General features: G+C 68.8%; 119 protein-coding genes and 2 tRNA genes (2 of these 121 only partly in view). 57 read left to right on the forward strand and 64 right to left on the reverse strand.

Annotated features, from left to right (window positions below; translation table 11 throughout):
* Positions 1 to 978, reverse strand: the 5' portion of a protein-coding gene (locus tag BLW75_RS26010) for a threonine aldolase family protein (protein ID WP_034312518.1). The gene continues 51 nt to the left of window position 1, outside the view; only the first 978 of its 1,029 coding nucleotides appear in the window; the start codon lies at positions 976 to 978; its stop codon lies beyond the left edge, outside the window.
* Positions 979 to 1,113: 135 nt separating this feature from the next.
* On the opposite strand from BLW75_RS26010, the gene BLW75_RS26015 reads away from it, so the two are divergent.
* From BLW75_RS26015 to BLW75_RS26060, 10 genes are all read left to right on the forward strand, one after another.
* Positions 1,114 to 1,632: a SigE family RNA polymerase sigma factor gene (locus BLW75_RS26015; protein WP_005152531.1), complete on the forward strand. Its 519-nt coding sequence runs from the start codon at positions 1,114 to 1,116 to the stop codon at positions 1,630 to 1,632.
* Positions 1,619 to 2,323: a hypothetical protein gene (locus tag BLW75_RS26020; protein ID WP_034312520.1), complete on the forward strand. Its 705-nt coding sequence runs from the start codon at positions 1,619 to 1,621 to the stop codon at positions 2,321 to 2,323. The genes BLW75_RS26015 and BLW75_RS26020 overlap by 14 nt, the downstream gene beginning before the upstream one ends.
* Before the next feature lie 24 nt (positions 2,324 to 2,347).
* Positions 2,348 to 2,950: a TetR/AcrR family transcriptional regulator gene (locus BLW75_RS26025; RefSeq protein ID WP_034312521.1), complete on the forward strand. Its 603-nt coding sequence runs from the start codon at positions 2,348 to 2,350 to the stop codon at positions 2,948 to 2,950.
* 84 nt (positions 2,951 to 3,034) lie between these two features.
* A complete protein-coding gene (purB, locus tag BLW75_RS26030; protein ID WP_034312524.1) occupies positions 3,035 to 4,465 on the forward strand; it encodes an adenylosuccinate lyase in 1,431 nt (476 codons plus the stop codon).
* A gap of 220 nt (positions 4,466 to 4,685) precedes the next feature.
* Positions 4,686 to 5,513, forward strand: a complete 828-nt coding sequence (locus BLW75_RS26035) for a substrate-binding periplasmic protein (protein WP_091598350.1) — start codon at positions 4,686 to 4,688, stop codon at positions 5,511 to 5,513.
* Positions 5,514 to 5,516: 3 nt separating this feature from the next.
* Positions 5,517 to 6,290, forward strand: coding sequence for an ABC transporter substrate-binding protein (locus tag BLW75_RS26040; RefSeq protein WP_034312527.1), 774 nt, complete (start codon positions 5,517 to 5,519; stop codon positions 6,288 to 6,290).
* Between the two features lie 8 nt (positions 6,291 to 6,298).
* Positions 6,299 to 7,081: an ABC transporter substrate-binding protein gene (locus tag BLW75_RS26045; protein ID WP_034312660.1), complete on the forward strand. Its 783-nt coding sequence runs from the start codon at positions 6,299 to 6,301 to the stop codon at positions 7,079 to 7,081.
* Positions 7,082 to 7,840 (forward strand): amino acid ABC transporter permease, encoded by a 759-nt coding sequence (locus tag BLW75_RS26050; protein WP_034312529.1) that lies wholly within the window; start codon positions 7,082 to 7,084, stop codon positions 7,838 to 7,840.
* A complete protein-coding gene (locus BLW75_RS26055; protein WP_034312531.1) occupies positions 7,837 to 8,577 on the forward strand; it encodes an amino acid ABC transporter ATP-binding protein in 741 nt (246 codons plus the stop codon). The genes BLW75_RS26050 and BLW75_RS26055 overlap by 4 nt, the downstream gene beginning before the upstream one ends.
* A gap of 111 nt (positions 8,578 to 8,688) precedes the next feature.
* Positions 8,689 to 9,576: an MOSC domain-containing protein gene (locus tag BLW75_RS26060; RefSeq protein WP_034312533.1), complete on the forward strand. Its 888-nt coding sequence runs from the start codon at positions 8,689 to 8,691 to the stop codon at positions 9,574 to 9,576.
* Here BLW75_RS26060 and BLW75_RS26065 read toward each other — a convergent pair.
* The gene (locus BLW75_RS26065; RefSeq protein ID WP_091598353.1) at positions 9,459 to 10,265 is read right to left on the reverse strand and encodes an SAM hydrolase/SAM-dependent halogenase family protein; all 807 of its coding nucleotides are present in this window, start codon (positions 10,263 to 10,265) and stop codon (positions 9,459 to 9,461) included. The two genes, BLW75_RS26060 and BLW75_RS26065, sit on opposite strands and share 118 nt — an antisense overlap.
* A gap of 35 nt (positions 10,266 to 10,300) precedes the next feature.
* Here BLW75_RS26065 and BLW75_RS26070 point away from each other — a divergent pair, with 35 nt between their 5' ends.
* From BLW75_RS26070 to BLW75_RS26085, 4 genes are all read left to right on the forward strand, one after another.
* The gene (locus tag BLW75_RS26070; protein WP_034312536.1) at positions 10,301 to 11,182 is read left to right on the forward strand and encodes a phosphoribosylaminoimidazolesuccinocarboxamide synthase; all 882 of its coding nucleotides are present in this window, start codon (positions 10,301 to 10,303) and stop codon (positions 11,180 to 11,182) included.
* 58 nt (positions 11,183 to 11,240) lie between these two features.
* Complete coding sequence (locus BLW75_RS26075) at positions 11,241 to 11,948, forward strand: DUF2334 domain-containing protein (RefSeq protein ID WP_241783618.1); 708 nt, start codon at positions 11,241 to 11,243, stop codon at positions 11,946 to 11,948.
* A complete protein-coding gene (locus tag BLW75_RS26080; RefSeq protein WP_034312539.1) occupies positions 11,945 to 12,676 on the forward strand; it encodes a TetR/AcrR family transcriptional regulator in 732 nt (243 codons plus the stop codon). Before BLW75_RS26075 ends, BLW75_RS26080 begins: the two co-directional genes overlap by 4 nt.
* 70 nt (positions 12,677 to 12,746) lie before the next feature.
* Positions 12,747 to 13,886, forward strand: a complete 1,140-nt coding sequence (locus BLW75_RS26085; RefSeq protein ID WP_034312541.1) for a DUF418 domain-containing protein — start codon at positions 12,747 to 12,749, stop codon at positions 13,884 to 13,886.
* Here BLW75_RS26085 and BLW75_RS26090 read toward each other — a convergent pair.
* Complete coding sequence (locus BLW75_RS26090; protein ID WP_034312543.1) at positions 13,883 to 14,518, reverse strand: MBL fold metallo-hydrolase; 636 nt, start codon at positions 14,516 to 14,518, stop codon at positions 13,883 to 13,885. The two genes, BLW75_RS26085 and BLW75_RS26090, sit on opposite strands and share 4 nt — an antisense overlap.
* Positions 14,519 to 14,551: 33 nt before the next feature.
* On the reverse strand, positions 14,552 to 15,496 hold the full coding sequence (locus BLW75_RS26095; protein WP_034312546.1) for an ArsR/SmtB family transcription factor: 945 nt from the start codon (positions 15,494 to 15,496) through the stop codon (positions 14,552 to 14,554).
* Positions 15,497 to 15,557: 61 nt separating this feature from the next.
* Here BLW75_RS26095 and BLW75_RS26100 point away from each other — a divergent pair, with 61 nt between their 5' ends.
* Together BLW75_RS26100 and BLW75_RS26105 are read left to right on the forward strand one after the other, a co-directional pair.
* The gene (locus BLW75_RS26100; RefSeq protein WP_034312548.1) at positions 15,558 to 16,700 is read left to right on the forward strand and encodes an MFS transporter; all 1,143 of its coding nucleotides are present in this window, start codon (positions 15,558 to 15,560) and stop codon (positions 16,698 to 16,700) included.
* A gap of 33 nt (positions 16,701 to 16,733) precedes the next feature.
* Positions 16,734 to 18,236 carry an aldehyde dehydrogenase family protein gene (locus tag BLW75_RS26105; protein WP_034312551.1) on the forward strand — a complete coding sequence of 501 codons (1,503 nt, stop codon included), beginning with the start codon at positions 16,734 to 16,736 and terminating at the stop codon, positions 18,234 to 18,236.
* A 44-nt stretch (positions 18,237 to 18,280) separates the two neighbouring features.
* Here the strand turns inward: BLW75_RS26105 and BLW75_RS26110 are convergent, their stop codons facing one another.
* Entirely contained in the window at positions 18,281 to 19,864 is a 1,584-nt protein-coding gene (locus BLW75_RS26110; protein WP_034312552.1) for a GMC family oxidoreductase, read from the reverse strand.
* A 102-nt stretch (positions 19,865 to 19,966) separates the two neighbouring features.
* On the reverse strand, positions 19,967 to 20,740 hold the full coding sequence (locus tag BLW75_RS26115) for a hypothetical protein (protein WP_034312554.1): 774 nt from the start codon (positions 20,738 to 20,740) through the stop codon (positions 19,967 to 19,969).
* Positions 20,741 to 20,806: 66 nt separating this feature from the next.
* On the opposite strand from BLW75_RS26115, the gene purS reads away from it, so the two are divergent.
* Both purS and purQ read left to right on the forward strand, forming a co-directional pair.
* The gene (purS, locus tag BLW75_RS26120) at positions 20,807 to 21,046 is read left to right on the forward strand and encodes a phosphoribosylformylglycinamidine synthase subunit PurS (protein ID WP_005152565.1); all 240 of its coding nucleotides are present in this window, start codon (positions 20,807 to 20,809) and stop codon (positions 21,044 to 21,046) included.
* Entirely contained in the window at positions 21,043 to 21,720 is a 678-nt protein-coding gene (purQ, locus tag BLW75_RS26125; RefSeq protein ID WP_007032539.1) for a phosphoribosylformylglycinamidine synthase subunit PurQ, read from the forward strand. The genes purS and purQ overlap by 4 nt, the downstream gene beginning before the upstream one ends.
* Before the next feature lie 62 nt (positions 21,721 to 21,782).
* Here purQ and BLW75_RS26130 read toward each other — a convergent pair whose 3' ends face one another.
* Positions 21,783 to 23,510, reverse strand: coding sequence for an ABC transporter ATP-binding protein (locus BLW75_RS26130; protein ID WP_034312557.1), 1,728 nt, complete (start codon positions 23,508 to 23,510; stop codon positions 21,783 to 21,785).
* Positions 23,507 to 25,132, reverse strand: coding sequence for an ABC transporter ATP-binding protein (locus tag BLW75_RS26135; protein ID WP_034312559.1), 1,626 nt, complete (start codon positions 25,130 to 25,132; stop codon positions 23,507 to 23,509). Before BLW75_RS26135 ends, BLW75_RS26130 begins: the two co-directional genes overlap by 4 nt.
* A 119-nt stretch (positions 25,133 to 25,251) precedes the next feature.
* On the opposite strand from BLW75_RS26135, the gene purL reads away from it, so the two are divergent.
* Complete coding sequence (gene purL / locus BLW75_RS26140) at positions 25,252 to 27,534, forward strand: phosphoribosylformylglycinamidine synthase subunit PurL (RefSeq protein ID WP_091599944.1); 2,283 nt, start codon at positions 25,252 to 25,254, stop codon at positions 27,532 to 27,534.
* A 27-nt stretch (positions 27,535 to 27,561) separates the two neighbouring features.
* On the opposite strand, the gene BLW75_RS26145 is transcribed toward purL, so the two are convergent.
* From BLW75_RS26145 to BLW75_RS26170, 6 genes are all read right to left on the reverse strand, one after another.
* On the reverse strand, positions 27,562 to 28,425 hold the full coding sequence (locus BLW75_RS26145) for a hypothetical protein (RefSeq protein WP_034312562.1): 864 nt from the start codon (positions 28,423 to 28,425) through the stop codon (positions 27,562 to 27,564).
* The gene (locus BLW75_RS26150; RefSeq protein WP_034312564.1) at positions 28,422 to 29,531 is read right to left on the reverse strand and encodes a pentapeptide repeat-containing protein; all 1,110 of its coding nucleotides are present in this window, start codon (positions 29,529 to 29,531) and stop codon (positions 28,422 to 28,424) included. The genes BLW75_RS26145 and BLW75_RS26150 overlap by 4 nt, the downstream gene beginning before the upstream one ends.
* A gap of 4 nt (positions 29,532 to 29,535) precedes the next feature.
* On the reverse strand, positions 29,536 to 30,345 hold the full coding sequence (locus tag BLW75_RS26155; protein ID WP_034312567.1) for a flagellar basal body-associated FliL family protein: 810 nt from the start codon (positions 30,343 to 30,345) through the stop codon (positions 29,536 to 29,538).
* Between the two features lie 186 nt (positions 30,346 to 30,531).
* Positions 30,532 to 31,377, reverse strand: a complete 846-nt coding sequence (locus tag BLW75_RS26160) for a lysozyme (RefSeq protein WP_034312569.1) — start codon at positions 31,375 to 31,377, stop codon at positions 30,532 to 30,534.
* A 192-nt stretch (positions 31,378 to 31,569) separates the two neighbouring features.
* A complete protein-coding gene (locus BLW75_RS26165) occupies positions 31,570 to 32,385 on the reverse strand; it encodes a lysozyme (RefSeq protein ID WP_034312571.1) in 816 nt (271 codons plus the stop codon).
* 104 nt (positions 32,386 to 32,489) lie between these two features.
* Entirely contained in the window at positions 32,490 to 33,116 is a 627-nt protein-coding gene (locus BLW75_RS26170) for a type VII secretion system-associated protein (protein ID WP_034312573.1), read from the reverse strand.
* A 53-nt stretch (positions 33,117 to 33,169) separates the two neighbouring features.
* Between BLW75_RS26170 and BLW75_RS26175 the strand changes: the two genes are divergently transcribed.
* On the forward strand, positions 33,170 to 33,550 hold the full coding sequence (locus BLW75_RS26175; RefSeq protein ID WP_034312575.1) for a sterol carrier family protein: 381 nt from the start codon (positions 33,170 to 33,172) through the stop codon (positions 33,548 to 33,550).
* A gap of 69 nt (positions 33,551 to 33,619) precedes the next feature.
* Here the strand turns inward: BLW75_RS26175 and BLW75_RS26180 are convergent, their stop codons facing one another.
* Positions 33,620 to 34,417 carry an SAM-dependent methyltransferase gene (locus tag BLW75_RS26180; RefSeq protein ID WP_034312662.1) on the reverse strand — a complete coding sequence of 266 codons (798 nt, stop codon included), beginning with the start codon at positions 34,415 to 34,417 and terminating at the stop codon, positions 33,620 to 33,622.
* A 201-nt stretch (positions 34,418 to 34,618) separates the two neighbouring features.
* Here BLW75_RS26180 and BLW75_RS26185 point away from each other — a divergent pair, with 201 nt between their 5' ends.
* From BLW75_RS26185 to arfB, 6 genes are all read left to right on the forward strand, one after another.
* Positions 34,619 to 35,497, forward strand: a complete 879-nt coding sequence (locus tag BLW75_RS26185) for a helix-turn-helix domain-containing protein (protein WP_091598359.1) — start codon at positions 34,619 to 34,621, stop codon at positions 35,495 to 35,497.
* Positions 35,498 to 35,781: 284 nt separating this feature from the next.
* Positions 35,782 to 36,021, forward strand: coding sequence for a DUF397 domain-containing protein (locus tag BLW75_RS26190; protein WP_034312579.1), 240 nt, complete (start codon positions 35,782 to 35,784; stop codon positions 36,019 to 36,021).
* Positions 36,005 to 36,406 (forward strand): hypothetical protein, encoded by a 402-nt coding sequence (locus BLW75_RS26195; protein ID WP_034312581.1) that lies wholly within the window; start codon positions 36,005 to 36,007, stop codon positions 36,404 to 36,406. The genes BLW75_RS26190 and BLW75_RS26195 overlap by 17 nt, the downstream gene beginning before the upstream one ends.
* Before the next feature lie 267 nt (positions 36,407 to 36,673).
* Positions 36,674 to 38,212, forward strand: a complete 1,539-nt coding sequence (gene purF, locus BLW75_RS26200; protein ID WP_007032554.1) for an amidophosphoribosyltransferase — start codon at positions 36,674 to 36,676, stop codon at positions 38,210 to 38,212.
* 30 nt (positions 38,213 to 38,242) lie between these two features.
* Positions 38,243 to 39,313 carry a phosphoribosylformylglycinamidine cyclo-ligase gene (gene purM / locus BLW75_RS26205; RefSeq protein ID WP_034312665.1) on the forward strand — a complete coding sequence of 357 codons (1,071 nt, stop codon included), beginning with the start codon at positions 38,243 to 38,245 and terminating at the stop codon, positions 39,311 to 39,313.
* A gap of 178 nt (positions 39,314 to 39,491) precedes the next feature.
* On the forward strand, positions 39,492 to 39,923 hold the full coding sequence (arfB, locus tag BLW75_RS26210) for an alternative ribosome rescue aminoacyl-tRNA hydrolase ArfB (protein WP_233621656.1): 432 nt from the start codon (positions 39,492 to 39,494) through the stop codon (positions 39,921 to 39,923).
* On the opposite strand, the gene BLW75_RS26215 is transcribed toward arfB, so the two are convergent.
* The 3 genes from BLW75_RS26215 to BLW75_RS26225 form a co-directional block, all read right to left on the reverse strand.
* On the reverse strand, positions 39,912 to 40,670 hold the full coding sequence (locus BLW75_RS26215) for a GNAT family N-acetyltransferase (RefSeq protein ID WP_091598362.1): 759 nt from the start codon (positions 40,668 to 40,670) through the stop codon (positions 39,912 to 39,914). The genes arfB and BLW75_RS26215 overlap by 12 nt on opposite strands.
* Before the next feature lie 178 nt (positions 40,671 to 40,848).
* Complete coding sequence (locus BLW75_RS26220) at positions 40,849 to 41,499, reverse strand: VanZ family protein (RefSeq protein ID WP_034312585.1); 651 nt, start codon at positions 41,497 to 41,499, stop codon at positions 40,849 to 40,851.
* Between the two features lie 221 nt (positions 41,500 to 41,720).
* A complete protein-coding gene (locus BLW75_RS26225) occupies positions 41,721 to 42,620 on the reverse strand; it encodes a Gfo/Idh/MocA family protein (RefSeq protein ID WP_034312586.1) in 900 nt (299 codons plus the stop codon).
* Positions 42,621 to 42,742: 122 nt separating this feature from the next.
* Between BLW75_RS26225 and BLW75_RS26230 the strand changes: the two genes are divergently transcribed.
* Entirely contained in the window at positions 42,743 to 43,198 is a 456-nt protein-coding gene (locus BLW75_RS26230) for a helix-turn-helix domain-containing protein (protein ID WP_034312589.1), read from the forward strand.
* Between the two features lie 3 nt (positions 43,199 to 43,201).
* Positions 43,202 to 43,774 carry a PIN domain-containing protein gene (locus tag BLW75_RS26235; RefSeq protein WP_034312592.1) on the forward strand — a complete coding sequence of 191 codons (573 nt, stop codon included), beginning with the start codon at positions 43,202 to 43,204 and terminating at the stop codon, positions 43,772 to 43,774.
* On the opposite strand, the gene BLW75_RS26240 is transcribed toward BLW75_RS26235, so the two are convergent.
* Complete coding sequence (locus BLW75_RS26240; protein WP_091598365.1) at positions 43,765 to 44,625, reverse strand: 3-hydroxybutyryl-CoA dehydrogenase; 861 nt, start codon at positions 44,623 to 44,625, stop codon at positions 43,765 to 43,767. The two genes, BLW75_RS26235 and BLW75_RS26240, sit on opposite strands and share 10 nt — an antisense overlap.
* An 88-nt stretch (positions 44,626 to 44,713) precedes the next feature.
* Positions 44,714 to 44,899 carry a DUF3073 domain-containing protein gene (locus BLW75_RS26245; RefSeq protein ID WP_007032561.1) on the reverse strand — a complete coding sequence of 62 codons (186 nt, stop codon included), beginning with the start codon at positions 44,897 to 44,899 and terminating at the stop codon, positions 44,714 to 44,716.
* A 207-nt stretch (positions 44,900 to 45,106) separates the two neighbouring features.
* On the opposite strand from BLW75_RS26245, the gene BLW75_RS26250 reads away from it, so the two are divergent.
* Entirely contained in the window at positions 45,107 to 46,006 is a 900-nt protein-coding gene (locus BLW75_RS26250) for a DUF8083 family protein (RefSeq protein WP_034312597.1), read from the forward strand.
* Here BLW75_RS26250 and BLW75_RS26255 read toward each other — a convergent pair.
* From BLW75_RS26255 to ygfZ, 3 genes are all read right to left on the reverse strand, one after another.
* Entirely contained in the window at positions 46,003 to 46,950 is a 948-nt protein-coding gene (locus BLW75_RS26255; RefSeq protein WP_034312599.1) for an asparaginase, read from the reverse strand. The genes BLW75_RS26250 and BLW75_RS26255 overlap by 4 nt on opposite strands.
* Positions 46,947 to 47,510, reverse strand: a complete 564-nt coding sequence (locus BLW75_RS26260) for an RsiG family protein (RefSeq protein WP_034312602.1) — start codon at positions 47,508 to 47,510, stop codon at positions 46,947 to 46,949. The genes BLW75_RS26255 and BLW75_RS26260 overlap by 4 nt, the downstream gene beginning before the upstream one ends.
* Positions 47,511 to 47,989: 479 nt before the next feature.
* The gene (ygfZ, locus tag BLW75_RS26265; protein WP_034312669.1) at positions 47,990 to 49,117 is read right to left on the reverse strand and encodes a CAF17-like 4Fe-4S cluster assembly/insertion protein YgfZ; all 1,128 of its coding nucleotides are present in this window, start codon (positions 49,115 to 49,117) and stop codon (positions 47,990 to 47,992) included.
* Positions 49,118 to 49,147: 30 nt separating this feature from the next.
* Between ygfZ and BLW75_RS26270 the strand changes: the two genes are divergently transcribed.
* Positions 49,148 to 50,002, forward strand: a complete 855-nt coding sequence (locus BLW75_RS26270; RefSeq protein ID WP_034312605.1) for an aminodeoxychorismate lyase — start codon at positions 49,148 to 49,150, stop codon at positions 50,000 to 50,002.
* Here the strand turns inward: BLW75_RS26270 and BLW75_RS26275 are convergent.
* The 10 genes from BLW75_RS26275 to BLW75_RS26320 all read right to left on the reverse strand — a co-directional run bounded on the left by BLW75_RS26275 (position 49,995) and on the right by BLW75_RS26320 (position 56,317).
* Positions 49,995 to 50,426 carry a hypothetical protein gene (locus tag BLW75_RS26275; RefSeq protein ID WP_034312607.1) on the reverse strand — a complete coding sequence of 144 codons (432 nt, stop codon included), beginning with the start codon at positions 50,424 to 50,426 and terminating at the stop codon, positions 49,995 to 49,997. The two genes, BLW75_RS26270 and BLW75_RS26275, sit on opposite strands and share 8 nt — an antisense overlap.
* Positions 50,426 to 50,839, reverse strand: a complete 414-nt coding sequence (locus BLW75_RS26280) for a hypothetical protein (RefSeq protein ID WP_034312608.1) — start codon at positions 50,837 to 50,839, stop codon at positions 50,426 to 50,428. The genes BLW75_RS26275 and BLW75_RS26280 overlap by 1 nt, the downstream gene beginning before the upstream one ends.
* A complete protein-coding gene (locus tag BLW75_RS26285; RefSeq protein WP_034312610.1) occupies positions 50,827 to 51,699 on the reverse strand; it encodes a 5-oxoprolinase subunit C family protein in 873 nt (290 codons plus the stop codon). Before BLW75_RS26285 ends, BLW75_RS26280 begins: the two co-directional genes overlap by 13 nt.
* Positions 51,696 to 52,307, reverse strand: a complete 612-nt coding sequence (gene pxpB / locus BLW75_RS26290) for a 5-oxoprolinase subunit PxpB (RefSeq protein WP_034312613.1) — start codon at positions 52,305 to 52,307, stop codon at positions 51,696 to 51,698. The genes BLW75_RS26285 and pxpB overlap by 4 nt, the downstream gene beginning before the upstream one ends.
* Before the next feature lie 10 nt (positions 52,308 to 52,317).
* Positions 52,318 to 52,941 (reverse strand): heme-binding beta-barrel domain-containing protein, encoded by a 624-nt coding sequence (locus BLW75_RS26295; protein WP_034312615.1) that lies wholly within the window; start codon positions 52,939 to 52,941, stop codon positions 52,318 to 52,320.
* 227 nt (positions 52,942 to 53,168) lie between these two features.
* On the reverse strand, positions 53,169 to 53,477 hold the full coding sequence (locus tag BLW75_RS26300; protein WP_034312617.1) for a DUF1416 domain-containing protein: 309 nt from the start codon (positions 53,475 to 53,477) through the stop codon (positions 53,169 to 53,171).
* Positions 53,477 to 54,313, reverse strand: coding sequence for a sulfurtransferase (locus BLW75_RS26305; RefSeq protein ID WP_034312619.1), 837 nt, complete (start codon positions 54,311 to 54,313; stop codon positions 53,477 to 53,479). Before BLW75_RS26305 ends, BLW75_RS26300 begins: the two co-directional genes overlap by 1 nt.
* Before the next feature lie 22 nt (positions 54,314 to 54,335).
* The gene (locus tag BLW75_RS26310; RefSeq protein ID WP_034312621.1) at positions 54,336 to 54,770 is read right to left on the reverse strand and encodes a DUF4395 domain-containing protein; all 435 of its coding nucleotides are present in this window, start codon (positions 54,768 to 54,770) and stop codon (positions 54,336 to 54,338) included.
* Positions 54,771 to 54,996: 226 nt separating this feature from the next.
* On the reverse strand, positions 54,997 to 55,416 hold the full coding sequence (locus BLW75_RS26315) for a TlpA family protein disulfide reductase (RefSeq protein WP_034312671.1): 420 nt from the start codon (positions 55,414 to 55,416) through the stop codon (positions 54,997 to 54,999).
* A 7-nt stretch (positions 55,417 to 55,423) separates the two neighbouring features.
* Positions 55,424 to 56,317: an LmeA family phospholipid-binding protein gene (locus BLW75_RS26320; RefSeq protein WP_091598368.1), complete on the reverse strand. Its 894-nt coding sequence runs from the start codon at positions 56,315 to 56,317 to the stop codon at positions 55,424 to 55,426.
* Positions 56,318 to 56,460: 143 nt separating this feature from the next.
* Between BLW75_RS26320 and BLW75_RS26325 the strand changes: the two genes are divergently transcribed.
* The 6 genes from BLW75_RS26325 (at position 56,461) to pstB (ending at position 62,345) form a co-directional block, all read left to right on the forward strand.
* Entirely contained in the window at positions 56,461 to 57,213 is a 753-nt protein-coding gene (locus tag BLW75_RS26325; protein ID WP_034312623.1) for a winged helix-turn-helix transcriptional regulator, read from the forward strand.
* Positions 57,214 to 57,276: 63 nt separating this feature from the next.
* Complete coding sequence (gene mshD / locus BLW75_RS26330; RefSeq protein ID WP_034312625.1) at positions 57,277 to 58,152, forward strand: mycothiol synthase; 876 nt, start codon at positions 57,277 to 57,279, stop codon at positions 58,150 to 58,152.
* Positions 58,153 to 58,380: 228 nt separating this feature from the next.
* Positions 58,381 to 59,508, forward strand: coding sequence for a phosphate ABC transporter substrate-binding protein PstS (gene pstS / locus BLW75_RS26335; RefSeq protein WP_034312628.1), 1,128 nt, complete (start codon positions 58,381 to 58,383; stop codon positions 59,506 to 59,508).
* 212 nt (positions 59,509 to 59,720) lie between these two features.
* Complete coding sequence (gene pstC, locus BLW75_RS26340) at positions 59,721 to 60,638, forward strand: phosphate ABC transporter permease subunit PstC (protein WP_034312675.1); 918 nt, start codon at positions 59,721 to 59,723, stop codon at positions 60,636 to 60,638.
* Positions 60,639 to 60,640: 2 nt separating this feature from the next.
* On the forward strand, positions 60,641 to 61,558 hold the full coding sequence (pstA, locus tag BLW75_RS26345) for a phosphate ABC transporter permease PstA (RefSeq protein WP_034312630.1): 918 nt from the start codon (positions 60,641 to 60,643) through the stop codon (positions 61,556 to 61,558).
* 10 nt (positions 61,559 to 61,568) lie between these two features.
* Positions 61,569 to 62,345 carry a phosphate ABC transporter ATP-binding protein PstB gene (gene pstB, locus BLW75_RS26350; RefSeq protein ID WP_034312633.1) on the forward strand — a complete coding sequence of 259 codons (777 nt, stop codon included), beginning with the start codon at positions 61,569 to 61,571 and terminating at the stop codon, positions 62,343 to 62,345.
* Between the two features lie 456 nt (positions 62,346 to 62,801).
* Here pstB and phoU read toward each other — a convergent pair whose 3' ends face one another.
* The 6 genes from phoU to dusB all read right to left on the reverse strand — a co-directional run bounded on the left by phoU (position 62,802) and on the right by dusB (position 69,223).
* Positions 62,802 to 63,464, reverse strand: a complete 663-nt coding sequence (gene phoU / locus BLW75_RS26355) for a phosphate signaling complex protein PhoU (protein ID WP_034312635.1) — start codon at positions 63,462 to 63,464, stop codon at positions 62,802 to 62,804.
* Between the two features lie 80 nt (positions 63,465 to 63,544).
* Positions 63,545 to 65,551, reverse strand: a complete 2,007-nt coding sequence (locus BLW75_RS26360) for an LCP family protein (protein ID WP_395766731.1) — start codon at positions 65,549 to 65,551, stop codon at positions 63,545 to 63,547.
* A 206-nt stretch (positions 65,552 to 65,757) separates the two neighbouring features.
* Complete coding sequence (locus tag BLW75_RS26365) at positions 65,758 to 66,486, reverse strand: GGDEF domain-containing protein (protein WP_034314469.1); 729 nt, start codon at positions 66,484 to 66,486, stop codon at positions 65,758 to 65,760.
* A gap of 65 nt (positions 66,487 to 66,551) precedes the next feature.
* The gene (gene idi / locus BLW75_RS26370; protein WP_034314471.1) at positions 66,552 to 67,163 is read right to left on the reverse strand and encodes an isopentenyl-diphosphate Delta-isomerase; all 612 of its coding nucleotides are present in this window, start codon (positions 67,161 to 67,163) and stop codon (positions 66,552 to 66,554) included.
* Positions 67,164 to 67,221: 58 nt separating this feature from the next.
* Positions 67,222 to 68,055, reverse strand: a complete 834-nt coding sequence (locus BLW75_RS26375; protein ID WP_034314474.1) for an alpha/beta fold hydrolase — start codon at positions 68,053 to 68,055, stop codon at positions 67,222 to 67,224.
* A gap of 22 nt (positions 68,056 to 68,077) precedes the next feature.
* Complete coding sequence (gene dusB / locus BLW75_RS26380; RefSeq protein WP_034314478.1) at positions 68,078 to 69,223, reverse strand: tRNA dihydrouridine synthase DusB; 1,146 nt, start codon at positions 69,221 to 69,223, stop codon at positions 68,078 to 68,080.
* 151 nt (positions 69,224 to 69,374) lie between these two features.
* Between dusB and BLW75_RS26385 the strand changes: the two genes are divergently transcribed.
* The 4 genes from BLW75_RS26385 to BLW75_RS26400 all read left to right on the forward strand — a co-directional run bounded on the left by BLW75_RS26385 (position 69,375) and on the right by BLW75_RS26400 (position 73,344).
* Entirely contained in the window at positions 69,375 to 69,950 is a 576-nt protein-coding gene (locus BLW75_RS26385; RefSeq protein ID WP_034314481.1) for a DUF3800 domain-containing protein, read from the forward strand.
* 150 nt (positions 69,951 to 70,100) lie between these two features.
* A complete protein-coding gene (uppS, locus tag BLW75_RS26390) occupies positions 70,101 to 70,859 on the forward strand; it encodes a polyprenyl diphosphate synthase (RefSeq protein WP_034314483.1) in 759 nt (252 codons plus the stop codon).
* Positions 70,860 to 70,931: 72 nt separating this feature from the next.
* On the forward strand, positions 70,932 to 72,899 hold the full coding sequence (locus BLW75_RS26395) for a DUF2339 domain-containing protein (RefSeq protein ID WP_034314486.1): 1,968 nt from the start codon (positions 70,932 to 70,934) through the stop codon (positions 72,897 to 72,899).
* Positions 72,900 to 72,942: 43 nt separating this feature from the next.
* Positions 72,943 to 73,344 (forward strand): TIGR03667 family PPOX class F420-dependent oxidoreductase, encoded by a 402-nt coding sequence (locus BLW75_RS26400; protein WP_034314488.1) that lies wholly within the window; start codon positions 72,943 to 72,945, stop codon positions 73,342 to 73,344.
* Positions 73,345 to 73,353: 9 nt separating this feature from the next.
* Here the strand turns inward: BLW75_RS26400 and BLW75_RS26405 are convergent, their stop codons facing one another.
* Entirely contained in the window at positions 73,354 to 73,905 is a 552-nt protein-coding gene (locus tag BLW75_RS26405) for a superoxide dismutase family protein (RefSeq protein WP_034314490.1), read from the reverse strand.
* Positions 73,906 to 74,029: 124 nt separating this feature from the next.
* Here BLW75_RS26405 and BLW75_RS26410 point away from each other — a divergent pair, with 124 nt between their 5' ends.
* Positions 74,030 to 75,004: a DMT family transporter gene (locus BLW75_RS26410; RefSeq protein WP_198935762.1), complete on the forward strand. Its 975-nt coding sequence runs from the start codon at positions 74,030 to 74,032 to the stop codon at positions 75,002 to 75,004.
* Entirely contained in the window at positions 74,949 to 75,413 is a 465-nt protein-coding gene (locus tag BLW75_RS26415) for a DUF6328 family protein (protein WP_034314493.1), read from the forward strand. Before BLW75_RS26410 ends, BLW75_RS26415 begins: the two co-directional genes overlap by 56 nt.
* Here the strand turns inward: BLW75_RS26415 and BLW75_RS26420 are convergent, their stop codons facing one another.
* The gene (locus BLW75_RS26420; RefSeq protein ID WP_034314496.1) at positions 75,414 to 75,941 is read right to left on the reverse strand and encodes a hypothetical protein; all 528 of its coding nucleotides are present in this window, start codon (positions 75,939 to 75,941) and stop codon (positions 75,414 to 75,416) included.
* Positions 75,942 to 76,018: 77 nt separating this feature from the next.
* Here BLW75_RS26420 and BLW75_RS26425 point away from each other — a divergent pair, with 77 nt between their 5' ends.
* Together BLW75_RS26425 and helR are read left to right on the forward strand one after the other, a co-directional pair.
* The gene (locus BLW75_RS26425; protein WP_034314499.1) at positions 76,019 to 77,833 is read left to right on the forward strand and encodes a LamG-like jellyroll fold domain-containing protein; all 1,815 of its coding nucleotides are present in this window, start codon (positions 76,019 to 76,021) and stop codon (positions 77,831 to 77,833) included.
* 173 nt (positions 77,834 to 78,006) lie between these two features.
* Positions 78,007 to 80,211 (forward strand): RNA polymerase recycling motor ATPase HelR, encoded by a 2,205-nt coding sequence (gene helR, locus BLW75_RS26430; protein WP_277814974.1) that lies wholly within the window; start codon positions 78,007 to 78,009, stop codon positions 80,209 to 80,211.
* An 82-nt stretch (positions 80,212 to 80,293) separates the two neighbouring features.
* Here helR and BLW75_RS26435 read toward each other — a convergent pair whose 3' ends face one another.
* The 6 genes from BLW75_RS26435 to BLW75_RS26455 form a co-directional block, all read right to left on the reverse strand.
* On the reverse strand, positions 80,294 to 80,788 hold the full coding sequence (locus tag BLW75_RS26435; protein WP_034314503.1) for an Lrp/AsnC family transcriptional regulator: 495 nt from the start codon (positions 80,786 to 80,788) through the stop codon (positions 80,294 to 80,296).
* A gap of 168 nt (positions 80,789 to 80,956) precedes the next feature.
* The gene (gene lysA, locus BLW75_RS26440; protein ID WP_034314506.1) at positions 80,957 to 82,300 is read right to left on the reverse strand and encodes a diaminopimelate decarboxylase; all 1,344 of its coding nucleotides are present in this window, start codon (positions 82,298 to 82,300) and stop codon (positions 80,957 to 80,959) included.
* A 141-nt stretch (positions 82,301 to 82,441) separates the two neighbouring features.
* Positions 82,442 to 82,600, reverse strand: coding sequence for a DUF6307 family protein (locus tag BLW75_RS42945; protein ID WP_167373519.1), 159 nt, complete (start codon positions 82,598 to 82,600; stop codon positions 82,442 to 82,444).
* 9 nt (positions 82,601 to 82,609) lie between these two features.
* Positions 82,610 to 82,789 (reverse strand): RGCVC family protein, encoded by a 180-nt coding sequence (locus BLW75_RS26445; protein WP_034314813.1) that lies wholly within the window; start codon positions 82,787 to 82,789, stop codon positions 82,610 to 82,612.
* On the reverse strand, positions 82,789 to 83,811 hold the full coding sequence (locus tag BLW75_RS26450; RefSeq protein WP_034314509.1) for a fatty acid desaturase family protein: 1,023 nt from the start codon (positions 83,809 to 83,811) through the stop codon (positions 82,789 to 82,791). Before BLW75_RS26450 ends, BLW75_RS26445 begins: the two co-directional genes overlap by 1 nt.
* Before the next feature lie 434 nt (positions 83,812 to 84,245).
* Positions 84,246 to 85,160: a dihydrodipicolinate synthase family protein gene (locus tag BLW75_RS26455; RefSeq protein ID WP_034314512.1), complete on the reverse strand. Its 915-nt coding sequence runs from the start codon at positions 85,158 to 85,160 to the stop codon at positions 84,246 to 84,248.
* 122 nt (positions 85,161 to 85,282) lie between these two features.
* Between BLW75_RS26455 and BLW75_RS26460 the strand changes: the two genes are divergently transcribed.
* Positions 85,283 to 85,684, forward strand: a complete 402-nt coding sequence (locus BLW75_RS26460) for a hypothetical protein (RefSeq protein WP_034314515.1) — start codon at positions 85,283 to 85,285, stop codon at positions 85,682 to 85,684.
* A gap of 8 nt (positions 85,685 to 85,692) precedes the next feature.
* On the opposite strand, the gene BLW75_RS26465 is transcribed toward BLW75_RS26460, so the two are convergent.
* Both BLW75_RS26465 and BLW75_RS26470 read right to left on the reverse strand, forming a co-directional pair.
* Positions 85,693 to 86,163: a heme-degrading domain-containing protein gene (locus BLW75_RS26465; protein ID WP_034314518.1), complete on the reverse strand. Its 471-nt coding sequence runs from the start codon at positions 86,161 to 86,163 to the stop codon at positions 85,693 to 85,695.
* A gap of 33 nt (positions 86,164 to 86,196) precedes the next feature.
* Positions 86,197 to 87,426 carry a M20 metallopeptidase family protein gene (locus BLW75_RS26470; RefSeq protein ID WP_034314521.1) on the reverse strand — a complete coding sequence of 410 codons (1,230 nt, stop codon included), beginning with the start codon at positions 87,424 to 87,426 and terminating at the stop codon, positions 86,197 to 86,199.
* Between the two features lie 76 nt (positions 87,427 to 87,502).
* Here BLW75_RS26470 and BLW75_RS26475 point away from each other — a divergent pair, with 76 nt between their 5' ends.
* The 3 genes from BLW75_RS26475 (at position 87,503) to BLW75_RS26485 (ending at position 88,752) form a co-directional block, all read left to right on the forward strand.
* Positions 87,503 to 87,985, forward strand: a complete 483-nt coding sequence (locus tag BLW75_RS26475; protein ID WP_198935763.1) for a tRNA adenosine deaminase-associated protein — start codon at positions 87,503 to 87,505, stop codon at positions 87,983 to 87,985.
* 74 nt (positions 87,986 to 88,059) lie between these two features.
* Positions 88,060 to 88,461 carry a nucleoside deaminase gene (locus BLW75_RS26480; protein WP_241783701.1) on the forward strand — a complete coding sequence of 134 codons (402 nt, stop codon included), beginning with the start codon at positions 88,060 to 88,062 and terminating at the stop codon, positions 88,459 to 88,461.
* A gap of 84 nt (positions 88,462 to 88,545) precedes the next feature.
* On the forward strand, positions 88,546 to 88,752 hold the full coding sequence (locus BLW75_RS26485) for a CsbD family protein (protein ID WP_034314526.1): 207 nt from the start codon (positions 88,546 to 88,548) through the stop codon (positions 88,750 to 88,752).
* A gap of 47 nt (positions 88,753 to 88,799) precedes the next feature.
* Here BLW75_RS26485 and BLW75_RS26490 read toward each other — a convergent pair.
* Positions 88,800 to 88,887 (reverse strand) — tRNA-Ser (locus BLW75_RS26490).
* Between the two features lie 41 nt (positions 88,888 to 88,928).
* Positions 88,929 to 89,474, reverse strand: a complete 546-nt coding sequence (locus tag BLW75_RS26495) for a DUF305 domain-containing protein (RefSeq protein ID WP_034314529.1) — start codon at positions 89,472 to 89,474, stop codon at positions 88,929 to 88,931.
* Positions 89,475 to 89,568: 94 nt separating this feature from the next.
* Between BLW75_RS26495 and BLW75_RS26500 the strand changes: the two genes are divergently transcribed.
* Positions 89,569 to 90,027 (forward strand): limonene-1,2-epoxide hydrolase family protein, encoded by a 459-nt coding sequence (locus tag BLW75_RS26500; RefSeq protein ID WP_198935764.1) that lies wholly within the window; start codon positions 89,569 to 89,571, stop codon positions 90,025 to 90,027.
* A 240-nt stretch (positions 90,028 to 90,267) separates the two neighbouring features.
* On the opposite strand, the gene BLW75_RS42950 is transcribed toward BLW75_RS26500, so the two are convergent.
* Together BLW75_RS42950 and BLW75_RS26505 are read right to left on the reverse strand one after the other, a co-directional pair.
* Entirely contained in the window at positions 90,268 to 90,438 is a 171-nt protein-coding gene (locus BLW75_RS42950; RefSeq protein WP_167373521.1) for a hypothetical protein, read from the reverse strand.
* A 126-nt stretch (positions 90,439 to 90,564) separates the two neighbouring features.
* The gene (locus BLW75_RS26505) at positions 90,565 to 91,893 is read right to left on the reverse strand and encodes a BNR-4 repeat-containing protein (protein WP_034314531.1); all 1,329 of its coding nucleotides are present in this window, start codon (positions 91,891 to 91,893) and stop codon (positions 90,565 to 90,567) included.
* Between the two features lie 173 nt (positions 91,894 to 92,066).
* On the opposite strand from BLW75_RS26505, the gene BLW75_RS26510 reads away from it, so the two are divergent.
* Positions 92,067 to 94,544: an endonuclease/exonuclease/phosphatase family protein gene (locus BLW75_RS26510; RefSeq protein WP_034314534.1), complete on the forward strand. Its 2,478-nt coding sequence runs from the start codon at positions 92,067 to 92,069 to the stop codon at positions 94,542 to 94,544.
* Positions 94,545 to 95,024: 480 nt separating this feature from the next.
* Here the strand turns inward: BLW75_RS26510 and BLW75_RS26515 are convergent, their stop codons facing one another.
* The 6 genes from BLW75_RS26515 to BLW75_RS26540 all read right to left on the reverse strand — a co-directional run bounded on the left by BLW75_RS26515 (position 95,025) and on the right by BLW75_RS26540 (position 99,707).
* Positions 95,025 to 95,396: a hypothetical protein gene (locus BLW75_RS26515; protein WP_034314537.1), complete on the reverse strand. Its 372-nt coding sequence runs from the start codon at positions 95,394 to 95,396 to the stop codon at positions 95,025 to 95,027.
* The gene (locus BLW75_RS26520) at positions 95,389 to 98,130 is read right to left on the reverse strand and encodes an FtsK/SpoIIIE domain-containing protein (protein ID WP_034314539.1); all 2,742 of its coding nucleotides are present in this window, start codon (positions 98,128 to 98,130) and stop codon (positions 95,389 to 95,391) included. The genes BLW75_RS26515 and BLW75_RS26520 overlap by 8 nt, the downstream gene beginning before the upstream one ends.
* Positions 98,131 to 98,145: 15 nt before the next feature.
* Entirely contained in the window at positions 98,146 to 98,391 is a 246-nt protein-coding gene (locus BLW75_RS26525; protein WP_016337967.1) for a hypothetical protein, read from the reverse strand.
* 1 nt (position 98,392) lies between these two features.
* The gene (locus BLW75_RS26530; protein ID WP_005167132.1) at positions 98,393 to 98,653 is read right to left on the reverse strand and encodes a hypothetical protein; all 261 of its coding nucleotides are present in this window, start codon (positions 98,651 to 98,653) and stop codon (positions 98,393 to 98,395) included.
* Positions 98,654 to 98,793: 140 nt separating this feature from the next.
* Positions 98,794 to 98,878: transfer RNA gene (locus tag BLW75_RS26535), tRNA-Ser, on the reverse strand.
* Positions 98,879 to 98,942: 64 nt separating this feature from the next.
* Positions 98,943 to 99,707 (reverse strand): PP2C family protein-serine/threonine phosphatase, encoded by a 765-nt coding sequence (locus BLW75_RS26540; protein ID WP_034314542.1) that lies wholly within the window; start codon positions 99,705 to 99,707, stop codon positions 98,943 to 98,945.
* Between the two features lie 77 nt (positions 99,708 to 99,784).
* On the opposite strand from BLW75_RS26540, the gene BLW75_RS26545 reads away from it, so the two are divergent.
* The 3 genes from BLW75_RS26545 (at position 99,785) to BLW75_RS26555 (ending at position 103,047) form a co-directional block, all read left to right on the forward strand.
* Positions 99,785 to 101,425: an N-6 DNA methylase gene (locus tag BLW75_RS26545; RefSeq protein ID WP_034314545.1), complete on the forward strand. Its 1,641-nt coding sequence runs from the start codon at positions 99,785 to 99,787 to the stop codon at positions 101,423 to 101,425.
* A gap of 1 nt (position 101,426) precedes the next feature.
* Positions 101,427 to 102,311, forward strand: coding sequence for a serine/threonine-protein kinase (locus BLW75_RS26550; RefSeq protein ID WP_034314547.1), 885 nt, complete (start codon positions 101,427 to 101,429; stop codon positions 102,309 to 102,311).
* 94 nt (positions 102,312 to 102,405) lie between these two features.
* The gene (locus BLW75_RS26555; protein WP_034314549.1) at positions 102,406 to 103,047 is read left to right on the forward strand and encodes a L,D-transpeptidase; all 642 of its coding nucleotides are present in this window, start codon (positions 102,406 to 102,408) and stop codon (positions 103,045 to 103,047) included.
* 198 nt (positions 103,048 to 103,245) lie between these two features.
* Here BLW75_RS26555 and BLW75_RS26560 read toward each other — a convergent pair whose 3' ends face one another.
* Positions 103,246 to 104,769 (reverse strand): 3-hydroxyacyl-CoA dehydrogenase, encoded by a 1,524-nt coding sequence (locus BLW75_RS26560; RefSeq protein WP_034314551.1) that lies wholly within the window; start codon positions 104,767 to 104,769, stop codon positions 103,246 to 103,248.
* 169 nt (positions 104,770 to 104,938) lie between these two features.
* Between BLW75_RS26560 and BLW75_RS26565 the strand changes: the two genes are divergently transcribed.
* Together BLW75_RS26565 and BLW75_RS26570 are read left to right on the forward strand one after the other, a co-directional pair.
* Complete coding sequence (locus BLW75_RS26565) at positions 104,939 to 105,133, forward strand: hypothetical protein (RefSeq protein ID WP_034314554.1); 195 nt, start codon at positions 104,939 to 104,941, stop codon at positions 105,131 to 105,133.
* Between the two features lie 9 nt (positions 105,134 to 105,142).
* A complete protein-coding gene (locus BLW75_RS26570; RefSeq protein ID WP_034314557.1) occupies positions 105,143 to 105,766 on the forward strand; it encodes a TetR/AcrR family transcriptional regulator in 624 nt (207 codons plus the stop codon).
* On the opposite strand, the gene BLW75_RS26575 is transcribed toward BLW75_RS26570, so the two are convergent.
* On the reverse strand, positions 105,750 to 106,439 hold the full coding sequence (locus BLW75_RS26575; protein WP_034314559.1) for a TetR/AcrR family transcriptional regulator: 690 nt from the start codon (positions 106,437 to 106,439) through the stop codon (positions 105,750 to 105,752). The genes BLW75_RS26570 and BLW75_RS26575 overlap by 17 nt on opposite strands.
* A 117-nt stretch (positions 106,440 to 106,556) precedes the next feature.
* Between BLW75_RS26575 and BLW75_RS26580 the strand changes: the two genes are divergently transcribed.
* The gene (locus BLW75_RS26580; protein ID WP_034314561.1) at positions 106,557 to 107,015 is read left to right on the forward strand and encodes a nitroreductase/quinone reductase family protein; all 459 of its coding nucleotides are present in this window, start codon (positions 106,557 to 106,559) and stop codon (positions 107,013 to 107,015) included.
* 328 nt (positions 107,016 to 107,343) lie between these two features.
* Here BLW75_RS26580 and BLW75_RS26585 read toward each other — a convergent pair whose 3' ends face one another.
* From BLW75_RS26585 to BLW75_RS26595, 3 genes are all read right to left on the reverse strand, one after another.
* Positions 107,344 to 107,550 (reverse strand): hypothetical protein, encoded by a 207-nt coding sequence (locus BLW75_RS26585; protein ID WP_034314563.1) that lies wholly within the window; start codon positions 107,548 to 107,550, stop codon positions 107,344 to 107,346.
* 67 nt (positions 107,551 to 107,617) lie between these two features.
* Complete coding sequence (locus BLW75_RS26590) at positions 107,618 to 108,274, reverse strand: response regulator (RefSeq protein ID WP_034314566.1); 657 nt, start codon at positions 108,272 to 108,274, stop codon at positions 107,618 to 107,620.
* Positions 108,271 to 109,440: a sensor histidine kinase gene (locus BLW75_RS26595; RefSeq protein ID WP_034314569.1), complete on the reverse strand. Its 1,170-nt coding sequence runs from the start codon at positions 109,438 to 109,440 to the stop codon at positions 108,271 to 108,273. Before BLW75_RS26595 ends, BLW75_RS26590 begins: the two co-directional genes overlap by 4 nt.
* A gap of 52 nt (positions 109,441 to 109,492) precedes the next feature.
* On the opposite strand from BLW75_RS26595, the gene BLW75_RS26600 reads away from it, so the two are divergent.
* Positions 109,493 to 109,965: the beginning of an AAA family ATPase gene (locus BLW75_RS26600; protein WP_034314571.1), read on the forward strand. 592 nt of this gene lie beyond the right edge of the window; 473 of the gene's 1,065 nt are visible here — the first part of the coding sequence; it begins with the start codon at positions 109,493 to 109,495; the stop codon falls past the right edge of the window.

The following is a 109,965-nucleotide window of genomic DNA, read 5'->3' on the forward strand; positions in this document are numbered from 1 at the left end:
AAGGTCCCGGTGCGCCACGAACCGGATCCGGCCGGAGCTGGGCAGCGTCAGGATCCCGAGCCCGGCCAGCCACGCCAGCCTGCCTTCGAGGTCGGGAGCGGCCACCTGCACGATGTTGGTTTCGGGGGTGTTGACCTCCCAGCCGTGCTCCGCGAGCCCGGCCGCGAGCCGTGTCGCGTTCTCGTGCGTCTCGGCGAGGTCGCCGATGCGGTCCAGCGCGACCATGCAGGCCGCGGCCAGCACACCGCCCTGGCGGATGCCGCCGCCGAGCATCTGGCGCATCCGGCGGCCCTTCTCGACGAACTCGGCGCTGCCCGCCACCACCGAGCCGACGGGCGCCCCGAGTCCCTTGGAGAAGCAGGCGGAAACGGTGTCGACGCCGACCGTGAGCGCCGCGGGCGGGATCCCCAGCGCGACCGACGCGTGCCAGATGCGGGCGCCGTCGAGGTGCACGGTCAGCCCGGCCTCCTTCGCCACCGCGACCAGCTGGGCGTGCTCGTCGGGCGGGGTCACCGCGCCACCGGCCGTGTTGTGCGTGTTCTCCAGGCACAGCAGCGGCGTGTGCAGCGCGTAGTACGGCCCGCGGGGGACGCCGATCGCGGCCGAAAGCGTTTCCGGCGTCGGCCGCCCCGGTCCGGCGTCGTGCTCCAGCGGCTCCGGCATGCCGCCCGCGAGCCAGGCGGCGGACCCGAGCTCGTCGGTGATCACGTGCGAGCCGCGCGGCGCGAGGAACCGGTCACCACGCTGGAGGTGAATGCTCAACGCGATCAGGTTCGCCATCGTCCCGGTCGGCGTCCAGAGCGCGGCGGGCATGCCGAGCAGCTTCGCGGCGCGCTGTTCCAGTGCGCCGACGGTCGGATCGCCGTCGAGGACGTTGTCGCCGACCTCGGCCTTCGCCATGGCCTGGCGCATGACGTCGTCCGGCCGGGTGACGGTGTCGGAGCGGAAATCGATCTGCGGGAGAGAGCGCGAGGTCACGGTACGATCACATCACATCGACGGGCCTGCGGTGAATCTCCTCCCCGGCTGGTCCGCCACGCCCGCTCATGCAACCGTGGACGCCCCCGGTTCCGTCCTACCCACCGACGAGGCAAGAGCGGAGACAAAAACCGCGTGAACCAGCGCGACGAACAAGAGTTCGCGGAGTACTTCGCCGCGAAGCGGGACTCCGTGCGCAGGACCGCGTACATGCTCTGCGGTGACTGGCATCGTGCGGACGACCTCGCGCAGACGGCGTTCGTCGCGCTGCACCGGAGGTGGAAGAAGATCAGAGAACGGGCGGCGACCGACGCCTACGTGCGGAAGACGCTGGTCAGGGCGGCCATCGACGAGTCGAGGCGGCCGTGGCGGCGGGAGTGGCAGACCGAGGAGCTGCCCGAACCGCCGCAGGACGGCTTCGACCTCGGCGAGCAGGTCGTCACCAGGGAGGACCTGCTGGCCGCGTTGCGTGAAGTGCCCCCGAAGCAGCGGGCCGTGCTGGTGCTCAGGTTCTTCGAAGGGCTGGACGTCGGTGCGGCGGCGAAGGCGCTCGGGTGCAGCGAAGGAAATGTTAAGAGCCAGACCGCGCGAGGGCTGGCGAACCTCAGGCAGGTCATGGAGAAGGAGGAGGTGGCACGGGATGGACGAGAATGACCTGAAGGCGTTGTTCCGTGACGCCCCCGGCGACGCGCCGTCGCCGACCTTCGACACCGCCGACGTGGTCCGCGCCTCGAAACGCGCCACCGCTCGACGCCGAAACGGTATCGCGGTGGCCTGTAGTGCGGTGGTTTTGGTCTTGGCCGGAGTGGGCATGTTCGGCGTGCTCGGCGGCAGCGAGCTCCAGATGGGGAGCGCGGTCAAATCCGACAACGAAGCGGCCTCCGCGGGGCAACCCGGGGCGGCGTCCGTACGTCCTCTTGACAGCGGGGACGCCTCGAACTTCTCGAACCCGCCGCCTCAGCAGGGGGGCGACGGGTCAGAGAGGACCGGCCAGAAGACGGCCGAAGGCACCTACGGGTGCGACCAGGTGGACCGGGAGCTCGCCACCGCCCTCGCTGGCGAGCTCCCGGTCCCCGTGGATGTCGCCAAATCGACGCCCGGCGACCTCTGTACGACGGGAGCGAGGTCCGCGGGGTTCCCGGTGCCGGGCGGCACGGTCTCCGCCGCGGTCTTCCCGGCAGGGTCGTCGGTCCCGACCCTGCCGACAGGGGCGTCCAGTGCCCAGCGGACCACCGCCAAGGGATCACTGGTGGTCGTGGTGAGCCTCGGCGACGGCTCGGGCAGGCCCGCCCTCCCCGAGTCCGACGTCGACAGGCTGGCCGGCGTGCTCGCCGCCCGCTACTGAGCGCGCCTGGCAAAATAGCCCGCCATGACCGCCGCAGCGACCACACCGAAGGGTGAGCGACGCCGGGCCGAGCTCATCGAGGCCGCCGCGTCGCTGCTGGCCGAGGGTGGTTTCGACGCCGTGCGGCATCGTGCGGTCGCCGAACGCGCCGGGCTGCCGCTGGCCTCGACGACGTACTACTTCGACTCGCTCGAAGAGCTGGTCACCGCCGCGGTGGAACATCACGCGAAGGTGGAATTGGAGACCGGGCGGCGTCGCCTCGACGAGCTGGCGACCCGCAACCGCGGTGTCGAAGCCACCGTCGACCTGGTGCTGGACATGCTCCTCGGCCCGCTCCGCCCTGATCGCGAGGCCGACGCCGAAGCGGTCCTCCTGCGCTACGAACGCCTCGTCGGGACAGGCCGCCGCCCGTACCTTCGGCCCTTGATGCGGACGCTGTCCGCGCAGCTGTACGAACTGCTCCACGAGATCTTCGCGCGCTCCGGCACACCCGTGGACGGCACCGAACTGGAGCGGTTGGTCGCCCTGGTCGACGGTGCCGTGGTCAATGCGCTGATCGAGGTCGACCCGGAGCCGCGCGCCGCCGCCGCCCGGATGCTCCAACGCGCCCTCGACCCCCGCAATTAGTCACCTACTTGCAGTCAGGGCGAGGTGTCACGGCGCGCTTGTGGCGCAAGTAGGTGACGAATTGCGGGGGGTTAGTCTGGCCGCGTGACGGACAAGCCCCGCATCCCCAACGTGCTCGCCGGCCGCTACGCCTCGCCTGAGCTGGTCGAACTGTGGTCCCCGGAACGCAAGGTCGTGCTGGAGCGTGAGCTCTGGCTCGCCGTGCTCCGCGCGCAAGCCGACCTCGGCGTCGAGGTGCCGGACGGTGTCGTCGCCGACTACGAACGTGTGCTGGGGGAGGTCGACCTCGACTCCATCGCCGCGCGCGAGCGGGTCACCCGGCACGACGTGAAGGCCCGCATCGAGGAGTTCAACGCGCTCGCCGGGCACGAGCACGTCCACAAGGGCATGACGTCGCGGGACCTCACCGAGAACGTCGAGCAGCTGCAGGTGCTGCGTTCGCTGGAGCTGGTCCGCGGCCGCGTCGGCGCGGTGCTCGCCCGGCTCACGGCGATCGCGGTCGAACACGCCGACACGGTGATGGCGGGCCGTTCGCACAACGTCGCCGCGCAGGCCACGACGCTCGGCAAGCGCTTCGCCACCGCCGCGGACGAGCTGCTGGTCGCCTTCGACCGGCTCGAAAACCTCATCGGCCGCTACCCGCTGCGCGGGATCAAGGGCCCGGTCGGCACCGCGCAGGACATGCTGGACCTGCTCGGCGACGAGTCCACTTTGGACGAACTGGAGTCGCGGGTCGCGGCCCACCTCGGCTTCGAGAACGTGTTCACCAGCGTCGGCCAGGTGTACCCGCGTTCGCTCGACTTCGACGTGCTGTCCACCGTCGTCCAGCTCGCGGCCGCCCCGTCGAGCCTCGCGAAGACCATCCGCCTGATGGCCGGCCACGAGCTGGTCACCGAAGGCTTCAAGCCGGGCCAGGTCGGCTCGTCGGCCATGCCGCACAAGATGAACACCCGTTCGTGCGAGCGCGTCAACGGGCTCGCCGTGGTGCTGCGCGGCTACCTGTCGATGATCGGCGAACTCGCCGGCGACCAGTGGAACGAAGGCGACGTGTCCGACTCCGTCGTCCGCCGGGTCGCGCTGCCCGACGCGTTCTTCGCGCTCGACGGTCTGCTGGAGACCTTCCTCACGGTGCTGGCCGAGTTCGGTGCCTTCCCGGCGGTCATCGGACGTGAGCTCGATCGCTATCTGCCGTTCCTCGCGACCACCAAGGTGCTCATGGCCTCGGTCCGGGCGGGCGTCGGGCGTGAAACCGCTCACGAGGCGATCAAGGAGAACGCCGTCGGCGTCGCGCTCGCGATGCGGGAGCAGGGGCTGGCGGAGAACGACCTCCTCGACCGGCTCGCCGCCGACGAGCGCATCCCGCTCGACCGCGGTGAGCTGGACAAACTCCTCGCGGACCGGATCTCGTTCACCGGTGTCGCGCCCCGTCAGGTGGCCGCGATCGCGGCCCGCGTCGAGGGCATCCTGGAGCGTTTCCCGGAGGCGGTGAACTACTCGCCGGCACCGATCCTCTGACCGCGCGTGAAGGCCCCCTTCCCTCGGCTCAGCCGAGGGAAGGGGGCCTTCACGCGCGTTGTGAGCAGCCCCACCCCGGGGTGTTCACAGAGTGAGACGAAGTTACTCGATCGGGCGAAATGCCTAATCTCGATCGCTGAACCCGGAGCGCCAGGCCGCCCATGAGGCGGCCTGGCGTGTTTGTATCGCGCCTTGCGCGCCGAAACCCACGGAAGAAGCGATGAGATCCACGCTGTCGAAATTCGTCGCCGTCGTCACGGCCGGAGCGGCCACCCTCGCCCTCGCCGCCTGCGGCTCCGGTGACGCGGGCGCGAGCGGCCAGAAGCTGCGGGTCGGCACCCTGACCGACGCGCCGCCGTCCATCTACCTGGAGAACGGCACCTTCACCGGCTACGACAACGAACTGCTGCGCGACATCGCGAAGCGCGAGGGCTTCGAGGTCGAGTTCGTCGGCACCGAGTTCGCCGGTCTGCTCGCCGCCGTCGCCACCAACAAGTTCGACATCGGCAGCTCCACGATCTCCACCACCGAGGCCCGCAAGAAGACCGTCGCGTTCAGCAACGGCTACAGCACCGGGTTCACCACGATCCTCACCAGGAAGGGCGCGTCCCTCAAGGACGTCGGCGCCTTCGCTGGCAAGCGGCTCGGCGTCGTGCAGGCGTCGGTGCAGGACGACTTCGCCAGCGGCAAGGTCCCGGGCGCCAACGTCGTCCGCTTCCCGGACTACAACGCCGGTTTCGCGCAGCTGAAGGCCGGCAGCCTCGACGGCTGGGTCGTGCCGAAGGACATCGGGCAGAAGTACATCGACCAGAACCCGGACGTGCCGCTGGAGTTCGGCTACACCGTCGAGACCAAGGACACGCCGTCCGCGTTCGCCGTCCGCAAGGACAACAAGGAACTGCTGAAGAAGCTCAACGACGGCCTCGCGAAGGCCGTGGCGGACGGCACCGTCGCCCGCCTGCACGCTCAGTTCTTCAAGACCGAGCCGCTGCCCAAGGAACTCGAAAAGGGCGGCCCCGGCCTGCCCGTCCAGAACGCGGGGGTCTGAACCATGAAGAAAACCTTGCTCGCCACGCTGGCCGCGGGCCTCGTCGCCGTCCTCGCCGCTTGCGGTGGCGGCGAGTCCGCCACCGAGAAGACCCTGCGCGTCGGGACGCTGAGCGACGCGCCGCCGAACATCTACGTCGAGAACGGCAACTACACCGGCTTCGACAACGAGCTGCTGAAGGCCATCGCCACCAAGCAGAACCTGAAGCTCGAGTTCGCCTCGACCGACTTCTCCTCGCTGCTGGGCCAGGTCGCGAACAACCAGTTCGACATCGGTAGCTCGGCCATCGCGCAGACCGACGAGCGCAAGAAGAACGTCGACTTCTCCAGCCCGTACAACTTCGAGGTCATGAGCATCCAGACCAAGGACGGCTCGCCGATCACCGAGGAGAAGGGCCTTTCCGGCAAGCGGGTCGCGGTCATCCAGGCGACCGTCGGCGACAAGTGGCTCACCTCGACGGTGCCCGACGCGCAGGCCGTGCGCTTCCCCGGGTACGCGCCGGCGCTGGCCGCGCTCAAGAGCGGTGCCGTCGACGCCTACATCCTCGACCAGGCGATCGCCGAGACGAACGTCAAGGAGAGCACCGACGCGAAGCTCAAGGTCGTCAAGTCCTTCACCACCGACGTGCCCCACGGTTTCGCGGTGAAGAAGGGCAACACCGAGCTGCTCACCAAGATCAACGAAGGCCTGAAGCAGGTCATCGCCGACGGCACCTGGGTCAAGCTGCACGAGAAGTTCCTGCCGACGGCCCCGGTCCCGGCCCAGTTCAAGGCGTGAGGATCACGATGAAGAAGTCACTCGCCGCCGCTGTCGGCGCCGTCCTCGTGGCGGTGCTGGCAGCGTGCGGTGGCGGTGAAAGCGCCAGTGCCGGCACGTTGCGCGTCGGCACGCTCAGCGACTCGAAACCCAACGCCTATCAGGAAAACGGCGTGTTCACCGGGTTCGACAACGAGCTGCTGAAGGCCATCGCCGCGCACCAGAACCTGAAGCTCGAGTTCGTCTCCACGGAGTTCTCGACCCTGCTGAGCCAGGTCGCCAACGGCAAGTTCGACATCGGCAGCTCGGGGATCTCGCAGACCGACGAACGCCGCAAGACCGTCGACTTCTCGGCGCCGTACAACTACCAGTCGCTCGGCATCGAGGCCCGCGAGGGCACCGGTATCACCGACGAGAACTCCTTGGCGGGCAAACGGATCGGGGTCGTGCAGGGCACGGTGTCGGACAGCTGGCTGGCGGCCAACGCGCCCACCGCGCAGGCCGTGAAGTTCCCGCAGGACGCCGCGACCCTCGCCGCGCTCAAATCGGGCGCGATCGACGGCGCGATCTTCGACCAGGCGACCGCCGAGGACTACGCGGCGAAGAACCCGGACGCGAAGCTCAAGGTGGTCAAGGCGATCACCACGACCATCCCGCACGGCTTCGCGGTCAAGAAGGGCAACACCGAGCTGGCCGGCAAGATCAACGCCGGGCTCAAGGCGGTCATCGCCGACGGGACATGGGAAAAGGTGCACCAGCGGTTCGAGCCGAACGCGCCGGTGCCCGCGGAGTTCAAGGCCGGGCAGAAGTAAGTGGACGATTTCCTCAACACCTTTCTGAACTGGGAGTACATCTGGGAGGTCTTCCCTGACCTCCTCGGGACCGGCCTGCTGAACACACTGATCCTGTCGGTGTTCTCGGCGCTGATCGGCACCGTGCTCGGCATGCTGCTGGCCACCATGGGCCTGTCCAGCAAGGCGTGGCTGCGCTGGCCCGCCCGGGTGTACACGGACATCTTCCGCGGCCTGCCCGCGATCCTGACCATCCTGGTGATCGGGCAGGGCGGCGGGATCCTGATCCCGTCGCTGTCCCGGAATCCGTACCCGCTGGGCATTCTGGCGCTGAGCCTGATCGCCGCCGCGTACATCGGCGAGATCTTCCGCGCCGGTATCCAGAGTGTCGAAAAAGGACAGATGGAGGCCAGCCGCGCGCTGGGCATGAGCTACACCAAGGCGATGACGCTCGTCGTCATCCCGCAGGGGGTGCGGCGTGTGCTGCCCGCGCTGGTGAACCAGTTCATCGCGCTGGTCAAGGACTCCAGCTTGGTGTACTTCCTCGGCTTCCTCGCCGAACAGCGCGACCTGTTCCGCATCGGGCAGGACCTCGCGGCGAACACCGGGAACCTGTCGCCGCTGGTCGCGGCGGGTGCGGTGTACCTGGTGATCACCGTGCCGCTGACGCATCTGGTCAACTACATCGACAAGAAGCTGCGCACCGGCAAGAAGATCCGGGTCGACGACGACGGCGGCCAGACGGAACTGCTGAACGCCGGAAAGGTGCCGATGTCATGACGACCGCCGTACGTTCCTCCAGCGTCGAACTCCGCGACATCCACGTCTCCTTCGGCACCCTCGAAGTGCTGAAGGGCGTGAACCTCAAGGTCGAGAAGGGGCGCACGACCTGCATCATCGGCCCGTCCGGCTCCGGCAAGTCGACGTTGCTGCGCTGTGTGAACCGCCTCCAGGAGCCCGACTCGGGCGACCTGCTGCTGGGCGGCGAGAGCGTCATCTCGTCCGACCCGGACGCGCTGCGGCAGCGGGTCGGGATGGTGTTCCAGCACTTCAACCTGTTCGGGCACCGCAGCGTGCTGGACAACATCACGCTGCCGCTGCGCAGCGTCCGGAAGCTCGGCAAGGCGGAGGCGGCGGAGATCGCGCACGCCCGGCTCGCCGAGGTCGGCCTCGCCGACAAGGCGCCGTACCGGCCGAGCGCGCTCTCGGGCGGGCAGCAGCAGCGGGTCGCGATCGCGCGGGCGCTCGCCATGGAGCCCGAGGTCATGCTGTTCGACGAGGCGACCAGCGCGCTGGACCCGGAGCTGGTCAAGGGCGTCCTCACCCTGATGGCCGGGCTGGCCGAGCGCGGCCTGACGCTGCTCGTGGTCACCCACGAGATGGGTTTCGCGCGCGGCGTCGCCGACGAGGTCGCGTTCATGGACGACGGGAAGATCGTCGAGCAGGGTGCTCCGGAGGCGATCTTCGACGCTCCGCGGAGCGAGCGGCTTCAGCGGTTCCTGTCGCAGGTGTTGTGAGAAGCCGGCGAGCAAGGGCGGCGGTGGCGTGGTGGGGCACGTCTCGTGAGTGGTAAGGACGGTTCTAACCGTCCTTACCACTCACGAGACCTGACTCGTTAACCTGCGGCTATGGCGAGAGTGGCGAAGCTGGTCTATTACCCGGTCAAGGGCTGCGCCGGGACGTCGGTCGAAACGGCCGACGTCACCCCGGCGGGGCTGCGGTTCGACCGTGCCTGGATGGTCGTCTCCCCGGACGGCGAGTTCCGCAGCCAGCGGAAGCATCCGGTGATGGCCTCGATCCGGCCGGCGGTCCTGGACGACGGCGCCCGTCTGCGGCTCGCCGCTCCCGACGTCGAGGATCTGCTGGTCGAGACGGTCACGGACGGGCCGCGGCATCCCGCGGCGACGTTCACCTGGCAGGGCAAGGGCGTCCATCAGGGTGCCGAGGCCGCCGAGTGGTTCTCCGCCGTCCTCGGGCTGCCGTCGGTGTTCGTCGGCCTCGCGCCCGAGCACGAACGCGTCACCAACGGTGAGATTCCGGGCACCGCGGCCTTCGCCGACGCGCACGCGGTCCTGCTGACCTCCGAGTCCTCTTTGGACGGTCTGAACGAACGCATCGCGTCGCGTGGTGCCGAGGCCGTGCCGATGGATCGCTTCCGGCCCAACATCGTCGTCTCGGGCTGGCCGGAGCCGCACCGCGAGGACGACGTCCGCTCGCTCACCGCCGGTGGTCTCGACCTGGGGTACGCCAAGGTCTGCATCCGCTGCACGGTGCCGATGGTCGACCAGGAGACCGGCCAGAAGGCCGGCCCCGAACCGATCCGTTCGCTCGCCGACTACCGCCGCGAGCCCGAGGGCGGCGTCTCGTTCGGGATCAAGATGGCGGTGACCGGCCCGGGTCAGGTGTCCGTCGGCGACGAGGTGATCGTGCACTCCTGGGCGGGCCCCAGCCCGAGCACGTCCGAGGCCGAACCGCCGTTCACGGCGACCGCGAGCCGTCCCGCCGAATCGGTGTAAAGCACGTTCCGGCCCGGCGGCACCGTGCCGAAGGTGTCGCCGACCAGTGCTTTCACCAGCACGTGTTCGCTGCTGACGGAGACCGTGCCGGACAGTCCGGCCAGTTCGAGGTCGGCGGGGCTCGCGGCGAGCTGGACGTTGCCGAAGTGGTCGACCGTGAGCACCTCGGCCACCAGCTTGCCGGGGAACACCGCCACGAACGGGTCCGGCAGGCGCACGAGGTCGTCGACGCGCGGCCCGAACTCCTCCGGGGCGACGCCGAGCGCGAGATGCGCCGCCGCGGGGGCGAAGACGTCACGCCCGTGGAACGTCGACGAAGTCACCGGAAGGCGGTATTCCGGCGCCGCGAGTTCGTACGCGGCTATCACCCCGGTGAGTGTTTCGGCGGCGGGAATGAGGAGTCCGTTGTCCGGGCCGACGAGCATTCCGCGCTCGGTGACCACCACGACACCGCGCCGCGCCGTGCCGACGCCGGGGTCCACGACGGCGAGATGGACGGACTCCGGCAGGTACGGCACGGTCTGGGCGAGTACCTCGGCGCCGGTCCTGACCTGCTGCGGAGGGATCTCGTGGCTCACGTCGATCACCCGTACGGACGGCGCGATCCGCGCGATCACGCCGTGGCACGCGGCCACGAAACCGTCTCTCAGCCCGTAGTCGGTCGTGAACGAAACGCAGTGGATCGGCATGATCAGCCATCATCCTTGATCGCTAGGGTGCAGCCGTGACGACGCTCGAATACCCGAAGATCGCCGCCGGCAAGGTCCGTGAGCTCTACGCCGTCGATGACGAGCATCTGCTGCTCGTCACTTCGGATCGGATCTCCGCCTGCGACGTCGTCTTCGACACGCCCATCCCGGACAAGGGGCGGGTGCTCACCGCGATGAGCGTGTTCTGGTTCTCCCTGCTCTCCGATGTCCTCCCCAACCACCTGGTCTCCTACGAAGACGAACGCATCCCCGCCGAGGTCCGCGGCCGCGCGCTGCTGGTGCGGCGGCTGGCGATGCTGCCGCTCGAAGCCGTCGCCCGCGGTTACCTCACCGGTACCGGCCTCGCCGATTATCGCGCGTGCGGCAGGGTTTGCGGGGTCGAACTTCCCCCGGGCCTGACCGAGTCGTCCCGGCTCCCCGAACCGATCTTCACGCCGGCGACGAAGGCCGACCGCGGCTCGCACGACGAGAACATCGCCTTCTCCGACGTCGTCGGGCAACTCGGCCGCGAACGGGCCGAGGAGGTCCGAGACGCGACGCTGGCGGTGTACCGCCGCGGCGCGGAGTTCGCCGCCGAACGCGGCATCCTGCTCGCGGACACGAAGCTCGAATTCGGCATCGACCGCGAGGGGAACCTCGTGCTCGCCGACGAGGTCCTGACCCCGGACTCCTCGCGCTACTGGCCGGCCGGTGGATACGCGCCGGACAGCCCGCAGCCGTCGTTCGACAAGCAGCCGCTGCGGGATTGGCTCACCAGTCCCGCGTCCGGCTGGCATCGCCGGGACAGACCGGGGTCACCGCCCTTGCCCGAGGACATCGTCGCCGCCACGCGGGCGAGGTACATCGAGTCCTACGAACGCATCACCGGCCGGTCGCTGCAGGATTGGCCCGCCTGACCTGCGGAGTTCACTCCGACGTCAGGCGAGCGAAAGCCCCGGCTGGCTCACTGGTGGGGTGGATGCACGTTTGCTGGTTTCCCTGTCCGGCGTGACCACCCGGACGTTGCACCGCTGTGCCGATCTCGCGGCCGAACTCGACCGGCGCAGGGTCCCGTTGTCCGTGCTCTACGCCGCTCGCACCGGCGAGGGCCCCGTGACCGAGTGGGTCAGGACGCGCCGCACCCAGGGCGACTCCGTCCTCCTGCACGGTTACGACCATCAGGTACCGCCTACCCATCGCGCCGTCTACCTGGGTAAACGCGCCGAGTTCGCGGCGCTTCCCGCGCACGAGGCGCGGCTGCGGCTCATCGCGGCGAAGGCGGCGCTCGACGCCAACGGCATGGCCGTCGACGGTTTCGCGCCACCGCGCTGGATCGCTTCCGAGGGCACCCTCCAGGCTCTGCGAGAGCACGGGTTCAGGCTGTGCGCGGACCTGGCCTCGGTACGGGACCTGGTGTCCGGTGAGGTGCGGCGCGCCAGGGTGCAGGAGTTCGGCGGGCCCTCGCACCGGACGGAGACCGTCCGGTGTTTCGCGCTGGTGCTGGCCGCCGCCAGGGCCGCGCGCCGCGGCGGGCTCGTCCGGCTCGGCATCGACGCCGCGGACCTCGCCCGGCCGGGGCTGCGGCAGGCGTTCCTCGACGCCGTCGACGTCTCGCTGGAGAACCGCGCTTTCGGAGCCACCTACGGCTCGCTCTCTCGAACGCGGGTTAAATTGTCGGGATGACCGACGAGGGAGACGCACCGGCGACGCTGATGCGGCTCTGGCGGCGAGCGGAGCGCCCGACGCGCGGCAGGCCGTCCGTACTCGACATCGACAGTGTCGTGGCGGCCGCGGTGGACCTCGCCGATCGTGAAGGCGTCGCGAACGTGACGCTGGCGAGCGTGGCGAAGGATCTGGGCGTCACGAAGATGTCCCTGTACCGCCACATCGGTTCGAAGGCGGAGCTGCTGGAGCTGATGGCCGACTTCGCCATCGGCGATCCGCCGCGGGTGGAGTCCACCGGCCAGTGGCGGGCCGAGCTGACCAGGTTGGCCGAGGCCAACCGCGATGTCCTGATGAAGCACCCGTGGCTGGTCGAGCTGCCGCTCACCGGTCCTCCGGCCGGGCCGCACGCGGTCGCCTGGATGGACGCGATCCTGCGCACGCTGCGCGACACCGGCCTCGACTGGGGCACCAAGGGCGGGATCCTGGTGCTGGTCGGCGGCTATGTCCGCCTCGCTTGCGCGCAGGCCATCCAGCTCGCCGAGGGAAGGAAAGGCAGAGGGTTGAGCCAGGCGCAGGCCGAGCAGGCCTACGGCAAAGGCCTCGCCGCGCTGATCGACCCCGAGCGTTTCCCCGATGCCGCGGGCTTCCTGGCCTCAGGACTCGGTGACTCCGGCCAGAACTCCGACTTCGACTTCGGTCTCGGCGTCGTGCTCGACGGCATCGCCGCTCTCGTCGACGCCAGCTGACAAGGCACCTCCCTGCCTTTAGTATCCGTCGGACATTAATTAGTGTACGTTGGATACTAAAGGGGGATCCATGACATCGACACCGACGGGTGAGCGTGTGCTCGCACCGGATCTGGCCAGGGGTTTCGCGCTCCTGCTCGTCGCGCTGGCGCATACCGCGAGCATCTTCCTCGGGAACACGCCGGGCGTGGACCAGACGCCGCAGGGTCTGGAACGGCCGTACTTCGTGCTGCTGTTCGTGTTCGTCCACGCGTGCGCGCTGCCGTTGTTCGGCATGATGCTCGGCTACGGGATGGTGCAGTTCGCCGACCGCCAGGAAGCGCTGGGGCAGCCGTGGCCGCGGACGCGTGGCATTCTGCTTCGCCGTCACGCGTGGCTGCTGGTTTTCGGTGCCGTCGACGGGGTGCTGTTCTTCTCCGGGGACGTGCTCGGCGCGTACGGCGTGATCGGCGTGGTGTTCACCCTGCTGCTCTTGAGGCGTGGCAAGGGTTTCTACCGGATTCCGATGGTGTACCTCGGGTTCGGCGTCTGCTACCTCGCCGTGCTGATGTACCTGGTGCTCACCGGGAACTCCGGGAGCGCGCCGGTCCCGTCCGTCGAGGACGTGTCGTCACTGGCGCCGACGTACGGCGACGCCGTGCGCGAGCGCCTCACCGAATGGCCGATGAGCACGGCGGTCCTGCTGTCGTCGATCCTCTTCGTCTGGGTCGGCGCCTGGGCCGCGAAGAAACGCGTGCTGGAGGAGCCGAACCGAAAGGTTCTCCTCGTCGGCCTGTTCGGCGGCTTCGGCGTCGCGATCGCGGGTGCGTTGCCGATGGGCCTGTTCGCCGGAGATCACGTCGGCTTCGACGAGGGGACCGCCGGGCTCGCCAAGCTGATGTACGAAGGAGCCGGTCTGTTCGGCGCGATCGGATACATCAGCCTGTTCGGACTCATCGGCATGACGGTCGGCGAGAAGCGCCGCGGTGTCGTGGCCACCGCGATCTCCGCGCTCGGCCAGCGGACGTTGAGCGCGTACCTGTTCCAGTCGGTGGCGTGGCTGATCCTGGCGCCGCCGTTCATGCTGGGTCTCGCCGGTGAGACGTTCGTGGCGGCCGCGTGCGGGCTCGGCGTGTGGCTGCTGACGGTGGTCGTCGCGTACCTGATGCACCGCAGGTCCTATCGGGGGCCTGCGGAGATCCTGGTGCGGAAACTGGCATATCGGAGCTAAAGCTTCACCGGCTCCCCGACATCGAGCACCTTCACCTCGGTGCCTTCCGGGGCGAGGTTCGCGAACAGGCCGTAGTGCATCTGCGGCCGCGCGAGGACGGCTTCGTGGATCGGCACGGCGAGGCGCGGCGACACCGCACGCAGGTAGTCGACGGCCTCGCCTGCCTTGAGCCAAGGGGCGCCGGTGGGCAGGCCGAGGATGTCGATCTTCTGCTCCGGCACGAAGAACGAGTCGCCAGGGTGGTAGAACGCGCCGTGGTCGACGATGTAGCCGACGTTCGGGATCACCGGGATCTCCTCGTGGATCACCGCGTGCTCACCCCCGACGACGTTGACGGCGCTGGACCCGATTTCGAAGGCGTCCCCGGGATTCGCGATCTGGAATTCGGTGCCGATCTTTCCCACCGCTTCGGCGGAACCCGGATCGACGATCAGTCGCACCCCGGGGTTCGCCGCCAGCAGCGCGGGCAGCCTTTCCATGTCGAGGTGGTCGAAATGCTGATGGGTGATCAGGATGGCGTCCAGCTCACGCTCGCCTTCGAAGCCCGCGGAGAAGGTGCCGGGGTCGATCAGGATCCGCGCGCCCTCGGTCTCCAGAAGGGTGCAAGCGTGTCCAAAGTGGACAATACGCATCGGTGTTCTCCTTCGCGGTAGTTCGATTCCAGCCTATGCCCGGAGCAGGGCGTCGCCAAGTTCGGTGCGCAGGTAGCGCACTTCGCGGCCTCGGCGCCGCGTGTCGAGCAGGCCCGCCGCGCGCATCGCGGTCAGATGCTGCGAGACCGTCGGCGCGGAGAAGCCCAGCCTGCGCGCCAGTTCGGTCGTGCTCGCGGGTTCGTTGAGCGTCGTGAGCAGCGCGGCCTTCGTTCTGCCGAGTACTCCCGCGAGCGCATCGGGCGGACGTTCGGGATCCGACCAGAGTTCGGCCACCCCGCGAGCCGGGTACAGCAGCGAAGGCTGCCACGGCTCCATCGCGATCACCCCGACCGAAGGCCACGCGAAGACGCCGGGGATCAGCAGCAATCCGCGTCGGTCGAGGTGGACGCGGCCGCGTTCCTTCATTTCGATCACCAGGACGTCGCCGACGAGCCGAACGCGCGGGTGGATGTCTTCGAGCACCAGCGCGATCCCGCCGGCGGCGAGGCGTCGTGAGCGTTCCTCGATGTCGGCGACGAGGAAGCGGCGCATCCGGGGCCAATGCGGTTCGACCAGTTCGGTCCAGGCGATCTCCATCTGGCTCGCCAGCAGATCCCTCGCCTCGGCGGGATCTTCCGGCAGTCCGCTCAGGTCGGCGTCTACTTTGGACAGTTCATGCGCGACCTGCTCCGGTGCCGTACGGCGGATTTCGGCGAGCTGGGCCGACGCGGTGGTCTCCGGGCCGCTCGGCGGCGGGCTGAGGAAATCGGTGATGTAGTGCCGCGCGCTCATCACCTTCGCGAAGCCGTCGATGGGCAGGTCCGGCAGCTGCGCGGCGGCCTCGCGCAGCCACGGCAGATGGCTCGGATGCCCGCGCCGTCCGAGCAGCGTCTGCATCGCTCCCATGGTCTCGTCGAGCGGGGAGATGCCGAAGCGGACACGGTTGGCGCTCTCGGCGGTCAACACCAGCTCGATCATCGGATTAGGTTATGTCCTAATCAATGGTCGGCACCAGACCAGGTTCGGCAGGGTTCGTGACATGACGTTGCTGCGGAATTCCGGGTATTGGCGCTGGTCGGCGGGGGTGCAGCTGAACCGGCTGCCCGGCATGATGGCGCCGCTGGCCTTCACCGTGCTGACGACCGCGACGACCGGCTCGTATCGGCTCGGCGGGATCATGATGGCCGTTTTCGTCGCCGCCGAGATGGTCGGCGCCGTGCCGACGGGACGGCTGCTCGACCGTGTCGGCCCCGCGCGCGGTCTCGTCGTGCTGCTTCCGCTGGTCGCCGCGGGACTGTTCCTGCTGGCCGCGGTCGCTTCCGCGGGGGCCCCGGACTGGGTGCTGCTCGCGCTGGCGATCCCGCCGGGGCTGGTCGCGGGCGGGTTGAACGGCGGTTTCCGGACGCTGCTCGCCGCGACGGTGACCGAGGACGAACTGCCGAGGGCCGTGTCGGTGGACGCGATGATCCTGGAGGGCGTCATCGTCGGTGGACCGCTGCTGGTGGCGCTCCTGGCGACGTCCGGTCCGGTCGTCCCGATCCTCGCGATGGCCGTCGTCGCCCTGCTCGCGGCCCTGCTCGTGCCGCGGCGCGCCGTCACCCAGAGTCCACAAAGGACGGCCGAGCGCCAGTCGATCCCGGTCGCCGCGTGTGTGCCCTGGCTGGCGGGGTTGTTCACCGTCGGGCTCCTGTTGTCGACCATCGAGGTCGGGCTGCTGCCGCTGGTCCTGCGCCTCGGCGCGCCCGAATCGGCGACGGCCATCGTCATCGTGGTGCTGTGCGGCGCCAGCATCGCCGGGAGCGCGCTCTACGCGGCGCGGGGGAAGGCCGGTGATCCGCGGCTGTTCCTCGCCGGTTTCGTGCTCGGCGGGATCGTGGTTTCGGCGGGCTTCGGCTGGGCCGGGCTGCTCGGCGGGGTCGCGCTGATCGGGCTCTGCACCGGCCCGCTGATGGCCGTCTCGTCGGTCAACCTGCAGAAGCTGCTGCCGGAACGCCGCCGGTCGGAGGGGTTCTCGCTGGCCTTCACCGTGCAGGCGTCGGGCTTCGGGCTGGGTTCGCTGGCGATCGGGGTGCTGCCGGTCTGGCTGGCCCCGCTTCTCGGTGTCCTTGCGGCGCTCGTCTCCTGTGCGATGCTGGTGGCACGCCCCAGGCGAGCTATTGGCACGCCGTCAGTAACGTCGTAGCCTGGGCTTTGAGCCGAGACACGGGAGAAGTCGATGACCGCAGTCCAGCCGAAGCCGACCGCGCACAGCGTGGGGGAGACCTTCGATTCCCTCAGCCCGGCGACCGACGAGGTCGTCGGCACCTACCCGGTGCACACCGCCGACGACGTCCGCGCCGCCATCGCCCGCGCGAAGGACGCCGCCGAATGGTGGGCCGGGCTCGGCTACGACGGCCGCGCCGAACGCCTGCGCCGCTGGAAGGGCGTCATCACCCGCAGGCTGCCGCAGCTGTGCCAGGTCGTGCGCGACGAGACCGGGAAGCCGATCGCCGACGCGCAGCTGGAGAGCGTCCTCGCCATCGAGCACATCGCGTGGGCGGGCAAGCACGCGCGCAAGATCCTCGGCAAGCAGCGCCGCGCGGCCGGGCTGATGATGTCGAACCAGGCGGCGACGGTCGAGTACCAGCCGCTCGGCGTCGTGGGCGTGATCGGCCCGTGGAACTACCCCGTCTTCACGCCGCTCGGCTCCATCGCGTACGCCCTCGCCGCCGGCAACACCGTCGTCTTCAAGCCGAGCGAGTACACGCCCGGCGTCGGGAAATGGCTGGTCGACGCCTTCACCGAGGTCGTCCCGGAGTGGCCGGTGCTTCAGCTGATCACCGGCTTCGGCGAGACCGGCGCTTCGCTCGTCACGGGAGGCGTCGACAAGATCGCCTTCACCGGTTCGACCGGCACGGGCAAGAAGATCATGGCCGCGGCCGCCGAGACGCTGACCCCGGTCATCATCGAGGCCGGCGGCAAGGACGCCGTCCTGGTCGACGCGGACGCCGACCTCGAAGCCGCCGCCGACGCGACCGTCTGGGGCGCGTTCTCCAACTCGGGCCAGACCTGCATCGGCGTCGAGCGCGTGTACGTCCACGAGCGTGTGCATGACGAGTTCGTCGCGAAGGTCGTCGAGAAGTCGAAAGACGTGCGGGCCGGCTCGGACGCGGCCGCGCAATACGGCCCGGTGACGATGCCTTCGCAGCTCGCGGTGATCAAGCGCCACATCGCGGACGCCATCGAACGCGGCGGGAAGGCGCTGGTCGGCGGCGTCGACGCGGTCGGAGACCGCTACGTTCAGCCGACGGTGCTCGTCGACGTGCCCGAGGACTCCGTGGCGGTCCAGGAGGAGACGTTCGGCCCCACCGTCACCATCGCCAAGGTCCGCGACATGGACGAGGCCGTCGCGAAGGCCAACGACACGAAGTACGGCCTCGGTTCGACGGTGTTCTCGAAGTCGCGCGGCCTTGAACTGGCCGGCCGTCTGCGCACCGGCATGACGTCGATCAACGCGCCGCTTTCCTTCGCCGGTATCGCTTCGCTGCCCTTCGGCGGCGTCGGCGACTCGGGCTTCGGTCGCATCCACGGACCGGAAGGCCTGCGCGAGTTCGCCCGCCCGAAGGCCGTCGCGCGGCAGCGTTTCACCGCGCCGATCGTGCTGACCTCGTTCTCGCGCAAGGAAAAGACGGACGCTCTGGTCGCGAAGCTGATCACGGTGCTGCACGGAAAGCGCTGAGCTGAGGGACGCTTTCCCCGCATGAGATGCGGGGAAAGCGTCCTTCAGCCTCGGCCCCGGATGAGGTCCGCGGCCTTCTCCGCCACCATGATCGTCGGCGCGTTCGTGTTCCCGCGCGGCACCACGGGCATCACCGACGCGTCGACCACGCGCAACCCGTCCACTCCACGCACCTTCAGCGACGGGTCCACGACGGCGTTCTCGCCCGTCCCCATCGAGCAGGTCCCGACCGGGTGGTACAGCGTCTGCGTCTTCTCGCGCACGTAGTCGGCCAGTTCGCCGTCGGTCAGGTCGTGGCGCTCCGGCAGGAACGGCTTGTCCAGATACCGCGCCAGCGGACCGGACTTCCCGATCTCCACCAGGGCGCGCATCCCGGCGAGCATCTTCTCCATGTCCACGGACTCGGCGTAGTAGGCGGGGTCGATTTCCGGCTTCCACAACGGATTCGACGACTTCAACCGCAGACGGCCCCGGCTCGCGACGTCCACCAGGGTCGCCGCCGAAGTGAAGCCGGGCACTGTCGGTTCCCGCATTCCGTTGTCGTAGAACAACGTCGGCGCGACGTGGATCTGCATATCCGGCGGCGAGACACCGTCCGCGGCGGGGAAGAACGCGCCCGCCTCGCCGATGTTCGAGGCCAGCGGGCCGCGTTTGGTGAGCTGGTAACGCACCAGACCGCCCGGCGTCGCCGCGTCCACGAGGTCGGTGGTGCCGCGGGTCGACCAGATGATCCCGCAGGCGGGGTGGTCGTGCAGGTTGTCGCCGACACCGGGAAGCGCGGCCACGACGTCGATCCCGTGCTCCCGCAGGTGCTCCGCCGGGCCGATGCCGGAAAGCATCAGCAGTTGCGGCGAGTTCACCGCACCACCGCTCAGCAGGACCTCCGTCGACGCGCGCACCGTCGTCTCGGCACCCTTGTCCAAATAGGACACACCGACGGCGCGCGTGCCTTCGAAGACGACGCGGGTGGCTTGCGCGTTGGTCCGCACGGTGAGGTTCGGGCGCGCCAACGCGGGCCGCAGGTACGCGTCGGCCGTCGACCAGCGGCGGCCCTTTTTGCACGTCACCTGGTAGACACCGGCGCCTTCCTGCGACTCGCCGTTGAAGTCGTCTGTGCGCTTGAGGCCCCAGGCGACGGCGGAATCCACCCAGGCGAGGGAAAGCTCGTGCGTGAAACGCCGGTCCTCGACGTTCAGCGGACCGTCGGTGCCGTGCAGCGGCCCGCCGAGCCGCTGGTTCCCCTCCGCCCGTTTGAAGTACGGCAGGACGTCGTCGAAACCCCAGCCCTCGGCGCCGTGCCCGTCGCGCCAGCCGTCGTAGTCGGCGCGGTTGCCGCGGATGTAGATCATCGCGTTGATCGACGAACAGCCGCCGAGTGTCTTCCCACGCGGCCAGTACAGCGTCTTGCCGGTGTGCTTCTGCTCGACCGTCTCGTAGTTCCAGTCCCATTTGGTCTTGAACAGGCCGGGGAAGGCGGCGGGGATGTGGATCTCGTCGGCGTCGTCCTCGCCGCCCGCCTCGAGCAGGAGCACCCGCGCCGACGGATCCTCGCTCAGCCGATTCGCCAGTACGCATCCCGCGCTGCCCGCGCCGACGATCACGTAGTCGAAGGAGTCCTGATCGGCCACGGTGCCTCCTGCTGCTCGCCCGGTGTTGACGCCCCGCCAATGGGCTCATCTTGGCCCAGCGCCGCGCTCCGAGCATCCCCCAGACGAAGGATCGGTGCGAGCTCAGTCGGAGTCGGGTGAAAAAGAGGCCACGCAGGGGCCGCCCTCGGCGTCGTCCTCGGTCTCGATCCGGCCGGGGTTCCGGACGCCGTCGACGTCGCCGGTGAGGTGCAGGATCGTCTGCTTCGCGGTGGTCAGCACGTCGGCGGTGTCGACGGTGTACCTGCCCTCGCCGTGGATGATCTGCTGCACGCCGTCGCGCGTCGTGTCCGGCACCTTCTCGCACAGCACGGACAGCGCCGCCGGGATGTCGCGCGCGTTGATCGCGTCGACGAACTTGTTCCCCGCCTCTTCCCCCGTCTTGACGCCGGACCGCGGCGACGGCTTCGTCTCGATGCCCGGCAGCGGCTCGGGCTCGCCGCCGATCTTGGCGTCGCGGACGCACCAGCCGCCCTCGCCGGGGATCATCGCGATCCCGACGGTCTGACCGCCGGTGGTGAGCGCGGCCGAATACTCCTGCGGCGCACGCTGATACGCGGGTGTGCTGAGTTGTGCGCCGTCGGAGACGGCCATGACCTGCTCGGAGGTGTAGGACCGCTTCGAGCGGATCGGGCACCAGAGCGAGCTGAGGCGGCCTTCGCCGACGCCGTTCACGAAAGACTGGCTCAGCTGCTCCGGCGTCGCGCGCGAGGTGGTGTCGGCCTTGGCCTTGAAGAACCCCGGCGTCACGAAACCGGTGAACGCGACACCGCCCGCGATCAGGACGAAGACCAGCGTCAGCGTGATCCAGAGCCAGGCCTTCGACTTCTTCGGCGGTGTGTACTGCCCGTAGGTCATGCGGCAACCGTAGTGAAGTAGGCTCTGGCGGTACCCACGACCTGCGTGAATAAGGAGCAGCCTGCCGTGGCCCGAGTCGTCGTCGACGTCATGCCCAAGCCCGAAATCCTCGACCCGCAGGGCCAAGCCGCGCTCGGCGCGGCCGGTCGTCTCGGCTTCACCGGGATCACCGGGATCCGTCAGGGCAAGCACTTCGAGATCGAGGTCGACGACTCCGTCGACGACGCGACGCTCGAAAAGATCGCGGAGGGTTTCCTCGCGAACCCCGTGATCGAGCAGTGGACCATCAAGCGGGTTGACGCGTGAGCGCCCGCATCGGGGTCATCACCTTCCCCGGCACGCTCGACGACGGTGACGCGGCCCGCGCGGTCCGCTACGCCGACGCCGAGGCCGTGCCGCTGTGGCACGCGGACGAGGACCTGAAGGGTGTCGACGCCGTCGTCGTCCCCGGTGGCTTCTCGTACGGCGACTACCTGCGCGCCGGCGTCATCGCCCGGTTCGCGCCGGTGATGTCGTCGGTGATCGAGGCCGCCCACAAGGGCATGCCGGTGCTGGGCATCTGCAACGGCTTCCAGATCCTGTGCGAGGCCGGGCTGCTGCCGGGCGCGATGATCCGCAACGCGGGCCTGCACTTCATCTGCCGTGACCAGTGGCTGCGCGTCGAGAACAACGACACCGCGTGGACCACCCGGTACGACAAGGACGCCGAGATCCTCATCCCGATGAAGAACATCGACGGCTGCTTCGTCGCCGAGCAGGCCACCCTCGACGAACTCGAGGGTGAGGGCCGCGTGGTGTTCCGCTACGTCGGCGGCAACCCGAACGGCTCGCGCAACGACATCGCCGGGATCCGCAGCGAGAACGGCCGCGTCGTCGGCCTCATGCCGCACCCGGAGCACGCCATCGACGCCCTCACCGGGCCTTCCGACGACGGGCTCGGCATGTTCTACAGCGCCGTGGACGCCCTCGTCTCCGCCTGACCGCGTGACATGAAAGGCCCCTTCCTGGCAAATTTTGCCAGGAAGGGGCCTTTCATAGCGTCTCAGGAGGCAGCGGCCACTAGCGCCGCGTAGGGCCCACCAGCCGCCAGCAGCTCCGCGTGCGAGCCCAGCTCGGTCACCCGGCCGCCCTCGATGACGGCGACCCGGTCCGCCGCGGCCGCGGTGTGCAGCCGGTGCGCGATCGCGATCACCGTGCGCCCTTCGAGCACCGCGCTCAGCGACCGCTCCAACTCCCGCGCCGAACCCGTGTCCAGCAGCGACGTCGCCTCGTCCAGCACCAGCGTGTGCGGGTCGGCCAGCACCACCCGCGCCAGCGCCAGCTGCTGCGCCATCGCCGCCGGGACGGCGACCGCCCCGGCCCCGACCTTCGTGTCCAGCCCGTCCGGCAGGCTCGCCACCCACTCCGCGGCACCGACCGAGGCCAGCGCGGCCAGCAGCCGGTCGTCGGTCCAGTCCCCGGCGGGCAGCGTGAGGTTGTCCCGCAGCGTTCCCGCGAAGACGTGCTGCTCCTGCGTCAGCAGCAGGACCTCGCCGCGCAGGACATCGTCCGGCAGCGTCGACACCTCGGCGCCACCGATCCGCACGGAACCCGACGTCGGCGCCGACATCCCGGCCAGCAGCCGTCCCAGGGTCGACTTGCCGGCACCGGACGGGCCGACGATCGCCAGCCGTTCACCGGCGGGCACCCGCAGGTCGATCCCGTGCAGCACTTCGCGGTCCGCGTTGTAGCCGAAGCGCACGTCGCGGACCTCGATGTCCTGACCGCGCGGAGTCTCCGACGCCGCCTCAGAAGACGGAGCGGGCCGCACGCCCAGCAGCCGCCGCAGCGAGGCCCCGGCGACCTGGATGTCCGCGAGCCAGAACAGCGCCTCGTTCAGAGGGCCGGTCATGACCTGCGAGTACAGGAGCATCGCGGTGATCGTGCCGAGCCCTTCCCAGCCGTTCGAGTAGGCGAGCAGGCCCAGCCCGAGCATCACCGGCACCGGCAGCACGTAACTGATCTCCAGCGACGGGATCCACCGCATCTGCAGCGCCCGGATCTTGCGCTCGCCCAGCATCGACGCGTCGAGGCCGTCGTGCCCGGTCCTGATCCGGCGGCCGGTCAGGCTCAGCGCCTCCGCCGTCCGCGCGCCCTCCGCGGTCTCGTGCGTGGTGGACTGCAACTCGGACCACTTGTCGAGCATGCGCCGCATCACGTCGGGGATCCGCCGCTGGTACCAGATGTTCACCGGTACCAGCAGCGGCAGCGCGACCAGCAGGCCCAGCGCCAGGAACGGCGACGTGATCACCATCGCCACCACCGTGAACACCACCGTGACGGCGGCGATCAGGATCTCCGGCGCGCCGAAGCGCACCGCGTGGTCGATCCGGCTGACGTCGGTGGTAGCCCGGCTGAGCAGGTCGCCGGTGCCCGCGGCCTCGACCGTCCCGAGCGGCAGGTTCAGCGCGTTCCCGACGAACTCCTCGCGGTTGCGCGCCAGGATCCGCTCACCGAACACCCGCGCGCGAAGCCGGGCCAGACCTTTGAACCAGGCCTGCGCGCCCAGCACGACCACGAACGCGACCGCGAGCCAGGTGATCGTGGTGACCGTCGTGCCGTCGACGACCTCGTCCACCAGCGCGCCCAGCAGCCTCGGCCCGGCCAGCCCGATCGCGGTCGCGACACAGAACAGGCCGAGCATCACGGAGAACTCGCGTTTGTTGGCCCGCGCGGTCTCCTTGATCCACCGTCTTACGTCCTTCTTGTCTGCCAGCGGCAGCTTCTTCATGCCGGTACTTTCGTACTCACGACCACATCGGCCACATGAGTCCACAGTGGACTCTGGCTGAACACGACGGTGGTCTTGCCGCGCCGCAGCTTCGCGACGCGTTCGGTTATGCGGGCTTCGGTATGCGCGTCGACGGCCGAGGTCGGCTCGTCGAGCAGCAGGACGTCGGCGTCGGTCGCCAGCGCCCGGGCCAGGTTCAGCCGCTGCCGCTGACCGCCGGAGACCTCACGCCCACGTTCGCCGATCACCTCGTCGACGCCGTGGGGCAGCGCGTCCACGATGTCGTCGGCGTCCGCCGCGTACAGCGCTTCGGCGATCTCGACGTCGCCGGGTTCGGCGGGGGTGACCTGTTCACGCAGCACGCCGGAGAACCAGATGTCCTGGTTGTGCGCGAACACGACCCGTCGCCGCAGCTCGCCGAGGGAGACCTGGTCCACCGGAACCCCGCCGACGAGCGCAGGTTCCTCCGGATCGGTGAACCGTGCCATCCGTGAAGCCACCGCTTCGGCGTCGGCCCCGACGTCGATGACGGTGAGCTTCCCTGCCTCGGCCTTGATCCCGGACGTCTCGTCGTACAGGTCCAGCGGGCCTTCCGGCAACGACACCGGGTGCTCGGGCTCGGCGAGGGTGCGTTCGGTGGACAGCAGTTTGCACACCTTCCGCGCCGAAACCAGCGCGGCGCTCAGCACGCCCGCGAACTCGGTCGCCGTCGTCACCGGGATCACCAGGAAGACCGAGACGCCGTAGAACGTGATCAGCTCGCCGACGCCGATGGTGCCGTTGATCGCCAGCTGCGCGCCCAGCCAGGTGATGACCACCGTGACCAGTCCCGGCAGCGCGACCTCCGCCGCCGCGAGCCACGCCTCGCTGCGTCCGACCTGGACGCCGGCCGCCCGGACCCGCTGGCTGGAGCGGCGGAAGCGGTCGAGGAACTGCTTCTCGCCGCCGACACCGCGAAGGATCCGCAGGCCGGAGACGATGTCCGCGGCCAGCGCGTTGACGTCGGTCTTCTCTTCGCGCTGCTTCGTCTGACGCTTCTCCAGCGGCTTCAACAGCGGACCGATGCCCACCACCGCCAGCGGGACGCCGATCAGCGCGACCATGCCGAGCAGCGGGGAAGTCGTCAGCAGTGCCGTCGCGCAGACGATGAACGCGATGAGCGAACCGAAGGCCCGCCCGAGCACCTCGAAGGAGTCACCGATCGGGTTGATGTCGCTGGTGGTGATCGCGACCACGTCACCCGTGGTGGTCGTGTCGCGCAGATTCGCGCCCAGCTTCGCCGCGTGTTCGGTGGCGAGGCGCTGCGTCACCCCGGCGCCGTGGATCCAGCAGCCGTAGGACGCGAAGTGCTGCACCGTGCCCGCGATCGTCTGCGCGATCCCGAGCCCGGCGGCCGCGAGACCCCAAAGCCAGACGGAATCGCCGTCGCCGCGGCCGATGGCGTCGATGCCCCGGCCGATCGCGACCGGCAGCAGGGCGATCGGAAGCGACCACAGCGCACCGCTGATCGCCGAGACGGCGAGCAGTCCCGGACGCGCGAGCATCATCCTGACCAGGTACCGCCAGGCGGTCGGCTTGGCGGGCAGTCGTAGCCGGGGAAGCGGATATGTGGCGGAAAGCACGATTGCCGACGTTAAGCGGATCACCGTCGCGGGCGCGACCGATTTATCCGTGGGCGACGGCAGGGTGAACAGACCCCTCACCTACTCTTAAGGCCGTGGCGAACCCTGATGCGGACACCGTGACCAGCACCGTTGACACCACTCAACGCGCCGAGGCGACCCCCGAACTGACCCAGCCGTACGTCGAGCTCGGCCTCGCCGACGACGAGTACGCCCGGATCCGGGAGATCCTCGGCCGCCGTCCGACCGACGCCGAACTGGCGATGTATTCGGTGATGTGGAGCGAGCACTGCTCGTACAAGTCCTCGAAGAAGCACCTGCGTTACTTCGGCGAGACCGCCACTCCCGAGATGAAGGAGAAGATGCTCGCCGGCATCGGCGAGAACGCGGGCGTCGTCGACATCGGCGAGGGCTGGGCGGTCACCTTCAAGGTCGAGAGCCACAACCACCCGTCCTACGTGGAGCCGTACCAGGGCGCCGCGACCGGCGTCGGCGGCATCGTGCGCGACATCATGGCGATGGGCGCGCGCCCGCTCGCGGTGGCGGACGCGCTGCGCTTCGGCCCGGCGGACGCCCCCGACACCCGGCGCGTGCTGCCCGGCGTGGTCGCCGGCGTCGGCGGCTACGGCAACTGCCTCGGCCTGCCGAACATCGGCGGCGAGCTGGTGTTCGACCCGAGCTACTCCGGCAACCCGCTGGTCAACGCCCTGTGCGTCGGCGCGATGCGCGTCGAGGACCTGCACCTGGCGTTCGCCTCGGGCAAGGGCAACAAGATCATCCTGTTCGGCGCGCGCACCGGCCTCGACGGCATCGGCGGCGTGTCCGTCCTCGCCAGCGACACCTTCTCGGGCGACGAAAGCTCGGGCGGCCGCAAGAAGCTCCCGAGCGTCCAGGTCGGCGACCCGTTCACCGAGAAGGTGCTCATCGAGTGCTGTCTCGAACTGTTCGCCCAGAAGCTCGTCGTCGGCATCCAGGACCTCGGCGGCGCCGGGCTCTCCTGCGCGACGTCGGAGCTCGCGGCCGCCGGTGACGGCGGTATGCACATCTACCTCGACCGGGTTCCGTTGCGCGCCACCGGGATGACCCCGGCGGAGGTGCTCTCCAGCGAGTCGCAGGAGCGGATGTGCGCGGTCGTCTCGCCGGAGAACGTCGAGGCGTTCATGAAGGTCTGCGAGAAGTGGGACGTCATCGCCACCGACATCGGCGAGGTCACCGACGGCGAGCACCTGGTCATCACCTGGAACGACGAGGTCGTCGTCGACGTGCCGGCGCACACCGTCGCGCACCAGGGCCCGGTGTACGACCGCCCGATCCAGCGACCGTCCACACAGGACGCCCTGCAGGCCGACACCTCGGCCAAGCTCCCGCGTCCGTCCACTTCGGACGAACTGCGCGCCGACATCCTCAAGCTGATCTCGTCGCCGAACCAGGCGTCGAAGGAATGGGTGACCTCCCAGTACGACCGCTACGTGCGCGGCAACACCGTGTCCGCGCAGCCGTCGGACTCGGGCGTCATCCGGATCGACGAGTCGACCGGCCGCGGGGTCGCCGTCTCGACCGACTGCAACAGCAAGTTCGTCTACCTCGACCCGTACGAGGGCGCGAAGCTCGCACTGGCCGAGGCGTACCGCAACGTCGCCACCAGTGGCGCGAAGCCGGTCGCGGTGTCGGACTGCTTGAACTTCGGCGCGCCGACCGACCCGGGGGTGATGTGGCAGTTCGAGCAGGCCGTGCACGGTCTGGCCGACGGCTGCGTCGAACTCGGCATCCCGGTCACCGGCGGCAACGTCAGCTTCTTCAACCAGACCGGTGACACGGCCATCCTGCCGACCCCGGTGGTCGGCGTGCTCGGCGTGATCGACGACGTCACCCGCCGCATCCCCACCGGAATCGGCGCCGAGGCGGGCGAAGCCCTGCTGCTGCTCGGCGAGACCCACGACGAGCTGGACGGTTCCGCCTGGGCGCGCGAACTGCACGGCCACCTCGGCGGCCGCCCGCCTCGCGTCGATCTGGCGCGCGAGAAGCTGCTCGCGGACATCCTCATCGCCGGTTCCCGCGACGGCATGATCTCCGCCGCGCACGACATCTCCGACGGTGGCCTGATCCAGACGCTCGTCGAGACCGTCCTCATCGGACAGTGCGGTGCCCGTGTCTTCCTCGACGCGGAGCAGGACCCGTTCGTGCAGCTGTTCTCCGAATCCGCGGGCCGCGTGCTGGTCGCCGTGCCGCGCACCGAGGAACTGCGGTTCACCGAGATGCTCACCGCGCGCGGCCTGCCGTGGCGCAAGACCGGTGTGGTGGACCCGGAATCGGGCTCCCTCGAACTCCAGGACATCACGGAGTTCACGCTGGACGAGCTTCGGGAGACCTGGGAGAAGACGCTCCCGGCACTGTTCGGCTAAAGGCCGTCGTGAGTGGTAAGGACGGTTCTAACCGTCCTTACCACTCACGAGCGGCAACGCCGAACCTGCCGGAAACTTCGCGCCCTCCACCGACGGCGCCTCCTGGAAGGTCGCCACGCTCAAGTCGACGGGCGCCTCGACGACCAGGTTGTCCAGCGACACCCTTCGTTCGAAGCTCGCCCTGGTGACCTCGAACCTGCCGTGGATGGTCGCGTTCTCGAGCAGGAACTTCCCGGACAGCTGAGCGTCGGTGAGGTCGAGATAGGACAGCACCTCGCACCGATCCGCGCCGAACCAGCCGACCCGCCTGCCGAGCAGCCCCAGCTTGTCGAGCCGGGCGTCGCTGAGATTGAGCGAAAGCGTCGGCCCGGTCGTCCCGGCGTGGGGAAGGATGTCGCGGATCAGTCGTTCGGCCGCACGCCGGACCAGCCGTTCCCGCTCCGCCGCCGCCCGCTTTTCGTTGTCGTCCCAGTCGTCGAGGTCCGGATCGAAACTCGGATGCTCGAACGGCCGCCGCAGGTAGGCGCACAACACGTCGAGCACGGTCTGCCGGTACTCGGGACGTGTCCTGGCGAGCCCGGCGAGGGAATGCATCGCCCCGACCCGGACCTGATCGGCTTCGTTGCCCAGCAGTTCGATCGATTTGGCGAAGCGCTCGTCGGAGATCCGGCTGCGCTCGATCTCGTGCCGGTCCTCTTCGGTACGCCTTCGCCGGTCGTTGAGCCAGAGTCCGTAGAGCGCGGCGATCGCCCCGCCCGCCAGCGCGCCGGTCTTGAGCGCGTCGCCGCGGCTGGTCGCGCGGTCCATCAGCAGCCAGGCGGTGACCCCGACGAGCACCACGACCGAGGACAGCAACGTCCACAGCAGCGGCGAGGAGAGCAGGCGCCTCATAAGTCCTTCACCGTGAGCCGGGCGCGGCCGTCCGGCAGGGTCTCGACGGACCAGCCGGACGGGAGTTCGTGGTCCCTCGCCGGTTCCACCGACGTGTTGTAGAGCGACACCGTGCCCGGTGGCTCGCGGAAGCTCAGATCCCCGAAGCCCTCGAACCGTGCGCGGCGCAGATCGAGCGTGCCCTTGAACTCCGCGTCGGCGAAGACGGCGTCCTTCGCGAAAACGCTGTCCTTGAAGGAGGTCTCGCCCGCGAACACGGTGTCGCGGAACTCGACGTCCTCGGAGAACCGGACCCCGCTGAACCACGCCCGCTGTTCGAACCTGGCTTCACTGCACCGGAAGAAGCCGATGCGTTTTTTCTCTTTCGTTCCCGCGCCCGTCAGGTACACCGGCCCGAGGAACACACAGCCGGAAAGGTTGGTGCTGCTGTACAAACCCGCGTAGCGGAGCAACAGCTTGCCGATCTTCCGCTCCGAAAGATCGAAGTACTCCAGCACCGCCCCGGTCAGGTCGAGGTCGTACCCCGGCGTGCCCTCGGAATCCGCGGCCGGGAGCAGTTCCCCGATCAGCCGTTGCGCGGTCTGCCGCACCTGGAGTTCTTGGTCCTCCTCCGCGGAGCCCTCTTTCGGTGCGGTGTTCCCGTCCCGTTTCGCCGTGTCCTGATACCGCGGATGCTCGAACGGCCGCCGCAGGTACGAGCACAGGATGTCCAGCACGGTCTGCTTGTAGATCTCGCGGCCGCGGGCCAGCCCCGCCAGCGCGTGCAGGGCCCCCACCCGCACCTGGTCGGCCTCGTGCCCGAGCAGCTCGACGGCCTTGGCGAACCGTTCGTCCGAGATCCGGTCCCGGTCCTGGTCGGCCCGCCGCAGCTCGAGCTCCTGCCGCTGCCGTTCGACCTCCTGCCGTCGCTCCTCGACCCGGCGCCGCCTGTCGTTGAGCCACAACGCGTACAGCGCGACGATGGCGCCCCCGGCGATGCCGCCGGTCTTCAGCGCCTCGCTGCGGCTGGTCGCCGGATCCGTCAGCAACCAGCCGCCGACCGCGAGCAGCAGGACGAGCGAGACGACGAAGGTCCAGAGCAAGGGGGAGCGGAGAAACCGCTTCATCCGCTCAGAATACGAAGAAGTTGCGGACGCAGAAGGACTTGTCCGGGTTGTCATCCGAGGAGATGCCCGACCCGCTCACCTTCTTGCCCTTGACCGTGCCTTCGATGTCACCGGTGATGAACCCGTCGCCGATGCCCGACGTCGAGGTGACCTCCAGCTGCGCCGGCGCCGGCGCCATGATGTCGATCGAGTCGCCCATGGTCGCCTTCATGTCCTGGCACACCAGCGCCAGCGCGCCGGCCTTGTCCCCGGCGCTCACCTTGGCCAGGAAGTCCTTCAGGTTCTGGATGCCCTTCGGGTTGCCCTCGGAGCCCGTGCCACCGCTTTCGGTGCTCCTCGGGCTGCTCCTGGGCGAGCTCGACTTCGGGCTGCTCTTCGGCGCGGAGGGCGGCGCCTGCTCGGACGACGACGCGGGCGGCGGTGCGGCCGTGTTGTTCCCCTCGTCCTTGCCGAGCAGGAAGCCCGGCGCGACGAACCCGGTGACACCGAACGCGATCAGCACGACGAGGCCGATCACGATCCCGATGATCAAACCGGTCTTGCTCTTCGACGGCGGGGCGGGCGGGCCGCCGAAACCCTGCTGGTAGCCCTGGTTGTTCGGGTCCCAGCCCTGCTGGGGCTGCTGCGGGTACTGCTGGGTCTGGTCCCAGCCCTGCTGCGGCTGCTGCTGGTACTGCTGCGTCTGATCCCAACCCTGCTGCTGTCCGTACTGCTGAGGCTGACCGTACTGCTGGGTCTGGTCCCAACCCTGCTGCGGCTGCTGTCCCTGGGGGTCCTGGCCGTAGGGCTGGCCTGGCTGGGGTGGGTAGGTCATCGGTCTCGCCTTCCGTACTGGGGCCTGAGGCTTCAGATCAGACGACCGGCGGTCAGCGCTGGTTCCGGATCCGCTCGTGCCAGGGGTTTCAGTGGCATTCTGCTCGGAAGGTACCTGCGGTGAAAGCGGCGCGCGAAAGCGGCTCCCGGCCGAGGCCGGGAGCCGCTTCTTCACGGAATGCGCAGCTCAGCCGTTGGCCAGTGCCTGCAAGCGGTCGTAAGCGCCATTGAAGGTGTTCTGGTCGAGCGGGCTGGAGGTGTACTGCCACACGGTGTAGTAGCCCCAGCCGTAGGGCAGCGCGCCCACGGTGGACGCGTACCGCGCGATCCACAGCGGGACCGTGCCACCGAAGTTCTGCGTCGTGCCGACGCAGGTGCTCCACCAGCTCGTCGAGGTGTAGATGACGGGCCAGCGGCCGGTGCGTGCCTTGTAGCGGTCGTGGAACGCCCGGATCCACGACCCCATGGCGGACTGGCTCAGGCCGTAACAGGTGGCGCCGTACGGGTTGTACTCCATGTCCAGCGCGCCCGGCAGGGTCTTGCCGTCCTTGGACCAGCCGCCGCCGTTGTCGATGAAGAAGTCGGCCTGCGCCGCGCCGCTCGAGACGTTCGGCAGGGCGAAGTGGTACGCGCCGCGGATGAAGCCCTGGTTGTAGGAACCGTTGTACTGCTGGGCGAAGTACGGGTTCTTGTAGCTCGTGCCTTCGGTGGCCTTCGTCCACACGAAGCGCTTGCCCTGACCCCACCAGTAAGCCCAGTCGACGTTCTTCTGGTAGCTGGCCACGTCCATGCCCGCGACCGTCGCGAGCACCCCGGCCTCGGGCTGCGGCTGCGCGGCCTTGGCCTTGGATTCCGGGGTGGAGGTGTCGCCTTCCACGCGCCGGATCTGGGATCCGATCGTGTGGTCGTTCGCCTGGAGATCGTGTTCGATCGACATGATCTCGGGGGACGGGGCGGCCGACGCCGGGACCGTGCTGCCGAGCAGGAGCAGCGCGGAGCCGACGGCGATGGCGATTCTTCGGGAAGTGCGCATTACGACAATCCCTTCACGGATAACCCTCGCTGAGGACGGCGACCTTGCAGGTGGTAGCCGTCCGGGCACGATTGTTGACGACGAGTGCCGGGTTTGTCACTAACTTCCGTGAAATTGGTACTACGCGTGGGTGATTTTCATTTCCAAGTAGGTCGGGTTATGTGATCTTGTAACGCCCACTCGGCTGAGCGTTCAACCGAGGGATAGCGCGTGCACGCGATCGGCCATGCCGTTGAACCAGTTCTGATCGCCGGGCAGGCTGCCCTTGTTCGAGAACTGCCAGATGGTGTGGGTCTTCCAGCTCGCGGGCAGCTCGCCGATCTCCGTGTTGTAGCGCGCGAGCCACAGCGGGTTCTGCCAGAACACGGCGCTGTTGCCGGTGCAGCGTTTCCACCAGCTCGTCGACGTGTAGATCGTCGGATGCCGTCCGGTCCGCGACAGGTAGGTCTCGGCGAACGACTTCATCCATGCGACCATCTGCGCCGGCGTCTTGCCGTAACAGGTTTCGCCGTACGGGTTGTACTCGACGTCGAGCGCGCCCGGCAGGGTCTTGCCGTCCTTGGACCAGCCGCCGCCGTGGTCGACGAAGTAGTGCGCCTGCGCGGCGCCGTCCGAGATGTCGGGACGGGCGAAGTGATACGCGCCGCGGATCAGGCCGACGCCGTAGGAACCGTTGTACTGCTGGGCGAACCGCGGATTGACGAAGCCGGTGCCCTCGGTCGCTTTCACGTAGACGAACTTCGCGCCGGTCTTGGCGGCGGTGGGCCAATCGACCTCGCCCTGATGACCACTGACGTCATGGCCGAGCGTCTGGCCTTCGCCGCCGTACAGCGGCCCGACCGACACATTGACGCCTTCGTGCAGCGCGATCTGCGAACCGGCGTAGTGCTCCTCGGCCCCGTCGTAACGGGGCCCGCTTCCTCGTGCGACGGCGGGGGTCTGCGCGAGCAGCAAAACCCCCGCCGCGAGGACGGCCCCCCAGCCTTTTGAACACACTCTGCGACTCATCACGTCGCCACGATCCCCCGAGGAAAGGGAATCAGCGACTCGAACATCACCCGAAAGAGTTGCTTTCGGGCTGAATAAATTGGGCCGAGTGGGTTAATCGAGCCCTAACGACGCTCGTCCATAAGGGCTTTGTCGAGGTGCTCCGAGGGGATGATCGCGGTGAGCCGGTCGTGGGGGTTGATCGTCACGGGATGCCCGGCGAGCAGCGGGACCATGTCCCGGCCCAGCACCGCCCTGGCGTGCGGCCATTCGCGCGGCACCAGCGACTTGGCGGTGTACGCGGGAACGAGCACCTTGCCGTCGGTGTTGTGGAAACCGATCACCGTGCGCTGCACCGGCGAAAGGGCGTAGACGAACAGCGTCGAGTCGAGGATGACCCTCGGCAGGTCGGCGGCCGGGCGGTGGTTCGTGCGCACCAGCTGGAGCAGCTGCTCGAGTTCGTTGCGCGGCTCGGGGAAACCGAGCGCCTTGGGCGAGGGACGGTAGCGGTCGTTGGGGTGGAAGTCCTCGACGATCTCGCCCCCGCCGTTCACCGGGTACGCGCCGACGACCGCCCAGGACGGCACCGGGCCGTCGGGGTCGAAGGCCTCGTCGATGACGTACAGCCAGCTGTTGGGGTTGGCCTTGGCGTTGGCGCGCATCTCTTCGGTGATCTTCGGCTTGGCCTGTTTCCGCTTGCCCGCCGGGCTCGACGCCAATCGATCCGCCTCGTCCCGCTGCGCCATCGCCATCCCCACGTTCCGGGTGCCTGAAGGTTTGTTCGCGCTCACTCTACTGTTCTCCCATGGCCTCTTCGCGTTCGGTCGACCCCGCTGAGTTACGAGCCGCGATCGCGGCGATTTCCCCCTGGTTGAGCGGATCCGGTCCGGAACCGGCCCGTCCGGAGCTGGCCGCCGCGGTGCGGCTGAGCCTGCGGACGCTGGCCGGGGACGCCCCGGGGAAGAGTGTCGAAGTGCGGGTGCCGCCGTTCGCGGCTGTGCAGTGTGTCGAAGGATTGCGCCATACCCGCGGGACGCCGCCGAACGTCGTCGAAACGGATCCGCGCACGTGGCTGGAACTGGCGACCGGGCTGCTCGGCTGGGCCGACGCCGTCGAGTCGGGGCGGGTCACCGCCTCCGGGAGCAGGGCCGATCTGGCCCGCTGGCTGCCCTTGGTCCGCCTCTGAAGCCATGAACGGGCCGTTCCAGGCGAAATTCGCGAGGAACGGCCCGTTCACAGCAGCCGGAAGGTGGTCTCAGGCCTTGCGGCCGATGCCACCCGAGATCGTCCGCTGAGCCGTGTTCAGCTCCTTGATCCGCGGGCCGTCCGGCCACCAGTCGGCGCACAGCTGGACGCCGGGCTCGACCATCTCGAGGTCGTGGAACAGCTCCTCGATCTGGGCCTTGGTGCGGAAGGTGCCCGAGCCCATCGGGCTGTGGATGAAGAACTCCTCCATCTTGCGGGCGATCTCGGACAGCTCGTCCTCCGGGTCGGAGAAGTGCGAGATCGCCACGTACGAACCCGACGGCAGCGCGTCGATGTACTTCTTCATGATCTTGGCGGGCTCGCCGTGCGGCCCGTTGTAGTGGTGCAGGGTCCCGAGCTGCAGCAACGCGATCGGCTGCGAGAAGTCGATGTGCCGCCGGATGTCCGGGTTCTCCATGATCCGCTCCGGCTCGAAGATGTCGTCCGAGACGAAGTGCGTGTTCTCGTTCTCTTCGAGCAGCGCGCGCCCGTGGGCGAGCACGACCGGGTCGTTGTCGACGTAGACGACCTTGATCTCCGGGTTGATCCGCTGCACGACCTGGTGCGTGTTCTCGGCCGTGGGCAGGCCGGATCCGAGGTCGAGGAACTGCGTGATGCCCGTCTGGCTGGCGAGGAACCGGCACGCGCGGATCAGGAAGCCGCGGTTCTCGGTCGCCAGGTCCTGCGCCTCGGGGGCCGCCTGCTGGACCTTGCGCAGCACCTCCCGGTCGATCTCGTAGTTGTCCTTGCCGAGGAGGAAGGCGTCGTACACCCGGGCGATGCTGGCCCGGGTCGGGTCGACACCCACGGGCACTCGTTCCGTCCGGGTCGGGGCGTCGGGCATCTTGAACCTCACAAAACTGTGTCGGAAGTCTCGGGCTCTACGTAGAGTAGAACCACGTACGCGACCGGTAAACCGAGCCATCCCTGTCGTGTCGAGGTCCAAACGTGTACTTTCAGTAATCGGCTTGTTCTCCTGTGAGTGTCGTCTTGCGAAAGGTCCCGGTCGATGAACGCGGTCACCCCGCCTGGCGGTGAGCAGTCCCTGGGTCCCACCGCGCGGCGGATGATCCTCGGCTCTCAGCTCCGCCGGATGCGCGAGGACGCGGGCATCACGCGCCAGGAGGCCGGCTACAGCATCCGGGGTTCCGAGTCGAAGATCAGCCGTCTCGAGCTGGGCCGCGTCGGCTTCAAGGAACGCGACGTCGCCGATCTGCTGACCATGTACGGGATGACCGATCCCGGTGAGCGGCAGCAGTTCCTCGACATGGTCAAGGAGTCGAACGAGCCGGGTTGGTGGCGCCGCTACGGCGACCTGATGCCGAGCTGGTTCAACGACCTCGTCGGGCTCGAAGAGGCCGCGGCCCGCATCCAGGTGTGGGAGCCGCTGTACGTCACGGGTCTGCTGCAGACCGAGGACTACGCGCGGGCGATCATGAGCCACGGCCGCAAGGACATGGTCAACGAGCAGGTCGACCGCCGGGTCGCGCTGCGGATGCGGCGGCAGAAGATGCTGTCGCGCCCGGACGCGCCGCGGTTGTGGCTGGTGCTCGACGAATCGGTGCTCTACCGGCCGATCGGCGACCGCGAGGTGCTGAAGGGCCAGATCGACCACCTGCTGGAGATGATCCAGCAGCCGAACATCTCGGTGCAGGTCCTCCCGTACGACCGGAGCGGCTACTCCGCCGACAGCGCGTTCTCGCTGCTCAGGTTCGCGGAAGAGGAATTGCCGAACATCGCCTACACCGAGTACCTGACCGGCGTGCACTACATCGACAAGCGCGACGAGATCGAACGGTACAGCCGGGCGCTGGACATGCTGGCGGTCGACGCGGAGACGCCGGACCGCAGCCGCCAGATGCTGCTGAAGCGCCGCGCCGAAATCTGAGCGACTCACCGTTGTGGTGCTGCCGGCCGTCTCCGGGGCGGTCGGGGTTTCCTTGCCTGTCCCCGAAAATTCGGCCACGACAGGTACCTGTTCACCCGTTGGGGGCTGCGCTCGTCACGCTTTAGTGGGACGGTCGGGGGCTCCAGTCATCACTGCACGCGAATTCTGCAAAAACTTCTGCACGTGCATTTACCGCTGCAGTCACACGTGCTAACTTTGGGATCACAGGCAAATGCACATGCAGATGCATCGCCCGAAGTCTTCTGTCGGGGAAGGTGGGGACCATGGCTGAACAGTTCGACAACGGCATCCCGGCCGATCGTCTTACCGGCGCCCAATGGCGCAAAGCCAGTTACAGCAACGCGATCGGCAACTGTGTCGAGGTGGCTCCGCTCGCTTCCGGCGAGATCGCGATGCGCAACTCGCGCTTTCCGACCGGGCCTGCCCTGATCTACACCCAGGCCGAGATGGCCGCGTTCCTCGCGGGTGCCAAGGACGGCGAATTCGATGACGTCCTCAGGTGACACCATCACCGCGGAGATCACCGATATCGAAAGCGGCCTGCAGGAACTGATCCACCGCGGGTACCAATTCGTGCACCCGTGCGACGCGAACGGCGAGGTACTGGCCGTGGTCGGCGTGCGAGTCCACGACAACGTGGTCGACGTGGTCCGGCTCAACGCCGAGGACGACGTGGTCGCCACCCGCATGCCCGGGACCGAGGAGGACATCCTCGAGCCCGAGGTCTGGCTGTGGCGATTCGCCGGCGACGCCGCGACGGTGCTGACGGCACTGCTCGCGCTTCCCGATGAGCGGACCCCCGGTTCGCTGTACGTCCCGGAGACCTCGGCCAAGGGCTGCTGGGTCCCCGGCCGCGGCGGCACGTCCAAGTGGCTCGCCGCTGGTTGAAAGCGGCGGGTTGATCGCCGCCCAAGCACAGTCGACCGCCTCTGTCGAGGGGGAGCGGTCGGCTGGTCGGGGGTCGTGAGTGCCGGGCCTTGACACCCGCCCGTCACTCACGGTCACAGGGAGCCCGCTTTATCTTCGAGATCTTCGCGGGTTCACTCAGAGTTACAGCGCGAAGCGTGTCCAGTGCCACTTCGTGCGGCGCGTTGATCTCCTCCTCACCGTTTACACTGGTGGCGGCCTGCCCTCTTTCTCCCTGGGAGCACCTCGGTGGTTTCCGACCCGTCCCTCGCCGGACAGCCCGTGACCGACCAGCCCGATCCGGAACCCCGCGAGGAATGCGGCGTCTTCGGTGTCTGGGCGCCCGGAGAAGAGGTCGCGAAGCTGACCTACTACGGGCTCTACGCACTTCAGCACCGCGGCCAGGAAGCGGCCGGCATCTCGGTCTCCGACGGTTCGCAGATCGTCGTCTTCAAGGATCTCGGCCTGGTCAGCCAGGTGTTCGACGAGCAGGTCCTGCAGTCGCTGCAAGGACATATCGCCGTCGGCCACTGCCGCTACTCGACCACCGGCGCGACCATCTGGGAGAACGCGCAGCCGATCTTCCGGACCACCGCCACCGGCAGCGGATTGTCCTTCGCGCACAACGGAAACCTCGTCAACACCGCCGAACTGCGGGATCGCACGGTCGAAGCCGGGCTCAAACCGCACGCGGGCCTGACCGGTTCGTCCAGCGACTCCGACCTGGTGTGCGGGCTGCTCGCGGCCAACGCCGCCGACAAGGGCATCGAAGCCGCCGCGCTGGAACTGCTGCCCACCCTCAAGGGCGCCTTCTGCCTGGTCTTCGCCGACGAGTCCACCCTGTACGCCGCGCGCGACCCGCACGGTGTGCACCCGCTGGTGCTCGGCAGGCTCGAACGCGGCTGGGTCGTCGCGAGCGAGACGGCCGCGCTGGACATCTGCGGCGCGTCGTTCGTCCGCGAGGTCGAGCCCGGTGAGCTCATCGCGATCGACGCCGAGGGCCTGCGCTCCTCGCGCTTCGCGAACCCCGAGCCCAAGGGCTGTGTCTTCGAGTACGTGTACCTCGCCCGCCCCGACACCTCGATCGCCGGCCGCAGCGTGCACGCCACCCGCGTCGAGATCGGCCGCAAACTCGCCGCCGAGCACCCGGCCGACGCCGACCTGGTGATGCCGGTGCCCGAATCCGGCACCCCGGCCGCCATCGGCTACGCGCAGGGCTCCGGCATTCCCTACGGCACCGGTCTGGTGAAGAACGCCTACGTCGGCCGCACCTTCATCCAGCCGTCGCAGACCATCCGCCAGCTGGGCATCCGGCTCAAGCTGAACCCGCTGCGCGACGTCATCCGCGGCAAACGGCTCGTCGTCGTCGACGACTCCATCGTCCGCGGCAACACCCAGCGCGCTTTGGTCCGCATGCTGCGGGAGGCGGGCGCGCTCGAGGTGCACGTCCGGATCGCGTCGCCGCCCGTCCGCTGGCCGTGTTTCTACGGGATCGACTTCGCCTCGCGCGCCGAACTGGTGGCCAACGGCGTCGACCTCGACGGCATCCGCCGCTCCATCGGCGCGGACACCCTGGGCTACATCTCCCTGGACGGGCTGGTCGCGGCTTCGGAACAGCCGAAGTCGCGGTTGTGCACGGCGTGCTTCTCCGGCGAGTACCCGATCGCGCTGCCCGAAGACGCGCTGATCGGGAAGCACCTGCTGGAGAGCCTGGACTCGGTCAATGGCGCGGCGAAGCCCGTCAGCCCTGCCGGGTACGGTGCTGAGGACGCCATCCGGCGTCCCTAGACCTCACTTCCAGAGTTGGAGTCCGCTTCCGTGAGCGAGTCCACGAGCGCCACGTACGCCGCCGCCGGCGTCAGCATCGACGCCGGTGACAAAGCCGTCGAGCTGCTCAAACCGCACGCCGAGAGGGCCACCAGGCCCGAGGTGATGGGCGGGGTCGGCGGTTTCGCCGGGCTGTTCTCCCTGAAGCTGGACAAGTGGAAAGAGCCGGTGCTGGCCTCGTCGACCGACGGGGTCGGCACCAAGATCGCCGTCGCGCAGGCGCTCGACAAACACGACACGGTCGGCATCGACCTGGTCGCGATGGTCGTCGACGACCTGGTCGTCACCGGTGCCGAGCCGCTGTTCATGCAGGACTACATCGCCGTCGGCAAGGTCGTGCCGGAGAAGATCGCGGCGCTGGTCGGCGGTATCGCCGAGGGCTGTGTCCGGGCGGGTTGCGCGCTGCTCGGCGGCGAGACCGCGGAGCACCCCGGCCTGATGGGCGAGCATGACTACGACCTTTCGGGCACCGGTATCGGCGTCGTCGAGGCGTCGAACGTGCTCGGCCCGGAGCGGGTCCGCCCCGGTGACGTCGTCCTCGCGCTCGGCTCGTCCGGCCTGCACTCCAACGGCTACTCGCTCGCCCGGCACGTGCTGCTGGACATCGCGCGCATGCCGCTCGACGGGCACGTCGAGGAGTTCGGCCGCTCGCTGGGCGAGGAGATGCTGGAGCCGACCAGGATCTACGCGAAGGACTGCCTCGCGCTGGCGTCCGAGGCCGACGTCCGCACGTTCGCGCACATCACCGGCGGCGGCCTGGAGCAGAACCTCGCGCGCGTCATGCCGCGCGGACTGGTCGCCCGGCTCGAACGCGGCACCTGGACCCCGGCGCCGGTGTTCGCGCTGATCGGCCACCGCGGCAAGGTCGAGCGGGCCGAACTGGAGAAGACGTTCAACATGGGCGTCGGCATGGTCGCGATCGTCGGCGCCGACGACGTCGACCGGGCGCTGGCGATGCTGACCGCGCGGCACGTGCCGGCGTGGATCCTCGGCGACGTGCAGCCCGCGGAAGACCCGGACGGCCCGCGCGCCGTGCTCTCCGGTGACCACCCGCGCTTCTGAGTGTCCGTTGGGGAACCCGCGCCGCGATCGACGTCGGCAGGGCGCGACCTGGTATATCACCGTTCCGGTGAGTGATCAGGGCGCCCTGCCACCGCGATAGTGGGGGTTGACGAGTCCACCCTCAGCTCTCGCCAACAGGCACTGAATATTCTCTTGGCCCTGGTGGAACACTGGGTCCGTGGCTGATGACGTGGTGGTCGGCACCCGGTTCGTGATCCCGGGTGCCGAATTGAGCGAACGGTTCTCCCGGTCGTCGGGTCCGGGTGGGCAGGGCGTGAACACCACGGACTCGCGGGTCGAACTCTCCTTCGACGTGGCCGGTTCGGCGTCCGTCCCGGAGCATCTCCGGGCGCGGATGCTGGACCGGCTTTCGTCGCGCCTGGTCGACGGGGTCGTCACGATCACCGCCTCCGAACACCGCTCCCAGCTGATGAACCGGGAAGCCGCGCGGGCACGTCTGGTGATGTTGCTGCTGGACGCGTCGGCGCCCCCGGCCGCCAAGCGGCGTCCCACCAAACCCTCGCGAGGTTCGAAGGAACGCCGCCTGGCGTCGAAGAAGCGCCGAGGCGAGGTCAAGAAGTCACGCCGCGGTGGTTACTCAGACGACTGACAGGTGCACACATTCGGCCGCCGTCTCGAAGCCGACCCGGCCGTAGACGCGTTCCGCCTGCCCGGCGCCCGGCGTCAGGAACACCGACCGGCCGCCGCGCGCGTGGGCTTCCCGCGTCAGGTACTCCGTCATCGCCGCGGCGATCCCGCGGCTCCGGTACCCCTCGACCACGCCGATCCCGGCGATCTCGGTCGCGCCGTCGAGGATCGCGGTCGCGACCCCGCCGCCGACGACCTCGCCGGTTTCGGCCACGGCCATCACCGACAGGGTTTCGCCGCTCAGCTGATCCGGTGACGGGTCGAGGTGGAGATCGGGATCGTCCTCCCCGAACGCCACGTTCTGCGCCCGGATCATCTGCCGGAGTTCGCCCTCGGTTTTCGGGGTGACCAGGCTGATCCCGGCCGGTTCCGGCTGGCCGACGACCTGCCCCGGGGAACAGATCATCAGCGGAACCCGCCGCTCCAGCGTGTAACCGCACTCGACGAGCACGGCCTCGGCGGCCGGAACCGCTTCGGTGAGGAACTCCAGACGCGGTACGAGCCCGCGCTTACGGAACGCCTCGGTCAGCGCGGCGACGTCATCCTTCGCGGGGACGGCGCCGTCGTCGGGGATCGCGTAGTTGAGGAACGGACTGCTGGATTCGAGGTAGTACGTGGCCAGGAACGGCCCGATCCGCTCGGTCTCCCGGAACTTCGCCGCGGTGAGGCGAATGTAGGACTGCAAAGCACGAATCGTCTCGGAAAGCACTGGTGGAAAGCCTTTCGGGCAGAAGAAAGAGACGCACGGGAGGATCCGCGTGCGTGCTGGAGCTGGCAGGTGCGCCGGCTAGCTCGTGCCGACGCCACCGAAGGCGTCAGGCATGAGGCATCCCTCTTTCTTGGTACGCAGGGCTTTCGCGATCACTCTCGCACCACGGTCAACCCATTTACCTCCGCAGCGGATGCGCGATGCTCGAATACCGCTCGTCCCACGCCGATCTCGGGACCCGAAGCCGGACTGGGGCGGTGCACACCCGCCGGACCTGGACCGGGATCCGCACCGGTGGCCGGACGTCCAGGCGATGCCACAGCCGTTTGCTCAGCGCGGCACCCGCCACGGCACCCAGCGTGTTCAGCAGGATGTCGTCGGCCGAGGTCACCCTGCCCGCCTGGATCAGATATTGCGTGCCTTCCACCAGCACCGAGACGGCCAGCGCCCCCAGCGCGATCCGGGCGAGCGACCGCAGGCGGCGGGACCGCACGGGGAGGAGGGCGCCGAGCGGGCTCAGCATGAGGACGTTGCCCAGCGCCTGCCAGAGGTTGGCGCTGTCGGACAGAACGAGCCGCAGGTCGGTGCCGGGTTCGAGGTTCAGCCTGCTGCCCTGTACGCCGGTCACCGGCATCGTGACCAGGCACGACACCAGGAAACAGGCCAGGGCGAGCGTCATGTCGACGGCGGCCGTCGCCGACGCGGAGAAGGGGTCCGCCCGTCTTCGCCGTCGATACGCCGCGAGGAGCGGCCAGCCGAGCAACGCGTAGGGAATCGTGGTGATCGTCAACGGGATCATCCCGCCGAAAGCGCGGAGCAGCTCACCCATGGCCTTCCTTTCCGGAGCGCCCAAGATCACCTTCGCATCACAAGATCGACTCGGCACGGCGGAGTCGGCGCACTAAGAGGTGATCTCTTCCGGTGGCGGAAAAGGTTTTCCCATGCGGTGACCGTCCACAAAGGAACCTGTGGACAAACCTGTGGATGATCGTGAAGTCTTCGAAAGAAGGCCTTATCGCATAAGGAAAAGCCTTGTGGGTGACCTGTGTACTACTTGCCGTGTCCGGCGAGCTCCCGCGCGTGTTCGAGCAGCTTCTGAAGGTGCAGGCCGCGGCGCACGTCACACGGGTGCGAGGTCGTCCCGCTCGCGGCCATCGCGGCGAAATCGTCCAGGAGCGCGGTGTACGACTCGCCCGCCGAGCCCGGCTTGCGGCCCAAGGTGCGGTAGCCGTGCTCGCCGTAAACGGCCACTTCGACGACCGTCGGCTGGATCGGCAGCCGCAGCGACAGCGTCGCCGTACTGGTCGCGCCACCCTCGTGGGCTAACAGCAACTGCCACAGATCGTCATCGGTCCGGTTCGCGGCGAGTACGCCGGTGATCTCACCGAGAGCCGCGTCCAGCAGATCGAGGGCGTGCGGGCCGATGTCGGCGAGCGCACCGGAGTCGTGCCGCCACGCCGAGGACCGGTACTGGCCGCCGAGCAGCGCGCCCGAAAGCCATCGAGCCCCGCCGCCGCGCCAGCCGCCTGCTTCCTTGATGCCGTCGAGCCACTCGCGGGTCATCGGCGAAAACCGCAGGATGAGGACCACGAGAGCCGCGACGCCGGCGGCCTCCACGGCGTCCGCGAGGCGGCGCGCGCCGTCGAGATCGGCGGCGATCGGCTTCTCCAGGATCAGATGCTTGCCCGCTTCGGCCGCCTTGACCGCCAGCTCCGCCTGGACGGCGGGCGGCACCGCGAAGGCGACCGCGTCCACCTGGTCGAGCAACTCGTCGAAACTGTCAACGGCTTGGGCGCCATGTGTCTCGGCCAGCTCCTTCGCGGCCTCAGGGCGCCTGGCCCAGACCGCGCGCAACGTCATTCCGGGGTGATCGGCGAGACCTGGCGCGTGCACCGTCTTCGCCCACGGACCGGCACCGACCAGACCCACACGCAGCTGTCCCTGTCCCACGCCCCCGAGTCTAGGTGTGCCGCCGCGCAAGCTGAACGCACCATCAAGTTGCGTTTATTGCGTTTGTTGCGAATAATTCGTTGAGAGCCGATACTGGGTCCACGTTGAACACGGGAGCAGCGATGACTGCGTTGACCATCGACCAGATCGTCCCGGGGCGCCACGACATCGACGTGGCACTCGAGGCACTTCCGCACGTCGAGGCCTATCTGGCCAGGCGTCATGAACGGGACACCGTGCGCGTCGTCGTCGATGAGAGCGAAGAGTCCGTGGTCGTTCCCCGGGGAGTCGTCGATCTGATGGCCCGGGTGCTGGCGTTGGTGGCGGCAGGCGAGAGCGTGTCCATCGTCCCGTCACACGCGGAACTGACCACACAGCAGGCGGCCGACCTGCTCAACGTTTCCCGGCCGTTCCTCATCGGGCTGCTGGAAGCGGGGCGGATCGAGTACCGCACGGTCGGCAAGCATCGTCGCGTGAAGGCCGGTTCCCTCCACGACTATCTGCGAGAAGACGACCGACGACGCCGCGACGCGGCGGACGAACTTTCCGCCTTGAATCAGGAGATGGGGCTGACGTAGCAAGTGGCCTTCGTCGTCCTTTTCGACGCCAACGTGCTGTATCCCAACGTTCTGCGTGATCTCTTGCTCCGGATCGCGCAGAGCGGGTTCGTGCAGGCGAAGTGGACGGACGAGATTCTCGACGAAGTCTTCCGGAATCTCCGGAAGAACCGGCCCGATCTCGATCCGCTCAAACTCGACAGGACGCGAAGCCTGATGAACGCCGCTGTCCGGGACTGCCTGGTCACGGGCTACGAACCGCTCGTCCCGACGCTCGAACTGCCGGACCTGGACGATCGCCACGTGCTCGCGGCGGCCATCAAGGCGCAGGCGCGCGTGATCGTGACCGAGAACCTGCGGGATTTTCCCGAACGAATTCTCGGCCGCTGGAACGTCGAAGCCCAGAGCGCCGACGACTTCGTCCTCGACCGGATCGAGCTCAGTGAGCGTGTGGTCGTGGGGGCGGTGCGGCGCATCGTCGACGCGCGCCGCGCTCGGCCTACCAGTGTCGCCGAGGTCCTCGGCGCTTTGGAGCGCTGCGGCCTACGCAAGTCGGTCGCAGCGCTCCGTCGCTGTGATGAAGCCGGTCAGGAGTAGCTGTAGAAACCGCGGCCGGTCTTCTTGCCGAGCAGGCCGGCGTCGACCATGCGCAGCAGCAGCGGCGGCGAGGAGTACAGCGGCTCCTTGAACTCGGCGTACATCGAGTCCGCGATCGCCTTGATGGTGTCCAGGCCGATCAGGTCCGAAAGCCGCAGCGGGCCCATCGGGTGCGCGGTGCCCAGCTCCATACCGCGGTCGATGTCCTCGGCGGACGCGAAACCCGACTCGATCATCCGGATCGCCGAAAGCAGGTACGGCACTAGCAGCGAGTTCACGATGAACCCGGCGCGGTCCTGCGACCGGATCACCGTCTTGCTCAACGCCGTCGTCGCGTGCTCTTCGGCACGGCGGGCGGTGTCGTCGCTGGTCAGCAGCGAGGGCACCAGCTCGACGAGCGGCAGCACCGGGACCGGGTTGAAGAAGTGGATGCCGACCACCTGCTGCGGACGGCCGGTGGCCATGCCGAGCTTCATGATCGGGATCGAGGAGGTGTTGGACGCGAACACCGCGTCCTCACGCTCGACGATCTTGTCCAGCGACCGGAACACCTCGACCTTGGCCTGCTCCTGTTCCAGGATGGCCTCGATGACGAGGTCGCGGTCGGCGAACTCGCCGATCTCGGTGGTGAAGCGGAGCCGTCCGAGCGCCGCGTCGGCGTCTTCCTGCGAGAGCTTCCCGTTCTTGACGCCGCGTTGCAGCGACTTCTCGATCCGCGCCCGCCCGGAGTCCAGCGCCGGCTGGTTGACCTCGGTGACGATCACGTCCAGTCCGGCCCGCGCGTGCACCTCGGCGATGCCCGAGCCCATGAGCCCGGCCCCGACGACACCTACTCGCGCTACGTCAGACATGGCACCTCCTCGTATTTTGGGCAGCACGCGACACGCGAGGGTGGCCTACCGGGCAAGCCCGGATCCACCCTCGCGTGTCACGCGTTGCTCAGCGGCGGTATTCGTCGTACCCGTCGTACGGGTCGTCGTCATACCGCTTGTCGTCCTCGTGCCTGTCTTCCGAGGAACTACTGGACAGCTCGCGCTGCAAAGCATCGAAGTCGGTTTCGTGCGAGCTGTACTTGAGCTCGCGCGCCACCTTCGTCTGCTTGGCCTTAGCCCGGCCGCGCCCCATGGCTCGACCCCCTCGCACAGGGGCGGGGCGGCCGGGGGAATCGGCGGCCCCGCATCGTCTCGACAATTCTTTCCTGCTGACACCGTACCGTGTCCGGGGGGTTGGATGCGACGTGGCACGGTGTGCCGGTGGCGACAGTGTTCACGGAACGCCGGTTACCGGCCGGTCGGTGGCGATAGTCGCAGGTCGGCGTGCCACGATGCTCGTGTGCCCCGTCCGTTCGCGGCTTATCTCCGCGTCTATGAGCCCCTGCTCGCGCTGGGGGATCCACCGGACGAACGCCTGCTCGAGGCCGTCGAAGCGGCCCGGCTCGATCGTTCGGCCGCAGGGCTGCGCGAGCAGGCATTGTGGCTCAAGTCACAGCATGTGGGGCGGTTGCTGCCCGCCGAACTCGCGGACGGCAGGGCCGCGCCCAGCCTCGTCACCGATGTCCTCGTCCTGGATCCCGAAGACGTGCCGGAGGGCGAGCACGGTGACGCCGGCCCAGGGCCGCTGATCTGCCCGATGGAGATCCGCGCGCGCTCCGCCGCGGCACTGGTGACCTTCCTCGGCGACGCGCACCCGGCGCTGAAGAACGCGGTGCTCGACGCCGGCGGCGCGACACTCGACACGATCCGCTCGCGGGCGAAGTCCGCCATCGGGGATCTGTCCGCCTCGGCTTCGCACACGCTGTCGACGACGTGGACCGTCCCACTGCCGTGGTTCGTGCTGTTCGATCCCGGGATGCGCCGGATCAAACTCGGCAAGGGCCGCCACGACCCCGAACGCGAGGTGTCGTGGCGGGTCTCCATCGCCGACGCGCGGCATCGCGCCCGCGAGGTCGGCGACCTGCTCGAAGCGACCTTCGGCGACTCGGGGCCGGGCCGGGTGCTGCTCGAAACGCGACGCTGGCTCGACAGCTTCCACCCCGGCTCCGCGGTCGAGCTCGACTACGGCGGTCTCGTGCAGCTCTTCGCCGACTCGATCCTCCAGGCCGACACGACCGCCGAAGAGGTGCACGACATCCTCGACGCGCTCCGCACCGGCAATGTCGACGAGCTGGCGGAACTGTTCGCCGACCTGCGGGACTTCTGGGGCGACTTGGCCGCGCGGGAACGCGCGAACTAGCCGTAGAGGTTTTCGGCGACCCTCAGTTCGCCGACCGGTTTCCCGCCGCCCAGTACCGCGTCGCGCCCTAGGTCGCCGGCTTCGTCACCAGGGTCGATGCCGAGGTGACGCAGCGTCGCGAGCAGCAGCGGGATGCGGGCCCTGGCCGCGCCGTCGTCGATCTTCAGTGCCAGCGCCGTGCCGTCCGGGAGGGCGAACGCGTGCACTCCCTCGGCGCCGCCCTTCGAGAGCAGGCCGTCGATGTTCCGCATCAGCACCGTGTCCTCGCGGCCGGTGCCCGCGACCTGCCACGGATACGCGCGGACCGCGTCGGCGACCCTGCGTTCCGGTCCGCCGATGGCCGTGACCAGTCTGCCGAAGGAGCGGGCGAGGCCGGTGAGGGAGAACGCGAACAGTGGCGCGCCGCAGCCGTCGACGCCGACCGTCTCGATCGTCTCGCTGGTGAGGTCGGCGACGGTGGCCTGGACGACCTTTTGCAGCGGATGGATCTCGGCCTCGTAGTCCTTGGTCGGCCAGCCGAGTTGCGCGCAGGTCATCAGCATCGCGGCGTGCTTGCCGGAGCAGTTCATGGCGGCCCGGCGCTTCCCGGCCGAGGCCACGGCCAGCATGCTGGGCTCGTGCAGCGGGAAGGCGGGTGGGCAGGCCAGCGCGTCCTCGGTCAGCCCCGCGCGGGAAAGCATGGCCAAGGCGCCCTCGACGTGGCCGGGCTCGCCGTTGTGCGATCCGCACCCCAGCGCGAGCTCTTCGTCGCCGATCGTGAGACCGGCGCGGAGCATCCCGACCGCTTGCAGGGGTTTGTTGGACGAACGCGGATAGACCGGCCGCTCGATGTCGCCGGCGGAGAACCGCACCGAGCCGTCCGGGGCGGTGATCACGAGTGCGCCGCGGTGCACGCTCTCCACGAAACCGGATCGGACGACCTCGACCAGGACCGGGTTCGTCACTCGGATCCGCCGCGTTCGGTGTCGAGCAGGTCGTCGACCGACGCCGTGCCCTTGCGGTAGCGGGTCGCGATTTCGGCGTTGATGGTGTCCATGACGCTCTGGACCTCGCGACGGTACGAGGAGACCGAAACCTCTTCGTCGGCGTAGCGATTGAGGGCGTTGATCAGCTTCTCGTCCGACAGCGTGCTGACGTCGGAAAGGTCAGTGTCGCCGATGAGCGCCTCGGCGAACCGGCGGTGCTCACCCGCGCGCGACGGCTCCAGCCGCTGGTGCCTGCCCGAACCGGTGGCCGGGCCGATCGCGTTGTCCGCCAGGATCGCGGCCAGCCGCTCGACGACGCTGCTCTCGCCGCCTGAACTCCTGCGCTCCTGCTCGGCCCGCACGATGTCGATCCGCGCGTGCAGCAGACGCCGCAGGTACGACAGGTCGGTCTCCTCCTGCGCGGCCTCGTCACGGCGCTCGCGCAGCACGGAAAGGGTCAGCTCGCCGAGGTCGCTGAGATACCCAGGGCCGAGCACGCGGTCGATACGACGGCGACCACCAGGCCGGACTTCGATCACGCGCGTAGCTTATCGCGCTCCAGCGAAAATGTTCCGCAGGGAGCGATACCACAAAGATCTCCGCCCCTCACGACACCCTCCGCCACACCGCTGCTCTTTCGGTTCCCTCCAGAGCCCGCCCCCCACCCGTCCCGGGGGCGGCCCCTGGTCCAGTCTACCGGGGGTGGGGTGGGAAAAGTGCTGGTCGGCGGAGTTGTCCACAGGTGGGCAACGTTGTGGACAACTTGTGGATGGTTGGGGCGGTCGCCGGGGGCAAGTACATGAAGGGGGCCTTTATTGCGCTAGGCGCAAGGAAGGCCCCCTTCATGTACTTGAACCGCGACCGAAGCGCGAGTTCTAGGGCTCACGCGCATCCAGCGAGGCGGCAACGCGCGCAGGTAGTGAAGGCCTCCTTGAGGGACCCAGAGTCCCTCGAGGAGGCCTTCACGAACCCAGACGTAGCGAGGCCTTCACGGAACGGCGCCGCCGTGAGAGCCCGCCTATCCCCGCAGCCGCTGAGCCGCTTCCCGGCCCGGCGCCGGAGCCTCACCGGGCACCGAATCCGGGTCGATGGCCGCCTGCACGACGCGATCCTCGGCACCCACCAGCAGTTCCGCGCCCGGCTGCGTCGAGCGTTTGACCAGCGCCAGCGCGATCGGTCCGAGTTCGTGGTGCTGCACCACGCTGCCGACGCGGCCGACCGTTCTCTCGCCCAAAACCACCGGATCGCCGGTCTCCGGCGTGATCTCCGGCGAACCGTCCAGGTGCAGCAGCGCCATGTACCGCGGCGGGCGCCCGACGTTGTGGACCTTCGCGACGGTCTCCTGCCCTCGGTAGCAGCCCTTCGCGACGTGCGCCGCCGAGTCGACCCAGTTCACTTCGTGCGGGATCGTGCGCTCGTCGGTGTCGAGGCCCAGCCGCGGCCGCAGCGACTCGACCCGCAGCGCGTCGAACGCCCAGCTGCCGGCCGGTCGCGCGCCCGCGTCGGTCAGGCGGCGCCACCAGTCGGCGAGTTCGGCGCGGGGGACGGCGAGGTCGACGCTGTGCCGCCCCGGCCACGGCATCCGCCGCGCGAAACCGCCGGGAATCGGCACGACCGAGTACGGGTCCGAGCCCAGGGAGACATCCACGGCGGACAGCACACGGTCCGCGTCGGGGCCGAGGACGGTCAGCAGCGCCAGCTCATCCGAGACATCGCGAATGTCCACTTTGGACCAGAACTTCATCGCTTCGAGGTACTCGCGCAGCGGCTGCTTGCCCCCGGACGGCAATGCGCTGGAGGCCACCGCGCCCCGGTCGCTGTCCAGCCACACCGTGCCGTCCGCGTGCGCGACGACCATGTGCGTGTCGACGCGGCCTTGGCTGTCCAGCACGAGCGCCTCGGTGCCGGTGCCTTCGGCGAGCCCGGTGACATGCTGCGAGATCACCAAATGCAGCCAGGACAAGCGTTCTTCCCCGGTCACGGCCAGGATCTCGCGGTGCGAACGGTCGATCACCACCGCGCCGCGCGCGGCCGTCCGTTGCTCGGCGAAGGGGTCACCCCAGTGCCACGGGACACCCTCTTCCGGATGCCCGTCGGGTGCCGCGATCGGTCCGGGAAGGTCGAGCAGGGGGGAGCGGTAGGGCATGAAACCCATGCTAGTGAGTACCGTGTCCCCATGCGCGTGCTTGCCTTCCTCGACGGGACCCTGGCCGACCCCGAAGCCGCTCACCTGCGAGTAGACGACCTCGGGTTGCTTCGCGGCGACGGCGTGTTCGAGACGATCCTCGTCGTCGACGGACGGCCCCGCGAGCTCCGCCCGCACCTCGAGCGGCTGGCCCGTTCCGCCGCCATGCTCGACCTGCCGGAGCCGGACCTCGCCGCCTGGGAGCGCGCCGCGCAGGTCGTCATCGACAACTGGTCCGGCCCGGCCGAGATCGCGTTGAAACTGGTGTACACCAGGGGAATCGACGGCGATCCGGAGGCGAAGCCGTTCGGGTTCGCGCTCGGTGTGGAGATCGACGAGAAGGTCCAGCGCGCCCGTGTCGAAGGCGTCGCGGCGATCACCCTCGAACGGGGTATCGAGCCCGACCTCGCCGAGCGCGCGCCGTGGCTGCTGCTGGGCGCGAAGTCGATCTCGTACGGAGTCAACATGGCCGCGCTGCGTGAGGCGGGCCGCCGTGGGGCGAGCGATGTGATTTTCACCGCCGCCGACGGCACGGTCTTCGAAGGGCCGACGTCGACGGTCGTCCTCGCGAGGGACAAGACGCTCTACACGCCGCCGGCGACCATCGGCATCCTGCCGGGGACGACGCAGGCGGCGCTGTTCCGCGGCGCCGAGCGGGCGGGCTGGTCGGTCAAGGTCGAGCCGCTCAAGGTCGCGGACCTCACCGAGGGCGAAGGGCTCTTCCTCGCGTCGTCGGTCCGCAAGCTGACCAGGGTGCACACGCTCGACGGCGCCGTGCTCACCGACTCCAGTGCGATCCACGCCGAGCTGGCCGCCGCGTACGAGAGCGAGTACGCGATCAGCTGAGCGTCGCGCGCAGCTTGGCGATGGTCCGGAGGACCTCGTCCCGGTGCTGGGCCGTGGTCATCCACGTGGGTAGCCGCGCGATCAAGGTCATGCCGGGACGGTCCCCGAGCCCGCGTTCGCGCAGCTTCGCCGCGACGAAACGCTCGATCAGGTCGAGGTGTCGGGCGTGGAATGCCCTGAGGGTGTGCCCGCCGCAGCAGTCGGCGCGCAGCCACACAGGTTCGCGGAAGAACGGGTCGATCGGGCGATTCCACGCGCGCGGTAGTCGGGGGCCGGAGGAGCGCACCAGGGCGCATCCGACACAGGTCAGCCGTTCGGGTGTGACCGAGGCGCGGCCGGCGCAGCGCGGGCAGACGACGAGGATCGGCTCGTCCGCGAGGTCCTCGATCCGGGTCTGCGGATCACGGAACCGTGGGGCGTCCATCAGTTGAGCGGGCTGATGATCAGCAGGTGCGGCAGGATCGCTTCTTCGCGGTAGGCCGCGATCTTGTGGTGCCCGTCGAGGATCACCGCCGCGTCGGTGGTCTCCAGCACGATGGCGACCGGCCGGTGACCGCTCTTGATCGCGGTCCGGTAGTAGCCGACACGCGACACGTCGGCGGGCGGCCAGTCGGCGCTCGGGGTCAGGTAGCGGTCCTCGGCCAGCCGCTCGGGTCCGGCGACCTGGTATTCGCCGTCGGCGAAGAGGTCGAGAAGCGGGCGGAGTGTATCGCCGAGGGGGCGCCGCATCTGCCCGGTGGCCAGCGCGATCCGCAGCGACTGCGGAAGCTCTGGTTGGGTGGGGACCGAATTCGTGTCGATGACACCCGTGCCACCGTTGACCTTTACCTGTTCCACACCCTCGTGGACGAGTGAAAGCGGAGAAGGGTTCCGGGTCGGGCCTGCGCGAGGGCCGGGAGTGACGCCTGTCTCACCACGGCCGCCACCGGATAACCACCGGTAGTTGGATGATCCGCCAAGAACACCACCGGCAACCCGTTCGGCGGCACTTGGACGGCGCCCGTCAGCAGGCCTTCGCTCGGCAATTCCCGCTCCGCGTATCCGGCCGCGCGAGTCAGCGCGGGGCCGTCGAGCCGGAGGCCGACGCGGTTCGATTCCGCCGTCACCGTCCAGGTCTTCGCGAGTCCGGCCGCCGGGTCCTCGAACCAGTGCGCCCGTGGCCCCGGTTCGATCAGCACGACGAGCTCGGCCGGTGCCACCGTGGGCAGCACGACATCGGCACCGCTGGAAACGGACGGCGTGCCGAGCGGGAGGACGTTACCCGCTTTCAGCGGAGCCGGCCCGATCTCCGAAAGGACGTCCCGCGATCGGCTGCCGAGTTCCTCTTCGAGCGTGATCCCACCGGAAACCGCCAGGTAGCACCGTAACCCGGTGGCGGGAGCACCGATCGCCACGACCTGCCCCGCCGCCAGCCACACCGGCGCGTGCGAGCCGACGGGGCGCCCATCGACCTCGACGGCGACGGCGGGGCCGGTCACCGCGATGGTGCAGGACGTCGTGGCGCGCAGCCGTAACCCGCCGAACAGGCACTCGACTCCCGCGGCTCCTTCGTCGTTGCCGACGAGCCGGTTGGCCAGCTTCAACGCAGGGACGTCCAGCGCCCCGGACGGCGGGACACCGAGATGCGCGAAACCGGGTCTGCCGAGGTCCTGAACCAGCGCGAGCGGACCTGTCTCGACCACTTCCACGGCCCTCATCCGGCACTCCGGAACCGCACGCGGTCGCCGGGCGCCAGCACCGCGGGCGGGTCGGCGCGCGGATCGAACAGGACGGTCCGGGTGCGGCCGATCAGCCGCCAGCCACCGGGCGAGACCCGCGGGTACACCCCGGTGAACTCACCCGCGATGCCGACCGAGCCCGGCGGCACGCGAGTACGCGGGGCAGCCAGCCGCGGTTGCCGCAGCGGCTCCGGAAGCCCTGTCAGGTAACCGAATCCCGGCGCGAAGCCGGTGAAGGCCACGGTGTAGACAGCGCCGGTGTGGAGCCGGACAACGTCCTCAGTGGACATTCCGGCGTCCCGTGCGACGAGTTCGAGGTCTTCGCCGTCATAGGTCACGTCGAGGGTGATCTCGCGGGATCCGCCTTCCGGCGGATGTTCGAGGTCGGCGTCCGCGAGCAGTTCGCGGACGGCCGCGAGGGCGCCGGAGCCCGGGATTTCCACCACGAGCAGGCTTCGGGCGCCGGGAACGAGTTCGGCGATCCCGGGCGGGCGCGCGGACGTGACCGTCGCGTGCGCCGCCATCGACTCGGTCAGGGATGCGCAGTCGAGCAGGGCGGCGTGCTCGCCGTAGGCACGCCACCGCATGGGAAGAGGGTCAGCCCACCACGCGACGCAGCAGCGCCGACGTGTGCGGCTGCAGTTCCTGGCCCATCATCGCGCGCTCCTCGACGTAGCCGAGTTCGCCGTTGACGATGCCGTAGAGCCGCTGCGAAGCCGTGACGTCCTTGGCGGTCGAAGTACGGACGACCGCGTCGGTGCCGAGCTCCCAGGCCGGGACCGACGCCTTGCCACGCGGCTTGCCGTAGAAGAGTTCCACGATGCCGGTGTTGTGGGTCAGCAGCAGTTCGATCGTGTCGTCGGCCTGCGGGCGCCAGAACCCGGATTCGCGCGCGGCGGGACGGATGACCTTGCCGTCCTCGTCGAGCAGCCAGGCACGCGCCTCGTGCGTGAGGAACGGGCGGCCGTCGTGCGCGATGGTCAGCTGCATGCCGAACCGGTACGGGCCGTCGATGGTCGGATAGTCGACCTCGCCCTCGCCGCGCCACACTCCGACGAGCGGCAGGAGCGCCAGGCAGGCGTCATTGAGGTTCGCGCCCTCACGCAGGTTCGCGGTGTCGCCCGGGATGGGCATGTCGTCGAACTGCGGAAGGTTCCGGTCGCGCGTGTTTTCCGCGCGCTTTTCCGCGGCCTGGATGGCCTCGTCGCCACTAGCCGTCATCGGTCAGCGCTGGTCCGCGTAAAGCCGGTAGACGACGTACACGGCGAACCAGGTGATCGCGACGCCGGCGAGCACCAGCAGGGTCGTAAACAGGATCTCCACGCCACGCACTTTAGTCGCTACCTGCCCAGACGGCCTTGCGCAGGGTGCGTGGCAGTGCCCACAAGTACGTGAAGGCCCCCTTCCCTCGGCTCAGCCGAGGGAAGGGGGCCTTCACGCGCGAAACGTCAGGCGACCGAGATCGCCAGCTGGTGCACGCCCGGACCCTGCGCGGTCACCGAGGCCTCGCCGTTGCCGGAGCGGTGCAGCGCGCGCACCGTCCAGTCACCGGGGGCCGCGTAGAAGCGGAAATCGCCGTCGGCCGACGAGACCACCTCGCCGGTGAAGTCGCCGCCGCCGTCCAGCAACCGCACGAAGGCGCCGCCGACGGGGCCCTCCGAACCGGTCACCTTGCCGGCCAGCACGACCTGGCCGCGGGTGTCGTAATCGGCGGGCGTGGCCTCCTGGGCCGGTGCGCCGCAGCTGTCGTCTGCCATCACTTGGCTCCCAACTCGACCGGCACGCCGACAAGCGAGCCGTATTCCGTCCACGAACCGTCGTAGTTCTTCACCTGGTCGTAGCCGAGGAGCTCGTGCAGCGCGAACCACGCGATGGACGAACGCTCACCGATCCGGCAGTACGCGATCGTGGCCTTCGACTCGTCGAGGCCCTCGTCGGAGTACAGCTCCTTGATCTCTTCCTCGGTCTTGAAAGTGCCGTCCTCGTTGGCGACCTTCGCCCACGGGACGTTCAGCGCGCCCGGGATGTGGCCAGGGACCTGCGACTGCTCCTGCGGCAGGTGCGCCGGGGCGAGCAGCTTGCCGGAGAACTCGTCGGGCGAGCGCACGTCGACGTAGTTGCTCTTGCCGATCTCGGCGACGACCTCGTCGCGGAACGCGCGGATCGAGAGGTCCTGCTCCTTGGCCTTGTACTCGGTCGGCTCGCGCTTGACCTCGTCCGAGTTCAGCTCGCGGCCGTCGAGCTCCCACTTCTTGCGGCCGCCGTCGAGCAGCTGCACCTTGTCGTGCCCGTACAGCTTGAAGTACCAGTACGCGTACGCGGCGAACCAGTTGTTGTTGCCGCCGTAGAGGATCACGCGGTCGTCGTTCGAGATGCCCTTCTCGGACAGCAGCTTCTCGAAGCCCTCCTTGTTGACGAAGTCGCGGCGGACGCCGTCCTGCAGGTCCTTGCGCCAGTCGAACTTCACCGCACCGCGGATGTGTCCGTTGTCGTACGCGGTCGTGTCCTCGTCGACCTCGATGAACACGACACCCGGGGTGTCCAGGTTCTCCTCGGCCCACTGGGTGGTGACCAGGACGTCTTCACGGCTCATGGGAGCTGACTCTCTTTCTGGGTTAGGACGCGCGAGGGCTGGGGCTGAAACGCTTGATGAGCAGGTACATCTCGCAACCGAGACAGAAGTTGAACGCCGCGTTGAGGAAGGCCGCGAGCAGCGCGAACGCCGTCGCGACGAAGCCGAGCGCGGTCAGGCCGGTGGCGAAACCGACGGTGCCGACCACGGCGAACACGAAACCGACGGCCTGCGCGAACCGCAGCGGGGCGGCGTCCTCGCGTTCGGTCGGCGGGCCGAGCCGCGGCGCCACGAGGTAGCGATAGATCAAGGAGTACGGCGCCGGCTTCAGTCCAATGAAGGCACCGATCGCGAACACCACCGCCTGCGCCGCGAGCAGTGGCCACCACTGGGTGATGAGCACGACCGCGAGCACGACCGTCGTCAGGATGGCGGCGAAACGCGGACCACGGGGATCGACGGCCGGTCCTGCGGACATGGTTCCTCCTGCGAACGAGAGGGAAAGAGGTGCGTGCCGGGCGGGCACACGCAGGCGTGGTTCAGCGAACGCCGGGACACAGGCTGCTGCGAACGCGGCACAGGTCCACTGCGCGGCGCTGGGTCAGCAAGGTTCGGGGCAGCCGGTTCACGGGCACGAGGGTACGCAGAGCTCCCTCAGGTTGGGAACCGTGTTCACACCTTGGGACGCTTCCCGAAATCCGGGATCAGGCGTTCGCCAAATGGGGCTTCAGGGCTTCGAGAAGCTCCTGACCTCGGGGAACGCCGCCGACGCGGAAGACCTCCCGGCCGTCCGCGGTCAACGCCAGGGTCGTCGGGGTTCGCAGCACCGACAGAGCCTGGGCGACTTCGGGGGTTTCGGTGACGTCCAGATCGACGTGGGTGAGGCCGTCGGTCTTCTCCGCGAGCGTGGACAGGATCACGCGGGTATGGCGGCACGGCGCGCAGAACGTCGTTGAGATCTGGACCAGGGTGACGCCCTCGGGCGCCAGGGCGTCCGAAACGCGGCCGGGCAGTGTGGGCGCGGTGGACTTCGCCGCGCGGATGCGGCCGTTGCGCGCCTGCAGCAGCGCGCCCGCCACCCCGCCGAGCACCAGTACGCCCAGCAGCACCCACACCCCGGTCATCCGCAAGTCACCCCTGAGGCTTCGCTCCGCTGAAGGCGACGTTCTTGCCTTCACCCTTGATGGTCACCGAGCCGCTGTTCACCCGCACCGACGTCGGGGTCACCGAGAACGGCATCGCGCCCGTGTCGATGGTCGCGTTGAAGTTCGGCAGCAGCGCGTCCTGCACCGCCTGGGGAACGACGGTGGTCTCCTTGTCATTCCCGAACTGGAGCCGCTTGGGTTCCAGACGGATCTTCTGCCCGTCCAGTTCGATCATCGCGAAGCAGAAGATCTCCACCTTCTGCCCGGCGATCTGGACGTTGCCCGAAACCCGGATCCCGGCGCTGGAGGTGTCGACCGGCTCGCCGTTCTCGTTCGTCGCGGTCGGCTTGGTCTCGCCCTGCCCGCTGTCGCCGTTGCGGACGTAGTCCTCGGTGACCGGCTCGATCTTCAGGTTCTCGATCTTGTCCAGTGGTGCTTGCCGCGCGATGTCCGCGGCCTTGATCGTCACCTCGCCCTTGAGCGTGCCGATGACGATCGACTTCGTGTTGCCGGACGTCAGGTCGGACAGCGGGGCCGTGACGTCGCTCATGTCGGCGTAGAAGTCCACGTCCCGCAGCCGCGGCGGCACGGCGACGCCCTGGGCGTTGATCGTGATGTGACTGTAGTCACCGGAAAGGGCTTGGGTCAGGAAGGGAAAACCGTGCACCGTGACCGCCGGATCGTTGGGCAGCTCCAGCTGTTGGCGAGTCTTCTGGGAGATCGTGTGCTCGGCGAACGCCGCCGCCCCGAAATCTGCCCCGACCAGCAGCACCACCAGCACCGCGAGGGCGATGAGCCAGCCCCGGCCACGGCGCTTTCCTCGCTTGGCGGACCGGCCGGAAGACGGTCGGTCGTCCTGCGCCACGGGCCTGCTCACCATTGTGTCGAATCTCCTTCGTAAACCTCTTTGGCCAGGTGTGATCGATCCAGCACGGGGTAGGACCTCGGCTGTTCACCCGCTATTCTCACCAAGCACCGGCTGTAGCCACGTTCGAGGCGACCACGACTGAAGGCGGTGCGGCGATGAGCCTGGACCTTCTGGTACTGACCGCGGAAGCAGATGCCACCACGGTATTGCCCGCTCTGGATCTGCTGCCCCACACCGTACGCGTGCGTGCTCCGGAAGTGACCGCGCTGCTCGACGCCGGCCACCGCGACGTCATCGTCCTCGACGCCCGGAGCGATCTGGCCTCCGCGAAGAGCCTCTGCCGCCTGCTCAAGGGCGCCGGTGAGGACGAAACCTCCACCCCGGTCATCGCCGTCGTCGGTGAGGGCGGCCTGGTCGCGGTCAGCGCGGAATGGCGCACCGACGACATCCTCCTCCCGACGGCCGGTCCCGCCGAGGTCGACGCCCGCTTGCGCCTCGTCACCACCCGCGACGGCGGCGCCGCGCAGGTCGACGCCGAGCTCCGGGTCGGCGAGCTGGTCATCGACGAGGCGACCTACACCGCGAAGCTCCGCAAGCGCACCCTCGAATTGACTTACAAGGAGTTCGAGCTTCTCAAGTACCTCGCCCAGCACGCGGGCCGGGTGTTCACCCGTGCCCAGCTGCTGCAGGAGGTCTGGGGTTACGACTTCTTCGGTGGCACGCGCACGGTCGACGTCCACGTCCGGCGCCTGCGCGCGAAGCTGGGGCCGGAGCACGAGCAGATGATCGGGACCGTCCGCAACGTCGGCTACAAGTTCGAGCGGCCGTCCAAGGGCAACACCGCCGCCAAGCAGGCCGTCGCCCCGGACTCGAGCGTCTACGAGCCGAACGAGCTGTCCGCGCACTGAATCCCCTCTCCTGCCTGACAAGACGTCCGGGCGGGTGCCGGGTTCCCCGGTAGGGTCGGTTTCATGCTCGATCTGGCTTGGACCCGTGAACCGGAAACGGAAGAGATCCGCCGCTTCCTGCTCGCCGTGCGCGAGGCCGACGGCCGTCCGGAGGACACCGGGTTCGCCGGTGGGCAGCATCTTCTGGGGCGTCTCGACGGTGAGTTGGTCGCGTACGCGCACCTGGACACCGAAGGCGATTCACACGGCAACCAGGTCGCCGAACTGTTCGTGCACCCCGCGCACCGCCGCTCCGGGCACGGCAGGGCGCTCGTCAAGGCGCTCGTCGACCACGTCGAGGGGAAGCCGCTGCGGGTCTGGGCGCACGGAGATCACCCCGCCGCCGTCCATCTCGCCGGGACCGAAGGTTTCGAGCGCGCCCGTGAGCTGCTGATCCTGCACGCGGACGTGGAAGCGGCCGATTGGCCGGAACCCGTGACGCGCGAGGGTGTCACGCTGCGCACGTTCGTCCCCGGTCAGGACGAGGAAGCGATGGTCCGCGTCAACGCGCGCGCCTTCGACTGGCACCCGGAGCAGGGCGCGCTGACCGTCGACGAGGTCCGGGCGACCGAGAAGGAAGCCTGGTTCGACCCCGAGGGCTTCTTCCTCGCGGAAGAGGACGGGAAGGTCATCGGCTTCCACTGGACGAAGATCCACGAAGCCGTCCCCGGCCGCTTCGGCGGCGAGCCCGCCGGCGAGGTCTACGTCGTCGGCATCGATCCCGACGCCCAGGGCGGCGGTCTCGGGAAGGCACTCACGCTCGCCGGGCTGCGGTACCTCCGCGATCGCGGGCTGGGCCAAGTGATCTTGTACGTCGAAGGCGACAACGCGCCGGCGCTCGCGGTCTATTCGAAGCTCGGCTTCACCCGATACGAGGTAGACGTTCAATACGCTCGGTAACCGCGTTCACACGTGCGGCACTTGACCGGTCACGGAGAGCAGACGCGCAGGTCACGGCTGGGACACGGGCCCCTTTCGGAGTAGTCGCGCTGCTCACATCGGCCGCCTTGTTCACCTGTCGTTCACCCTTAGACGGTCGCCTGTCCACTGTCGGTGCTTAGTGTCCGGTCCGGAAGGAACGCTCCCGTTCCACCGATCCGGCGAAAGTCTCCCAGTGGAGGAAATGCAGTGAAGATCATGCGGCCCGCGGGCGCGATCGGCATCGTGGCCACCGCCGCCCTCGTGCTCGGCGCCTGTGGATCCGACCCGGCGGCGACCAAGCCCGGCAGCACCGGTGCCGCCGCCGCCCCCAGCGGCACGGCCGACGTCGACTGTGGCGGCAAGAACCCGCTTTCCGCCGAGGGCTCGTCCGCGCAGAAGACCGCGATCGACATCTTCGTGCAGGCCTACGCCGCCAAGTGCTCCGGCCAGAAGGTGAACTACAACCCCAGCGGTTCGGGCGCCGGCGTCAAGCAGTTCAACGGCAACCAGGTCGACTTCGCCGGATCCGACTCGCCGCTCAAGTCCGGTGAGGAGGCCGACAAGGCCAAGGCCCGGTGCGCCTCCGACGCCTGGAACCTCCCGCTCGTCATCGGCCCGGTCGCGGTCGCCTACAAGGTCTCCGGGGTCGACAAGCTGACCCTGACCCCCGAGGTCACCGCCAAGATCTTCAACGGCGGCATCACCAAGTGGAACGACCCGGCCATCAAGGCGGTCAAGGGCAACGAGAGCGTCAACCTGCCGGACAAGCCGATCCAGGTCATCTCCCGCACCGACGAGTCGGGCACCACCGACAACTTCCAGAAGTACCTGAAGGTCGCCTCGAAGGGCGCCTGGACCCAGGGCGACGGCAAGAAGTTCAACGGTGGCGTCGGTAACGGTGCCGAGAAGTCCAACGGCGTGGCCAGCGCGGTCAAGGCCACCGACGGTGCCATCACCTACGTCGAGTCCGCGTTCGCGAAGGACGGCATCAGCACCGCCCTCATCGACAGCGGCTCCGGCGGTGTCGAGCTGAACGCCGCGAACGTCGCCAAGTCCCTCGACGCGGCGAAGTTCAAGAAGGAGGGCACCAACGACCTCGCGCTGGACCTGGACGCGATCTACTCCAGCAACGTCCCCGGCGCCTACCCGGTCATCCTCGCCACCTACGAGATCGTCTGCTCGAAGTACGCCGACGCCGAGGTCGCGAAGGCCGTCAAGGCCTTCCTGACCGTCGCCGCCACGGACGGCCAGAAGCCGCTCGCGGACAAGGGTTACGTGCCGATCCCGCAGAGCCTGCAGGACAAGGTCCTGACCGCTGTCAAGGCCATCGCCTGACCCTGTTGCCAACCTTCAGGTTGATCAGTAAAAGACAGGCTGGACAGAAGTAGTCGATGAGCGATTCCTCTTCGCCCAGAACGCCCACCGGCGACCCCGGTGGGCGTTCTGGCGTCCGCGAGACCTTCACGGAGGACCCGATTTCGGAGCAACCTGCCGCGTCACCGCCCGAGAAGTCCTCGGTGCCGCTCGCGAGCCCCAATTCCAGGACGGTGCGACCCGGTGACCGCATCTTCCAGTTCCTGACCACCGGTGCCGGCGTCTTCGTCGTCGCACTGATCGGCCTGATCGGGTTGTTCCTGCTGGTGCAGGCCATCCCGGCGCTCCAGGCCGACAACGTGAACTTCCTGACCAGCCAGGTCTGGCAGACCACCCCGGACGACATGCGCTTCGGGATCATGGGCCTGCTGCTCGTCACGGTGTACTCGTCCCTGCTGGCGCTGGTCATCGCGATGCCGATCTCGCTCGGGATCGCCCTCTTCCTCACCCAGTACGCGCCGAAGCGGCTGGCGCGACCGTTCGCGTACGTGATCGACCTGCTCGCCGCGGTCCCCTCGATCATCTACGGCCTGTGGGGCCTGATGGTCTTCGCGCCGACGATCGAGCCCTTCTCCCAGTGGGTCAACGACACCTTCTCGTGGATCCCGATCTTCGCGGCGGGCAATGTCTCGCCGGACATGCGGGGCACGATCTTCACCGCGGGCATCGTGCTGGCCGTGATGATCCTGCCGATCATCACCTCGCTGTCCCGTGAGGTGTTCGAGCGGACCCCGACCCCGCACATCGAAGGCGCGCTGGCCCTGGGCGCCACTCGCTGGGAGGTCATCCGCACCACGGTGCTGCCGTTCGGCAAGGCGGGCTACATCGGTGCCTCGATGCTCGGCCTCGGCCGCGCGCTCGGCGAGACGATCGCGCTCGCGATCATCCTGACCGGCGCGGTGGGCCGCGAGTTCACCTGGAGCCTCTTCGACGGCGGCGCCACGTTCGCCTCGAAGATCGCGGCGGACTACGCGGAACTCAACAACGAGATCTCGGCGGGCGCGTACATCGCGGCCGGCCTCGTGCTGTTCCTGCTGACGTTCGTCGTCAACTTCGCCGCGCGATCCATCATCGCCAAGAAGGGGGACTGAGCATGTCCACCACGCTCGAGAAGACCCCCGCCACCACGCCCGCCTTCCAGCAGGTCAGCCTGGCCAGGAAGGCCAAGAACGGCTTCGCCACGGCACTGATCTGGCTGTCGTTCCTGATCGCCGTGGTGCCGCTGGTGTGGCTGCTCGCCACCGTGGTCATCAACGGTGTCAAGCGGATCCCCTACAGCAACTGGTGGACCGAGGACTTCGGCTCGGTGCTGTCGGACGAGGTCGGCGGCGGCGTCGCCCACGCCGTCATCGGCTCCGTGCTGCAGGGCCTGGTCTGCGCGATCATCGCGGTGCCGATCGGCATGCTGGTCGCGATCTACCTGGTCGAATACGGCCGCGGCAAACTCGCGAAGATCACCACGTTCATGGTGGACATCCTCTCCGGTGTCCCCTCGATCGTCGCGGCGCTGTTCATCTACGCCCTGTGGATCACCACGTTCGGCCTCCCGCGCAGCGGTTTCGCCGTGTCGCTCGCCCTGGTGCTGCTGATGATCCCGGTGGTCGTGCGCTCCTCGGAGGAGATGCTGCGGATCGTCCCGGACGACCTGCGCGAAGCCTCGTACGCGCTCGGCGTGCCGAAGTGGAAGACGATCATGAAGATCGTCCTGCCGACCGCGCTGTCCGGCATCATCGGCGGCATCATGATGGCGCTCGCCCGGGTCATGGGCGAGACCGCGCCGCTGCTGGTCCTCGTCGGCTACTCCGCCTACGTGAACTGGGACATCTTCGGTGGCGAGCAAGCCGCTCTGCCGCTTCTGATGAACAACGAACGGGTCAGCAACCCGTTCGACGAAGGTACCGTCGCGTTCGACAGGATCTGGGGAGCGGCGCTCACCCTGGTGCTGATCATCGCGATCGTGAACCTCCTCGCCATGCTCTTTGCCCGTCTTGTCGCCCCGAAGAAGAAGTGAGCTGTTTGAGATGGCCAAACGAATCGACGTCAAAGACGTGGACATCTACTACGGCAAATTCCACGCCGTGGACGGCGTCACCCTCTCGGTGCCGCCGCGGAACGTCACCGCGTTCATCGGCCCGTCGGGCTGCGGCAAGTCGACCGTCCTGCGCACGCTGAACCGCATGCACGAGGTCATCCCCGGCGCCCGCGTCGAGGGTGAGGTGCTGCTCGACGGCGAGAACATCTACGGCGCCGGGGTCGACCCGGTGCAGGTCCGCCGCACGATCGGCATGGTGTTCCAGCGGCCCAACCCGTTCCCGACGATGTCCATCCGCGACAACGTCGTGGCCGGCCTGCGCCTGGGCGGCACCAAGGGCAAGAAGGAACTCGACGACGTCGCCGAGCGCGCCCTGCGCGGCGCGAACCTGTGGAACGAGGTCAAGGACCGGCTGAACAAGCCGGGCGGCGGCCTCTCCGGTGGTCAGCAGCAGCGGCTCTGCATCGCGCGGGCGATCGCCGTGCGGCCCGACGTGCTGCTGATGGACGAGCCGTGCTCCGCGCTCGACCCGATCTCGACCCTCGCCATCGAGGACCTGATCGGTGAGCTCAAGAAGGAGTACACGATCGTCATCGTGACGCACAACATGCAGCAGGCGGCGCGGGTGTCGGACCAGACCGCGTTCTTCAACCTGGCGGGCGTCGGCCAGCCGGGTCGCCTGGTGGAGCTGAACGACACCGAGAAGATCTTCTCGAACCCGGACGAGAAGGCGACCGAGGACTACATCTCGGGCCGCTTCGGCTGAGTCTCTCTCGCGTGTGAAGGCCCCCTTCCCCCGGCTGAGTCGAGGGAAGGGGGCCTTTACACGCTTTGGGGGTCTGGCCGGGTGGGGCGTCGGACGGGCGGCAGTGCGGTGCACAGGTGACGGTCTCGCGCGGGCATCTCGCGTGACTGAATGGACGACACGTGTGTCCGGGCGGACGACACGTGTGTCCAGACGGACGACACGTGTGACTGGGCGGACGACACGTGTGTCCAGACGGACGGCTCGCCGCGTAGCCCAGCCGCGGCAGTGTCGTCCGCCCGATCACGCGTGTCGTCCATCGGCTCACGCGTGTCGTCCGCCCAGTCACGCGAAACGACCGACATCGGTCCAGGCGGTCATGAGTGGCGTGAGGCAGTCCGCGAGCGTAGGGCCGTGAGACGACGAAGGGGCCCTTCACCGCGTGAGATGCGGTGACGGGCCCCTTCGCGACAGTAGTTACAGCTCGTCGGGTCCGTAGCCGGGCATCTTGCCGGTCACCACGAAGATCATCCGGCGCGCGACCGAGACGGCGTGGTCGGCGAAGCGCTCGTAGAAGCGGCCCAGCAGGGTGACGTCCACGGCCGCGGCGACGCCGTGGTCCCAGTTCCGGTCCATGATGACCGTGAACAGGTGCTTGTGGATCTCGTCGACCTCGTCGTCGTCCGACTCGATCGTGCGGGCGGCCTCGACGTCCTTGGACTTGATGACCTGCTCGACCTGGCGGGCCAGGTTCACCCCGACCTCACCCATCTTGGCGAAGTCGGCCTTCACCTCGTCGGGCAGCACGGGATCCGGGTGACGGCGGCGCGCGGCCTTGGCCACGTGCAACGCCAGATCGCCCATCCGCTCCAGGCTCTCCGCCGCGTGGATCGCGGCGAGGACGGTCCGCAGGTCGGTCGCGACGGGTGCCTGCAGGGCCAGCAGCGCGTACGCCTGCTCCTCGCATTCGGCGCGCGCGTCGTCGACCTTCGCGTCGTCGCTGATCACCTGCTCGGCGAGTCCGAGATCGACCTCGAGCAACGCCCGGGTCGCCCGCTCCATCGCGTCGGCGACCTGGAGCGACATGCTCGCTAGGTTCTCGGCGAGCTGTTCGAGTTCGACATGGTAAGCCTCACGCATGGCCCAACCCTACGGGGAACAGGGACCAAAAGCCGCATCCCAGAGTGAACCCGACGTGAACCCGGACTAACGAATGATCCTCAGCCTGAGCTGCTGCTCTTCTTGGCGCCGCCGGACTTGGCGGAGCTGGTCGGAGTGGACGGCGTGTCACCGGCGGCGGGAGGCGCCGGCGCCTTCTCTTCCAGCGGGGTGTTGTTGATCAGCGCGTCGAAGACGGCCTTCGCCCTGCTCTGGACCAGCACCTCGTTGCCGCGTTTGTTCGCCTCTTCGGTGGTGGGCACGGTCAGGAACTTGACCTTGTCCGATCCCATCCCGCGCATCGACTTCGCCAGCGTCATCATCTGCTTGATGCCGAGGTTCTCGCCGAAGGTGGCCTTGGCGAACGCGTCGATGAACCCGCTGAGCTTGCCGGTGTCCAGGATGACTTCCTTCGACATCACGGTCTTCAGCAGCGCGCCGAGGAAGGCCTGCTGCCGTTTGATCCGGCCGTAGTCCGACGTCGGATCGCCCTTGACGTGCCGCGCCCGGACGTAGTTCAGCGCCTGGTCGCCGGAGATCCGCACCTCGCCCGCCTGCGGGATGATCATGCCGAGCGTGGTGTCGTCGACCGGCTTCTCGTTGTACACGGTGACGCCCTGCACGGCGTCGACCATGGACTTGAAGCCGTTGAAGTCGATCCCGACGAAGTGGTTCATCTTCATGCCGGTGATCTGCTGGATGACCTTCGTGACGCACTGCGGGCCGCCGACCGCGTAAGCCGTGTTCAGCTTCGCGATCTTCTGCGCCGGCGAGGTCTCCTCCGAGTACGACGACGTCGCCGGATCCCAGCGCTTGCATTCGGGGCGGCTGATCTCCAGGTCGCGCGGGAAGGACACCATGACGACGCGCTGCCTGTCGGCGGGGACGTGCGCGATCATGACCGTGTCCGAACGGGCGCCCGGAGTGCCGTCGGCGTCGCCAACGCCGTCTTCGGCGGCGGCACCGTCACGACTGTCGGAACCGACCATCAGGAAGTTCTCGTCGCCGGTCTGGCCCGCGGCGTCCTGGATGTCGGACGAGTCTTCGTCGAGCGAAGCGACGGTGTTGAACTTCGCGTCGAACCAGGTCTGGGCGCCCCACGCCGAACCGATGGAGAGGAACACGAGCGCGGCGACCACGGCGGCGGCGATCCGGCCGGCCTTGGCCGTCTGCCTGGTCTTGCGTTCCTTCTTCTCCTGCAGACGGGTCTGCGGCGCCGACTCCTCGGCGGCTTCCGTGGGCGCCGAATCGGTGGTCGTGACCACCCGCTGCAGTGCCGTGCGGGTCTGCTCCAGCAGCGCGGCGGGGCGGGCGGCGAGCCGTTCGCGGCGCTCGCGTTTCTTGGCCTCTTCGGCCTCGAGCTCGTCGTGCGCGGCGGAGAACCGGGCCAGCGTGTGGTCGATTTTGCGCTTGGTGATCGTCGCGTCGTCGATCGCCTCGAGCTCGTCGGTCATGGTGAGCCGGTCCATCTCGGACCTCGGCGGGACGCCCGGCGACGGCGCCGGGACCGGTGCCTGCTGCACCGGCCGCTGCACCGGGCGGCGGGGGCGACGCGGGGGTGGCGGTGCCGCGGGCTGCTGCTGAGCGCCCGGGTTCACCAACGGCGGACGACGCTGGGTCGGCGCTTCGGGACCGGGCGCGGCCTGTGTGGCGCGGCGCGGCTGGCGCGCGCGAGGCGGACGCGGGGTCTCGGTGGGCTGCGGATTCCGCGGTGGCGTCTGTGCTCGCGGCGTGGCGGGTTTGGCCGCGCGAGGCGCGGGCGCCGGGCTTTCGACGGGAGCGGCCGGACGAGGACGGCGAGGTGCGGGCGGCTCCGTCCGGGCGGCGCGCGCACCGGGTCTCGGAGGCTCGGGCGCCGGTTCGCTCTGCCGGAGGCGGCGCGGAGCCGGCGCATCGGCGGTGGGATCGAAGACGGGGCGTTCACCGGTGTGACGTGCGACGACGTCGGAAACGCTGATCCCGCCGTGGGTGTCCATCGAGCGGCGCCGGGCCCTGCGGCCGCGCTCACCGGCGCTCCTGTCGGTGTGACTGTGGCGACCGGTCCCCGGGTTGTGGTGCTCGTCGGGCACTCGGTCTCCTTTCACGACTCGTCGAAGCTCTTTCGTTATCGTACGGACACCTCGGGTTCGTGACGACAACCATCCCGGAATTTTCTTCACCCAAGGTACCGAGAAGCGCCGAACGGTCCATGCGATCGGGTGAGCGGTCGTGGTTAAAGCTGCGTTAAAAGGGGTGAAACCGCTACGCAGAGTGCGACGCTTGATCGAGTGGGTGGCTAGGCGCCCGCGGACTCGGCCGCGTTCATCGCCTGAGGAATCGTTCGTGACGATTCCTCGTCCTGATAGGCCACTTTGTTTCTCCCCGCCCGTTTCGCCATATACAACAAAGCGTCGGCGCTGCGCAACTGCCGTTCCGGTTCCGCCGCGATATCCGGTTCCGCGCGGCTTTCGTGCGCGAGTCCCACGCTGATCGTCACCGACAGGCCGGGGCGGATCCGGCGCCACGGATGGCGGGCCACCCGGATACGGGCGGTGTCGGCGATACGCACGGCGCGGGCGGCGTCGACGTCGGGGATGACGAGCGCGAATTCCTCGCCGCCGTAGCGGGCGCAGAACGCTTCCGGCGGGAGTCCTTGCTGCAGGAGGTCGGCCACCTCGCGGAGTACGCGGTCGCCGACCAGATGCCCGAAAGTGTCGTTGACGCCCTTGAACAGGTCGAGATCGACCAAGGCGATGGCGACGCCGGGCGGGCCGCGGTGGTCGACGGCCGGGCCGTGCAGCCACTGATCGAGGTAGCGGCGGTTGTAACTGGACGTCAGGGTGTCCCGCAGGTTGCCCGCCCTGGCGAGGTCCAAAGCGGACTTGAGGTGGTGGTACGCGCGGCGCCAATCACCCTGCGTGGCGAGGACTCGCGCGATCGACTCGTGCAGGGTGAGCAGATCGGTGGTCGGCGCGCCCGATGGGAGCGCGGCCTCGTCGTCGGCTGCCACGCTCACCTCCGCCACGAATTGGTTTTCGTCGTATAGGAGGGATCTCTTGAGGTGTGAGTACGGGCCAAAGCGAATATCGCTCAAGAGGACGACGGTTCGGCGCCATTGTCACGCACCGGAGTGCCGTTCAGTAAGGACGAAAACGGCTCGGTGTCTTTGAGCTGCGAAAACTGATCTTTCGCCCAGTAACTCACGTCAGCCACATCGTCATTCAGCAACAGTGCGTAATCATTCCAGGTCAGCCAGCGCCAGTCGCCGACCTCGTCCGGATGCGGTTCCGGATCTTCGTCGACCCAGGCGACGAAGACCGGGCAGAACTCGTTCTCGACCACGCCTTCGAACGGCGGCGTGGAGTATCGGTACGCCGGAAGGACACACCGGAGCCCGTTCAACCGGGACAAGCCGAGCTCGAAGGCGGCCCGGCGCCGGACGGCCTCCTCGATCGGTTCACCCGGTGCGGGATGCCCGCAGACACTGTTGGTCCAGACCCGGGGCCACACCTTCTTGGTGGCGGCGCGGCTGGTGATCAGCAGGGCTTGGTCACTGCTGCGCAACAGGTAGCAGGAGAACGCGAGGTGCAGCCGGGTGTTCTCGTGGTGGGCGGCCAGCTTGGGCGCGGTTTCACCGGTCGGCTCGCCGTCCTCGGTGACGTAGACGATGCGTTCGGTGTCCACTTCGGTCATGTTGTTCATCGGCCCCACTGAACCAGCAGTCCTGCTGTAACCGGTACCGCGACCAGAGTTACCCCTGTTAGTGGGATGAAAGGTGCTCCACGAGCAAAGAAGTGACGGCTTCGGGTGCCTCTTCCACCACCCAGTGTGAAACGTCCTCGATCATCTCGAAGCGGTACGGCCCGGTGACCCGGTTCGCGGTGTCGAGTGCGGCCGTCGAGCCGAAGGCGGCGTCCTCGGTGCTCCAGATGTAGAGCGTCGGCACCTCGATCGGACCGATCTTCCCGCCGGGGCGGCCGGCGCGGTACCAGTTGAGCGCGGCGGTCAGCGCGCCCGGTTCGGTCAGGCGCCGGACGTACTCGTCGACCTTGCTCGGCGACACCTTCCAGTCGAACATGCGGCGCAGCGCGTCGGCGTCGTTCTCGAGCATCCGCCGTTCGGTGACGCGGGTCTGCCGCCATTCGGTCATGTACCCAGAACGGAGGTGCTGGTCCTCGTCGGTCTTCATGGCCTCCGCCAGCGCCGCCGGATGCGGTGTCGAAATCACGGCGAGACTGCGGAGCCTGCCGGGATGCGCGTCGGCCGTCCACCACGCGACGGCGCCGCCCCAGTCGTGTCCGACAAGATCGAATTCGTTCCACCCCAAGCGATCCGCGATCGCGACGACGTCACCGACGAGGTGGTCGATGGTGTACTCGGACGCTTGTTCCGGCCGGACGTCCGGGGAGTAACCACGCTGATCCGGGGCCACCGCCCGATAGCCGAGCACGCCTAGCGTCGCGACCTGGTGCTCCCATTCCACCGCTGCCTCGGGAAAGCCGTGCAGCAGCAGGACAGGGCGGCCGTCTTCGGGACCGGCCGCGATGGCGTCGAAGGAACCGGCCGCGGTGGGGATGCTCAGCTGCTCGATCACGACGCCGACTTTACGGGGACGGCTAGCCGCCCGAATGCATGTCCTCGGCCTCGGGCACGCAGTCGTCGTCCGGGTCGTCGAGCCAGCCGTGCGGCAGCGTGACCTTGCCCGGTGAACCCTGCCGCCCGCGCGGCCCGGTGGCGGCGCTGGGGAACGGGGCGTCGTGGTCGAGCTTGGCGATGAGATCGTCGAGTTCGTCCATGCTGGACAACATCGCGAAACCGCGGCGAAGTTCGGAGCCGACCGGGAAACCCATGAAGTACCAAGCCATGTGCTTGCGGATGTCGCGCATGGCCTTGTCGTGACCGTCGTGCTCGACGAGCAGTTCCGTGTGGCGGCGCAGCACCTTCGCGACCTCGCCGAGGTTCGGCGGCGTCGGCTGCGGGCGCCCGGCGAAGGCGGCTTCCAGTTCGCCGAACAGCCACGGCCTGCCCAGGCAACCGCGGCCGACGACGACACCGTCGCAACCGGTCTCGTCCACCATGCGCAACGCGTCTTCGGCGGAGAAGATGTCGCCGTTGCCGAGCACCGGAATGCTGGTGACCGCTTCCTTGAGCGCCGCGATCTTCGTCCAGTCGGCCTGGCCGGAGTAGCGCTGCGCGGCCGTGCGCGCGTGCAGGCTGACCGCCGCCGCGCCCTCCGCCTCGGCGATGCGCCCGGCGTCGAGGTAGGTCAGGTGGTCGTCGTCGATGCCCACCCGGAACTTGACCGTGAACGGCACCCCCGCCTCGGCGGCGGCCTTCGCCGACTCGCGCACGATGTCGGCGAACAGCTTGCGCTTGAACGGCAACGCCGCTCCGCCGCCCTTGCGCGTCACCTTCGCCACCGGGCAGCCGAAGTTGCTGTCGATGTGGTCGGCGAGTCCCTCGCCGGTGATGATGCGGACGGCCTCGGCCATGGTCTTCGGGTCGACCCCGTAAAGCTGCATGGACCTGGGCTTTTCGTTCTCGCCGAAGGTCATCATGTGCATCGTGCCGGGGTGGCGCTCGACCACCGCGCGGGCGGTGATCATCTCGCAGACGTAGATGCCGGCGCCGTACTCCTGGCACAACTGCCGGAACGCGACGTTGGTGATACCGGCCATGGGAGCGAGCACGACCGGCGGATCGACCTCGTAGGGGCCGATCTTCAGGCTGGGCTTGCTCAGGGTGGCTGTCACGTCCTCCATTGTCGCCTGTGGTGTCTGTCACTCGCAGGTGGGCCGGGTCGTTGCTGTTCGCGGTGTGGCGGTCACCCGGCTGGGTGGAGGGAACGCGATGTTGCACGGGGGGATCCGGACCGTACCGATCGGGCGGGAAGAGGCTGCTTAGGCTCGGCGGATGTCCGCGCTTCAAGCCTTCGCCGACGAATCCTTCAAAGAAGACGACGACGGTGGCTTCTACGTACTCGCGGCAGCGGTCTTGCCCGTCGAACGGCATTCCGAACTGCGTGAGGTCATGTTCGGCATACGGGCCGAACGCACGGGAAAACTGCATTGGAACGTGCTGACCGACGGGCAGAAGCGAGCGGTCGTCAAGCAGGTCGCCGACTTCGGGGAACTGCACCTGGTGGCGGTGGGCACTCCGGTGCCGGCGCGACGGCAGGAACGTGGCCGTTCTCTTTGTATGCAACGCCTGGTGACGGAGCTGCACGCGCTCGGTGTCGGTCTCTTGGTCGCCGAAGGCCGGACGGTCCAGCTCGATGCCCGCGACGTGCGGACCGTCCAGCAATGCCGCTTTTCCTTGCCTCGAGGCGCCGTATTTCGTATTCGGCACGTTCGCGGTGCCGACGAGCCACTGTTGTGGATCTCCGACATCGTCGCCGGGGCTGTTCGCGCTCGCAGACAAGGAATCCCCGACTACGCCGACCAACTGGCCGAGTGCGCCATCGAGTTTCAGGTCGACACACGTGCCTGATCCCGGACATGCGTAAGGCCAGGGTCCCGGTATTCCCCGGGTGCACCTGGCCCTGCGACTCGTGCTGCGCCCACGGCGCCGCACTCCGGGTCCAGCTTAGCTCATGGGCGTTTCAGGTGCTGAAGTCGCGATTTCGGTAGCTTCGCCTCCATGAGCGTCCGGACCAGGCTCGACGACCTCTACGCGCGACGGCTCCGCACCCGCCTCCTCCGGGGTCCGCTGCCGCGGCACCTCGGCGTGATCATCGACGGCAACCGCCGCTGGGCCCGCGCGATGGGCTTCGAGGACGTTCGCGAGGGGCATCGTCACGGCGCACAGCACATCGCCAGGTTGATGACGTGGTGCGAAGGCCTCGGCATCGGGCATGTGACGGTGTACCTCGCCTCGGTCGACAACCTGACGAAGCGCGCGTCGCCGGAGATGGCCTTCTTGATGCAGGTGATCGAGGACGTCGTCCGTGACCGGCTCACCGCACCGGGTGCGAACTGGCGTGTGGTTCCCGTGGGGCGGCTCGACATGCTGCCGTCCTCCACGGCCGAAGTGCTGAAGCGGGCCGAAGAGGACACTCGCGGCGCGACGGGACCCGAGCTGACCCTCGCCATCGGGTACGGAAGCCGCGAGGAGATCGTCGACGCCGTACGCGACCTCGTGCTCGAAGGGGCCGCGGACGGCAAGTCCCTTGTGGAGATCGCGGAATCCGTTTCCGTGGACGCGCTTTCCGCGCATCTGTACACAGTGGGCAGTCCTGATCCGGACCTGATCATCCGGACCAGCGGCGAGGTCCGGCTGTCCGGATTCCTGCTTTGGCAGGCCAAGGATTCCCGGCTGTACTTCTGTGACGCCAACTGGCCGGGCTTCCGGTACATCGACCTTCTGCGGGCGCTCCGCGTGTGGGCCCGATCGCGATGATCTTGCAGGTCGCGACCACATCGTCATCACGATTGAGTAGTGCTACGGATCCCTCGGGGGCCTTCAGGCCGCATGCTGATCGCCATGACCACCGATGGGGATGTGCTCCTCAGGCTCGCCGGGGAGATCGACGACCTTGGGGCCCGCCTCGCGCGGGTCGGCACGGAGCTGCGGACCGTCCAGTCCGCGGCGGAGCCGCAGCACGAAGAGGCGCCTGAGCAGGCCGAGCAGCAGACGCCGCAGGCCGAAGAGGCCCAGCCGCAGGTGTCCGAGCAGGCGCCCCGGCCGCAAGCCGAGCAGCCCGCACCCCAGGTGCCGCCTCAGGCCCAGCAGGCCCCGCAACCGCAGGTCCCGCAGCAGCCGTACCCCCACCCTCAGCACCAGCAGTACGCCCACTACCAGCGGCAATACCCGCAGGCCCAGTACCAGCAGGCCCAGTACGCGCAGTGGCAACAGCAGCAGTACCACCAGCAGTATCAGCAGCCCTACCGCCCGTACCAGCCCGCCCCGAAGGTGTCGCTCGCCGAGAAGCTGGGCAAGGAAGGCGCGGGCAGCAGGCTGCTGGCCTGGATCGGCGGCGCGGTCACGTTGCTCGGCATCGTGCTGTTCCTCGTGCTCGCGATCCAGCGTGGCTGGTTCGGTCCGTTGCCGCGGGTGATCGGCGGCGCCGTGCTCGGCGCGGCGCTGGTCGGGATCGGGCTTCGCCTGCACCGCACGCCGGCGGGCCGCACGGGCGCGTTCGCGCTCGCCGCCACCGGCATCGGCGCGTTGTACCTCGACGCCATCGCCGCGACGACGATGTACGAGTATCTCCCGGCTTACGCCGGTCTCGCGCTCGGGCTGCTGATCGCGGTCGGCGGGTTGCTGCTGGCCGTGCGCTGGAAGTCGTCGCTGCTCGCGACGGCCGTCGTGCTCGGCTGTGTGGTCTGCGCGCCGATCATCACGCAGGGTTTCACCCCGCAACTGGTCGCGTTCCTGCTGGTGGTCCAGGTCGCTTCGACGCCCGTGCAGCTGCGCCAGTCGTGGCCGTCGGTCGCGGTCGCGGCCGGGATCCCGCCGTTGGTCGCGTCGGTCTTCAGCACGGCGTTCGCCGGTCTCGGCGGCAGCACGGCCAACACCGCCGCCGCGCTGGCCGCGGGAGGCGTGGGACTCGCGCTGGCCCTGATCGTCACCGCCAAGCGGCCGGGGGACGCCGCCGCGCTCGCTCTGCTCGCCGTCGCCCCCGCGCCTTCGCTGCTCGCCGCGTTGTTCCTGCCGAAGACCCCGGCCGTGCTCGTCACGGCGTCGGTCGCGCTGGTGCTGCTCGCGGTGTGGGCGGCCGGGCAGTGGCTCGACGGCTGGACCGGTGATCTCGCGGGCGCCGCCGGGCTGGTCGCGGCCCTTCAGACGACGATGACGCTGTTCGACGGCAGTGCCCGTTCGGCGATCCTCATCGGCGAAGGGGTGTTGCTGGCGCTGGTCGCGCTGTGGACGAAGAAGCACGTGGCGCTCTTCGGCGGGCTGGGCTTCACCGTCATCGGCGGCATGATCGCGCTGGTCTTCGACGTCCCGCCGACGCTCTTCTTCCTGATCCGGAACCGTCCGGACGCCGACCTCGTCGCCGCCTTCCTGGTGGCACTGGCGATCCTGGCCGTCTCGATCACGCTTCCGTGGGTCGCGCACCGGCTCGGGCTCTTCAAGGCCGCGGCGGAGAACGTGGTGCCATGGCTCTTCGCCGGGGTCTGCGGGCTCTACGGCGCGGGCGCGATGGTGCTGTGCGGCGCGATGCTGGCCGTTCCCGGCCGCTCGGGTTTCCTGATCGGCCACGTGGTGATCACGGTGTCCTGGACGGTCGCCGCGCTGGTGCTGCTCGTCCGCGGCATCTCCGCGGTCAACCTGCGGGTGATCGGTTTCGTGCTGGTGGGCGCGGCGGTGCTGAAGCTGGTGCTGTTCGACCTCGCCGCGCTGGACGGCCTGGCCAGGGTCGCCGCCTTCCTCATCGCCGGCCTGGTGCTGCTCGGCGCCGGGACGCGCTACGCGAAACTCGTCGCGTCCCGCTGAGCGGACGAGGAAGAAAAGCCGCCGGGTCGTGGTTGGTCGGTTCATGAGCTACCGACCCGACCCGCGGCTCGCCGAGCGGGCGAAGGAGAACGTCGCCTGGCTGACCACGATCAGCCCGAAGGGCCGTCCTTCGCCCCGCCCGGTGTGGTTCGTGCTCGAAGGTGACGACATCATCGTCTTCAGCCGGCCGGACACGGCGAAGACCCGCCACATCGAAGGCAACCCCGAGGTCAGCCTTCACTTCAACTCCGACGAGCACGGCGGCTCGATCCTGGTGATCGGCGGCAAGGCCGAGATCCTGCCGGACGGCGTCGCGTCGGAGCAGCCGGGCTTCCTCGAAAAATACGAGAAGCACTATCCGGCGATCGACTACGACGTCCCGAAATTCGACCGGGAGTACCACGTCCGGATCAGGATCCGGCCTGAACGCACCTGGGGGTTTTAGGAAACACTGCTAGAAGCCGACGGTCACGCAGGCCAGCCTGGCGCCGGCCGTCCCGGCGTGGCCAGGGTGGGTGTGCGTATGCGTTTCGTGGATCACGATGGAGTTCGCGCGCCGATCGGTGAACGTCCAGTCCACTTTGGACACGGCGGCGCCGCGGCCGGTGGCGTCGGTGGTGAGGTCGAGCCAGATCTCGTTGCGGGGGTTGGCGTAGGCCGGATCCACCGACGGCTTCACCGGGTCTTCGACGTTCTGGTAGTGCGGCCCGGCGAGATCACCGGTGGCACCGCACGGCTTCGTGTGGGCGTGGGCACCGTATTCGCGGTTGGGCAGCAGGCCGGTCACGAGGATCGCGGTCGAGGTGCCGTGGGCCTTGGACGTCAGCCCGAAGACGTGCGCGCGGGCGCCGGGCGGCACCAGTTCGGGTTTGTAGCTCGTGAGGCCGCTCTTGGCGGTGATCACGTGGACGCGGGAGCCGGGGACGGCGGTGGCCGGTCCGGCGCCTGCGGTCAGGGCCAGTGCGGCCGCGGACAGGACAAGCGAGAGTACGGGGACGGGGCGCATGCCCCTTGCCTAGTCCGCACGAATCGGACACGCCAGGGTGGTCACTCGGTCGGGCGATCATTCTCAAACTATGAGCAGCATGCGCGCGCCGGCGCGTCCGTTGAGGGCGGCGGCGGGGGCATGGATGGAAGGAAATGTGAGTAGCAACCCTCCGGATCGCACCTGGTTGGTCGCGGTCGCCGCCGCTCTTTGGGGGACCGACGGCCTTTTGCGGCTCCCGCTCGCCGAGGCGCTCCCGGCGGCCACGGTCGTTTTCTGGGAGCACCTGCTGGTGGTGCTCGTGCTGAGCCCCCTCATCCCCGGCGCCATCCGGGCGCTGCGCCGGACCGGCCCTCGGGAATGGCTGGCCGTGCTCGCCATCGGCGGCGGATCTTCCGCGCTCGCGACGGCGATGTTCACCGCGGCCTTCAAACTGGGCGACCCCGTGACGCCGTTGGTGCTGCAGAAGCTCCAGCCGGTGTTCGCCGTGCTGGCGGCGTATTTCGTGCTCCGTGAGCGGGTCCGCCCGGGGTACGCCTTGTTCGCGATCCCCGCACTGCTCGGTGCCTGGCTGCTGGCCTTCAAGGATCCGCTGAACATCCAGGTCGCCGCGGCGAAGGCGGCGCTGCTGGCGGTCGGCGCGGCCGCGTTGTGGGCGGCGGGCACGGTGCTCGGACGGCTGCTCTCCACCGAGCTGGCGCCGAAGGAGGTCACCACGCTGCGCTTCACGGTCGGGCTGCCGGTCTCGGCGGGAATCGTGGCGTACCAGGGCGGCCAGTTCGCGGTCGGCTGGGACAACGCGCTCGGGCTCGCCTTGCTCGCGCTGGTCCCCGGCTTGCTGGCGCTGAGCCTGTACTACGTGGGCCTGCGGTCGACGCCCGCGGCCAGGGCGACGCTCGCGGAGTTGGCGTTCCCCGTCACGGCCGCCGTGATCGGCGTATTGTGCTTGAACGCCGATTTGTCGGGTACTCAGTGGCTGGGCCTCGCCGTGGTCGTGGTGTCAGTGACTTCGCTCGGCTGGCACGAAAAGGTCAGGCGTCAACCGATGGTCTTGGAGCCGCTGAATGGTCGAGCACACCGGCGAGACGAAGAACGAACGCCTGACCCGCAACGTCAATGAGCTCCTGCAGGAGCTGCGGGTCGCGCAGGCCGGTGTCCAGATCCTCTTCGGTTTCCTGCTCACGGTGGTCTTCACCGACGAGTTCCACGAGGCGAGCGGATTCGAGAAATCCGTCCACCTGACGGCGGTCCTGCTCACGGTCTGTTCGACGGTGCTGCTGACGGCGCCCGCCGCGTGGCACCGGCTGCTGTTCCGCACCGGGAACCGTGAGCGGATCCTCACCGTCGGCAACCGGTCCGTCCTGGTCGGGCTCGGCTGCCTCGCGGCCGCCATCACCACCACCGTCGCGCTCATCGCCAAGGTCGTCTTCGGCCCGATCGCGATGACGATCCTCGGCGTGGTGACGGCGGTGCTGTTCGTCGTCATGTGGTTGGTGGTGCCGAAGAAGATCGACCGCAACGGCGACTGATCAGCGGCCGGTGCGCACCGGGGTGCCGTCGGGCAGGCCGAACGCGGCGGGCGAGACGTTTCGAGGGTCGTCCGGGCTCGCGCCGCCGAGCACCCGGCGGGCGCCGACCCACGAGAACATCTCCTTGACCGAAGGCGAGTAGCCCGCCCCGTCTTTCGCGACCTTCCGGTCGAGCACGCGGTACCCGCCGGGGGTCCGTTCGACGCGGTAGACCATCGGCTGACGCCGGAATCCGCCGCGCGTGACGAGCCCGTCGGCCTCCTTCGCGACCTCGTCGCAGCTCGCGACCAGGCCGATCTTGACGAGGTCGCCGTCGGGCCGGGTCTCGATCACCTTCTGCGTGCACACCCACCGGATTCCCGCCTCCCTGGAACCGGCGAGCGCGCGCAGATTCTCGTCGATGGGCGGCAGGGCCTCCCTCGCGACGGCGTCGTCCACCGAAGGCATCTCGTCCACGATCCACCAGCCTGCCGCGGCCACCACCACACCGACCCCGGCGAGCACGGGCCAGCGTTTGACGTTCCCCATGGGACGAAGCTACCGAGCGGGGCAAGTGTTCATCCGCGGTTCGGGACGCGTTGCCTCCGCGACCGTAGGTTGCGGCCGTGAACGACTCCTCCAGACGGACCTTCCTGCGCGGCGCGGGCCTGCTCGGCGCCGGTGCGGCGGTCTCCGCGTTACCCGCCCTAGGTGCTCCCGCGGCCTCGGCGACCTTCGGCCATCACGGCCCGGACTTCGAAGACGGCCGCTTCACCCTCGCGGTGCTGCCCGACACCCAGTACCTCTTCGACGCCGACCGCGGTGACCCCGCGCCGTTGGACGCCACCCTGCGGTACGTCACCGGCGGCGACGAGAACATCGTCTTCCTGGCGCATCTCGGCGACCTCACCGAGAACGGGCAGCCCGGCGAGTTCGAGCAGATCAGCCGCTCGTTCCAGCACCTGGACCGGCGCCGGTTCCCGTACAGCACGCTGGCTGGCAACCACGACATCAAGTCCTCCACCGACGACCAGCGCGGCCGTACGCCGTACCTGGACGCGTTCGGGCCGCACCGGCAGCGGGGTTCGCGGACCTTCCGGGGTGCGAGCCCGGACGGCTACAACAGCCATCACGTCTTCCGCGCGGGCGGCCGCGAGTGGCTGCTGCTCGCGCTCGACTGGCGGCCGTCGGCGGGCGGCCTGGAGTGGGCGCGGTCGGTGCTCGCGCGGAATCCGCGGCTTCCGGCCATTCTGACCATCCATGAATTGGTATGGGCCGACGACGCCGGGCAGGCGCGGTTCTCGGAGTTCGGGCAGAAGGTCTGGGACGAGCTGATCGCCGGGAACGACCAGATCTTCCTGACGCTCAACGGGCACTTCTGGCCGCCGGGACGCGCGGTGAAGCAGAACCGGGCGGGCCACGACGTCCATCTGCACATCACGAACTACCAGGACCGCTACTACGGCGGCAGCGCGATGATCCGGCTCTACCGCTTCGACCTGGCGCGGAACGTCATCGACGTCCGCACTTTCTCGCCGTGGCTGGCGGACCAGGCGCCGCGGCTGAACGAGCTGCAACGGCAGGAGATCGAACGCACCGGCCCGGCCGACTACTTCAGCCTGGAGATCGACTTCGAGTCGAGGTTCGCCGGGTTCGCGCCGGTCCCGGTCCCGCCCGCGCGGCCGGCCGAGCGGCAGCTGATCCGCGGGACCGTGGCCTATTGGCGGTTCGAAGGCCAGGAGGGCGCGCCCGTCGACAAGGTCCGTGACCTTTCGGGCCGGGGCAACGACCTGGTCCGCGTGACCCTGCCCGGCAGCGCGCCCGAGGCGCTGCGGTTCTCCGGCGAGTTCTCCGGGCGGCAGCCGTCGAGGTCGAGTCTCCGGTTCGACGGCGGCAAGAAACCGGCTCGCGGTGGGTATCTGCGCACGGCGGACTCCGCGCCGATGAACGCGGAGACGTTCGCGCGCGGCTACACCGTCGAGGCGTTCGTCAAGCTGCCCGCGGATTTCAAGGACGGAAAGCACGCCTGGGCCGCGATCTTCGGCAGGCAGGGCTCCGGCGGCAAGGCGGGCAAGACCGGCGACGATCCCGGCGAACCCTCGGCCACACTGTCCCTTTCGGACGGTGCCGCGTTCCAGTGGGCGGTGTTCCCGGTGAACCAGAACGGGATCTCCACCTGCTGGGGGCACGAACTGGCGCTGGAGGAATGGATCCACGTCGCGGCGGTCAACGACGGCAGGCGCACGACGCTCTACGTCGACGGCTGCCCGGTGCTGCGGAATCCGAAGACGACGGCCGCGGGGATCGCGAATCCCGGCGGCTCGTGGCTGATCGGCGCCTACGCCTACGACTCGATCGTCGAGCAGGCGTTCCACGGCTGGCTCGGCGACGTCCGGGTGGTGGCGCGAGCGCTGGAGCTCCGCGAGTTCATGCTCGGCTGAGCGGATCGTGCGCGGTAATGGTGGATGTTCGCCCCCATTATCGCGCACGATCGTTTACCGGGGAATGCCGGGTCCCTCTTGACAAGTGGTGGACAATAAAAAATCGGCGTCCAAATCAGATGACTGATCTGAAGCGCCGAATGTGTTGTCAGTCTAACCGCTGTGAGGGGAACTTGTCAAATCAGGGGTACGACGAGGAATTGCGATCCGAACGGCAGTACGTCGCGTCGCTCTACCGGCGGCTGGACGCCGAACGCGCGCGGGTGCAGGAGGCATATGCCGGTGCACTGCGGGGAGAAGGCTTCGCGCTCTCCGACCGCGAGGTGTCGGTCGGCGCCAAGGCACGCGAGATGGCGAGGCTGAAGATCGCCGACGAGGGTCTTTGTTTCGGCCGGTTGGACGCCCTTTCGGGAGAACGGTCGTACGTCGGCCGGATCGGTCTTTTCGACGAAGAGAACGACTACGAACCCTTGGTGCTCGATTGGCGGGCGCCGGCGTCGCGCGCGTTCTATTGCGCGACGGGCGCGTCCCCGGAAGGAATGGCGCGCCGCCGTCAATTCCGCACTCTCGGCCGCGACGTCCTCGACTTCACCGACGAGGTCTTCGGCCGTCCGGAATCGGCGGGGGAACGCGGCGACGCCGCGCTGCTCGCCGCGGTCAACGCGCCGCGCGGCGAGGGCATGCGGGACATCGTCGCCACGATCCAGGCGGAGCAGGACGAGATCATCCGGCTGGACCACCCGGGTGTCGTCGTCGTGGAAGGCGGTCCGGGCACGGGGAAGACGGCGGTGGCGCTGCACCGGGTGGCGTACCTGCTGTACACGAAACGGGACCGCATGGAACGGCGCGGGGTGCTCGTGGTCGGGCCCAGCAGCGGTTTCCTCGACCACATCGGCCGTGTGCTGCCGTCGCTCGGCGAGACCAGCGCCGTCTTCGCGACGCCCGGTGACCTCGTCGCCGGTCTGCGCACCGAACGTGAGGATCCGCCGCCGGTGCAGCGGCTGAAGGGTTCGCTGGCGATCCTGGACGTGCTCGCGGCGGCGGTGGCGGACCGGCAGGAGCTCCCCGCCGAGGCGGAGCCGATCGAACTCGACGACGTCACCGTGCCGCTGGACGCCGAGGTCGCGGCCGCCGCGCGCGAGGCCGCCAGGGAATGCGGCCTGCTGCACAACGAGGCGAAGGCCGTCTTCGAACGGGAGGTGATCGCCGCGCTCGCCACACGCGCGGTCGACCGGCTCGGCGCGGGCTGGCTGCCGTCCGACGACGAGCACACGCGCCCGGAGCTGCTGAAGAACGCCCGGCGCGACCTGGAAGCCAGCGAGGAGCTCCGGGTGGTTCTCGATCGCCTCTGGCCGTCGCTGACGCCGCAGCGGCTGCTCGCCGGCCTCTACGCCTCGCCGGAGCGCCTGCGGGCGGCCGGGGCCGATCCGGCGCTGTTCCGTGAGGACGCGGACGCGTGGACGGTGTCCGACGTGCCGTTGCTGGACGAAGCCGTCGAACTCCTCGGCGTCGACCGCACCGCGGAACGCCGGGCGGAGGAACGGCGGCGGCTGGCACGGAAGGAGTACGCCGAGCGGGTGCTGGAAATCGTCGAGGTGGAAGAGGACCACGACGACTACGAGTTCGCGCTCCGGCCGACGGACGTGCTGATGGCGGAGGAGCTGGCGGACCGGTTCGCCGAGCGCGACGAGCGGGATCTGGCCGAGCGCGCCGCCGCCGACCGGGAATGGACGTACGGCCACGTCGTGGTCGACGAAGCACAGGAACTGTCCGAAATGGACTGGCGGGTGCTGATGCGGCGCTGCCCCAGCCGGTCGTTCACCGTCGTCGGGGATCTCGCGCAACGGCGGTCGCCGTCGGGCGCGCGGTCGTGGGACTCGATGCTCTCCCGGTACGTCGCCGATCGCTGGGTTTACCGGAAGCTGACGGTCAACTACCGGACACCCTCGGAGATCATGGCGGTGGCGGCTTCGCTGCTGGCGAGTTTCGCGCCGGACGCCGTCCCGCCGGAGTCGGTGCGTTCGTGCGGGGTGCGCCCGTGGGCGCGCCGAGCGTCCGAAATGGACATCGGAGACGCCGTCGCCGAGTTCACCCGTGCGGAATCGGGTCGCGAGGGGACGTCGGTCGTCATCGGCCCGCCGGGAGTGCCCGGCGCGATCGCGCCCTCCGCGACCAAGGGGCTGGAGTACGACGCCGTCCTCGTGGTGGAGCCGGAGCGGATCCTCGCGGAAGGCCCGAGCGGCGAGGCGGAGCTGTACGTCGCGCTGACGCGGGCGACGCAGCGGCTCGGGGTCGTGTACAGCGGGACGCTGCCGAAAGTCCTCCGCGGTCTTGATTCCGGGCGGCGGACTCCCGACGCGTTCCTGCGCTGCGTCTAGCGGGCTGTTCAGCGGGTTTCGAAGTGTCGTGAGTGTTTCGGGTCGGTGCGACGGCCCAAAACACTCACGACCGGACAAAGGTCTACCGCGTGAGGTTGCCCCAGGCGTACGTCTGTTTCGCGAGTTTCAGGTAGACCAGGGTTTCGGTGCTGACGACACCCGGGATGGGCCGGATGTCGTCGTTCAGCACACTCAAGAGGTGTTCGTCGTCCCGGCAGGCGACCTCGGCGAGCAGGTCGTAGCCTCCTGCGGTCAGCACGACGTAGTGGACGTCCGGCAAACCCGAGAGCTGGTCGGAGACCGCCCGCGGATCGCCGTGGACCCTGATCCCGACCATCGCCTGACGGCCGAGCCCGACGTTCGCCGGATCCGTGACCGCGACGATCTGCATCGTCTCGTCCCGCAGCAGCCGCTGTACCCGCTGCCGCACGGCACCCTCCGACAGGCCGACGGCCTTGGCCAAGGCCGTGAACGAGGCCCGCCCGTCGACTTGCAGTAGAGCGATCAGAGTGCGATCGGTATTGTCCAAACCTCTAGGTGTGCGCTGCTCCATCTGCGCGCGTGGTTCGTCACCCATGCCGTCCCTCCCTTTGTTTCGGCATGCGATTCTTGTCGCGCAGCGTATCGATCAATGTCCAGAATGCTACCGCCGTTAAGTTGTTTGTCGCGATTCTCTTTCTCTGCCCCTTCGGGCAAAGGATTCTGTCGCCTGACAGGCCGAGTGCCGAGGATTTCGGACGGCGCCTCAGCCGAGATCGCGTTTGAGCAGGTCTTCCTCGGTTTCGCGGCGGACGAGCAGCGTCGCCGTACCTCGGGAAACGCCGACCACCGGCGGCCTCCCGACGAGGTTGTAATTCGACGCGAGCGAGTGGTGGTATGCCCCGGTGCACGGGACGGCGAGCAGATCGCCGGGGTGGACGTCGTCGGGGAGCGAGAGCCCGTCCGCGAGGACGTCACCCGATTCGCAGTGCCGCCCGACCACCGTCATCGGCCGCCTGGCCGCGCGGCTGCGCCTGCCGATCAGGCGAGCGGTGTACGCCGCCCCGTAGAGCGCGGGCCGCGCGTTGTCGCTCATCCCGCCGTCGACGGCGACGAAAGTGCGCGAACCGCGTTTCACCGCGCAGACCCGGTACACGGTGATGCCCGCCGGGCCGACGATCGCGCGGCCGGGTTCGATCGTCAGTTTCGGCAGGGGGAAGCCGTGCGAGGTGCATTCGTAAGCGAGCGCGACCCGCAGACGGCGCACATAGCCGTCGATGTCGAAACCCGGGTCGCCGGGCAGGTAACGCACGGCGTGCCCGCCGCCGAGATCCAGTTCGCGCAGGGTGATGCCGTGGCTTTCGCGAAGTGCGACGAGCACCCCGATCATCTTGCGGGCGGCGAGTTCGTAGAAGTCCACCCGGGACACCTGCGAGCCGATGTGGCAGTGCAGCCCCGCCAGGCGGAGCCCGGGCTGCGCGAGCACGGCGGAGACGGCCCGGCCGAGGTTGTCGCGCACCCCTTCGCGCAACGAGAAGCCGAACTTCTGCCCTTCGGTGCCGGTGGTGATCGCCGCGTGCGTGCCCGCCGCGACGTCGGGTGTCACCCGGATCAGCACCTGCTGCGCGCCGGTGGCCAGCGCGCCGAGCTGCTCGATCTCGTCGAGCGAATCCACCACGATCCGGCGGACACCGTAGGACAGCGCCGCCTTGAGGTCTTCGGGGGTTTTCGCGTTGCCGTGCAGCAGGATCCGCTCGGCGGGGAAGCCGACCGACCGCGCGACCGCGATCTCGCCCGCCGAGCAGGTGTCGAGGGAAAGCCCTTCTTCGGCCACCCAGCGCAGGACCGCGCGGGTGCACAGCGCCTTGCTCGCGTACGCCACCTCGGCGTCCGGCAGCGCTTTCCGGTACGCGCGGGCGTTCTGCCGGACTTCGTCCTCATCGAGCAGGTACGCCGGTGTCCCGAACCTCGCGGCGAGGTGGGACACCGGCGCGCCGGCGAACAGCAGTTCCCCGCCGGGCCCGAGCCGGGTGCTCCGTGGCCAGACCCCGGGTTCGAGGTGGTCGGCGGCCTCGCAGCCGAGGCTGGGCAGGAGCTCGGTGAGCGTCACGGTTACCTCCGCGTCGATCGGTCAGTGCCTCATCAGCACAACTCCGATCGACCCGGCCAGGCCGTTCCGGCAACGTCTCCCTGACGCTCCACGAGACCTCGCTGACGCCTTGTTAACGCGCGAGTAACCCAGGACACACCCTCAGCGGACGGGCTCCGGGACGGTGTCGAGCGCGCGCACCATGTGCACGGCCAGCGCGAACGCCGCCTCGTTGCCGAGGTCGGTGTGCTCGGTGACGATCTTCTTCACGGTGTCGACCCGGATTTCGTACCGGGAGACGGGGACGGTGTCGGCGTTCATGGTGATCCTCTATTCGGTTGTTTCGGGTTTCGTGGCACAGGTGCAGCCGCGGCTGAAGCCGCCGGCCGCGGTCGCGGTGCAGAAGCGGCGGGCGATCGCGTCGTGCGCGGACATCGGATGCGGGCAGCTCGGGCACCGGTCGTCGGCGGCTGGCTCGGCGACGTCGCCGAGGGAGCGGACGGAGGTCATCACGCGGCCACCGGTCGAGCACGCAGGGGCGCCCCGACTTCGTGCAGATGCCGGAGCACGTAGCCGTACGATGCCGCCCAGCCGCACTGCGCGTAGTCGATACCGTGCTTCGCGCAGAACTCCCGCACGATCACCTGCGCGTGCTTCAGGTTCGGCCGCGCCATGCTCGGGAACAGGTGGTGCTCGATCTGGTAGTTGAGGCCGCCGAGCGCGAAGTCCACGACCGGGCCGCCGCGTACGTTGCGCGAGGTGAGCACCTGCTTGCGCAGGAAGTCGAGCGTGTGCCCGGCCGACAACGTCGGCATGCCCTTGTGGTTCGGGGCGAACGAGCAGCCCATGTAGACACCCCACAGGCATTGGTGCACGGCGATGAAGACGAAGCCGACACCGGGCGAGAGGACCACGAACACCGCGGTCAGGTACGCGGCGACGTGGGCGAGCATCAGCGCCGCTTCGAGTTTCCGCCGCTTGAAGCCGCGCTGGAACATGGCGGTCACGCTCGAAACGTGCAGGTTCAGGCCTTCCAGCAACAGCAGCGGGAAGAACAGGAATGCCTGGTATTTCGCCATCCAGCGCAGGAAACCACGCCGTTCGGTGCCCTGCGCCTTGGTGAAGATGAGCGCGGCGAGATTGACGTCCGGATCCTCGTCTTCGTGGTTGGGGTTGGCGTGGTGGCGGGTGTGCGTGCCGATCCACCAGCCGTAGCTCAGGCCGGTCAGTCCACCGTGGACGAATCCGGTGACGTCGTTCGCTTTGCGGCCGCGGAAGATCTGCTTGTGCCCCGCGTCGTGGCCGATGAAGGACAGCTGCGTGAACATCATCGCGAAGAACGCGGCGAGGAACAGCTGCCACCAAGAGTCGCCGAGGTGCGCGAAGGCGACCCAGCCGCCCGCGAAAGCCAGCAGGTTCAAGGAAATCTTCAGCGCGTAGTACTTTCGCCGCCGGTCAAGGAGGCCGGCGTCCTTGACCAATTTGGACAGTTCAGCGAAATCGCTGCCCTGCCTCGTCTGTGTGGAGGTCATGGGGAGATCACACCGTTCTGGTTCGTGAAAGTGGGCAATCCAGCAACGGGTTCACAAACACCGAAGGGGTCTGGGTCGGCCGAGAAAAGGCACTGGTACCACAACACGCCACGGTCGCTCCGTGGCCTTCTTCCAGTGTCCCACGGCGGAGGAGTGGAAGCAATTCACCAAAGCAGCACGTTCTGGCGTACAGTCGAAGACATCGAGGGAAATTTCCCCCGGTTCCGTCCGATCGCGAGCTTCGATCGGAGACAGGAGCACCGGCCAGACATCGTTCTTCGCGCTCATGGTCCCACCGGCCTCGCCGGTGAGCAGCCGCCCGCCGCGCTACAGCGCGCCCCGAGGCGCCCATCAGGGCCACGCCGCGATCGTCGATGGCCACGACCTCTGACCTGTCACCGTGTCCGCGCCCGCCCCAGTGGGCGCGGACACGGTCAGAAAAACGTCAGCGCCGCGCAGACCTGCTCTCGTTCCGCGCCGGTCAGGGCGCGGCTCGGCGGGCGGACGTCGGCGCGGCAAAAACCCAGCTGTGCCAACGCTTCCTTCACCACGCTCACGTTGTTGGCGTTGCCGTCCGCGGCCCGTAACTCCTCGAACGGCCGGACGCGTTCCCAGCAGGCCATCGCGCCGCGGAAGTCGCCGTGGCGCAGTGTGTGGAACATCTCCAGCGAGAGCGACGGCGCGACGTTCACCAAGCCCGACGTGAACCCGGTCGCGCCGACGGCGAAGTAGCCGGGTGCCGCCAGCTCCGCCAGCCCCGCGATCCACGTGAAGCGATCGATCCCCGCGTCCCGTGCCACCGCGGCGAACCGCGCCGGATCGGGCACCGCGTACTTCACCCCTATGACGTTCTCCGCGGCGTCGGCGAGCCTGGCCAGCCGCTCGCCGTCGATTCGCGCGTCGCGTACGTACGGCACGACACCCAGCTCCGGGACCGCCGCCGCGATGGCGCGGTGGTACTCGACCCAGCCTTCCGCCGAGACGTACGGATGCACCGGCTGATGGATCATGATCAGATCCGCGCCCGCTTCCCCGGCGTGCCGCGCCGCGCCGATCGCCGTCCGGACGTCGTGCCCGACGCCGGCGACCACGCTCGCCCGGCCCGCCGCGGCCTTGACCGTCAGTTCGAGACAGTGCCGGGTCTCGGCCTCGTCCAGCGCGTAGAACTCGCCGGTGTTCCCGTTGGGGGTCACGACGCCGACCCCGCCGTCGATCACCCGGTCCACCAGTTTCGCGTAGGCGTCCGGATCCACCGCGCCGTCCGCGTCGAACGGGGTAACCGGAATGGCCACAACCCCCGACAGCCGCCGTTTCCGCTCGTCGAAGCGGGAAGAGGAAGTCACTGGCATGCCCTATCTGATATATGATGTGACAGCTCACGGTAGCACGTGAGCGGCATCGGACACTTGCCCCGGAAAATGGGACAAGCGTCCGATGCAACCGGGAGGGCCGGTCCGCGCGTCCTCCCGATATGCGAAGGCGGTGGCTCTGGGGGACCCCGGCGAAGCTGGTGCTGTTCGGTCTCGTGCTCGTGTTCCTGAACGCCTCGTGCGGCCCGCCGGCGGTGGGCGACGCGTTCACGATCCGGCTCGGCGGCTGGACGGTGCTCCCGGACGAAGACCTGCGCCTCGCCTATCTGGCGGTGCTGGACGAGCGGTGCCCGCCTGGGGAGGCCTGTGCTTCGGCGGGGCGCGCGATCGTGACGATGTCCTACGCCCGGCCGTCGGCCGGCCCGGCGGTGTCGTTCACGATGGACGTGGTCAAGGCCGAGGACGTCACTTTCGGCGGCCACCGGGTCGACTACGCGGATCTCTCGCCCAGTGCCGACTTCCTCACCCTGCGCCTCGGCCGAAGTTCCCCGGAACTCCGTTGATAGTCCGATCAGGACGGCGTGGCGAGGAAGAGTTCCAGCTGCTCGACGACGAACGCGTGATCTTCGGCCTGCGGCAGTCCCGAAACGCCGACGGTGCCGACCGGGCCCACGCCCTCGACGATCACCGGGAACACGCCGCCGTGCGCGGCGTAGAGGTCCGGGTCGAGCCGGGAATCGGCTTCGAACGTCGTGCCCTTCGCGCGGAACTGTTCGCCGACGAGGAACGAGCTGTGCCCGTAACGGTCGACGACGCGGCTCTTGCGGTCGATCCACGCGTCGTTGTCGGCCGACGTGCCCGGCAACGCCGCGTGGAACAGCCGCTGCCCGCCGCGGCGCACGGAGACCGTCACCGGGAGGGCGCGGTCCCGTGCCGCCGCGAGCAGGTGGGCGCCCAGCTTCAGCGCGGTCTCGTTGTCGAACCGGCGGAAGACCAGGCGCTCCTCCTGTGCGGCCAGGACGGCCAGGGTGTCATCGCTCATGGCACCCATTAAATCAACGCTGTTGTGTAATGGCTAGCGAAGGGCGTCCAGCGCGAAGGCGGCGTACATCGCGACGCCGTTGGCCATCGCGTCCTCGTCGAAGACCACCCGGTTCGAGTGGTTCGCTTCGACCGTGGCCAGATCGGCGTCGGGCGGGCAGGCGCCGAGGAACGCGAAGGCGCCCGGAACCCGCTGGAGGACGTAGGAGAAGTCCTCCGCGCCCATCACCGGGTTCTCCATGACCTCGGAGTTGCGGGCGCCGAGGACCTCGGCCGCCAGATCGAGTACCCGAGCCGCGACCTGGGGGTCGTTCACCGTGACCGGGTAGCCGGGGAGGACTTCGGCGCTCACGCGGACGCCGTGCGCCGCGCCGACCGCCTCGCACACCTTCGGCAGCTCCTCGCGCACGTACGCCTGCGTCCGCTCGGAGAGCGTGCGGATCGTGCCCTCCAGGAACGCCGTCTCGGGGATGATGTTCGTCGTCGTCCCGGCCTCGATCCGGGTGACCGAGACCACCGCCGGCTCGAACACGCTGACCTTGCGGGTCACCATCGTCTGCAGCGCGCTCACCATCGCGGCCGCCGCCGGTACCGGGTCGATCGCCTGGTGCGGCGCCGAGCCGTGCCCGCCACGGCCGGTGACCGTGACGTGGAAGCTGTTGGCCGACGCCATGATCGGCCCCGGCCGGGTCTGCACGATGCCCGACGCGACCTGCGTGAAGATGTGCAGGCCGAACGCCTTCTCGACGCGCTCGCCCGAGGCGTCGAGCACGCCCTCGTGGATCATGTGGCGAGCGCCGTGCTCGCCCTCCTCGCCGGGCTGGAACATGAACACCACCGACCCGGCCAGCTCGTCGACGTGCTCGCTGAGCAGCCGCGCCGCCGACGCCAGCATCGCGACGTGGGTGTCGTGCCCGCAGGCGTGCATCGCGCCGTCGTCCTCGGAGGCGAAGTCGAGGCCGGTGTCCTCGTGCAGCGGCAGCGCGTCCATGTCGCCGCGGAGGAGGATCGCCGGGCCCGGCTTCGCGCCGCGGAGGACGGCGGTCAGCGAGGTGGTCGATTTGCCCTCGACGATCTCGAGCGGCAGGCCTTCGAGGGCCGCTTTGATCGAGGCCTGGGTTTTCGGCAGGTGGAGCCCGATCTCCGGATTCCGGTGGATCTCCCGGCGGAGCTCTACGGTTTTCGTCTGAAGCGCGCGGGCTTCCTCCAGCAATCCGGCGAAGCGCGCGTCGGGGAGGGTGGGCAGGTCGGTGGGTCCGGTCATGTCTCGATAGTGGCGCATGCGGCGCTTCGGGCGCACCGTGCGTGCGTTCCGAATGCGGGCGGAATACGGTGTGCGCATGGCGGTGCAAGAGCCGATCACGGGGTTCGCGGTGGCCGTGGTGCGGGAGGACGGTCGGTGGCGGTGCAGTTCCCTTGATCCGGGGGCGCTCGGCGAACTCGACGCTGCGATCACGGAGCTGGGAAAACTGCGTTCGACCGGTGCCGCGTTCGGGCTCCTGGCGGTCGACGACGAGTTCTTCGTGATCGTCCGGCCGAGTCCCAGAGGCCCCTCGCTGCTGCTGTCCGACGCCGCCGCGGCGCTCGACTACGACATCGCCGCGGACGTCCTCGACGTGCTGAGAGTCGACCCCCCGGACGAGGACGACGACGCGGTCTGGCCGGAAGGCGACCTGGAGATCCTGTCCGACCTCGGACTCCCCGGGGCCGAACTGCAGGTGATCGTCGGCGAGGTGGACCTCTATCCGGACGAACAACTCCAGATGGTCGCGCAGCGGTGCGGATTCGCCGCCGAGTTCTCCAAGATCCTGGACGAGATCTGAGCCCCGCCGCCTCCGCAGCCGACATCGCCGCCGTCCGGGCGGCGATCGCGGCGGCGCGAGGTGCGGGCGACGACGTGCCGATCGGTGCCGTCGTCCTGTCCCCGGACGGGACTCCGCTCGCTTCGGCGCGCAACGCCCGCGAAGAACTGGGCGACCCGACGGCGCACGCCGAGATCCTCGCGCTGCGGGCCGCGTCCGAGCGCTACGGCGACGGCTGGCGGCTCGAAGGCTGCACGCTCGCGGTGACGCTGGAGCCGTGCACGATGTGCGCCGGCGCCCTCGTGATGGCCCGGGTCGCGAAGGTCGTCTTCGGCGCTTGGGAACCCAAGACCGGGGCCGTGGGGTCGCTGTGGGACGTCGTCCGCGACCGGCGGCTCAGCCACCGCGCGGAAGTCGTCGGCGGCGTGCTGGAGGCCGAATGCGCCGCCTTGCTCGAAGAGTTCTTCCACGGGCAACGGGGTAACCGCACCGGGTGACGGATGTGTCGAATCCCGTGGCCCGGGTAACCCGGAGACAGGCGGTCGCAAACGGCGGCCGCAGTCGAAGGAGGAACATCCGCCATGAGCGTTTTCGACAAGGCGAAGGACAAGGCCGAACAGGCCATCGGCGCCGCCAAGGAGAAGCTCGGCGAGAAGACCGACAACCAGGACCTCGCGAACTCCGGCCGGGCCGACCAGACCGAAGGCCAGGTCAAGGAGACCGGGCACGACCTGCGTGACCGCGCGGAAGGCGGCGTGCAGGACCTCAAGGACAAGTTCAACAAGTAGTCCCGGACGCAGAAGAGCCGGTCTCCGTGGAGACCGGCTCTTCGCTGCGGTGGCGGTGGGATTTGAACCCACGGACGGGTATTAACCGTCACACGATTTCGAGTCGTGCTCCTTCGGCCGCTCGGACACGCCACCGCCGAGAACAATACCGGAGGGCCTTCCGGGGCCTTCAGGGGTCAAGGAAGCTGCGCGGTGATCTCGTCGATCGCCGCCGTCTGGTTCTCCACGATCTCCTGTGCCAGCGCTTTCGTCTCGGCGTGCTCGCCCGCCGACAGCACGGTCTTGGCCATCGCGACGCCGTTGCGCAGATGCTCGGCCATCAGTGGAAGCCACACCTTGTCGAACTCGGCGCCGGACAGGTTCTGCAGCGAGGCGACCTGCCCTTCCGTGATCATCCCTGGCATCGCGTGCCCGGCGTGACCCGCCGCGGGCAGGACGGCCGCGTTCCAGGATTGCAGCCAGCCGGTCATCGTCCGGACCTCCGCCGACTCGGCCTTGACGATCTTGGCGGCGGTGGCCTTCACGTACTCCGAGGCCGACCGTTCCGAGGCCAGGTTCGCGACCTGGATGGACTGCTGATGGTGCGGGACCATCTGCTGGGAGAAGGTGATGTCGGCCTGGTTGGCGCCCGGTGTCGCCGGTGCGGCGCCCGTGGCCGTCGAGCAGCCCGCGAGCACCCAGACGACCAGCCCGAACAGGGCCATCGGCAGTCGCCGTCGCATCGATACCTCCGTAGTCAGGGGAAAACCGGCCCCTCCGCCCTGTGATACGGCTGTGACCTTCCGGCGGTTCAAAATCGGATTAGCCTTGGCAGGCATGACGGACCCGAAGACAGTGGTGACCGGTTTCCTTCAGGCCCTCGAAGAGTTCGACATCGATCGGGCGCTCGGCTTCGTGGCGATCGACATCGTCTACCAGAACGTCCCGCTGCCCCCGGCCCGCGGCCTTTCGGCGGTCGAGAAGCAGTTGCGCACCATGGCCCGCTACGGCACCGGGTTCGAGGCGCGCACCCACCACATCGCCGCCGACGGCCCGATCGTGCTGACCGAGCGCACCGACGTCCTGCGGCGTGGTTCGTGGGAGGCCGAGTTCTGGGTGTGCGGCACGTTCGAAGTGCGCGACGGCCGGATCGTGCTGTGGCGGGACTACTTCGACTGGACGACATTCCTGGCCGCGAGCGCGAAGGGCGCGGGCAAGGCGGCGGTCGCCGGGGCGAAGTCGCTCATCGGGAAGTACAAGGCACGGCAGAACCTCGTGAGTGGTAAGGACGGTTAGAACCGTCCTTACCACTCACGAGGCGGAGCGTGAGGGCGGCCGATTCGCAACTCCGCTCCCGCCGGCTGGCCGCTGGGCATCGCGAAAGTGGCTTTCGCGACATGCTGCCGCTCGACCCTCCTAGCCACTCACGAGGCGGAAATGACACACCGCCGGTGTACGGGCTCCGTCCTCCCCCGACGGGTCCCGTGCACCGGCGGTGCGCCCCCAGTTCCCCCTGCTCGCCCTCCCCGGCGAGCGTTAGAAGGTCGTGTGCCGGTCGGCCATGTCGGCCTGGCGCAGTACGGCGTCGAGCCGTGCTCCGCCGAAATGGGCCACCTGCCGTCCGCCGCGTTTCCGGTCGCGCAGGTCGACGGCCAAGGCGATGCTCAGCAGCAGAACCAGTGCCGTACCGACGATGAGCCAGTTCATCGGACACCTCCTCCGGCGACGTGAGCCGAGGATTTGTGTCCTCGCTCACGTCGCCAAAGGTAACTCCGGGAATGCCGGGTTGTACCCGGACTTGAGGTTCATTTAAGGCAGCGGAACACCAATGGGCTATTTCCGCGGGGTTCCCGCGACATAAATGTCACCGTCGGCCACGGAGACGTCACGGGCGCTGGACGCGCCGGTCGCCAGAATGCGGGCGGGGTCCCGGAAACCGGCGATCACTTCGACGCGCTGGACCGGTTTCGGTGTGGTGATCAAGGTTTCCGGCCGCCAGGTGCGCCCGTTCCCCAGCAGGAAGGTTTCGATGTTCGGCTTTCCGTCCCGGGTTCCGTAAACGCGCCATGTGCCGCCATTGAGCTGTTCCATCTCGCGCAATCGGAGTCCGTTCGCGACTTCGCGCACTTCCCAGTTCCGGCCGTTCCACGCGCCCGCGAAATCGCGCGGCGAGCCCGCGGCGTCGAACTGGAACCAGGTGACGAACGGTTCGCCGTCGCGCTGGGTGCCGACCTGCAGGATGTAGTCCGGCGACTTGAGCCCGCCGGGGAGTTCGAGCGGTGTTTCGACGACCTTGAGATACCGCTCCTGTTCGGCGTCGTCGACCTGCGTGCCGAGGTCGTGGCCCGCCGCGGAATAGAAGTGCAGGGTGTGGACGTCGAACGACAGGTAGTAGACGTTCCGGTGGTAGACGTCGTGCTTGTGCTGCGTCGGTCCACCGCCCGCGAGCGTGTAGACGAACTGGATCCGCCCCCGCGACGGCAGGTACCGCAGCTGCCCGACGTAGACCTCGTCCATGTGGTCGGCCCGGCCCAGCGAGCCGAACGCCCACCGTTTCCCGGTCAGCCGCACGGAGTTCGCCCACGTCTTCCCGTGGTCGCGGGAAACGAGGTACTTCATCGGGCGGAAGTCGGAGTCCGCCGCCGGATCCAGTTCCTTCGTGGTCTCGCGGTAGAACAGGAACAGCGTGCCGTCGACGGTCTTCACCGGCATCGGGTAGCTCGCCGCGGCACCCTCGGGGACCTCGGCGTCGGTCCAGGTGCCGTCGAGGGAATGCGCGAGCGGCGCGCGGCTGATCACGGTCCGCTTGTTGTGCATGCCGCGGAAGATCAGCAGATGCCCGTCGCCCGCCAGCAGCATCGTCGGGTAGTTGTGCGGATCGGACTCGCCGTCGGCGATCTTCTTCGGCGCCGTCCAGACGCTGGTCCGGTGGTCGTAGGCCTGGACGTAGGTGTCCGCGGCCTTGCCGGACCACGAGATGAAGGTCTTGCGCGCGACCGGGTCGAAGATCCCGCCCGCGGTCGGCCGCCGGTCGGTGCGCGACGCGACCGTGCTCGCCGGGGTCATCACATCGAACGCCGTCTTCTCCGGTGGTTTCGCCGCCGCCGGGGGAACCGGGATCACGAGACCGGCCGCGACGATCGCGCAAAGCAGTCTGCGCATGAATACGCCTCCTGGTGCGTAACAGGCGGCGGAGCTCGATCTTCGCACGCGGAAGCTCGGCGCGACCAGGGTCCGAACGGGCTAGCGGTGACGAATCGTTGCCTTGTCGTCTTCCTCATTTCACTTGTCCGGGGGAGTATGCCTCGACCGATCTTGTGAAAAGGGGACTCAGCGTGACCACATCCCGACGTGCCGCCCGGAGACGGGCCCTGACCGTGGCCGTCGCCTCCGGCCTGGTCGTGAGCGGTGTCTCCGCTCCGGCCGCGCTCGCCGCGCCCAGCGCCGACGCCGTGATCGCCGAGGTCTACGGCGGTGGCGGCAACTCGGGCGCCACGCTGACTAACGACTTCGTCGAACTCGCCAACCGCGGCACGGCCACCGTGAGCCTCGACGGTTTCAGCGTCCAGTACGCGCCCGCGTCGGGGAACAGCTGGCAGGTCACGCCGCTGACTGGCAGTGTCGCGCCCGGCGCGCGGTACCTCATCGCGCAGGCGAAGGGCTCGGGCGGCACCGTCGCGCTGCCGTCGCCGGACGCCACCGGCTCGCTGGCCCTGTCCGCGACCGCGGGCACCATCGCGCTCGTCCAGGGCACCACGGCGCTGACCTGCAAGACGGCCGCCGACTGCGCGGCCGACACCCGGATCAGGGACCTGGTCGGCTTCGGCGCGGCCGCCGTCATCCGCGAGGGTTCCCCGGCGCCGGCGCCGTCCAACACCGCCTCCGTCGCCCGGGGAACGGCGCTCGCGGACACCGACGACAACGCCGCGGACTTCATTTCCGGCGCGCCCACGCCGACCAACGGCAAGGGTGAGACGCCGGGCGAGACCGGTCCGCCACCGGTCGACGCCAAGATCCACGACATCCAGGGCACCACCCGGATCTCGCCGCTCAAGGATCGGAAGGTCGCCGGGGTCACCGGCGTCGTGACCGCGATCCGGGGCTTCGGTTCGGCGCGCGGGTTCTGGATCACCGACACCGCGCCCGATGCCGACCCGCGCACCAGCGAGGGCCTGTTCGTCTTCACCGGCTCGACCACGCCCGCCGTGGCCGTCGGCGACGCGGTGACCGCCGGCGGAACCGTCCGCGAGTTCTACCCGGACGCTCCCGCGACCTCGCCGTACCAGTCGCTCACCGAGCTGACGAGTGCACAGTGGACGGTCCAGTCGAGCGGGAACGCCCTGCCCGCCCCGACCGTCGTCGCGCCGGACACGGTGCCGGACACCGTCGCTCCCGCACCGGGCGGCAGCATCGAGCCGTTGCCGCTGGAGCCCGCGAAGTACTCGCTGGACTTCTGGGAGACCCACGAGAGCGAGATCGTCAGCGTCTCCGACGCGCGCGTCGTCGGCCCGACGTCGTCGTTCAACGAGCTTTACGTGACCACCAAGCCGAAGCAGAACCCGAGCGTCCGCGGCGGCGCGGTGTACCTGGACTACGACCGGCTCAACACCGGCGTGCTCAAGGTCGCGTCGCTGATCCCGTTCGCCCAGCAGCCGTTCCCGAAGGTCAATACCGGCGACGTTCTCACCGGAGAGACCTCCGGCCCGGTCGAGTACAGCAACTTCGGCGGCTACACGCTGTTCGCGACGACGTTGGGCGCCGCCAAGGACAACGGGTTGCAACGCGAGAGCACCCGCGCGCAGCGCAGCGGTGAGCTTTCGGTGGCCACCTACAACGTCGAGAACCTGTCCGCTTTGGACAGCGCGGAGAAGTTCGGCGAACTGGCCAAGGCCGTCGTCGGCAACCTGGCGAAGCCGGACATCCTGAACCTGGAAGAGATCCAGGACAACAACGGGCCGGCCAACGACGGCACCGTCGCCGCCGATCAGACGTTGCAGAAGTTCGTCGACGCGATCGTCGCCGCCGGTGGCCCGCGTTACGAGTGGCGTCAGATCGACCCGGAGAACGGCAAGGACGGTGGTCAGCCGGGCGGCAACATCCGCGTCGGCTTCCTGTTCAACCCGGCGCGTGTGTCCTTTGTGGACCGGCCGGGTGGTACCGCGACCACGCCCGTCGACGTGGTCGAGGAACGCGGCAAGACCCACCTGACCGTCTCGCCCGGCCGGGTCGACCCGGCGAACGAGGCGTGGGCGGCCAGCCGCAAACCGCTGGTCGGCGAATTCGTCTTCAAGGGACGCACCGTGTTCGTCATCGCGAACCACTTCAACTCCAAGGGCGGCGACCAGCCGACCCACGGCCGCAACCAGCCGCCGGTCCGGAGTTCCGAGGTGCAGCGGGCCAAGCAGGCGACGGTGCTTCGCGGCTTCGTCGACAAGCTGCTCGCGTCGGACAAGAACGCGAACATCGTCGTGGCGGGTGACCTGAACGACTACCCGTTCTCGCCCGCCGTCGAAACGCTGACCGCCGGTGGCGCGCTGAAGGACCTCATCGCGTCGCTGCCCGAGAACGAGCGGTACAGCTACGTTTTCGAGGGTCAGTCGCAGGTGCTCGACCACATCCTGGCGTCGAAGGCGCCGCGCGGGCTCGACTACGACGTCGTCCACCTGAACGCCGAGTTCGCGAAGCAGGCGAGCGACCACGATCCGCAGGTGCTCCGGTTCCGGCCGAGCGCGGGCAACCCGGTCCAGGACGCGTTCCACGACCTGGCGGACTACCTGGAGAAGGTGCTCGGCCCTTACCTGCCGAAGCCGTAGCTCTCCCGCGTGAAGGCCCCTTCCCCCGGCTCAGCCGAGGGAAGGGGCCTTCACACGTGTTACGCCCCCGCTCACGCGAGTTACGCCCCCGCTCACGCGAGTTACGCCCCCGCTCACGCGAGTTACGCCCTCAATCACGCGAGTCACGCCCTCAATCACGCGAGTCACGCCCCCAATCACGCGAGTCACGCCCTCGAACACCCGTGTCGTCCGCCCAGTCACGCGTGTCGTCCGTCTGATCACGTGTGTCGTCCATCCAGTCACAAGTCCCTTCCATCGAGTACGCGTGGTCGAAGGCGCAACTTGCGTGCTTGAAGGCGTAACTCACGTGGCCGAAGGCGCAACTTGCGTGCTTGAAGGCGTAACTCACGTGATCGGAGGCGTAACTCGCGTGCTTGAAGGCGTAACTCACGTGATCAGGCGGCGCACACCCGTGATTGGAAGGCGAACTCGCGTGATTGGACGGACGACACGCGGGGGTCAGGAGCGTTTGGCGCGCCACCCCAGGGAAAGCACCGCCTGCACGAGTTCCTGGTAGCTCGGCTTGACCTCTTCGAGGTACTTCTCCAGGTAACCGGGCCGCGCGGTCGGCACCGGCCTCGGGTCCTCGTCGTCGGGCAGCCACGACAGCCCTTCGACGTTGTGCTGAGCCATCTTCCACCAGCGCGTGCACCGGTCGACGGCGCGCTGCTCGCGTTCGGCGGCGTCCGCGACGGCCTGGTGCGCCTCGGCGAGCCGGGCCTCCAGCTCGTCCGCGCGGCCGATCTCCCAGTCGCGGAGGTTCTCCGCCGAAGCGCGCGCGAGGCCGACGATCTCCTTGTACCGCATGGCCGCGGTGATGCCGTCATCCATCGAGAAGCCCTTCCGGACGCTGGAACGGGATGATCACCTCAGGGGCGCCGTGGGTGGTGCGGTCGAAGAACAGCGCCCGGCCCGGCCGCGGCGACCAGTGCACGACCTGTCCGGCGGCGAACGGCGACAGTTCGTTGCCCTGGACGTCCAACGCCGCCCAGGTCCCGATGTCGTCCGTGCCCGCGAAACCGAGCGTGTCCTTCAGCCGCGCGATGCTGCGCCACCAGCCGATGGTGTGGACGCCGTGCGTCGGGCCCTGCTTCAGCAGCACCCGAAGCTGATCCAAACCGCTCTTGAGCTGTCCGGGTGCCTTCGCCTCCAGCGCGGGGATCGACGCGTCGACGCCGTACAACAGCAGCACCCGAGCTTTGTCCAAAGAGGACAGGTTCTCCGCGATATCGATTACCCGGGCGGGCAAATCGTCGACGAGGGTGGCCTCGTGTCCGTCCGCGCGCAGGCGTTCGACCAGCTCCGCCACGGCGGGGACGGACGCCTCGATGGGGCACGAGAGCACGAACTCCACCGATTCGTAGCGATACTGACGGGCGAGCGATCGGGCGGCGGAGTCCATGATGGACAGTGCTTCCGCGGTCGCCGCACCGAGCACGGCGACGTTGCGCCCCGGCGCCTTCGGCAGCTCGACCCCGCAGGCGGCCTCGTCGACGTCGATGGACTGGCCGAGCAGCGCCCGCGGCCGGTCGGTCGGCTTCAGATCCGCGAACGCCGGGAACTGTTCCAGCACGGGGGAATGCGCGCCGTCGAACAGCCGCGGCCGTTTGAACGATTCCGAGTATCGCTCCCAGAGCCGGTGCTGCAGCTTGTTGAAGACGTCCTTGGTGCTCGCGTCCGGCACGTGGGCGAGCTGGTTCCCGTGCGCCACCCCGGAATCGTGGTTGATCACCGCGTGCCACTTCGGCGCCGAGACCGCCGCGTTGTTGGTTTCGGCCAGCACGCGCCGCGCCTTCGGCATCGCGATCCGCAGCGTGCACTGCTCGAACACCGCCGGTTTGCCCCAGAAGGCCTCGATCCCGGCGACGTCCTGGCTCGCCAGCACCAGGTGGATGCCCTGAGACCGGCCTCGCCGCGCGATGTCCTCCAGCAGCTGGGTCGCGGTCGCCGTCACGCCGTCACGGCCGGCGAACAGGTACTGAAACTCGTCGATCACCGCGACGATCCGCGGCCAGTGCCCGCCGGGATCCTGCTCGCGCAGGTCCGAGAGGTTGGTGACCTCGTGCAGTTTCGCCGCGGCGGATCGGCGGCGCAGTTCGTCGGCGAGGAAGCGCAACAGTGCCAGGCCGAACTCGCGGTCGGTGTTGACGTTGACCCCGATGAGCTTGGCGTGTGGCAGCCAGCTGGCGTCCCGTCGTCCCGGAGCGAGCCCGGCGAACGACACGCCCTCCTTGAAGTCCAGCAGGTACAGCGCGAGTTCGTCCGGCGAGTACCGCGCCGCGAGGCTGCCGAGCAGCGAGTACAGGAAGTTCGTCTTCCCCGAACCGCTCGGCCCGCCGATGAGCACGTGCGGGCTGGCGTCGCCGATGACGACCTCCACCGGCTCGCCCTCGAAGAACCCGACCGGCGCCCGCAGTTCGCGCGCCGAGCTTTCCTTGCCCAGTTCGGTCGGCAGGAGGTCGGCGAACGCGCGGGGCCCGCCCTGTTTGGCGATCAGCGCTTCGGCGATCCGCCCGGCGGCGCGGATGACCTGCCCGGACGGCATCGGCGGGTCGAGGTCGACGATCAGGTCGGGGCCGGTCATGCTGCTCATCGCGTGCCGGTCGTCGCGCAGGCTCAGCGTTTCGACCGACGTCGACAGCATGGTCGGCACGTCGACCAGGATCAGGCAGATCCCGGCCGCGAGCGCCCCCGTGGCGACTCGTTTCAGTTCGCGGGCGCGCTCCGGTTCGAGGGTTTCGCCGTTGCCGTAGAGCACCGCGACGCGGAACGGTTCGACGCGCTGGCCGCTCGCCCGCCGGATCTCCCGCAGCGACGTGTGCCCCGCCTGCATCCCGGTCGCGTGGATGCGGCGGATGTGGCCCGCCAGTTCGTCGAGGAGGTCTTCGAGCCGTCCCGGGTCGTACAGCGTCAGCGCGCTCGTGCGGCTCAGTGGGTAGAGGTCGGGCAGGATCGCGGTCAGCTGCCCGACGTCCCACAGGTGGACGCGGACGGCGCCGGGCTCGAACGTGCTCAGGATCCGCATCAGCAGGTTCTGCACGATGCCGTCCACCGCGGCCCTGGTCTTGGGCGCCGACGTGATGGACAGGTGCGACTCGTCGAGCAGGGGCACCGCGACGTCGAACGTGCGCGGGACGTCCTTGCCCGAAACGGTCGCCGAGCCGACACGCCACAGTCCCGGCGCGGTGATGCCGGGATTCCCGCCGACGCGGCCGAGCCAGTTGCCCGGCGGCTGGCTCGCGGGGCCCGGCGCGTTGTGCGCGACGAGTTCGCGCAACGCGTTCGGGCCCGCTTCCCAGTCCGCGTAGAACTGGCCGCGCACACTGCCGAGCAGGCCGAACACCTCGTTCGCGGCGGGATGCCGCGACCATTCGGCGTACTGCTCCGAGGTGGAGTTGTTCATCCCCACCCGGACTATGTGCTGTTCCAGCTCCAGTTTGGCCAGTTCCGCCTCGGCGGACTGGCGGGCGCCGGCGGCGGCGCCGAGGACGAGCCCGATCTGGTGCCGGACCCGCTCCAGCGCCGTAACGACGCGATTGCGCTGTTCACTCGCTTTGCTGCCCATACCGGCTCGCCGATCTCAGAGGCGGGATTGGTAGCCGCTGACCAGGTCGTCAGCGGCGGAAAGGCGCGTCAGGAGATTTTCCATTCCCTCGTCGGCCTGCGCCAGCTGCGGCGGCACCCATGGCACGGCTTGGGCCTGGGGTTCCACGATGGCACGCCGGGACTCCTCGAGCAGGCTTCGTGCCCGCTCGGCATGGGCGCGTCCGTCGGCGAGGCCGGTTTGGACGGCCGTCAGCAGCTGGTGCAGCTCCTCGAGGTACATGTCAGAGACGGGTCGAGTACGACTCGGCCGACGAGATGCCCGCCTGGATGGTGCTCTGCATCCCGGTGATGCCTTGCAGCGCCTCGGCGAGGAGCCCGTGTGCCTGGCTCACCTCGTGCTGGGTGCTGCCCTGGGTGGCCTGGGAAAGCGAAAGCTGGGCTTCTTCGAGAGACTGCGCGGCCTGCTGAAGTGCGGCGATGCTCGCGGATGCCTTCTCGTTCGCGAGCGCGATACCAGCGCGGATCTCTTCGACTCCGGCCATTTTGGCGGACTCCTTGGGACGTCGGGGGCTGGAACGACCACTATTAAACTTAGCGTGATCAACTGACTCTGTTAAGTGAAGGTCCGGCTAAGTAATCAACAAGGCCCCGGACGTCGGAACGTCCGGGGCCTTGCTGACAGCGGAGGATACAGGATTCGAACCTGCGAGGGCGTGAACCCAACACGCTTTCCAAGCGTGCGCCTTAGGCCGCTCGGCCAATCCTCCGTGGGGAACTTTACCGGATGCCCTTCCGCCCTCTCGAAGGCGGGTCTGACCTGCGCCTGCGGCTTCAGGAGGTCGCGGGCCCGGCGGCGTCGGCAGCGACGACAACGTCGGCCACGACGCAGGTGATGTTGTCCGGCCCGCCGCCTTCGTTGGCCAGGTCGATCAGCCTCGGGACGGTCTCCGCGGGATCTTGGAAGGCCCCTAGGACGTCGTTGATAACGGTTTCGACAACCGTTGCCGTTAACCCGTCCGAGCACAGCAGGAGCCGGTCTCCGGGCGCGGCGTCGAAGGTCCAGATGTCTGCTTCGCCGCTGCCGGTACTCAAGAGGGCTTTCATCAACAGCGAGCCGCGAGGGTGCCCCTCGACCTCCGAGGGGTCGATGCGCCCGTCGTCGGCGAGGGCCTGTGCGAGCGTGTGGTCGCGGGTGAAGCGCTGAAGCGTGCCGCCGCGGAGGAGGTATCCCTTCGAGTCGCCGATGTGGGCGGCCGTGAAGTGGGTGCCGTCGAACAGCACGGTCGTGAGGGTGGTGCCCATGCCTCGTGTCTCGGGCTCCTGCTCGGCCGTCGCGGCGAGCCGGTCGTCGATGGTGCGGAGGCCGCCGGAGAGCACCTCCACCAGGTCGACGTCCGCGAGGTCGAAGCCGTGGAGGTCCTTGTCGAGCCGGGAGAGGACGCCCACCGCCTCGGCGCTGGCGACCTCGCCGTGCGGCTGCCCGCCGATGCCGTCGGCGACGGCCAGCATCCTGGTGCTGGCGTAGACCGAGTCCTGGTTGACCTGGCGGCGCCGTCCGACGTCGGAGCCGGCGGCGTACCGAAGGGTGTACCTCATGGGACCCAGTAAAGCAGTTGTGTACTGAGTTCACAAACAAAGGGCTGGAATAGTCCGCTGTCGGTTACGATGCGGCGATGGAGGAGCAAGCCACCGTCACCGCGGCGGACATCGCGCGGATCGCCGGCGTCGGCCGCGCCGCCGTCAGCAACTGGCGCCGACGTTACGGTGATTTTCCGCCGCCCGTCGGCGGGACGGCGTCGAGCCCCTTCTTTTCCCTGGTCGCCGTCGAAAAGTGGCTGCGTGAGCGGGGGAAGCCGGTCGAGATCTCGCTCGGGGACCGGATCTGGCAGCGGCTGCGGAACCTCGGCGATGATCTGGCGCTCGGCTTCCGGGTCGGCCGGGTGGGGTCGTACCTGTCGCGGCGGCACGCGTGGACCTTTTCGCCGCGTTACGACGACGCCGAGCTGCTCGAACTGCTGGACCGCTTCGCCGCCGAGCGGGGCGCGCGCGAGGCTTTCGAGTTCCTGTGCGAGCGCTACGTCGAGGCACACTCCCGGCAGCTGTCCGTCACCCCGGGGCCGGTGGTCGAGCTGATGTCCCGGCTCATCGGTCCCGCACCCGGCGTGGTGCTCGACCCGGCGTGCGGACTCGGGACGCTGCTGCTCGCCTCCGGCGGGACCCGGCTGCTCGGCCAGACCGGCGATCCGGCGACCTCGTGCATCGCGGCGCACCGGCTGCTGCTCGCGGGCGCGGACATGGAGATGTACGGGGCGGATGCCCTGTCGATGGACTCCTTCGAGGGGGTTCTCGCGGACGCCGTCGTCTGCGATCCACCGTTCAACGAGCGGGAATGGGGCTACGACGAACTCGTCGGCGACCCGCGCTGGGTGTACGGCCAGCCGCCGCGCGGCGAACCGGAACTGGCCTGGGTGCAGCACTGTCTCGCGCACGTGAAACCCGGCGGGCTGGTCGCGATCCGCATGCCGCCCGCCGCCGCGGGCCGCCGCACCGGGCGGCGGATCCGCGGGAACCTGTTGCGGGCCGGGGCTTTGCGTGCCGTGGTCACGGTCGGCGGCGCGGATCTGTGGCTGCTGCGGCGACCGGAACCCGGGGAGCGGCCGCCGTCCCGGCTGCTGCTGGCGACCGATTCGTCCACTGTGGAGGAACACCTGCGTGGTGTGGACGTACCCGGCACGGTCCGGATCATCGAACTGCTCGACGAGGAGATCGACCTTTCCCCCGCGCGGTACCAGGATCGGGACGAACACGCGGGCGAGGCCTTTCTCGAAGTCCGCAGGTATTTCGAGGGAATCCGGCCGGAACTGCCGTCGCTGGCGGTGTCCGACGAGAAACCCTCGTTCGTCACGATCGGTGAGCTGCTGAAGTCCGGCGTGCTCACCGTGCCGGAATCGGTGGAAGAGGGCGATGTCGTCGCGTCGCCCTCCGTGCCCGCTTATGTCCACAGTGGAGAGACGATCGCGGCCGAGCCGACGATGTCGAAGTACCGCACCGATCCCGAACGGCTGGACGCGGGGTTCCTCGCCGGATGCCTGCGCGCGGCGGGGCAACTCGCCCCGGCCTCCTCGACCAGGATCGACCTCAGGCGCACCCGGATCCCTCGCCTGCCGATCGAGACGCAGCGTGCCCACGGGGAGGCGTTCACCCGGCTCGCCGCCTTCGAGGCCGCCCTGCGCGAGGCGGCGGAATCGGGCCTGGAGCTGGTGAGGCTAGGCTTGACCGGGCTCACCGAAGGACAGCTCAAGCCGGAGAACTAGGTTGCTGATCGCCGATCGCTACGAACTCGACGAGCTGCCGCTCGGCCGAGGTGGGATGGGCGCGGTCTACGCCGGCCACGACCGGCATCTCGGCCGCCGCGTGGCGGTGAAGTTCCTCGGGCTCCCCGGCGGTCCCGACGCCGAACTCGAACAGCGGTTCATCCGCGAGGCGCGGATCCTCGCGACCCTGGAACACGCGGGCGCGCCGACGCTCTACGACTTCGGCACCTACGACGAGCGGCTGTACCAGGTCATGCAGTTCATCGAAGGCGTGACCGTCGCCGATCTCGCCGCCGAACACGGTCCGCTGCCGGTGCCGTGGGCGGCCGCGATCGCCGCGCAGGCCTGCGCCGTGCTGTCCGCCGCGCACGCGCTGTCCATCTGCCACCGCGATCTCAAACCCACCAACCTGATGCTGTGCCCCGACGGCAGCGTGAAGGTGCTCGACTTCGGGCTCGCGATGCTGCGCGAGAACGACGTCGCCCAGTTCACCCGGGCCGGGCAGATCCTGGGCACCCCCGCCTACATGGCGCCCGAGCAGATCCAGCGGGGAATCGCCGGACCGCGCAGTGACCTGTACGCGCTGGGCTGCGTCCTGCACGAAATGCTGACCGGCAGGCAGCTGTTCACCGGGCCGACGGCGTACGCGGTGTTCGAGAAACAGGTCAAGGAGAGTCCGGCCGAAGTGGACGGTGTCCCGCGTGGACTGAACGACCTGCTCGCGGACCTGCTGGAGAAGGACCCCGAACGGCGCCCCGCCGACGCGAACCAGCTGTTCGGCAGGCTGGCCGGGTTCGCGCGGGACCTGCCGCCGCTCCCCGGATATCTGGACGAAGGCGCCAATCCGGGCCGGATGTACGCGCGGGTCGTCGGCCGCGTGCCCTGAGACGCGATCGTGACCTTCCGATCAACAACCCCGGACGGGTGAGCTCCGTCTTTACCCATGTCAGACGGACTACGGGCAAACGGGGGTACGGGTCGTGAAGAAGTTCCTGGTGGGGGTGACCGCACTGGCCACCGCGCTGGTGCTGACCGCGTGTTCCGGCACTACCGGTGGCGGCGCGCCCGCTGGCGGTGGCATCGCTCAGGGCGGGCCCACGACCACGTCGGCGCCTTCTTCGACACCGGCCACCTCGTCGGCGACGCCTGCACCGACGCCGAGCAGCAGCAGCTCCATGCCGAAGCCGACGTCCTCGAAGCCCAAGCCGGCGCCGAAACCCACGCCGAAGCCGGCGCCCAAGCCTGCCGCGAACGCCGCCGACGTTCCCTGCAAGGCCGCGCTGGCCTCGCCGGGCGTGAGCGCCTGTGTGGACCTTTCCGCGCTGAAGACGTGGCTGCTGCAGGACGGCAAGGTCGTCTACGGCCCGGTCAAGCAGCTGCCCGGCAAGAAGGGGTATGCCACGCCGACCGGTGTCTTCCACGTTTCGGCCAAGGTCAAGAACTACCACTCGAAGCAGTTCGACGCGCCGATGCCGAACTCCGTGTTCTTCCTGCCGGGTATCGCCTTCCACACGGGCAGCCTCTCGGTGTACTCGCACGGCTGCATCCACCTGTCCGCGGCGGCTTCGCAGAAGTACTTCACGATGCTGCAGAAGGGCGGCGTCGTACAGGTCGTGGCCTGATCGTTCCACCGCGTGACGATCAGTGCGGTTCGATTGCTTTGAGATGAACGAAGGCTCCCGCACGCCGTCTACGGGGCGGGTACGTGTTCTGGAACGGCACCACCGGTGCGGTGACCGACCGCCGCTGGTGATCTCGTGTGAAGGCCCCGTTCCTCGTGCCCAGGTACGAGGAACGGGGCCTTCACACGCTTCGGGGTATCAGCGCAGCAGATCGGCGGGGGTGGTGCCGGTCGAGGTGAGGGGAAGGCCGAGCGCGACGCGTTCGGTGAGCCAGGCGCTCGGCCGGTAGCGCTGGTCGCCGGTGCTCGCGACGAGTCCGCGCAGCACCCGCAGCACGAGATCCGCGCCCGCCTCGTCGCCCCAGGTCAGCGGTCCGCGCGGGTAACCGAGGCCGAGCCGGACGGCGGTGTCGATGTCCTCCGGTGTCGCGAGCCGCTGCCCGGCGATGAAGCAGGCGGTGTTGACGATCGACGCCAGCAGCCGCTGCGCGATCGGCGCGGGACCGTCGCGGACCACGCTCACCGGCAGGCCGGTCGCGGCGAGCGCGCCCCAGGCGGTGCGGCCTGCGGCCGGGTCGAGCGCGGGGTGGACAGAGAGCGTCAGGCGTTTCCGGTAGCCGCCGAGCGGGTCGACGCCGACGACCCGTTCCGCCGGAAGGCCCGCCGCACGTGCGGCGTCCACAGTGGACGAACCGACCGGGCTGACGATCAGGACCGTGTCCGGGTACGCGGAGTGCACGACCTGGATGCCCGCCGACGAGAGCAGGGTGCCGAGCCGTTCGTCGTCGACCCACACCGGCGTGGCCGGGGCTTCCGGCGCGGCCGGTTCCGGCTCGACCTGCTGCTGTCCGTCCACATAGGAGTAGAAGCCTTCGCCGCTCTTGCGGCCGAACAGCCCGGCGGCGACGCGCGGACGCGTCAGCCACGACGGCCGCAGTCGCGGTTCGCCGTGGAAGCCGCTCCAGATGCTTTCGAGCACGGCGTGCGAGACGTCGAGACCGGTGAGGTCGAGGAGTTCGAAAGGGCCGAGTTTCAGGCCGAGCACGTCACGGGCGACGCGGTCCACCTCGGCCGGGCTCGCGATCCCTTCGGCGAGGATCTGCAGTGCCTCGGTGCCCAGTCCGCGGCCGGCGTGGTTGACCAGGAAGCCCGGCGCGTCGCGAGCGAGGACGGGTTCGTGTCCCCAGCCGCGGACGAGTTCCGTCACGGCGGGGGGCAGCCAGGCGGCGGTCCGCGCGCCGGGCACGACCTCGACCAGCCGCATCAACGGGACCGGGTTGAAGAAGTGGAGGCCGAGCAGACGGCCGGGATCGGTCAGCGCCGCCCCGATCTCGGTCACCGAAAGTGAGCTGGTGTTGGTGGCGAACACGGTGTCCGGCCCGCATACGCGTTCCAGCTCGGCGAACAGCGTGCGTTTGATCTCCAGATCCTCGCGCACCGCTTCGATGACGAGGTCGACGTCGTCGGCGGGCGCCAGCGGACCCTCGGCCGCGATCAGCCTGCCCCTCGCCGCCTCGGCGGCTTCCTCGGTGATCTTGCCCTTCGAAGCGAGTTTGCCGAGCATCGCGCCGACCTGCTCGATGGCCTCGCCGACCGCGTCGGGCCGGGCGTCGGCGAGTTCGACCTCGAGCCCCGCCGTCACGGCGAGCTGGACGATGCCCCGGCCCATCACCCCGGTTCCGATGACCCGGATCCTGCCGACCTGCTCCGCCCACTTCTCCACCGCGAGCCGCCTTTCCCTCGATGTCGTTCCCGGCGTGACGCTAGCCGCCACGCCGATATCTCGCCCGGAAGGGTGATCCGTGCCCTGCTCGGCGTAAGGCCACCCGCCCGGCGCGGTCTCCTCCGCGAAAACCGAGTGTTCCGCGCCCCACCCCGAAGGGAAAGCTCCCATGGCCACCGTCCCCGCCGCCGCAGCCGTCCGGACCACGCCGTTGCTCCTCGTCGCCGTCCTCTTCGGCGCCGTCGCCGCGTTCCTGGCGAGCCAGGCGTTGTGGTCGCTCACCGCACTGGCCGTCGTGGTCGCCGTCGCCGTCCTCGCGGGCGGGGTGTGGCTGACCGGCCGGAAGGTGAACACCGAACTCTAAGATCGCCGTGTGACGGCCAAACGCTTGACGCGGGAAGAAAGCCGCGAGCAGACCAGGCAGCGCCTGCTCGCGGCGGCCGCCGAGCTGTTCTCCGAACGAGGGGTCAACGGCACGTCCGTCGAGCAGATCGCCGAACGGGCCGGATTCACCCGAGGCGCCTTCTACGGCAACTTCGACGGCAAACACGAGCTGGTCGTCGAACTACTGCGCCGCAGGACCCAGCGCGAGGCCGAGGAGGTCGCGGCGCTGAGGGAGGGTGTCGGCTCCTTCGCCGAGATGATGGACCGGTTGCGCGCGTGGAACGTCGAGCGCGCCGAGCACCTCGCCGGCTGGCTGACCCTGCGCACCGAGCTGGCCCTTTACGCGCTGCGGAATCCCGACGCGCGCCCGCTGGTCGGGGAAGGCGAGAAGTCGACAAGGGCGCTGCTGGAGACCTCGGTACGGACCGAACTCGCCGCGCGGGGCGTCGAACCGCCCGCCGACCCGGCCTTTCTCGCACTGATCCTGCACGCGCTCGAGGACGGTCTCCTGTTGCAACGCTTCCTCAGTCCCGAGGGGACCGGAGACGAGGACGTGGTGGACGCCGTCCAGCTGCTGATGCGGTCCTGGACCGCGCTCAGCCGGTCATCCTGATCCCGGTGAACTCGGCCATCTGACGGATCCCGTGCGCGAAGAAGTCGTCCGCCGGATCCACCGAGCCGACGTACTGGCCGAACAGCTCGAAGTTGATCATCCCGAACAGCTGGGTCCAGGCCATGATCAGCCGGGAGGCCGTCTCGGGGCCCAGGTTGATCTTGAGGATCCCGGCGAGGGTGTCGAGCTGGCGCAGTAGCGCGACGGGCATCTCGCCGACCTCGGTCTCGACGCGGAGGTTCGCGTCACGCAGGACGGTGACCAGTGCGAACGCCACCCGGCCGGCGGGGACGACGGTGTCCTGCGGGGCTTGATAGCCGGGGATCGGCGAACCGTAGATCAGCGCGTACTCGTGCGGGTGCGCCTTCGCCCAGGCGCGGACCGCGTGCCAGATCGACTCCCATCGCTCCAGTGAGGTCTTCTTCGGGTCGTCGGCCGCCTCCGCGGCTTCGCCGACGGCGTTGTAGGCGTCCACGATCAGCGCGGTCAGCAGCTCCTCGCGGCTGGAGAAGTACCGGTAGAGCGCAGACGAGACCATGCCCAGCTCCCGGGCCACCGCGCGGAGCGAGAGCCCGAGTGCGCCGACTTCGGCGAGCTGGCGGCGGGCTTCGTCCTTGATCTCACGGGTGAGCTCGGCGCGGGCGCGTTCGCGCGCGGTCTGAGTGGCAGCCATGCTCGCACCTTAGAGCATCGCACCTAAACGAGAGCACTGATCTTGACGCGACGCACTGCCCTAGTGTTCACTGCTCTTAACAAAGAGCACTGCTCTCGAAGGCTTCGAGGAGACGAGATGACCACCACCGCTTCCGCCGCCCCGACCCGCTACCTCAAGCCGGCCAAGGCGACCAGCGCGTTCAACGAATTCGTGCTCAAGCTGACGAGGCTCGGCGTCAGCGTCCTGGGCAGCCGGGTGCTTTCGGTCCGCGGCCGCAAAAGCGGCGAACTGCGCTCGGTCCCGGTCAACCTCCTGAAGCTGGACGGCGAGCGCTACCTGGTCGCGCCTCGCGGTGTCACGCAGTGGGTGCGGAACCTGCGCGTCGCCGGCGAAGGACAGCTCAGCGTCGGGCGCCGCACCGAGACGTTCACCTACACCGAACTCGCCGACGCCGAGAAGCCCGAAATCCTGCGCGCGTACCTCAAGCGCTGGAAGTTCGAGGTCGGGGTGTTCTTCGACGGTGTCGACGCGAAAGCGTCCGACGAGAAGCTGCTGGAGATCGCGCCCGGCTACCCGATCTTCAAACTCGCCTGATGCGGCGAGTCACGCCCCCAAGCACGCGAGTCGCGTCTCCAAGCACGCGAGTCGCGCCTTCGATCACGCGCCGACTGCCCGCCGCCGACATGTGCCCAGACGGACGACTCGCGTGATTGACCGGACGACTCTCGTGATTCACCGGACGACACGCGTGATTGACCGGACGACTCGCGTGATCAGGCGGACGACACACCCGTGATCGGTCCTCGCCCGTGTCGTCCGTTCAATCACGCGAGTCGGCCGTCCAATCACGTGTGTCGTCCGTCCAATCACGAGTGACGGCTGTGGCGGCGACCGAAGGAGGCCGAAAGTGGAGAGCCGCGGGCTAGTCGTCAGTGGGTGCCCGGCGCGTGCGGCGGGCCGTGGCGGCCACCAGCACCACCCCGACCAGGAACGCGACCAGCCCGATGAGGAACCACAGTTTCTGCCCGGTCATGAAGCTGCCGGTCAGCACGCCGGCGCCCTGGAGCACCCAGACGCCGCCGACCAGCAGGAAGACCAGCCCGACCGTGAGCGTGACCCAGCGTTTCATCCACAGCTCCCCGCCTCGACGTGCCCTGCGGCGATTCTGGCACCGGGAGCCCCGTCGGGCGAACCGATCACCGTCCGCCGACGAGCCCGTTCCGGTACGCGTAGACGACGGCGTGCACCCTGTCCCGCAGCCCGAGCTTCGCCAGGATGCGGGAGACATGGGTCTTCACCGTCTCTTCGCCCACGTGGAGATGCGCGGCGATCTCCGCGTTGCTGGAGGCGTCGGCGACGAGCAGGAGGACTTCGCGTTCGCGTGAAGTGAGCCGTTCCAGTTCCGCCGGTTCGGCGGCCGCGGGTTCGATGCTGGTGGCGAAGGTCGAGACCAGCCGCCGGGTCACCGTCGGGTCGATCAGCGCGTCGCCGCGCGCGGCCACCCGCATGGCCGAGACGAGCTCTTCGGGGGCGAGGCTTTTCAGCAGGAACCCGCTCGCGCCGGCCCGAAGCGCCCGATAGACGTACTCGTCGGAGTCGTAGGTCGTCAGCACGAGGACGCGAGTGTCGTTCCCCGGCGCGGACATGATCGCCTCGGTCGCGGCCAGACCGTCCAATTTGGGCATCCGGACGTCGAGCACGGCGACGTCCGGGCGCAGCTCTGCCGCCTGAGCGACGGCTTCGCGTCCGTCGGCCGCCTCGCCGACGCACTCGAAGTCCGCCTGGGTGTCCAGCACCGCGCGCATGCCGGACCGGAACATCGCGTGGTCGTCGGCGAGCAGAACCCGGATCACTGTGCCTCCAAAGGAAAACCGACGCGGACCCGCCAGCTCCTGCCGTCGTCGAGCGGTCCGCATTCCGCCTGTCCGCCGAACAACGCGACCCGCTGCCGGATCCCGGCGAGGCCGCGTTTCGTCGACTCGGCCGCCGCGTTCGCGTGGCCGATCTCGTTCGTGATCGTGAGGACCACCTCCGTCTGCCGGTAGGCGAGATCGATCTCGACGATCCCGCCGGAGCCGTGCCGGAGCGCGTTCGTCAGCGCCTCCTGCGCGATGCGGTACAACGCGATGTCCACCGAACCCGGGAGTTCCCGCGGCCCGCCGTGGCTCGTCAGCCGCGCGGGCAGCCCGGCGGTGCGGAGGTTGTCGAGCAGGTCGTCGAGGTTGTCCAGCCCCGGTTGCCGCTGCGCGTCGCCGTTCTCCTTGCCGTGCAACAGATCCAGCAGACGCCGCAGATCGGCCATCGCGGCCCGGCTCGACGATTCGACCGCCGAGAGCGAACGCCGGACGGCCGGTTCGCCCGCTGGCAGCCCGAGCCGCGCGGCGCCCGCGTGCACGCCGATCGCGCTGACGTGGTGGGAGATCACGTCGTGCAGGTCGCGGGCGATCGTCGTGCGTTCTTCGGCGACGGCACGGCGGACCGCTTCGGCTTCGTGCTGTCGCCGTTGTTCCTCCGCGCGCTGGAGGTCGGCGATGTACGCGCGCCGCGCGGTCGTGTAACGGCCGACCATCCAGGGCAGCAGGCCGCTCACGCCGACATCGATGAGCAGCAGCCGCCAGTCCCGGTCGGCTCGGTCGACCGGGATGACGTTGCAGGCGACGAGCCCGGCGAGCATCGCCGTCAGCGCGGCCAGCGCCGGTTTGGTCGAAAGCCAGGCGCCCGCGCGATAACCCGCGATCAGCACGCCCGCGTTGGTGGCCTGAAGGTAATGGTCGTACGGGTACAGCAGGAGCGGCGCGGCGGTGAGCAGCGCGCCGTGCGCGGCCGAAACCCAGCCGGAATACCGTGAAGGCCCGGCGAGCGCGATGTTCGCGAGGATTCCGCCCAGCAGCACCACCCACGCCTGCCAGCCGAGCGAGAGCGGCGGTCCGGCGATGAGGAACAGCCCGGCGTCGGCGACCAGGCAGACGGCCGCGACCGCCCAGGCCTGCCTCGCCAGCGAACCACTGATGTCCCGCACGCGCTCAACTCTGCCCTATTTCGCTGGACAGGGGTTCCTAAGATCGAAAGCCATGGGGACCGCGAAGACGCCCGTGCTCTGGACGACCGGCGCGCCGGGTGCCGGGAAAACCACCACGGCCTGGGGTTTGTACCGCCGCATCGGGGAAGCGGGCGGCAACGTCGCGTACGTCGACATCGACCAGCTCGGCCTGATCGGCCCGCCGCCCGGCGGCGGGGACGCCGCGCACGCGATCAAAGCGGCCAACCTGCTGCGGGTGCTGGAAAACCTGCGTGCGCGGGGCACCGCGCAACTCGTCGTGTCCGGTGTGGTGGACCCGGCGAAGCCGTACATCGAGAGTCGCGACTTCGATTTCACGCTCGTCCGCCTGACGTGTGATCGCGACGAACTCCGGAGCCGGTTCCTCGGCCGTGGCTCACCCGCCGCGGCCTTGCCGGACCTCTTCGCGGTGGCGGACGCCTACGACCGCGGCGGTTTCGGCGAGGAGCTGGACACGACCGGCCAGCACCCCGACGAGACCGTGGA

The sequence above is a fragment of the Amycolatopsis lurida genome (genome assembly GCF_900105055.1).
In the GTDB taxonomy this organism is placed as follows: domain Bacteria; phylum Actinomycetota; class Actinomycetes; order Mycobacteriales; family Pseudonocardiaceae; genus Amycolatopsis; species Amycolatopsis lurida.

Coding starts and splice junctions, on each gene's coding strand:
- BLW75_RS26020 (WP_034312520.1), top strand. CDS start 1,619: ATGGACGAGAATGACCTGAAGGCGTTGTTCCGTGACGCCCCCGGCGAC.
- BLW75_RS26025 (WP_034312521.1), top strand. CDS start 2,348: ATGACCGCCGCAGCGACCACACCGAAGGGTGAGCGACGCCGGGCCGAG.
- BLW75_RS26035 (WP_091598350.1), top strand. CDS start 4,686: ATGAGATCCACGCTGTCGAAATTCGTCGCCGTCGTCACGGCCGGAGCG.
- BLW75_RS26040 (WP_034312527.1), top strand. CDS start 5,517: ATGAAGAAAACCTTGCTCGCCACGCTGGCCGCGGGCCTCGTCGCCGTC.
- BLW75_RS26045 (WP_034312660.1), top strand. CDS start 6,299: ATGAAGAAGTCACTCGCCGCCGCTGTCGGCGCCGTCCTCGTGGCGGTG.
- BLW75_RS26055 (WP_034312531.1), top strand. CDS start 7,837: ATGACGACCGCCGTACGTTCCTCCAGCGTCGAACTCCGCGACATCCAC.
- BLW75_RS26060 (WP_034312533.1), top strand. CDS start 8,689: ATGGCGAGAGTGGCGAAGCTGGTCTATTACCCGGTCAAGGGCTGCGCC.
- BLW75_RS26065 (WP_091598353.1), bottom strand. CDS start 10,265: ATGCCGATCCACTGCGTTTCGTTCACGACCGACTACGGGCTGAGAGAC.
- BLW75_RS26080 (WP_034312539.1), top strand. CDS start 11,945: ATGACCGACGAGGGAGACGCACCGGCGACGCTGATGCGGCTCTGGCGG.
- BLW75_RS26085 (WP_034312541.1), top strand. CDS start 12,747: ATGACATCGACACCGACGGGTGAGCGTGTGCTCGCACCGGATCTGGCC.
- BLW75_RS26090 (WP_034312543.1), bottom strand. CDS start 14,518: ATGCGTATTGTCCACTTTGGACACGCTTGCACCCTTCTGGAGACCGAG.
- BLW75_RS26095 (WP_034312546.1), bottom strand. CDS start 15,496: ATGATCGAGCTGGTGTTGACCGCCGAGAGCGCCAACCGTGTCCGCTTC.
- BLW75_RS26100 (WP_034312548.1), top strand. CDS start 15,558: ATGACGTTGCTGCGGAATTCCGGGTATTGGCGCTGGTCGGCGGGGGTG.
- BLW75_RS26105 (WP_034312551.1), top strand. CDS start 16,734: ATGACCGCAGTCCAGCCGAAGCCGACCGCGCACAGCGTGGGGGAGACC.
- BLW75_RS26115 (WP_034312554.1), bottom strand. CDS start 20,740: ATGACCTACGGGCAGTACACACCGCCGAAGAAGTCGAAGGCCTGGCTC.
- BLW75_RS26130 (WP_034312557.1), bottom strand. CDS start 23,510: ATGAAGAAGCTGCCGCTGGCAGACAAGAAGGACGTAAGACGGTGGATC.
- BLW75_RS26145 (WP_034312562.1), bottom strand. CDS start 28,425: ATGAGGCGCCTGCTCTCCTCGCCGCTGCTGTGGACGTTGCTGTCCTCG.
- BLW75_RS26150 (WP_034312564.1), bottom strand. CDS start 29,531: ATGAAGCGGTTTCTCCGCTCCCCCTTGCTCTGGACCTTCGTCGTCTCG.
- BLW75_RS26155 (WP_034312567.1), bottom strand. CDS start 30,345: ATGACCTACCCACCCCAGCCAGGCCAGCCCTACGGCCAGGACCCCCAG.
- BLW75_RS26160 (WP_034312569.1), bottom strand. CDS start 31,377: ATGCGCACTTCCCGAAGAATCGCCATCGCCGTCGGCTCCGCGCTGCTC.
- BLW75_RS26165 (WP_034312571.1), bottom strand. CDS start 32,385: ATGAGTCGCAGAGTGTGTTCAAAAGGCTGGGGGGCCGTCCTCGCGGCG.
- BLW75_RS26170 (WP_034312573.1), bottom strand. CDS start 33,116: ATGGCGATGGCGCAGCGGGACGAGGCGGATCGATTGGCGTCGAGCCCG.
- BLW75_RS26175 (WP_034312575.1), top strand. CDS start 33,170: ATGGCCTCTTCGCGTTCGGTCGACCCCGCTGAGTTACGAGCCGCGATC.
- BLW75_RS26185 (WP_091598359.1), top strand. CDS start 34,619: ATGAACGCGGTCACCCCGCCTGGCGGTGAGCAGTCCCTGGGTCCCACC.
- BLW75_RS26190 (WP_034312579.1), top strand. CDS start 35,782: ATGGCTGAACAGTTCGACAACGGCATCCCGGCCGATCGTCTTACCGGC.
- BLW75_RS26195 (WP_034312581.1), top strand. CDS start 36,005: ATGACGTCCTCAGGTGACACCATCACCGCGGAGATCACCGATATCGAA.
- BLW75_RS26220 (WP_034312585.1), bottom strand. CDS start 41,499: ATGGGTGAGCTGCTCCGCGCTTTCGGCGGGATGATCCCGTTGACGATC.
- BLW75_RS26230 (WP_034312589.1), top strand. CDS start 42,743: ATGACTGCGTTGACCATCGACCAGATCGTCCCGGGGCGCCACGACATC.
- BLW75_RS26240 (WP_091598365.1), bottom strand. CDS start 44,625: ATGTCTGACGTAGCGCGAGTAGGTGTCGTCGGGGCCGGGCTCATGGGC.
- BLW75_RS26245 (WP_007032561.1), bottom strand. CDS start 44,899: ATGGGGCGCGGCCGGGCTAAGGCCAAGCAGACGAAGGTGGCGCGCGAG.
- ygfZ (WP_034312669.1), bottom strand. CDS start 49,117: ATGCCCTACCGCTCCCCCCTGCTCGACCTTCCCGGACCGATCGCGGCA.
- BLW75_RS26270 (WP_034312605.1), top strand. CDS start 49,148: ATGCGCGTGCTTGCCTTCCTCGACGGGACCCTGGCCGACCCCGAAGCC.
- BLW75_RS26275 (WP_034312607.1), bottom strand. CDS start 50,426: ATGGACGCCCCACGGTTCCGTGATCCGCAGACCCGGATCGAGGACCTC.
- BLW75_RS26285 (WP_034312610.1), bottom strand. CDS start 51,699: ATGAGGGCCGTGGAAGTGGTCGAGACAGGTCCGCTCGCGCTGGTTCAG.
- pxpB (WP_034312613.1), bottom strand. CDS start 52,307: ATGCGGTGGCGTGCCTACGGCGAGCACGCCGCCCTGCTCGACTGCGCA.
- BLW75_RS26295 (WP_034312615.1), bottom strand. CDS start 52,941: ATGACGGCTAGTGGCGACGAGGCCATCCAGGCCGCGGAAAAGCGCGCG.
- BLW75_RS26300 (WP_034312617.1), bottom strand. CDS start 53,477: ATGGCAGACGACAGCTGCGGCGCACCGGCCCAGGAGGCCACGCCCGCC.
- BLW75_RS26305 (WP_034312619.1), bottom strand. CDS start 54,313: ATGAGCCGTGAAGACGTCCTGGTCACCACCCAGTGGGCCGAGGAGAAC.
- BLW75_RS26310 (WP_034312621.1), bottom strand. CDS start 54,770: ATGTCCGCAGGACCGGCCGTCGATCCCCGTGGTCCGCGTTTCGCCGCC.
- BLW75_RS26315 (WP_034312671.1), bottom strand. CDS start 55,416: ATGACCGGGGTGTGGGTGCTGCTGGGCGTACTGGTGCTCGGCGGGGTG.
- BLW75_RS26320 (WP_091598368.1), bottom strand. CDS start 56,317: ATGGTGAGCAGGCCCGTGGCGCAGGACGACCGACCGTCTTCCGGCCGG.
- BLW75_RS26325 (WP_034312623.1), top strand. CDS start 56,461: ATGAGCCTGGACCTTCTGGTACTGACCGCGGAAGCAGATGCCACCACG.
- mshD (WP_034312625.1), top strand. CDS start 57,277: ATGCTCGATCTGGCTTGGACCCGTGAACCGGAAACGGAAGAGATCCGC.
- pstA (WP_034312630.1), top strand. CDS start 60,641: ATGTCCACCACGCTCGAGAAGACCCCCGCCACCACGCCCGCCTTCCAG.
- pstB (WP_034312633.1), top strand. CDS start 61,569: ATGGCCAAACGAATCGACGTCAAAGACGTGGACATCTACTACGGCAAA.
- phoU (WP_034312635.1), bottom strand. CDS start 63,464: ATGCGTGAGGCTTACCATGTCGAACTCGAACAGCTCGCCGAGAACCTA.
- idi (WP_034314471.1), bottom strand. CDS start 67,163: ATGAACAACATGACCGAAGTGGACACCGAACGCATCGTCTACGTCACC.
- dusB (WP_034314478.1), bottom strand. CDS start 69,223: ATGGAGGACGTGACAGCCACCCTGAGCAAGCCCAGCCTGAAGATCGGC.
- BLW75_RS26385 (WP_034314481.1), top strand. CDS start 69,375: ATGTCCGCGCTTCAAGCCTTCGCCGACGAATCCTTCAAAGAAGACGAC.
- uppS (WP_034314483.1), top strand. CDS start 70,101: ATGAGCGTCCGGACCAGGCTCGACGACCTCTACGCGCGACGGCTCCGC.
- BLW75_RS26395 (WP_034314486.1), top strand. CDS start 70,932: ATGCTGATCGCCATGACCACCGATGGGGATGTGCTCCTCAGGCTCGCC.
- BLW75_RS26400 (WP_034314488.1), top strand. CDS start 72,943: ATGAGCTACCGACCCGACCCGCGGCTCGCCGAGCGGGCGAAGGAGAAC.
- BLW75_RS26405 (WP_034314490.1), bottom strand. CDS start 73,905: ATGCGCCCCGTCCCCGTACTCTCGCTTGTCCTGTCCGCGGCCGCACTG.
- BLW75_RS26410 (WP_198935762.1), top strand. CDS start 74,030: ATGGAAGGAAATGTGAGTAGCAACCCTCCGGATCGCACCTGGTTGGTC.
- BLW75_RS26415 (WP_034314493.1), top strand. CDS start 74,949: ATGGTCGAGCACACCGGCGAGACGAAGAACGAACGCCTGACCCGCAAC.
- BLW75_RS26420 (WP_034314496.1), bottom strand. CDS start 75,941: ATGGGGAACGTCAAACGCTGGCCCGTGCTCGCCGGGGTCGGTGTGGTG.
- BLW75_RS26435 (WP_034314503.1), bottom strand. CDS start 80,788: ATGGGTGACGAACCACGCGCGCAGATGGAGCAGCGCACACCTAGAGGT.
- BLW75_RS42945 (WP_167373519.1), bottom strand. CDS start 82,600: ATGAACGCCGACACCGTCCCCGTCTCCCGGTACGAAATCCGGGTCGAC.
- BLW75_RS26445 (WP_034314813.1), bottom strand. CDS start 82,789: ATGACCTCCGTCCGCTCCCTCGGCGACGTCGCCGAGCCAGCCGCCGAC.
- BLW75_RS26450 (WP_034314509.1), bottom strand. CDS start 83,811: ATGACCTCCACACAGACGAGGCAGGGCAGCGATTTCGCTGAACTGTCC.
- BLW75_RS26455 (WP_034314512.1), bottom strand. CDS start 85,160: ATGCCAGTGACTTCCTCTTCCCGCTTCGACGAGCGGAAACGGCGGCTG.
- BLW75_RS26460 (WP_034314515.1), top strand. CDS start 85,283: ATGCGAAGGCGGTGGCTCTGGGGGACCCCGGCGAAGCTGGTGCTGTTC.
- BLW75_RS26465 (WP_034314518.1), bottom strand. CDS start 86,163: ATGAGCGATGACACCCTGGCCGTCCTGGCCGCACAGGAGGAGCGCCTG.
- BLW75_RS26470 (WP_034314521.1), bottom strand. CDS start 87,426: ATGACCGGACCCACCGACCTGCCCACCCTCCCCGACGCGCGCTTCGCC.
- BLW75_RS26475 (WP_198935763.1), top strand. CDS start 87,503: ATGGCGGTGCAAGAGCCGATCACGGGGTTCGCGGTGGCCGTGGTGCGG.
- BLW75_RS26485 (WP_034314526.1), top strand. CDS start 88,546: ATGAGCGTTTTCGACAAGGCGAAGGACAAGGCCGAACAGGCCATCGGC.
- BLW75_RS26495 (WP_034314529.1), bottom strand. CDS start 89,474: ATGCGACGGCGACTGCCGATGGCCCTGTTCGGGCTGGTCGTCTGGGTG.
- BLW75_RS26500 (WP_198935764.1), top strand. CDS start 89,569: ATGACGGACCCGAAGACAGTGGTGACCGGTTTCCTTCAGGCCCTCGAA.
- BLW75_RS42950 (WP_167373521.1), bottom strand. CDS start 90,438: ATGAACTGGCTCATCGTCGGTACGGCACTGGTTCTGCTGCTGAGCATC.
- BLW75_RS26505 (WP_034314531.1), bottom strand. CDS start 91,893: ATGCGCAGACTGCTTTGCGCGATCGTCGCGGCCGGTCTCGTGATCCCG.
- BLW75_RS26515 (WP_034314537.1), bottom strand. CDS start 95,396: ATGGATGACGGCATCACCGCGGCCATGCGGTACAAGGAGATCGTCGGC.
- BLW75_RS26520 (WP_034314539.1), bottom strand. CDS start 98,130: ATGGGCAGCAAAGCGAGTGAACAGCGCAATCGCGTCGTTACGGCGCTG.
- BLW75_RS26525 (WP_016337967.1), bottom strand. CDS start 98,391: ATGTACCTCGAGGAGCTGCACCAGCTGCTGACGGCCGTCCAAACCGGC.
- BLW75_RS26530 (WP_005167132.1), bottom strand. CDS start 98,653: ATGGCCGGAGTCGAAGAGATCCGCGCTGGTATCGCGCTCGCGAACGAG.
- BLW75_RS26540 (WP_034314542.1), bottom strand. CDS start 99,707: ATGAGGTACACCCTTCGGTACGCCGCCGGCTCCGACGTCGGACGGCGC.
- BLW75_RS26545 (WP_034314545.1), top strand. CDS start 99,785: ATGGAGGAGCAAGCCACCGTCACCGCGGCGGACATCGCGCGGATCGCC.
- BLW75_RS26565 (WP_034314554.1), top strand. CDS start 104,939: ATGGCCACCGTCCCCGCCGCCGCAGCCGTCCGGACCACGCCGTTGCTC.
- BLW75_RS26575 (WP_034314559.1), bottom strand. CDS start 106,439: ATGGCTGCCACTCAGACCGCGCGCGAACGCGCCCGCGCCGAGCTCACC.
- BLW75_RS26580 (WP_034314561.1), top strand. CDS start 106,557: ATGACCACCACCGCTTCCGCCGCCCCGACCCGCTACCTCAAGCCGGCC.
- BLW75_RS26585 (WP_034314563.1), bottom strand. CDS start 107,550: ATGAAACGCTGGGTCACGCTCACGGTCGGGCTGGTCTTCCTGCTGGTC.